Origin of the sequence: Streptomyces sp. ME19-01-6 (assembly GCF_033793745.1) — a bacterium.
Lineage (GTDB): Bacteria > Actinomycetota > Actinomycetes > Streptomycetales > Streptomycetaceae > Streptomyces.
Genome location: NZ_JARAXF010000008.1, coordinates 1 through 115343, shown reverse-complemented (window position 1 = coordinate 115343; position 115343 = coordinate 1). Strand labels below are relative to the sequence as shown.

The 115343-nt window shown below is 73.1% G+C and carries 72 protein-coding genes and 3 pseudogenes; 40 read left to right on the top strand and 35 right to left on the bottom strand.

Features of this window, described 5'->3' with window-relative positions; all coding sequences use genetic code 11:
- Nucleotides 1–246: 246 nt before the first annotated feature.
- The 3 genes and pseudogenes from PV419_RS20805 to PV419_RS20795 all read left to right on the top strand — a co-directional run.
- Nucleotides 247–2913 carry a YfhO family protein gene (locus PV419_RS20805; RefSeq protein ID WP_319691057.1) on the top strand — a complete coding sequence of 889 codons (2667 nt, stop codon included), beginning with the start codon at nucleotides 247–249 and terminating at the stop codon, nucleotides 2911–2913.
- Nucleotides 2914–2941: 28 nt separating this feature from the next.
- Nucleotides 2942–3904, top strand: coding sequence for a glycosyltransferase family 2 protein (locus PV419_RS20800; RefSeq protein WP_319691277.1), 963 nt, complete (start codon nucleotides 2942–2944; stop codon nucleotides 3902–3904).
- A gap of 41 nt (nucleotides 3905–3945) precedes the next feature.
- Nucleotides 3946–4287, top strand: a pseudogene (locus PV419_RS20795) (GtrA family protein); the annotation flags it as partial.
- A gap of 492 nt (nucleotides 4288–4779) precedes the next feature.
- Here PV419_RS20795 and PV419_RS20790 read toward each other — a convergent pair.
- A complete protein-coding gene (locus PV419_RS20790; RefSeq protein ID WP_319691055.1) occupies nucleotides 4780–5430 on the bottom strand; it encodes a response regulator transcription factor in 651 nt (216 codons plus the stop codon).
- Nucleotide 5431: 1 nt separating this feature from the next.
- Entirely contained in the window at nucleotides 5432–6715 is a 1284-nt protein-coding gene (locus PV419_RS20785) for a sensor histidine kinase (protein WP_319691053.1), read from the bottom strand.
- Nucleotides 6716–6817: 102 nt separating this feature from the next.
- On the opposite strand from PV419_RS20785, the gene PV419_RS20780 reads away from it, so the two are divergent.
- The 10 genes and pseudogenes from PV419_RS20780 (at nucleotide 6818) to PV419_RS20735 (ending at nucleotide 20229) form a co-directional block, all read left to right on the top strand.
- Nucleotides 6818–7729 carry an ABC transporter ATP-binding protein gene (locus tag PV419_RS20780; protein ID WP_319691052.1) on the top strand — a complete coding sequence of 304 codons (912 nt, stop codon included), beginning with the start codon at nucleotides 6818–6820 and terminating at the stop codon, nucleotides 7727–7729.
- On the top strand, nucleotides 7726–8517 hold the full coding sequence (locus PV419_RS20775; RefSeq protein ID WP_319691051.1) for an ABC transporter permease: 792 nt from the start codon (nucleotides 7726–7728) through the stop codon (nucleotides 8515–8517). Before PV419_RS20780 ends, PV419_RS20775 begins: the two co-directional genes overlap by 4 nt.
- Before the next feature lie 16 nt (nucleotides 8518–8533).
- Nucleotides 8534–9136 carry a GNAT family N-acetyltransferase gene (locus PV419_RS20770; protein ID WP_319691050.1) on the top strand — a complete coding sequence of 201 codons (603 nt, stop codon included), beginning with the start codon at nucleotides 8534–8536 and terminating at the stop codon, nucleotides 9134–9136.
- Nucleotides 9137–9158: 22 nt separating this feature from the next.
- Complete coding sequence (locus PV419_RS20765) at nucleotides 9159–10655, top strand: ABC transporter substrate-binding protein (protein WP_319691048.1); 1497 nt, start codon at nucleotides 9159–9161, stop codon at nucleotides 10653–10655.
- 323 nt (nucleotides 10656–10978) lie between these two features.
- Complete coding sequence (locus PV419_RS20760; protein WP_319691275.1) at nucleotides 10979–12475, top strand: ABC transporter permease subunit; 1497 nt, start codon at nucleotides 10979–10981, stop codon at nucleotides 12473–12475.
- Nucleotides 12472–13938: an MFS transporter gene (locus PV419_RS20755; protein ID WP_319691046.1), complete on the top strand. Its 1467-nt coding sequence runs from the start codon at nucleotides 12472–12474 to the stop codon at nucleotides 13936–13938. The genes PV419_RS20760 and PV419_RS20755 overlap by 4 nt, the downstream gene beginning before the upstream one ends.
- Nucleotides 13934–14101, top strand: a pseudogene (locus PV419_RS20750) (alkanesulfonate monooxygenase); the annotation flags it as partial. The gene PV419_RS20755 and the pseudogene PV419_RS20750, both read left to right, overlap by 5 nt.
- Nucleotides 14102–14263: 162 nt before the next feature.
- Nucleotides 14264–18931, top strand: a complete 4668-nt coding sequence (locus PV419_RS20745) for a putative T7SS-secreted protein (RefSeq protein WP_319691045.1) — start codon at nucleotides 14264–14266, stop codon at nucleotides 18929–18931.
- Between the two features lie 7 nt (nucleotides 18932–18938).
- On the top strand, nucleotides 18939–19706 hold the full coding sequence (locus PV419_RS20740; protein ID WP_319691044.1) for a hypothetical protein: 768 nt from the start codon (nucleotides 18939–18941) through the stop codon (nucleotides 19704–19706).
- Between the two features lie 118 nt (nucleotides 19707–19824).
- Entirely contained in the window at nucleotides 19825–20229 is a 405-nt protein-coding gene (locus tag PV419_RS20735; RefSeq protein ID WP_319691043.1) for a VOC family protein, read from the top strand.
- Between the two features lie 53 nt (nucleotides 20230–20282).
- On the opposite strand, the gene PV419_RS20730 is transcribed toward PV419_RS20735, so the two are convergent.
- Genes PV419_RS20730 through PV419_RS20710 form a run of 5 tightly spaced genes read right to left on the bottom strand, consistent with a single transcriptional unit; the run spans nucleotide 20283 to nucleotide 25473 of the window.
- A complete protein-coding gene (locus PV419_RS20730) occupies nucleotides 20283–21035 on the bottom strand; it encodes a DUF6182 family protein (protein WP_319691042.1) in 753 nt (250 codons plus the stop codon).
- A complete protein-coding gene (locus PV419_RS20725) occupies nucleotides 21032–22261 on the bottom strand; it encodes a hypothetical protein (protein ID WP_319691040.1) in 1230 nt (409 codons plus the stop codon). The genes PV419_RS20730 and PV419_RS20725 overlap by 4 nt, the downstream gene beginning before the upstream one ends.
- Nucleotides 22258–23118, bottom strand: a complete 861-nt coding sequence (locus tag PV419_RS20720) for an SAM-dependent methyltransferase (protein WP_319691039.1) — start codon at nucleotides 23116–23118, stop codon at nucleotides 22258–22260. The genes PV419_RS20725 and PV419_RS20720 overlap by 4 nt, the downstream gene beginning before the upstream one ends.
- A complete protein-coding gene (locus PV419_RS20715; RefSeq protein WP_319691038.1) occupies nucleotides 23115–24842 on the bottom strand; it encodes a GH3 auxin-responsive promoter family protein in 1728 nt (575 codons plus the stop codon). The genes PV419_RS20720 and PV419_RS20715 overlap by 4 nt, the downstream gene beginning before the upstream one ends.
- Entirely contained in the window at nucleotides 24829–25473 is a 645-nt protein-coding gene (locus PV419_RS20710) for a hypothetical protein (protein WP_319691036.1), read from the bottom strand. The genes PV419_RS20715 and PV419_RS20710 overlap by 14 nt, the downstream gene beginning before the upstream one ends.
- Before the next feature lie 331 nt (nucleotides 25474–25804).
- Here PV419_RS20710 and PV419_RS20705 point away from each other — a divergent pair.
- A pseudogene (locus PV419_RS20705) lies at nucleotides 25805–28016 on the top strand (BTAD domain-containing putative transcriptional regulator); the annotation flags it as partial.
- Between the two features lie 53 nt (nucleotides 28017–28069).
- A complete protein-coding gene (locus tag PV419_RS20700) occupies nucleotides 28070–30445 on the top strand; it encodes a tetratricopeptide repeat protein (RefSeq protein ID WP_319691035.1) in 2376 nt (791 codons plus the stop codon).
- Nucleotides 30446–30456: 11 nt separating this feature from the next.
- Here PV419_RS20700 and PV419_RS20695 read toward each other — a convergent pair whose 3' ends face one another.
- Nucleotides 30457–31290, bottom strand: coding sequence for an L-histidine N(alpha)-methyltransferase (locus PV419_RS20695; protein WP_319691034.1), 834 nt, complete (start codon nucleotides 31288–31290; stop codon nucleotides 30457–30459).
- Nucleotides 31291–31318: 28 nt separating this feature from the next.
- On the opposite strand from PV419_RS20695, the gene PV419_RS20690 reads away from it, so the two are divergent.
- The 7 genes from PV419_RS20690 (at nucleotide 31319) to PV419_RS20660 (ending at nucleotide 38177) form a co-directional block, all read left to right on the top strand.
- Complete coding sequence (locus PV419_RS20690) at nucleotides 31319–32845, top strand: PLP-dependent aminotransferase family protein (RefSeq protein WP_319691033.1); 1527 nt, start codon at nucleotides 31319–31321, stop codon at nucleotides 32843–32845.
- A gap of 9 nt (nucleotides 32846–32854) precedes the next feature.
- Nucleotides 32855–33976 (top strand): CapA family protein, encoded by a 1122-nt coding sequence (locus PV419_RS20685; protein ID WP_319691031.1) that lies wholly within the window; start codon nucleotides 32855–32857, stop codon nucleotides 33974–33976.
- Nucleotides 33977–34046: 70 nt separating this feature from the next.
- On the top strand, nucleotides 34047–34829 hold the full coding sequence (locus tag PV419_RS20680) for a DUF2127 domain-containing protein (RefSeq protein ID WP_319691029.1): 783 nt from the start codon (nucleotides 34047–34049) through the stop codon (nucleotides 34827–34829).
- Between the two features lie 90 nt (nucleotides 34830–34919).
- Nucleotides 34920–35858: a glucose-6-phosphate dehydrogenase assembly protein OpcA gene (gene opcA, locus PV419_RS20675; RefSeq protein ID WP_319691028.1), complete on the top strand. Its 939-nt coding sequence runs from the start codon at nucleotides 34920–34922 to the stop codon at nucleotides 35856–35858.
- A gap of 132 nt (nucleotides 35859–35990) precedes the next feature.
- Entirely contained in the window at nucleotides 35991–37088 is a 1098-nt protein-coding gene (locus PV419_RS20670) for an LLM class flavin-dependent oxidoreductase (protein WP_319691026.1), read from the top strand.
- 20 nt (nucleotides 37089–37108) lie between these two features.
- A complete protein-coding gene (locus tag PV419_RS20665) occupies nucleotides 37109–37726 on the top strand; it encodes an FMN reductase (RefSeq protein WP_319691273.1) in 618 nt (205 codons plus the stop codon).
- A gap of 25 nt (nucleotides 37727–37751) precedes the next feature.
- Nucleotides 37752–38177: a tetratricopeptide repeat protein gene (locus PV419_RS20660; RefSeq protein WP_319691025.1), complete on the top strand. Its 426-nt coding sequence runs from the start codon at nucleotides 37752–37754 to the stop codon at nucleotides 38175–38177.
- Nucleotides 38178–38231: 54 nt separating this feature from the next.
- Here PV419_RS20660 and PV419_RS20655 read toward each other — a convergent pair whose 3' ends face one another.
- A complete protein-coding gene (locus PV419_RS20655; RefSeq protein ID WP_319691023.1) occupies nucleotides 38232–39380 on the bottom strand; it encodes a CapA family protein in 1149 nt (382 codons plus the stop codon).
- Between the two features lie 373 nt (nucleotides 39381–39753).
- On the opposite strand from PV419_RS20655, the gene PV419_RS20650 reads away from it, so the two are divergent.
- Nucleotides 39754–49074, top strand: coding sequence for a non-ribosomal peptide synthetase (locus tag PV419_RS20650; protein ID WP_319691022.1), 9321 nt, complete (start codon nucleotides 39754–39756; stop codon nucleotides 49072–49074).
- A gap of 59 nt (nucleotides 49075–49133) precedes the next feature.
- Here the strand turns inward: PV419_RS20650 and PV419_RS20645 are convergent, their stop codons facing one another.
- The 3 genes from PV419_RS20645 to PV419_RS20635 all read right to left on the bottom strand — a co-directional run bounded on the left by PV419_RS20645 (nucleotide 49134) and on the right by PV419_RS20635 (nucleotide 51433).
- On the bottom strand, nucleotides 49134–50213 hold the full coding sequence (locus tag PV419_RS20645) for an NAD(P)/FAD-dependent oxidoreductase (protein ID WP_319691020.1): 1080 nt from the start codon (nucleotides 50211–50213) through the stop codon (nucleotides 49134–49136).
- An 87-nt stretch (nucleotides 50214–50300) separates the two neighbouring features.
- On the bottom strand, nucleotides 50301–51170 hold the full coding sequence (sigJ, locus tag PV419_RS20640) for an RNA polymerase sigma factor SigJ (RefSeq protein WP_319691018.1): 870 nt from the start codon (nucleotides 51168–51170) through the stop codon (nucleotides 50301–50303).
- 119 nt (nucleotides 51171–51289) lie between these two features.
- The gene (locus PV419_RS20635; protein WP_319691017.1) at nucleotides 51290–51433 is read right to left on the bottom strand and encodes a helix-turn-helix domain-containing protein; all 144 of its coding nucleotides are present in this window, start codon (nucleotides 51431–51433) and stop codon (nucleotides 51290–51292) included.
- 276 nt (nucleotides 51434–51709) lie between these two features.
- Between PV419_RS20635 and PV419_RS20630 the strand changes: the two genes are divergently transcribed.
- The 6 genes from PV419_RS20630 (at nucleotide 51710) to PV419_RS20605 (ending at nucleotide 59961) form a co-directional block, all read left to right on the top strand.
- Nucleotides 51710–51805, top strand: a complete 96-nt coding sequence (locus tag PV419_RS20630) for an NAD(P)-dependent oxidoreductase (protein ID WP_415925347.1) — start codon at nucleotides 51710–51712, stop codon at nucleotides 51803–51805.
- 361 nt (nucleotides 51806–52166) lie between these two features.
- Nucleotides 52167–54707 carry an ATP-dependent Clp protease ATP-binding subunit gene (locus PV419_RS20625; protein ID WP_319691015.1) on the top strand — a complete coding sequence of 847 codons (2541 nt, stop codon included), beginning with the start codon at nucleotides 52167–52169 and terminating at the stop codon, nucleotides 54705–54707.
- Nucleotides 54708–54830: 123 nt separating this feature from the next.
- Entirely contained in the window at nucleotides 54831–56468 is a 1638-nt protein-coding gene (locus tag PV419_RS20620; RefSeq protein WP_319691013.1) for an AMP-binding protein, read from the top strand.
- Nucleotides 56469–56749: 281 nt separating this feature from the next.
- A complete protein-coding gene (locus PV419_RS20615; protein ID WP_415925355.1) occupies nucleotides 56750–57799 on the top strand; it encodes a LacI family DNA-binding transcriptional regulator in 1050 nt (349 codons plus the stop codon).
- A gap of 197 nt (nucleotides 57800–57996) precedes the next feature.
- Complete coding sequence (locus tag PV419_RS20610; RefSeq protein ID WP_319691010.1) at nucleotides 57997–58665, top strand: ThuA domain-containing protein; 669 nt, start codon at nucleotides 57997–57999, stop codon at nucleotides 58663–58665.
- 66 nt (nucleotides 58666–58731) lie between these two features.
- Nucleotides 58732–59961 carry an alginate lyase family protein gene (locus PV419_RS20605; RefSeq protein ID WP_319691009.1) on the top strand — a complete coding sequence of 410 codons (1230 nt, stop codon included), beginning with the start codon at nucleotides 58732–58734 and terminating at the stop codon, nucleotides 59959–59961.
- Between the two features lie 198 nt (nucleotides 59962–60159).
- Here the strand turns inward: PV419_RS20605 and PV419_RS20600 are convergent, their stop codons facing one another.
- The 5 genes from PV419_RS20600 to PV419_RS20580 all read right to left on the bottom strand — a co-directional run bounded on the left by PV419_RS20600 (nucleotide 60160) and on the right by PV419_RS20580 (nucleotide 68362).
- Nucleotides 60160–62703, bottom strand: a complete 2544-nt coding sequence (locus tag PV419_RS20600; RefSeq protein WP_319691008.1) for a SpoIIE family protein phosphatase — start codon at nucleotides 62701–62703, stop codon at nucleotides 60160–60162.
- 142 nt (nucleotides 62704–62845) lie between these two features.
- Nucleotides 62846–63670, bottom strand: a complete 825-nt coding sequence (locus PV419_RS20595) for an alpha-L-glutamate ligase (protein ID WP_319691007.1) — start codon at nucleotides 63668–63670, stop codon at nucleotides 62846–62848.
- The gene (locus PV419_RS20590; RefSeq protein WP_319691005.1) at nucleotides 63667–64569 is read right to left on the bottom strand and encodes a hypothetical protein; all 903 of its coding nucleotides are present in this window, start codon (nucleotides 64567–64569) and stop codon (nucleotides 63667–63669) included. The genes PV419_RS20595 and PV419_RS20590 overlap by 4 nt, the downstream gene beginning before the upstream one ends.
- Nucleotides 64570–64680: 111 nt before the next feature.
- Nucleotides 64681–65535, bottom strand: coding sequence for an ABC transporter permease (locus PV419_RS20585; protein WP_319691003.1), 855 nt, complete (start codon nucleotides 65533–65535; stop codon nucleotides 64681–64683).
- Between the two features lie 139 nt (nucleotides 65536–65674).
- The gene (locus PV419_RS20580) at nucleotides 65675–68362 is read right to left on the bottom strand and encodes an alpha/beta fold hydrolase (protein ID WP_319691001.1); all 2688 of its coding nucleotides are present in this window, start codon (nucleotides 68360–68362) and stop codon (nucleotides 65675–65677) included.
- Nucleotides 68363–68604: 242 nt separating this feature from the next.
- Here PV419_RS20580 and PV419_RS20575 point away from each other — a divergent pair, with 242 nt between their 5' ends.
- Nucleotides 68605–68889, top strand: coding sequence for a hypothetical protein (locus tag PV419_RS20575; protein ID WP_415925346.1), 285 nt, complete (start codon nucleotides 68605–68607; stop codon nucleotides 68887–68889).
- A 74-nt stretch (nucleotides 68890–68963) separates the two neighbouring features.
- Here the strand turns inward: PV419_RS20575 and PV419_RS20570 are convergent, their stop codons facing one another.
- Genes PV419_RS20570 through PV419_RS20545 form a run of 6 tightly spaced genes read right to left on the bottom strand, consistent with a single transcriptional unit; the run spans nucleotide 68964 to nucleotide 84888 of the window.
- Nucleotides 68964–70214: a class I SAM-dependent methyltransferase gene (locus tag PV419_RS20570; protein ID WP_319690997.1), complete on the bottom strand. Its 1251-nt coding sequence runs from the start codon at nucleotides 70212–70214 to the stop codon at nucleotides 68964–68966.
- Entirely contained in the window at nucleotides 70211–71479 is a 1269-nt protein-coding gene (locus PV419_RS20565) for a glycosyltransferase (protein WP_319690996.1), read from the bottom strand. The genes PV419_RS20570 and PV419_RS20565 overlap by 4 nt, the downstream gene beginning before the upstream one ends.
- Nucleotides 71476–72321 (bottom strand): alpha/beta hydrolase, encoded by an 846-nt coding sequence (locus tag PV419_RS20560; RefSeq protein ID WP_319690994.1) that lies wholly within the window; start codon nucleotides 72319–72321, stop codon nucleotides 71476–71478. Before PV419_RS20560 ends, PV419_RS20565 begins: the two co-directional genes overlap by 4 nt.
- A gap of 3 nt (nucleotides 72322–72324) precedes the next feature.
- Nucleotides 72325–72654, bottom strand: a complete 330-nt coding sequence (locus PV419_RS20555) for an acyl carrier protein (protein ID WP_319690993.1) — start codon at nucleotides 72652–72654, stop codon at nucleotides 72325–72327.
- 34 nt (nucleotides 72655–72688) lie between these two features.
- Nucleotides 72689–77548: a polyketide synthase gene (locus tag PV419_RS20550; protein WP_319690992.1), complete on the bottom strand. Its 4860-nt coding sequence runs from the start codon at nucleotides 77546–77548 to the stop codon at nucleotides 72689–72691.
- Nucleotides 77545–84888, bottom strand: coding sequence for an SDR family NAD(P)-dependent oxidoreductase (locus PV419_RS20545; RefSeq protein ID WP_319690991.1), 7344 nt, complete (start codon nucleotides 84886–84888; stop codon nucleotides 77545–77547). Before PV419_RS20545 ends, PV419_RS20550 begins: the two co-directional genes overlap by 4 nt.
- A gap of 329 nt (nucleotides 84889–85217) precedes the next feature.
- Here PV419_RS20545 and PV419_RS20540 point away from each other — a divergent pair, with 329 nt between their 5' ends.
- The 3 genes from PV419_RS20540 to PV419_RS20530 all read left to right on the top strand — a co-directional run bounded on the left by PV419_RS20540 (nucleotide 85218) and on the right by PV419_RS20530 (nucleotide 86905).
- Complete coding sequence (locus PV419_RS20540; RefSeq protein ID WP_319690990.1) at nucleotides 85218–85598, top strand: hypothetical protein; 381 nt, start codon at nucleotides 85218–85220, stop codon at nucleotides 85596–85598.
- A 192-nt stretch (nucleotides 85599–85790) separates the two neighbouring features.
- Nucleotides 85791–86345 carry a TerD family protein gene (locus PV419_RS20535; protein ID WP_415925354.1) on the top strand — a complete coding sequence of 185 codons (555 nt, stop codon included), beginning with the start codon at nucleotides 85791–85793 and terminating at the stop codon, nucleotides 86343–86345.
- Nucleotides 86346–86428: 83 nt separating this feature from the next.
- The gene (locus PV419_RS20530; protein ID WP_319690987.1) at nucleotides 86429–86905 is read left to right on the top strand and encodes a nucleoside deaminase; all 477 of its coding nucleotides are present in this window, start codon (nucleotides 86429–86431) and stop codon (nucleotides 86903–86905) included.
- A 31-nt stretch (nucleotides 86906–86936) separates the two neighbouring features.
- Here PV419_RS20530 and PV419_RS20525 read toward each other — a convergent pair whose 3' ends face one another.
- Entirely contained in the window at nucleotides 86937–87563 is a 627-nt protein-coding gene (locus tag PV419_RS20525) for a helix-turn-helix domain-containing protein (protein ID WP_319690985.1), read from the bottom strand.
- A gap of 40 nt (nucleotides 87564–87603) precedes the next feature.
- Between PV419_RS20525 and PV419_RS20520 the strand changes: the two genes are divergently transcribed.
- A complete protein-coding gene (locus tag PV419_RS20520; protein WP_319690983.1) occupies nucleotides 87604–88320 on the top strand; it encodes a 2-oxoglutarate/malate transporter in 717 nt (238 codons plus the stop codon).
- On the opposite strand, the gene PV419_RS20515 is transcribed toward PV419_RS20520, so the two are convergent.
- On the bottom strand, nucleotides 88297–88968 hold the full coding sequence (locus tag PV419_RS20515; protein WP_319690982.1) for a TetR/AcrR family transcriptional regulator: 672 nt from the start codon (nucleotides 88966–88968) through the stop codon (nucleotides 88297–88299). The genes PV419_RS20520 and PV419_RS20515 overlap by 24 nt on opposite strands.
- 104 nt (nucleotides 88969–89072) lie before the next feature.
- Between PV419_RS20515 and PV419_RS20510 the strand changes: the two genes are divergently transcribed.
- The 3 genes from PV419_RS20510 (at nucleotide 89073) to PV419_RS20500 (ending at nucleotide 92009) form a co-directional block, all read left to right on the top strand.
- A complete protein-coding gene (locus PV419_RS20510) occupies nucleotides 89073–90503 on the top strand; it encodes an MDR family MFS transporter (protein ID WP_319690980.1) in 1431 nt (476 codons plus the stop codon).
- 101 nt (nucleotides 90504–90604) lie between these two features.
- Nucleotides 90605–90856 (top strand): DUF6296 family protein, encoded by a 252-nt coding sequence (locus PV419_RS20505; RefSeq protein WP_319690978.1) that lies wholly within the window; start codon nucleotides 90605–90607, stop codon nucleotides 90854–90856.
- 154 nt (nucleotides 90857–91010) lie between these two features.
- A complete protein-coding gene (locus PV419_RS20500; protein ID WP_319690976.1) occupies nucleotides 91011–92009 on the top strand; it encodes a sigma-70 family RNA polymerase sigma factor in 999 nt (332 codons plus the stop codon).
- On the opposite strand, the gene PV419_RS20495 is transcribed toward PV419_RS20500, so the two are convergent.
- Nucleotides 91908–92372 carry an STAS domain-containing protein gene (locus PV419_RS20495; protein WP_319690975.1) on the bottom strand — a complete coding sequence of 155 codons (465 nt, stop codon included), beginning with the start codon at nucleotides 92370–92372 and terminating at the stop codon, nucleotides 91908–91910. The two genes, PV419_RS20500 and PV419_RS20495, sit on opposite strands and share 102 nt — an antisense overlap.
- 82 nt (nucleotides 92373–92454) lie before the next feature.
- On the opposite strand from PV419_RS20495, the gene PV419_RS20490 reads away from it, so the two are divergent.
- Together PV419_RS20490 and PV419_RS20485 are read left to right on the top strand one after the other, a co-directional pair.
- Nucleotides 92455–92973, top strand: coding sequence for a GNAT family N-acetyltransferase (locus PV419_RS20490; RefSeq protein ID WP_319690974.1), 519 nt, complete (start codon nucleotides 92455–92457; stop codon nucleotides 92971–92973).
- Between the two features lie 48 nt (nucleotides 92974–93021).
- Nucleotides 93022–94416 carry a hypothetical protein gene (locus PV419_RS20485; RefSeq protein ID WP_319690972.1) on the top strand — a complete coding sequence of 465 codons (1395 nt, stop codon included), beginning with the start codon at nucleotides 93022–93024 and terminating at the stop codon, nucleotides 94414–94416.
- Here PV419_RS20485 and PV419_RS20480 read toward each other — a convergent pair.
- From PV419_RS20480 to PV419_RS20470, 3 genes are all read right to left on the bottom strand, one after another.
- On the bottom strand, nucleotides 94349–96376 hold the full coding sequence (locus PV419_RS20480; RefSeq protein WP_319690971.1) for an AMP-binding protein: 2028 nt from the start codon (nucleotides 96374–96376) through the stop codon (nucleotides 94349–94351). The two genes, PV419_RS20485 and PV419_RS20480, sit on opposite strands and share 68 nt — an antisense overlap.
- Nucleotides 96377–96698: 322 nt before the next feature.
- Entirely contained in the window at nucleotides 96699–97613 is a 915-nt protein-coding gene (locus tag PV419_RS20475) for a class II fructose-bisphosphate aldolase (protein ID WP_319690969.1), read from the bottom strand.
- A 103-nt stretch (nucleotides 97614–97716) separates the two neighbouring features.
- Nucleotides 97717–98607 (bottom strand): sugar isomerase, encoded by an 891-nt coding sequence (locus PV419_RS20470; protein WP_319690968.1) that lies wholly within the window; start codon nucleotides 98605–98607, stop codon nucleotides 97717–97719.
- A 156-nt stretch (nucleotides 98608–98763) separates the two neighbouring features.
- Here PV419_RS20470 and PV419_RS20465 point away from each other — a divergent pair, with 156 nt between their 5' ends.
- Complete coding sequence (locus PV419_RS20465; RefSeq protein ID WP_319690967.1) at nucleotides 98764–99558, top strand: DeoR/GlpR family DNA-binding transcription regulator; 795 nt, start codon at nucleotides 98764–98766, stop codon at nucleotides 99556–99558.
- Here the strand turns inward: PV419_RS20465 and PV419_RS20460 are convergent, their stop codons facing one another.
- The 6 genes from PV419_RS20460 to PV419_RS20435 form a co-directional block, all read right to left on the bottom strand.
- Complete coding sequence (locus tag PV419_RS20460) at nucleotides 99559–110136, bottom strand: non-ribosomal peptide synthetase/type I polyketide synthase (protein ID WP_319690965.1); 10578 nt, start codon at nucleotides 110134–110136, stop codon at nucleotides 99559–99561. It lies immediately after the preceding gene.
- A gap of 36 nt (nucleotides 110137–110172) precedes the next feature.
- Complete coding sequence (locus tag PV419_RS20455) at nucleotides 110173–111423, bottom strand: MFS transporter (protein WP_319690963.1); 1251 nt, start codon at nucleotides 111421–111423, stop codon at nucleotides 110173–110175.
- A gap of 14 nt (nucleotides 111424–111437) precedes the next feature.
- On the bottom strand, nucleotides 111438–112670 hold the full coding sequence (locus PV419_RS20450) for an MFS transporter (RefSeq protein WP_319690962.1): 1233 nt from the start codon (nucleotides 112668–112670) through the stop codon (nucleotides 111438–111440).
- Between the two features lie 137 nt (nucleotides 112671–112807).
- Nucleotides 112808–113215 carry a helix-turn-helix transcriptional regulator gene (locus PV419_RS20445; protein WP_415925345.1) on the bottom strand — a complete coding sequence of 136 codons (408 nt, stop codon included), beginning with the start codon at nucleotides 113213–113215 and terminating at the stop codon, nucleotides 112808–112810.
- A 497-nt stretch (nucleotides 113216–113712) separates the two neighbouring features.
- Nucleotides 113713–114363, bottom strand: a complete 651-nt coding sequence (locus tag PV419_RS20440) for an NADPH-dependent FMN reductase (protein ID WP_319690960.1) — start codon at nucleotides 114361–114363, stop codon at nucleotides 113713–113715.
- A 33-nt stretch (nucleotides 114364–114396) separates the two neighbouring features.
- The coding region (locus PV419_RS20435) for a thioesterase domain-containing protein (protein ID WP_319690958.1) at nucleotides 114397–115343 on the bottom strand (947 nt) is incomplete at its 5' end.

Sequence of the window (115343 nt, the reverse complement as noted above, 5' to 3'; positions counted from 1 at the left end):
CGTCGAAAAGGTGAACCCGGGAAATCCGAAGGATTAATTCCAGAAGTCGTCCCACTGTTTCGTAAATTCCCCGCGCCGCAGGGCAACCAATCATGGATTCGCGGGGTCAAACAGGCCGAGTGAGCGCGCCACGCATTCCACCGAGGGGAATCGTGTCGCCCGCGTCACCGGACAAGTAATCGGCGTGAAGTAAAAACTCACGCCGTCCTTCGGAATTGGATCCTGACGAATTTCATGCGATCGCTCATGACCGGCCGACCGGCCCGCACCCGGCCGGACGACCAGCCGCGCGCAGCCGCGGCGCCGCCCGCGCCCGGCGCCCTGCCCGGCGCCCCGGGCGGCGTCCGCGCCCGGGCCGCCGCGCTCGCCGCGCTGGTCACGCTGGCCGCCTTCTGCCTCGGCGACGCCGTGGCCCGCAGCTACCCCTTCGGGTTCAGAACCCGCAGCGTGAACGACCTGGGCAACCAGTTCGTGCCCTTCCACGCCCACCTGTGGGACCTGCTGCACGGCCGGGGGTCCGGTGGCCTGTTCCTCAACTGGCAGTCCGGCTACGGCGCCAGCTTCCTGCCCGACCTGGGCACCTACCTCGGCAGCCCGTTCGCGCTGCTCGTCGCCCTCTTCCCGCGCGACGAGATCGACCTCGCGGTGTATGTGATCACGCTGCTGAAGATGGCGGTGGCCGGCGCGGTGATGGCCCAGCTGCTGCTGACGCTGCGCCCCGGCCGGTGGTGGGCGGCCGGGGCGCTCGGCGCCTCGTACGCGCTGTGCGGCTGGTCCGTGGCCGAGGCCTCGTACAACCCCATGTGGCTGGACGGGCTGATCGCGCTGCCGCTGCTGTGCCTGGTCGGCCACTGGGCGCTGGCGGGGCGGCGGTTCGCGCTGGGCGCGGTGCTGGTCGCGCTCGTGTGGATCGCCAACTTCTACACGGCGTACATGGCCACCCTCGGCGCCGTACTGCTGCTGCTCACCCGGCTGCTGGTGGAACACGCCCCCACCGGCGTCCCCCTGCGGCAGCGGCTCGCGCCGCTGTGGCGGCCCGTAACCCGGCTGGCGGGCGTTCTGGCGCTCGGCGTGGGGCTCGCGGCGCCCATGGTCTCGGTCGTCTACTTCGGCACCAAGCACGCCTACCCGGGCCGGGTCGTGGAGTTCTCGGCCAAGCCCTGGGCGGACGTCCTGGCCCGGCTGCTGCCGGGCACGTACAACTTCAGCAGCCCGGCCGTCTATGTCGACACGGTGGCGCTGCTGCTCGCCCTGACGCTGCCGTTCAACCCGGCCGTCCCCCGGCGGCTGCGGGGCGGCTGGACGCTGCTGGTCGCGGGGGTGACGCTGTCCCTGCAGTGGGGCCCCACCCAACTGGCCTGGCACGCCTTCAGCGTCCCCAACGGCAGCCAGTACCGGGAGACCTTCGTGCTGTGCGGGCTGCTGGTGACCGCCGCCTGGCTCTCCTTCGCCCACGGCACACCGGGCCGGCGCCCGCTGCTCGCCGCGGGCGCGCTGCTGGCCGTGATCGCGGCCGCCGCCGCGCCGGCCACCGAGCTGATCCGCCCGTGGACCTACCCGCTCCTGCTGGCCGGGGTCGCGGCCGTGGCGGCGTCCCTCCTGCTGGCCCGGCTCGCCCGCCGGCACCGCCATCCGCTGCTCGCCGCCCTCGCCGTCGTGCTGCTGATCGGCGCCCAGGTGGGCCAGTCCGCGGCCACCACGGCCGTCGCCGACCGGCTGCGGCTGGGGCACCTGGACGACTACGCGCCCTGGGGACAGCGCCAGCAGACGCAGCGGGAGCTGATCGCGGACGCGGACGGCTGGCCCCGGTACCGTACGGACCCGGGCCGCGAACAGACCGTGGGCAACGACCCGCTGCTGGTCGGCGGGCAGGGCGCGCAGTACTACAGCAGCCTCACCGCCGATGTGCTCAGCCGCACCCTCACCGCCCTCGGCGGCGGCTGGACCTCGCGCGGCCGGTCCGTGCAGAGCCTGGACAACCCGGTCACCGACGCGATCTTCTCGGTCGGCGCCCGCGTCCACTCCGCGCCCGATCCGCACCGGGACCCGAACGCGACGACCGACATCGAGCCGTATGTCACCCGTGAGGCCGTGCCGCCCCTGGTCACCGTCCGGCCGGACACCAAGAAGGCGCCCGTGTACGGCTCCTCGCCGTTCCGTAACCAGGAACTGCTGCTCGGGGCCCGGGTGTACACCCTGCCCGGCCGGATCTCGATACGCGGCGCGGACGGCAGACCCGCCGCCCGTACCCCCGACGGGGGCTACCGACTGCCCCCCGGGCCGACCGAGCAGTCCCGCCCGAAAGCGCTCCTTACCGCCACCTGCCCGGGCGGCTCCCAGGTGTTCCTGTGGGCGCCGCACTACTGGGGCGTCGCCGCGCTGCGCGGCGCCGACCGGCCCCCGGTCGGGTTCCGGGGCGACCACCCGGTCACCAAGATCGCGCCCATGCAGCCGCTGGGCAAGGCCCCGGCCTCCGGACGCGTCGAGGTGCAGCTGACCGTCCAGAAGGGCGGCACCGTCCCCGCCGCGTCCATCGGCTGCCTGGACACCGGACGGCTGCGCGCGGCCACAGACCGGCTCCGGGCCCAGGGCGCCACCGCCGTTCAGGTCTCCGACAGCGGCATCCGGGCCGAACTGCCCGCCGGCTCCCGCGGCATCGCCGTGGTCGCCGCCCCGCGGATCGCCGGCTGGCGGTGCGCCGCGGGCAGTGGCGGGGACCGCCCGGCCGACAGCTACCTCGGCCTGATCGCGGTGCGGCTCGATGGCTCCGCCACCTCCATCGACTGCACCTTCCGCCCTCCCGGTCTGCGCCTGGGCACCGCCGTGGGAGCCGCCGCGCTGCTGGCCCTGACCCTGCCGGCCGCATACCGGCTCCTGCGCAACCGACGGGAGAGCCGCCATGTCCACCACTGACGCCCGCGAATTCCGCACGGAGGAGACCATGCTCATTTCCGTCGTCGTACCCTGCTACAACGAAGAAGCCGTGATCGATCGTTTTCATGAACACCTCACCCGGGAACTCGCGGGGGTCGACCACGACTTTGAATTCGTTTATGTGGATGACGGCAGCAAGGACCGTACGCTTTCTCTGCTGAAAAAGCTGGCCGAAACCGATCCCCGGGCCCGCTACGTCTCCTTCAGCCGCAATTTCGGCAAGGAAGCGGCGATGCTGGCCGGGCTGCGATACGCCTCCGGAGACGCCGTCGTCATCATGGACGCCGATCTGCAGCACCCCCCGGAGCTGGTCAAGCGCATGGTGGACCTGCACGCCCAGGGCCATGACCAGGTCATCGCCAAGCGCACCCGCGACGGCGACCGGGTCACCCGGGTCCTCACCGCCCGCGCCTACTACCGGCTCATCAACCGCTTCGTCGATGTGAAGCTGGTCGACGGCGTCGGCGACTTCCGGCTGCTGTCCCGGCGCGCGGTGGACGCCGTGCTGGAGCTGACCGAGTACAACCGCTTCTCCAAGGGGCTGTTCGCCTGGGTGGGCTTCCCGAGCGTGACCTTCGAGTACGAGAACGCCCTGCGCGAGGAGGGCCGCAGCAAGTGGACCTTCGGCCAACTGCTCAACTACGGGGCCGACGGGCTGATCTCCTTCAACAACAAGCCACTGCGCGCCGCGGTCTACCTGGGCCTGCTGCTGCTGTCGGTGGCCGCGCTGTACGCGGCGTGGATCGTGGGCAGCGCGGCGGTCAACGGGGTCGACACCCCCGGTTATGTCACCCTCCTCGTCGTCATCACCGCCCTGGCCGGCGTCCAGATGGTCATGGTCGGCGTGATCGGCGAGTACATCGGCCGCATCTACTACGAGGTCAAGCGGCGCCCCCACTTCCTGGTACAGTCCACCAACGCGGTCCCCGCCGCCCCGCTCAAGGACCCGCTGAAGGACCTCGTCCGGTGACGCCTCGTGCCAGATCCGCGCGTCCGGCGATGCTCGGCCAAATGGTCAGATTCGGCCTGGTGGGCGTCGTCAACACCGCTACGTACTACGGCATGTACCTGTGCTTCCTGAGCTGGCTGCCCTACCTCGCGGCCCACGTCACCGCCTTCGCCCTCAGTACCGTCGGCTCGTTCCTGCTCACCTGCTGGTTCACCTACCGCACCCGCCCCACCTGGCGGAAGTTCCTGCTCTTCCCCCTGACCACGGCAGCCAACTTCGTCATCACCACCGGCGGGGTCTACGTCCTCGTCGACCTCCTGCACACCGGGGACCGGGCGGCCCCCCTGATGGCCGCCGCGGTGGCCGTGCCGATCACCTTTGTCCTCTCCCGGACGATCATGCTCGGGCAGGGCGCCCGGGGGCTCGGCGAAAACCCGGTGCGGCGGCGGACGGCGGCCACTACCGTGCCAGGTCGTCACCGCGACATCGAGCATGGGAGAGGTATGCCGGTCGGAGAAGAGCCGCGCGTGTACGAGATCCGCGTGTACGGCTGCGCGGACACCGAAGAGGCCCTCGCCCTGCAGGAGCCGATCGCCCGCCTCCTGTGTCCGGACGAATGGCACGACGGCCCGTGTGACGTCCCCTGGGAGTTCACCCTCGCCGATGACGAGCGGGCCGACGGCGACGGAGCCAAGGTGCTGGTGCTCGGCGTCCACACCTCCGGCACCCGGGCGGCGGAGGTGGCCGACCGGCTGCGCGCCGCCGTCGGGGAGACACGCCCGGTCGAGCTGGGGGAGGGCGACGCCGAGCGGTTCGAGACGCTGGTGGAGCAGTACCGGATCGAGAGCGGGTCCCGCGGGGTCTAGGCCGGCCTGGACCGGGCGCGCCCGGCCGGGTCAGGTGGTCGGACCCGCGTCGCGGGCCAGCAGGGCGGCCTGGACCCGGTTCGAGCAGCCGAGCTTGGCCAGGACACGGCTCACATACGTCTTGATGGTCTTCTCGCTCATATGCAGCTCCCGGCCGATCTCGGCGTTGGACATGCCCTCCGCCACCAGGCGCAGCACCTGCGACTCACGCTCGGTCAGCGCCGTCAGGCGCTCCGCGGCCTCCCGGCGGCGCCGGGCCGCGACCGGGGTGATCAGGTCGAGTACCGGGCGGGTCACCGCCGGGGACAGATAGGCCTCGCCGCCGTGTGCCGCGCGCACCGCGCGGATCAGCTCGTCGGGTGTGCAGTTCTTCAGCACGAATCCGGCCGCGCCGCTCTGCAGCGCCCGCAGTACATTCGGCTCGGCCCCGAACGCAGTCAGCACCACCGTGCGCAGCGCGGGCGCCTGTCGCCGCAGTTCCTCCAGTGCGCTCAGCCCGTCCAGCAGCGGCATGTTGATGTCGACCAGGGCCACATCCACGCGGTGCCGGACCGCCTCGGCCACGGCCGCCCGGCCGTGCTCCGCCACCGCGACCACCTCGATGTCGGGCGCCGACTCCAGTACGGTGCGGATACCGGCTCTGATCAGCGGCTCGTCGTCGGCCACCAGCACCCTGATCACCTCAGCCCACCCCCAGCAGCATGCCGACCGGCAGCACCACGAACATCACGGCGGCGGTGGCGAATCCGAGCGCGGCGGTACGCAGGCCCCCGGGCCCGACCGCGACGTCACTGTCATCGCCGTCGGGGCCGAGGTCGAGGGCCGAGCTGTCGCCGGCGAGGGGGTCCGGGGCGGTCGGCACCATCGCCACCAGCCGGAAAACGTCGTCCGACAGCCGGTGATCGACGAACCCGCCGATCTGCCGCATCCGTTCGTCCAGTCCGCGCAGCCCATGCCGCCCGTGCCGCCCGGGTCCGCCGCCCGTCTCGTCGAGGTTCCGCGGCCCATCCGCGACCGGGTTGACCACGGTGACCAGCAGCGCGTCCGGCTCCCAGGTGACGCACACCGTCACCGGCCGGCCCGGGGCGTGCCGGGCCGCGTTGGTCAGCCCCTCCTCGACCACCCGGTACACCGCCTCCCCGGCCGCCGGGGGCAGCGGGCGGGGCTGCCCGCCGCGCCGCAGTGCCACCGGGACCCCGGCCGCCCGGAACTCCGCGACGACCTCGTCGATCGCCTCCGCTCCGGGCGTCCGGACGGCCGTCTCGTCCGTCCCCCGCAGCGCCCCGACCAGTTCGTGCAGTTCGTCCATGGCGCCGCGCGCCGCCCCGGCCAACTGCCGGACGGCCTCCCGCTGCCCCGGTGGCAGCTCGGTCACCTCCAGCGCCGCGGCCTGGACCGACACCAGGCTGAGTCGGCGGCCCAGGGAGTCGTGCATGTCCCGGGCGATCCGCAGCCGTATCCGCAGCCGCTCCCGCTCGGCCAGCAACTCCCGCTCCCGGCGCAGCCGCCGGTTGCGCCGGCCCAGCTCCGCCACCAGCCGCCGATGCTGTGCCAGATACCGGCCGACGAGCAGTGGCAGCGCGACGAACACCACGAAGGTCGAGATCAGTTGCTGTACGGCGGGCGCGTCCGTCGGCCAGATCGTGAGCCGCACCGCAATCCAGCCGAGCGCGGCACCCGCCACCTGCGCCGTGTCCCGCCCCGCCACCGCGCGGTGTCCGGCCCCGTAGGCCGCCCACAGCAGCAGGACGTACGAGCCCCCGGTCAGCGCGGCCAGCAGCAGGGCGGCCGTGAAGGCCGCCGCAGGGGCCCGCTCGCCCAGCGCGACCACGCCCGCCACGGCCAGCGCGTACCCCACGGCGGCCCAGGGGAGCGGGCCGCCGTGGCGCGCGGCCACGAACAGCGCGGTGTCCGCCACGACCATGGCGGCGGCCGGAAGACATCGGCCCAGGGGAAGCAGGCTCATGGCAGCAGGCTAAAGCCTCGACGAGCATGTCTACTTTGGTCGCCGCGATCGGCGACTTTCGACCACAGCGCCGCACGGGGCCCGGTTCCTAACGTGAACGGCGTGATCGAAGTGCGCGACCTCAGCAAGAAGTACGGAAACACCACCGCGGTCGACCGGCTGTCCTTCACCGTGCGGCCCGGCCGGGTGACCGGGTTCCTCGGGCCGAACGGGGCGGGAAAGTCCACCACGATGCGGATGATGCTCGACCTCGACCGCCCCACCACGGGCCATGTCCTCATCGACGGCCGCCGCTACCGGCGCCTCCCCGATCCGCTGCGCCGGGTCGGGGCGCTGCTGGAGGCCCGGGCAGTGCACGGCGGCCGCAGTGTGTACGACACCCTGCGGTGGCCGGCGCGCTCCAACCGGATCCCCGAGGCGCGGGTACGCGAGGTGCTGGAGCTGGTCGGGCTGGCGGGCGTGGCCCGGCAGCGGGCCAAAGGCCTCTCGCTCGGCATGGCCCAGCGGCTCGGCATCGCGGCGGCGCTGCTCGGCGATCCGCCGGTGCTGCTGTTCGACGAGCCGGTCAACGGTCTGGACCCCGAGGGGATCCTCTGGATCCGGAACCTCATGAAGGACCTGGCCGCGGAGGGCCGGACGGTGTTCGTCTCCAGCCATCTGATGAGCGAGATGGCGCTCACGGCGGAACACCTCATCGTGATCGGGCGCGGCAGGCTGCTCGCGGACACCACCGTAGGTGAGTTCATCGAGGCCAACTCCCGCTCCTGTGTGCGGATCCGCACGCCCGAGCCGGAGCGGATGCGCGCCGCGCTGGCGGCCACGGGCGTCCGGGTGGAGCGGGCGGCGGACGGAGCGCTGGAGGCGTACGGGACGCGGGCCGCGGCGGTCGGCGAGCTGGCGGCGGCCCAGGGGTTGACGGTGCACGAGGTCAGCACGCGACAGGCCTCGCTCGAAGAGGCGTTCATGCGGCTCACGGGCGAGGCGGCCGACCACCGGGCGGGGGGTGCGCGATGACGGACGCGGCCCGTGTGCGCGCGGCCTTCGCCGCCGAGTGGATCAAGATCCGGACCGTCCGGTCGACGCTGTGGACCCTGCTGCTGTCCCTCGTCGTCAGCGTCGGTCTCGGCCTCCTCGTCGGCCACTCCATGAGCGAGGGTTTCTCCCGGATGGACCGGGAACGGCAGGAGAACTTCGACCCCGTCGCGGCGGGCTTCCTCGGCCTGACCGTCGGCCAGATCGCCCTCGTCGTGTTCGGTGTGCTGCAGATCGGCGCCGAGTACACCAGCGGCACCATCCGCGCCTCGCTCATGGCGGTGCCGCGCCGTGGGCTGTTCTACGGGGCCAAGGTGGCGGCCACCATGCTGACCGCGCTGGTGTTCTCGCTGTTCACCGTCTACGTCACCTTCTTCGCGGCGCAGTGGGCCCTCGGCCCGCAGGGCATGTCCCTCGGCGACCCCGGCGTCCTGCGCGCGACCCTCGGCGCCTGGGCGTATCTGACGCTGATGTGCGCGTTCTCGATCGGAGTGGCCACGATGCTGCGCAGTACGGCGCTCACTCTCGGAATCCTGATCCCGCTGCTCTTCCTCAACTCGCAGGGGCTCGGCAATGTGCCGAAGATCCGGACGGTCGCGCAGTTCCTGCCCGACCAGGCCGGGGCGGTGATGATGCAGGTGGTCAGGGTGGACGAGTCATTCGTCACGCATCGGGACTTCGGCCCGGGGACCGCGCTGGTGATCCTGCTGGCCTGGACGGTGGCGGCTCTCGTCGGGGGTTCTGTGGTGCTGCGCCGCCGCGACCCATGATGCATATGATGTGCAAGTGCATGATTACCGCATCAGGACGGCCACCCCCGGCGACCTCGACGGTGCCCGGAGCGTGATGCTCGACACCGTGTACCGGGACTTCGGTACGGGGTATGTGCCGCGCTGGCACGGCGACATCGTCGATCCGGAGCGCGCCTACCTCCGGTCCGCGCGGCACACCCTGCTTGTCGCCGTCGACGAGCGCGACGAGCGGGTGGTCGCCACGGGCGCGCTCGACTCGCGGGGGCCCGCGTATCCGCCCAACCCCCTTGCGCTCGCCGAGCGTTACCCCTCGGGGCGCACCGCGCAGCTGCGCCGGGTGTACGTACGGCCCGAGCACCGGCGGCGCGGGCTCGCCCGGCAGTTGGTGGGCCGACTGCTGGACTTCGCGGCGGCGGACGGCGGCTATCACGCGGTCTATCTGCACACCGATCCCGCCGTGCCCGGCGCCGAGGCCTTCTGGAGGTCGCTGGGGGAGGTGGTGTGCGACGAGCGGACGGCGCCCGGCGGCGGGCAGAGCGTCGTGCACTTCGAGGTGCCCCTGCGCCTGGGGGTCCAGGAAACCAATGTGGTTAATGGAAATGATAACCATGTAGCCTGGGTGGCGTCCCGCTCGTAAAACCCCGTGGAGAACGAGGACCATGCGCTTCGCCCGCCGCCGTCAGCTGGTCTCCGGCCTGCTGCTCGCCCCGCTGCTCACCGGCTGCTTCGCCGCCGACGACAACTCCTCCCCGTCCGGCTCCTCGGCCGACGCACGGCTGCGCGTCGCGCTCGCCTTCCCGCCCGCCGAGAACTTCTCGCCGTACGGCAGTGACGCCACTCTGCTCAGCCGACTCGGCGTCACCGAGGGGCTGACCCGGCTGGACGCCAACGGCGCCGCGTCCCCCGCGCTCGCCGAGTCATGGCGTCAGGACAACGAGCACGCCTGGCTGTTCACCCTGCGCGAGGCCCGCTTCCAGGATGGGACCGAACTCACCCCGGCCACGGTCGCCGCCGCCCTCACCCACGCCGCCCAGGCCGACCCCGCCCCCGCCGCACTCTCCGGGATGGAGCTCACCGCCGAACCCGTCGGGAAGCGGCAGGTCCGCGTCACCCCCGCCGACCCCGACCCCGCGCTGCCGCTGCGGCTGTCCAGCCCGAGCCTGGCCGTGCTGTCCGCCAAGGCGTACCGGAAGAAGGGCACCGTCAACCCGGTCGGCACCGCCACCGGACCGTATCTGCTCACCAAGGCCGGCGGCGGCAACCGGGCCACCCTGAACCGCTTCGACGACTACTGGGGCGGCCGGGCCCAGGCCGCCGGCGTCGACGCGCGGTTCATCGCCGACGGCACGGCCCGCACCAACGCCCTGCGCACCGGCGAGGTGGACATCGCCGAAGCGGTGCCGGTCGCCCAGACCTCCTCCCTCGACAAGGGCACCGCCCGCGAACTGGCCACCGCACGCACCACCAGCCTGCTGCTGAACACCCGCTCCGGCCCCTTCGCGGACCCGAAGGTGCGGGCCGCCGCCCGCGCGGCGGTCGACACCTCGGTCCTCGCCAAGGACGTGTACGAGGGCCACGCCGACCGCGGCCAGGGCGTGTTCGGGCCCGCCCTGACCTGGGCGGCCGGCAAGCGCGAGGAGCCGAACGGGCGGGCGCGGGCCGCGCGCGTCCACGGCACCGACATCACCCTCGCCACCTACGACAACCGGCCGGAGCTGCCCGAGGTCGCGCAGGTGCTGCAACAGCAACTGCGGAAGGCCGGGTTCACCGTCAAGGTGGAGGTGCGCGAGTCCTCGCGGATCGAAGGCGACGCGCTGGCCGGCAAGTTCGACGCGTTCATCGGCGCGCGCAACACCATGCTCGACACCGGCGACCCGGTCTCCGTCCTCGCCAGCGACTTCACCTGCGACGGCAGCTACAACCTGGCGCTGTTGTGCGACAAGCGGGTCGACCGGGCCGTCGCCAAGGCCGAGTCCGCGGTCGACCCCGCGAAGCGCCAGGACGCGGCGATGGCGGCGGAGGCCGAAATCCTGCGCACGGACGCGACCGTGCCGCTCGTCCACCAGCGGATCGTGCAGGGCGTCCGCACCTCGGTCCACGGCGTGCTCCTCGACCCGTACGAGCGCACCCTCATCGGCCCGGGGACCCGGCGCTGAGCGCCATACGCCGCGGCGCCCCGGCGGGCGCGCTGTGGCGCGTCACCGTGGCCGCCGCCCTGCTGTGCGGCATCGGCCTGCTGCCGTGGCTCTCCCGCACCGACCCCGCGCGCACCGTGCTGGAGGCGCGGTCGGCCGAACGCGACCCCGCCCCCGAGGTGCTGGCCGCCGTACGCGATGAACTCGGGCTCGACGCCGGGCCCGTACACCTGCTCGGCCAGTGGCTCGGCGGGCTGCCGCGCGGCGACGCAGGCCACTCCTGGATCTCGGGTGAGGCCGTGCTGCCCGCCGTCACCACGGCCCTCGGCGCCTCGCTGCTGCTCATGGCAGCGGCCCTGGCCGTCGCCGTGGCCACCGCCGCCGCGGTGTGCGCCCGCACCCTCAGACGCGGGGCGCGGGGCGGGCTCGCCGGGCGGCGCGCCGGCGGCGCCGCGGCGATGCTCGCCGCGCTGCCCGAGTTCCTGACCGCCTCCGTCCTGGCCACCGTGGTCGGGGTACAGCTCGGGTGGCTGCCCGCGCTCGGCTGGTACGGGCCGCGCTGGCTCGTCCTGCCCGCGCTGGCCATCGGCCTGCCCACCGGGGCGCTGCTCGGCCGGATGCTCGACGACGCGCTGCCCGGCGCCTTCGCCGAGCCCTGGGCGCGGGCCGCCGCCGCCCGGGGCATCCCGGGCCGGCGCATCGCCCGGCACGCGCTGCGCCGGTGCGTCCCCGGACTGCTGCCCAACCTCGGCCTGTTCGTGGTCGGCCTCACCGGAGGCGCGGTCGCCGTGGAGCAGATCTTCGACATACCCGGGCTCGGCCGGCTCACTCTGGACGCCGCCATCGCCCAGGACCTGCCCGTGCTCCAGGCCGGCACGCTCGCCCTGGTGGCGCTCGCCGCGGCCGTGGGCGGCCTGTCCCGGCTCGCGGGCCGCGCCCTGCTCGGACCCGCGCTGCGCGACGGCGCGCTGGTCTCCCTGCACCGGACCACCGCCCCGGAGCGCAGCACGCTTCCTCTGCTCTACGGCGCGCTGCTGCTCGGCGTCATCGCCCTCGGCCTGGCCCGCGACCCGCTGGCCCTGGACACCGCCGCCCGTCTCGAGCCCCCGTCCTGGGCGCACCCGTTCGGCACCGACGCGCTGGGCCGCGACCTCCTGGCCCGGGTCGGACACGGCGCGCTCACCACCCTCGCCCTCGCGCTCGCGGTCAGCGCCGCGGCGCTGCTGGCCGGGGTGGTGCTCGGGCTGGTGCCCCGGCTGTCCGCGGCCCTCGTCGACACCGTCAACGCCGTACCGGCCGTACTCGCCGGACTCCTCGTCACCGGCGTCACGGGCGGCGGCCCCGCCACACCCCCGCTCGCCGTGGCCGCGGTCGCCTGGGCCCCGCTGGCCGCGCACACCTCCGCCCTGCTGCGCCAGGAGCTCGCCACCACCCACCTCGCCGCCACCCGCGCGCTCGGCGCCGGACAGCCGCATGTGCTCCGGCGCGCCCTGCTGCCCGCCGTGCTGCCGCCGGTGACCCGGCACGCGCTGCTGCGGCTGCCCTCGGTGGCGCTCGCCCTCGCCTCCCTCGGCTTCCTCGGCCTCGGCGCCCAGCCGCCGTCCCCCGAGTGGGGCCTGCTGCTGGCCGAGAACCACCCGTACGCCGAGCGCGCCCCCTGGGCCGTGCTGGCCCCCGCCGCGATGCTCGCCGTCCTCGGGGCGCTGGCGGTGACCGCGGCCGACGGGGTGCGGTGGCCGTGGCCGGGCCGCACCCGGCGCGGCGACCGGACGTTCTCCGCCGCGCGCCAGGGGCCCGCAGGACACCGTCCCGCGGTGGGTGTACCGGAGGAGGCCGGATGACCGGGACCTCCGCCCGGGCCCCCTCAGGCACGGCGGCGCGGGCCTGGCGGCGGCGCGGCGGGCTGCCGCCGCTGCCGCCCCTGCTGCGGCTGCTGATCTGGACCCAGCTCGCCTTCAACATCGGCTTCTACGCGGTCCTGCCCTTCCTCGCCGAACACCTCGGCACCGCCATCGGCATGGCCGGCTGGCTGGTCGGCCTGGTGCTCGGCCTGCGCACCTTCAGCCAGCAGGGGCTGTTCGTGGTGGGCGGCGCCCTGGCCGACCGCTACGGCATCCGGCCGGTGGTGCTGGCGGGCTGCGCGCTGCGGATCGCGGGTTTCGCGTGGCTGGGCTGGGCGGAGCGCACCTGGGCGGTCATCGGCGCGGTGCTGCTGATCGGCTTCGCGGCCGCGCTGTTCTCGCCAGCCGTCGAGTCCGAGGTGGCCCGCCAGGCGGTGGGCTGGGAGAAGGCGGGCGGCGGACCCCGCACCCGCGTCCTGGCGCTGTTCAACGTCGCCGGGCAGGCCGGCGCGTTCGTCGGACCGCTGCTGGGCGCCCTCCTGCTGGCCGTGGACTTCCGCACCGTATGCCTCGCCGGGGCGGCGGTCTTCGTCCTCGTCCTGGCCGGACATCTGCGGCTGCTGCCCCAGCACATCCCCGGCCCCCCTTTCAGGGGTTCGGCTCGCCCGGCCACCCCGGCCCGCGGTGGAGTACGGGCCCTGCTGCGCAACCGGCGCTTCCTCGCGCTGTGTCTGGCGTACGGCGTCTACGTGCTGGCGTACAACCAGCTCTACCTCGCCCTGCCCCTGGAAGTGGAGCGCGCCGTGGGCTCACAGGCCCCGCTGGCCTGGCTGTTCGCCCTCTCCTCCGCGCTGGTCGTGACCGCCCAACTGCCCATCACCCGCTGGGCGGCCGCCCGGCTGGACCTGCGCCGCTCCATGGCGGCCGGGCTGCTGCTCGTCTCCGCGGGCTTCGCCGCCGTGGCCGCCGCCCGCCCCGCCGCCTGGACGGGCGCCGCCGGGCTGCTCCCGTCAGCGGCCCTCGTCGTACTGCTCACCCTCGGTCAGATGCTGCTCGCCCCGGCCGCCCGGGCCTGGGTGCCCGACCTCGCCGACGAGGGCAGGATCGGCCTCTACACCGGCGCGCTGTCGTCCGTCTCCGGCCTGGTCGTCCTGGCCGGCAGCGCGGCGACCGGCTCGCTGCTCGACACCGGCCTGCCCGCCGCGGTCCCCTGGCTGGTGCTCACGGCGCTCCCGGTGGCGGCGGCCGCCCTGCTGCCGCGCCACCGCCACGAGCTCGGTGTTACCGAGGGCCGGAGCGGCCGTGCTTCGTCAGCGACGTCTTCCCCGTCCAGCAGCCCAGGCCCCAGGTCTCCTTCGGCGGCTCCTCCGACGCGGCGTACGCGGCCGGGGGCGCCGAGGCCGACATCTACTGCCTGTGGGGCGAGCCCCTGGACCGCACCGCCGAGCAGATCCAGGCGGTAAAGACGAGTTCATCCTGTCGGGATATCCGCATCTGGAAGAGGCGTACTGGTTCGGCGAGGGCGTACTGCCCCTCCTGCGGGAGCGGGGCCTTTGGAACCACCCCTTCCGAGGCTCGGAGCCACTCGCCGCCCAGATCCCCTTCGCGGGCTCCGGGAGTTCGTGACCAACCGCGCGCGCGGAGGTACGGTGTCCCCCAACTGCCGTAGGACGACGGCGTGATCAGGGGATTGACGTGGGCATATCGGGGGACATGGCGCTGCGCGCGGCTGGTCGCGGTGAGCCGCTTCGGCCGTCCGACGGGCCGAGGCCGGGGCGGTGAGGACTGATGGGATGGGACCTCACGCCCGATTGGTTGGACGACGCGGTCGAGTCGCGCACTGAGGCCGTCGGGGACGGTGTGGAGTGGTTGGGGAACAAGACCGCGGAGGGTCTGGACAAGGCCGGCTGGGAGGGCGGGGCGGACTGGGTCCGTGACAAGTCCCGTTCGGCGGCGAACGCTCTGGGTGCCGATGTCGCCGAGATGCGGCTGGACGAGACCGAGGACCCGAAGAAGCTGATCTTCGGCAGTGCCGGGAAGCTCCGGTCCACGGCCACGCGTCTGCGGGACTTCCAGAAGGCCTTCGACCAGGTCGGCAACGGACTCAAGGGGCTGGACGCATCCCACCTCAAGGGCAAGAGCGCGGACGCCTTCCGCGACAAGGTCTCCATCGAGCCGAAGAAGTGGTTCAAGGCCGCCGACGCGTGTGAGAAGGCCGCGGCGGCGCTGGAGGGCTTCGCGGGCACCGTGGAGTGGGCGCAGGGCCAGGCGGCGGAGGCGATCGAGGCGTACAAGGCGGCCAAGAAGGCGTCGGAGGAGGCGCGTTCGGCCCACAACGGGAAGGTGGACGCGTACAACGCGGCCGTGGACGCCGGGAAGGACCCAGGCCCCAAGCCGCGGGCGTTCCACGATCCGGGTCCGGGGAAGGCGAAGGCGGCGCAGGAGAAGCTGGACGAGGCGCGGCGGCAGCGGAACAAGGCGGAGGAGACGGCGGTCAAGGCGGTGGCGCAGGCGCGGGACGCCGCCCCGCCCAAGCCCTCCTACGCCGCACAGGTCGCCGATGGCCTGCAGGGCATGACGCTGGGCCTGGACCACTTCGCCGGGGGCGTGGTGAAGGGGACGGCTGGCCTGCTCAATTTCGTCCGCCAGATCAATCCGCTGGACCTGTACAACATCACCCATCCCGCCGAGTACGTGACCAATCTGAACAGCACCGCGGCCGGGTTGGTGACGCTGGCCAACGACCCTGTCGGCGCGGGCAAGAACATGCTCGACGCCTTCGCCGAGGACCCGGCGGAGGGGCTGGGCCGTCTGGTGCCCGAGCTGATCGGCACCAAGGGACTCGGTGGCCTCAGAGGCGCCGCCAAGGCCGCCGCGTACACGCGGCCGCTCTCCAACGGTGGTGTCCGCGCGGCCCTGCGAAAAGCCGGGCCGCACGCGTACGGGCGCGAGGACATGGCGAAAGTCTGCAAGGGCACGGATCCGGTGGACCTCGCGACCGGGAAGATGTTTCTGCCGCAGACGGACGTGGCGCTGCCCGGCGTTCTGCCGTTGGTCTTCCGCCGCCGGGTGGAGTCCGGCTACGCGGCCGGGGGTTGGTTCGGTCCGTCGTGGTCGAGCACGGCCGACCAGCGGCTGGAGATCGACGCCGAAGGTGTGGTGTTCATCAGCGAGGACGGGCTGCTGCTGTCCTATCCGCACCCGGCCCCCGGCCTCCCCACGCTTCCCGTGGCCGGCCCGCGCTGGCCGCTCGAGCGGGACGCCGACGGCGACTACACCCTCACCGACCCCACCGGCGGACACACCCGCCATTTCTCCGGCCCGGCGGGTGGGGGAGACGGGGTCGCCCGGCCCACGCAGATCACCGATCGCGCGGGCCACGTCATCACCTTCGACTACGACACCGAGGGCGTGCCCACACGCATCCGCCACAGTGCCGGATACCACCTCGAGCTGACGGCGACAGCGGGCCGGATCACCGCACTTCACTTGGCGGGAGCGGCGGCGGATGGCTCGGACCAGCAGCTGCTCCGCTACGGCTACGCCGACGGCAACCTCTCCGAGGTCATCAACTCCTCCGGTCTGCCGTTACGGTTCGAGTACGACGACGAGCGTCGTGTCATCTCCTGGACCGACACCAATGACCGCCGCTACGACTACGTGTACGACAACCGGGACCGGTGCATCGCGGAAGGCGGCGAGGCGGGCCATGTATCGGTCCGTATCGACTACCACGACACCGACCATGCGACCGGTCACCGGGTCACGACGGTCACCACGCCCGAGGGCCACACCAGCCGCTATGTCATCGACGACGCCTGCCGGGTCATCGCCGAGACCGACCCCCTGGGCCACGCCACCACCTACGCCTACGACCGCCGCGGCCGGCTCCTGGCCCGCACCGACCCGCTGGGCCACACCACCACCTACGCCTACGACGAGGCGGGCCACCTCACAAGGATCACGGGCCCGGACGGCCACGGGACCACCACCGCGTACAACGCCCTGGGCCTGCCGACGTCCGTGACCGGCCCGGACGGGGCCACGTGGAGCCAGACCTACGACGAGGCGGGCCACCGCACCAGCGTCACCGACCCGGCCGGCCACACCACCCGCTACACCTATGACAACGGCGGCCGCTTGATCGCCATCACTGACGCGCTGGGGCAGACCACAGCGGTGCGTTGTGACGCGGCGGGCCTTCCGGTGGAGATCACCGATCCCCTCGGCGCCACCACCCGCTACCAGCGCGACGCCTTCGGCCGCCCGGTGGCCCTCACCGACCCCCTGGGGCACACCACACACCTGCGGTGGACCGTCGAAGGCAAACTGGCCGCCCGCACCAACCCGGACGGCGCGACCGAGACCTGGAGGTACGACGGCGAGGGCAACTGCACGCGGAGCGTCGACGCGGCGGGCGGGGTGACCTCGTACGAATACACCCACTTCGATCTGCCGGCCGCTCGCACCGGCCCGGACGGGGTGCGCTACGAGTTCACCCACGACACCGCGCTGCGTCTGACCCAGGTCACCAACCCGCAGGGCCTGACCTGGTCCTATGAGTACGATCCGGCGGGCCGCACGGTGTCCGAGACGGACTTCGACGGCCGCACCCTCACCTACACCCACGACGCCGCCGGCCGGCTGACCTCCCGGGCCAACCCCCTCGGCCAGACGGTGGTCTTCGAGCGCGACGCGCTCGGCCGCACCCTCCGCAAGACCACCGGCGAGCGGACCACCACCTTCGCCTACGACCCCGCCGGACGCCTGACCACCGCCACCGGGCCCGACACCGAGGTGGTCTACCAGCGCGACCGCATGGGCCGCGTCAAAACCGAGATGGTCGGCGGCCGGGTCCTGGCCCACACCTACGACGCCCTGGGCCGCCGCACCCGCCGCACCACCCCCACCGGGGCCACGACCACGTACACCTACGACCCGGCGGGCAACCGCACCACCCTCACCACCTCCGGCCACACCCTCGCCTTCGACCACGACGCCACAGGCCGCGAAACCGCCCGCCACCTCACAGACACGCTCTCCCTGTCCCAGGTCTGGGACCCGGCAGGGCGCCTGACCGAACAGACCCTCACCGGCTCGGCCCCCGGCCCACTGCACCACCGGGCCTACACCTACCGCGCCGACGGCCACCTCATCGCCGTCGACGACCACCACAGCGGCCCCCGCACCTTCACCCTCGACGACGCTCGCCGGGTCACCGCCGTCCATGCCCAGGGCTGGACCGAGACCTACGCGTACGACGAAGCGGGCAACCAGACGCACGCCTCCTGGCCCATCGACCAGCCCGCCCAGGAAGCCACCGGAGGCCGTCGCTACACCGGCACCCGCATCATCCGCGCCGGAAACATCCGCTACGCACACGACGCCGCGGGCCGCCTCACCCTCCGCCGGAAGACCCGCCTGTCGAAGAAACCCGACACCTGGCGCTACACCTGGGACGCCGAAGACCGCCTCACCGCCGTCACCACCCCCGACGGCACCACCTGGCGCTATCTCTACGACCCTTTCGGCCGCCGCACCGCCAAACAACGCCTCGCCCCCGACGGCCGCACCATCGCCGAGCAGACCGACTTCACCTGGGACGGCCCCACCCTCGTCGAACAGACCACCACCGCACCCGACCTGCCCCACCCGGTCAGCCTCACCTGGGACCACCAGGGCCTCCACCCCATCGCCCAGACCGAGCGGATCACCGACACCACCACCCAGCGCGAGATCGACCAGCGCTTCTTCGCGATCGTCACCGACCTCGTCGGCACCCCCACCCACCTCGTCGACGAGACAGGCGTCACCGCCTGGCGCGTCGAGACCACCCTGTGGGGCACCGCGACCACGACCGGCGACCGCACCACCCGCACACCCCTCCGCTTCCCCGGCCAGTACCACGACCCGGAAACCGGCCTCCACTACAACCACCACCGCTACTACGACCCCACCACCGCCCGCTACCTCACCCCCGACCCCCTCGGACTCGCCCCGGCCCCCAACCCCGCCACCTACGTCCACAATCCCCACACCTGGAGCGACCCGCTCGGCCTCACACCGTGCGAGGAATTCGTCGCGTCCCTGCCGGAGGAGCCGGGGGTCAACTACCTGTATCGCGGGGTGTCCGTGGAGAGCCCCGCGTACGGGGACGCCGTGAACGGAGTAGCCCATCCCCGGGGCGGGCACTCCGATATGGTCGCCCACCATCAAGGCGATACGAGGAGCGTCTATACGTCCTGGGCCACGACGCCGGACACCGCGTGGCGCTACGCACGGGGCGCCGCGGAAGGGCGTAGCGATCTTCCCGGGGTGGTCCTGCAGGTCGCGCTTCCGCTCGGGAAACCGGTGTATCCCTCGTTCATGTTCTCCTCGGAGCTGTGGGAACTCACGGAGCACCTGGTCGAGGGGTCGGTCACCAACGCCAAGGTGTTCCACGTTCCGGCATCCTGAAGAGATCATGGACGAGATGAATCAGGTCGCGATTCCGTTGAGCGTCGCCAGAGAAGCCTGCGAGCAGCTGGCTCGGCGGGGGTGGGAGTCGGCGCGGCTGGCCCTGGAGGAGCTGGGGCGCCGAAGCGCCGGATCGGTGAGCGCGTCCCGGGTCGGGGCCGCCACCATGGCGGGGGTGTACACCCTGCGGAGCGAGCTGATGTCCGGGTCGCCGGGCCGGACCGTCGAGCTGGAGCGGTTCGCCGACGAGCTGGCGCGGTACGGCGAGGACGCCGTCCGCTTCTTCTCCCTGGACCGTGGCGACTGGACCGTCCTCTGCGTGGTCTCGGACGACCTCGCGCGGGGAGTGGCCGCCACGGCGGTCCGGGGTGGCGAGCGGCCCGGTCGGAGCGCGGCGGGCGGGGCTGAGGGGGAGCTGCCGGCCGCGGCGGCGGGAGGTTTCTGCGAGGAGCTGCTCGCGGACGGCTGGAGCTCGGCGGAGCTGGGCGTTCAGGGGCTCGCTGAGCGGCCGTCCGGCTCCGTTCCGCTGTGGCTGGGGAGCGCGGCGGCCCTGGCGGGCAACTACCGGGCCAGGGCCGAGGAGTACGCGCGGATGTCCAGCCCCCGCCCGGCCTACGACCTGGAGCGGTTCGTGGACGCACTGACGGAGCACGGCGAGGAGGCCGTCCGCTTCTTCTCCGTGGATCGCGGGGACTGGACCTTCCTGTGCGTAGTGGCCGGTGACCTTGCGCGTGCGCTGGCCGCCACCGCGATCAGCAGAGCGCCCGGAGCCTGACCCGCCTCGACGTGGTGGGCGGGCGCCGACTAGGATCATGAGTACGGCATCGCGTGTCGGTCACCGGCTGGGTGAGGCATGGAGGTGTCCGGGATATGCCTTGTGGAGGCATTCCACCATGCCAGTCGAGTTGAATCACACCATCGTGCACTCCCGGGACAACCGGGAATCCGCCGAGTTCCTGGCGAACATCCTGGGTCTTGAGGTCGGCGCCGAATGGGGCCCGTTCATCCCCGTGGACACCAGTAACGGGGTCACCCTGGATTTCGCCACGATCCCGGCCGAGTCCATCACCATGCAGCACTACGCCTTCCTCATCTCCGACGAGGAGTTCGACGCGGCCTTCGGGCGGATCAAGCAGGCGGGGATCACCTACTACGCCGATCCGCACGGGAAGCAGCCGGGCGAGATCAACCATCACCACGGCGGGCGCGGCCTGTACTTCCACGATCCGGTCGGCCACGCCATGGAGATCATCACTCGCCCCTACGGCAGCGACGAGCAGGGATCGTCGGCGTCGTGAGGCGGTGACCGACGCCGGCCCGCGAGCCGGCCACCGGCTCGCGGGCCACCGGCTCACCCCCGTCCCGCGCCCACGGTCTCCTCGGTCAGACAGGCGTACGCCCGCAACCGGTCCGGGTACTCCCGCTCCGCGCCGACCCGCAGCGCCGCGTACGGCCCGGACAGCCCGGCCAGACGCGGCACCTGACGGACGACCAGGGTGTCCCCGGGGGAGATCAGGCCGTCCAGGACCGCCTCGACGAGCAGGTGGTTGAGGTGCACCAGGCAGTCCGCGACGGTGATGCCGGCCGTGGCCACGTACAGCTCGCGCCGCATGGGCGGCCGGTGGCGCGGGCCGATGGCCTCCGGGATCCGGACCGGTGTGTCGGGGCGGGGCGGCAGGCCGCAGGAGCCGTCGAAGAGCTTGAGCAGCCTGCGCAGCCCGGCGGAGGCGCCCGCCGGGGCCGGTCCCGTCCACGCCGCTGAGCCGTCCTCGGCGATGTGGTCGAACCGGACCCGATCGCCGAGGTTGTCCGGGTTTCCGGCCAGGAAGATCGTGCGGGAGAACGAGCCCCGCCACGCCGCCAGCCGCTCCGGCGCCAGGCCGATGGCGAACTCACAGGTGGCGCGCGTCCACTCGGCGAGTTCGAAGCGGCGTACGACGGACACGGCGAGCAGTCCGTCGGCGTCCGCGAACTCCTGGATCCGGGCGTGCACCTCCGACAGGGCGGTGGTGGTGGACAGGTCCACGGCCTCCGCCAGATCGGGGCGGGCGACCCGGACGCGCCGCGCGGCCTCGGCCCGCAGCAGGTCTTGGGAGAGCTTCACAGGAACACCGCCGGCAGTAACTCGTGGACCGGGGCCGGGCGGTGTTTGGCCAGCAGCCCCGAGGTCAGGCGGTACGGGTCGACGTATGTGTGGTCGCCGCGTTGCCGCTCGAGGAAACCGGTCAGCCCGGCGCCCGGCGAACCGGCTTCCTGCGACGCGAGCATCCGCTCGGCGCGCACCACACACTGGCGCAGCAGGTCGGGGCGGAACGACTGCCGGTCGCCCGGACCGAGCGTGGCGATGAAGTACAGCCGCATGCCGAGCCGCAGCGCCGGCTCGGCGTGGTCCGCGCCCAGTGCCTCGAGCAGCGCGCCCGCCGAGTGGCCGCGCCAGTCGCCGTGGCGCGCGGACCGGATCTGTCCGTCGATCGGCACCCGCCCCACCGGCACCCGCCGCACGACCGGGCCGAGCGCCGACAGCACGCGCTGCAGCAGCTGGTAGTCGGGCTCCAGCTCGCGGTCGTACAGCAGCACCACCTCGTCGTAGCCGGGGACGAGGGGGACCAGCTCACGCAGCGCGCACGCCAGGTAGTTGGGCCGTCCCTGAGCCGTGGCGATCTGCCGCAGCGGCAGCCCGTACCGGGTCGCGTCCAGGTACACCGGCCCGCCGTACTCGCGCATGTCCAGGCACAGCCCCAGCGGCACCAGGCGGTCGAGCACCTCGTCGAGGGTCATACCGGGCGGTTGGTGTTCCGTGAGGCCGGGGTCGTGCATCCCGAGCCGCGCGTACTGCGCCGACCACAGCTCCAGGACCCGGGCGCTGGAAGGATGCACCCAGCCGTGGTGCTCGATCGCGTCGAGGTACGGCCGCAGCGCGGACACCGGGGCCTGGCGGCCGTCGGCGCGGTAGCCGACGTACAGCTCGCCGATCTCCTCCTCGGACAGCTGGGAGTAGTCGGTGTCCCCGAGCGTGTGGTCCAGGTACTCCCAGAAGCCGAGGGTCTGGTCGGTGGGGTGGTACGTGGTGGGGCTGTAGCGGTAGGTGACATCGGCCAGCCGGGCGGTGGCGCGGTACATCACATCGACCCAGAAGAGCCCCTTGAGGTGGCTGGGGGTCAGTGGTTTGCCGGGGGTGACGGTGACCGGCGCGAGCAGGACCCGGGGCCGGCCGTGGCGGGGCGAGGCCGGGCCGCCGGGGCCACCGGGGAGCGGCGCCGGGTCGTACGGCGGTGTGGGATCGCCGCGGTCGCCGCGGAGCAGCGGTACCGGTTCCGCGGTCCCGGTCATGCGGACCGGCTTCCGTGGACCAGGAACACCCTTTCGGCGCCCTCGGCCGTGCGCGGCGGCACGGGGTCCCGCCACCTGCCGTAGTGGGCCGCCGGCTCCCCGGGCTGCACCGCGTCGACGGTGAAGCCGTGCCGCCCGAACAGCGCCTCGGGCTCGTCCGTGCCGAACACCCACGGGCAGCCCCAGCCGGCGAACACCTCCAGCAGGCCGCGCATGTTCGGGGCGGTCAGCGCCACATCGTTGACCACGTCCGCGCCGATGCGGCTGCCGGGCGCCGTCACCGCGGCGACCCGCTGCAGCAGCCCGTTCACCTCGGTTTCGGAGAAGTAGTACAGCAGCCCTTCGAAGAGCCAGGTGGAGGGCAGACCGGGGTCGTACCCCGCCTCCAGCAGAGCGTCCTCCCAGCCGGGGGCGAGCAGGTCGGCGGGGACCGGGCGGCGGTCGGCGCCGGGCGGCTCGGCGGCCAGCAGCTTCTCCTTGACCTCCAGGACCGTCGGCCGGTCGATCTCGAAGAAGCGGACGTGGTCCGGCCACTCCAGCCGGTAGGCCCGCGAGTCCATGCCCGCCGGGGCCAGCACGATCTGGGTCATCGATGGGTCGGCGGCCGCGCTCCGCAGCCAGTCGTCGAAGAAGCGGGTGCGGATGGGGTTGAAGTCGAAGGTGCTCGGCACCGTGCGAGGGATGTCACCGTCCGGGAAGGTCGCCGACCTGACCTCGGCCAGCAGCTCGGGTCCCGCCTCGCCGACGAGCGCTTGCGCGTACGGGTCGTTGTAGAGCCGGTCGTCCCTGCGGCTCTCCCCGGCCCTGAGCGCGGCGGTGAGCAGACAGGTGCGCTCGACGGCGTCGAGTTGCGTCATGATCGATCTCCTTGCCGGGCGGCCGCGCCGGTGAGCTGCCGCCAGTTTTCGGGGTCCTGTCGGAAAAGCCGGTCCTTGACCTGGGTAGGGCGCACCCCGCGGCCGACGGAGTCCTGCCACTCCTTCAGGAAGGCGTCCTTCTCGAGCCGGAGCAGCTCGGCGGGGCCCAGCCGGCCCGTGTCGCGAGACGCCCGATAGTCGGCCGACTCGCGGGTGAGCTCGGTGTCGAGCGCCCTGGTGAGCCGCCGTGTCTCGTCGGCGCTCCACGCCGACTCGCCGGCCAGGGCGAACACATAGCGGGGCGGCAGGCCGTCGGGGGTCTCCACATGGCACGCGGCGTTGCGCACGGCGAGGCCGGCGCCGCCCAGCGCGGACCGCAGGGCCCGGACGACCTGTGCGTCACGCAGCCGCTCCCCGGCCACGTCGGAGAGGTTCTTGCGGCCCGCGTACGACAGCCGCGGCACTCCGTGCACCACGTCGACCACGCGGACCACATCGCCGCCCGCGTAGCGGTACAGGCCGCCGACATGGCTGTAGATCGCGTGGTACTCCCGACCAGGCTCCAGCTCGTCCGGTCCGAGCGTCTCCACGTCGGGGCCCAGGTCGCGGTCGGCGTCCACGAACTCGTACACGGATGCCGTGACCACCAGGCTGCCCGCCGTCGGGTGCCGGTCGAGCGCCACGCCGACCGGGCCCTCGGACGCCGCCACGGGCGCCGGCAGCGCCGTCACCGCGGTGCCGAACTCCTCGCGGAGCAGGGGCAGATAGAGCGAGGCGAGACCGGTGGTCCAGCAGAACAGCAGCCGCATGTTCGGCCAGATGTGGGCGGGCCGCACGGTGCCGAAGTACGAGGCCAACTGCTCCAGTTCGGCGGCGCGCTTCCGGTTGGGCGAGCGGAACGGATGGCCGCCGAGCGTGCCGTCGCGGACGTCCTTGACGATCCGCGGCCACCACAGCCTCAGCTGGTACGGCACCGCGGCGACCATCGCCGGATTGATCCCGATGACGCAGCGGACATCGCTCTCGACGGCCATGCGCAGCCGCAGATACATCTTCTCCACGTGGTCGTCCGCCGCCACCGGCACCGGCAGGGTGGCCCAGGGGGCCGCGGTGCCGGGCTCGGCCGACAGGTGCTCGCCGAACATCTTCCCGAAGTCCACCTGGCTGGCGCCGACATGGGGGCGACCGGACGCGGTGGTCGAGGGAGCGACGACGGGGTCGTGCTTGAGGTTGAGCACCGCGTCCGGCCGGGTGAGGACGTCCGGGAAGTGTTCGGCCATCGGGGCCCAGGCGGCGTAGTAGAACGGGAAGAAGGTGGTGTGCATGAAGCGCGGGGTGACCGGGATCTTCTTGTGCGCTCCCGTGCTGCCGCTGCTGGTGAAGAACACCGCGGGCTGGTCGGCGGTCAGGACGTTCGGCTCGCCCTCGGCCATGCGCTCGATCCACGGCGAGAGCGCCGCGTAGTCCTGTATCGGAACCGCCTTGCGGAGGTCGTCCAGGGTGCGCAGACGGTCGAAGTCATGGGCCTTGCCGTAGGCGGTGCCCGCGTTGAACGTCAGCAGGTCGGTGAGGACTTCGCGCTGCCGGGCCGCCGGGTCCGAGAACGCCCGCCGCAGCCGGTTCCGCTCGTCGAACACACGCGCCCGGTACTGGCCGAGCCGGCCCCCGGCGGCCGGCGGCTCGGTGCTCGGGGGTTCGGTGTTCGGGGGCTCAGCGGTCTTCATCTGACAACACCTTTCGTATGGCCTGCGCGGTCTGGACGACATCGCCCTGTGCCCGGATCACCGTGACCGGCAGATGGCGGATCTCGTCGAGCATCAGGCGCCGCAACTTGGTCTGGTAGGCCGCGAATCCCTTCGGATCGGGGCGGTCGCCGTAGTACTCCAGCCGGTTGGTGGCCGCGCCGTTACCGGAGCGGCGCCAGGCCGTGGCGGTGGACACGTCCAGGAACACCACGCGCCGCGGCTGCGGAAAGGAACGCCACCATGTGAACATCGGGTTGTCCCGCAGCCCGGCGAGTCTGCATTTGGCCAAGATCTTGTAGTAGTACGAGTCAACAAGCGTGGGTAACGACGTGTCGCCCTCCTCGATGCGGTCGCGCAGATGCACCACTGCCGTCTGCAGCAGGCTGGCCGTGAACTCCGGCGAGTAGTCCGTCCCCAGGGACGGGAGCACGTCCACCGCCACATCTCGGCGCAGCCGTCCGATCAGCGCGTGGGCGGGCTGAAGGAAACGTTCGTCGGTGGAGATAAGCCGCCAGGACGGAGAGGACCTGGCGAACTCGGACATCACCGAAGACTTTCCGGCGTAGTCCGGCCCCAGAAGGACGGAGAAACCGGGATGAGTCGTCCGCACGATCGGCACTCCTTACGTAGTTCCAGTGCTCGCCACCGCGGCCCGGGCCGTGTGGCGGCCCGCCGATCGGCTGCCGGGGGTGCCGTCCCGGCTGGGTGGGGAAAGTCAACATCGCCGGGATAGCCATCCGATCAGGAAAATCTGGTACGCAGGCGAATGGCCGCAAGTCGGGAGCCGGGAAATGGAGTAGTGGCCATTCGATCGGTGCTGACCTCGGGTGACACGCCGTACGCCCGAGCCTGCCGAGCGCAGGTTGCTGTCCATATCCTGGTCGGCCCCCCGGCACGGATGGACGGAAGGCCGGAAAACCGGACTTCTCCCCGGACTTTTCCTGCCGCGGCGAACCCTGTGGCCCGCGGACTTCGGCGACTAGAGTGAGCTACGAGCATCGGGGGACAGGGCCCGGAGGCGAGGGAATGCGGGGGACGGCCTTTTCGCGCGCGTGCGAGGAGCGGCAGTGGGAACGGCCGGCGGTCTTTCTCATGGTCTACGCGACGGTGGCAGCGCGGCTGGGAGAACCACGGGATGTGACCGCGCGGCAGTTCCACCGGTGGCGGCAACCCGGGCCGCCCTGCCCTCAGCCGTACGCACAGCGTGTCCTGGAGGAGATGTTCGGCACCCCGCTGCACCACCTCGGCTTCGACGTGCCCGAACACCGCCGACGTGACACGGCGGCTCCCCCGGCGGCCGCTGCCGAGCCGCCCCGGGCCGCCACGCGGTTCGCGGTCCTGGGGCCGGTGCGGGTGCGGCGCGGCGAAGAGACACTGGCCGCGGGGCGGCCGCAGGAGCGCGCCCTGCTGTGCGCCCTGCTGCTGCGCCGCGGCCGCACGGCCACCGCGCAGGAACTGATGGACGCGGTGTGGGGCGGCAAACCCCCGCGCCGCGCCCTCGCGACCCTGCGGACGTACGCCTTCCAGCTGCGCAAGACACTGGGCCCACGCGCCCTCGTCTCCGACTCCGGCGGATACGCGCTGCACGTGCCGCCCGAGGCGCTGGACCTGGTGGTGTGCGAGGGCTACGAGGCGCAGGCCAGGATCGCCCGGGCCGCGGGCGATCCGTCACGCGCCCGGACACTGCTCCGCAAGGCCCTGGACCTGTGGGACGGCGAACCCCTCGGCGGCGTTCCCGGGCCCTACGCTCAGGCACAACGCGCCCGCCTGACGGAGTGGCGGCTCACCCTGCTGCAGGCCCGGCTGGAACTCGACCTGGAACTGGGCCACCACACCGCGGCCATCGCGGAGCTCACCGCGCTGGCCGTCGAATACCCGCTGCGGGAGCGGCTGCGCGCCCTGCAGATGCTCGCGCTGTACCGCGGCGGCCGCCAGGCCGAGGCGCTGAGGGTGTACACCGACACCCGCCACCTGCTCGCCGAAGAGCTCGGCGTGGACCCCGGCACCGAGCTGACCGAGCTCTACCAGAACGTCCTGTGCGCCTCCCCGGCCCTCGCCCGCCCCCCGGTCCCACGACGGCGCCCGCCCGCCAAGGACGCCGTCCCGTACGTGTCACCACGCCCCGCCCAACTCCCCGCCGAATTACCAGACTTCATCGGCCGCGCCACCCTGGTGCACGGCCTGACCGAGCAACTGTCACGCGCCCAGGGCGCGGTGATGCCCGTCCTCGCCGTCCGCGGGCTCGGCGGAGTGGGCAAGACCGCGCTGGCCTTACGGGTCGCCCACGCGGTCCGCGGCCACTTCCCCGACGGGCAGCTCTACGTCGACCTGCTCGGCCACGGCCTCCGCCCCGCCCACCCCGGAGCCGTCCTCGCCGCGTTTCTGCGCGCCCTGGGCATCCCCGCCGACGCCGTCCCCGAAGGCACACCCGAACGGGCCGCGCTCTACCGGTCCACCCTCGCCGGCCGCCGGGTGCTGGTCCTGCTCGACAACGCCCACGACGGACCCCAGCTCCGCCCCCTGCTCCCCGGCGCCCCCGGCTGCGCCGCCCTGGTCACCAGCCGCGCCCGGCTCGCCGACCTCGACGGCGCCCGCCCGCTGGACCTCGACGTCATGACCCCGGAGGAAGCCCTCGCCCTGTTCACCCGCGCCATCGGCGAGGAGCGCGCCGAGGCCGACCCCGCGGCCTGCCGCGAGACCGTCGCCGCCTGCGGCTTCCTCCCGCTGGCCATCCGCATCGCCGCGGCCCGCCTGGCCGCCCGCCCCGCCTGGACCGTCTCCGCCCTCGCCGCCCGGCTGGCCGACGAGCGCGGCAGACTCGACGAGCTGCGCATCGGCGATCTCACCGTCGCCTCCTGCGTTGCCCCCGCATACGGCCGACTCCGCCCTGACCAGGCCCGCGCCTTCCGGCTGCTGGCCCTCGCGGACGGCCCCGACCTGCCCCTCCCCGCGGCCGCCGCGCTCCTCGGTCACGACCGGCGCGACCCCTCCGTCGAACCCCTCCTGGAATCCCTCGTCGACAGCGGCCTCCTGGAGTCGCCCACCCCGGGCCACTACCGCTACCACGCCCTGATCCAGCTCTACGCCCGTCGCCGCGCCGACAGCGAAGACCCCGACCAGGAGCGCATGGCCGCCCTGTCACGGCTGTTCGACACCCGGCTACGCCCATCTGGGATGAGAGACTGGGCGCGGACCGGGGAGGGCTGATGGGGCAGGCGCGGCCGTCGATGCAGGAGCTGATCCAGCGGCGCAGACGCGCCCGATTCGTAGGCCGGCGCGGTGAACTGGACCTCTTCCGCCGGAATTTCACCTTCCCGCCGGAGGACGAGCGGCACCGTTTCGTCTTCCACATCCACGGCAACGCGGGTGTCGGCAAGACCTGGCTGGTGCGCCAGCTGGAACAGGCCGCGCGCCAGGAACACGCCGCGCTCACCGCCTGCGTGGACGAGACGGCGGACAGCGTGCCCGAGGCCATGGCCGCCATCAGCGCCCAGTTCGCCCAGCAGGGGCGCGAGTTCACCTCCCTCGACCGGATGCTCATGACCTACCGGCAGCGCCTCCACGAGGCGGAGTCGATACGGGTGGAGGGCGATCCGCAGACGCCCAGCGCCGGCGGGCTGGCCGCGGCGCGGGCGGGACTCGCCGGAATCGGCCTGATCCCGGGCATCGGGGCACTGACCGGCGCCGTCGACCCGGCGCAACTCGCCCAGGGAGCCGACCGGCTGCGCGCCGCGCTCAGCGCCCGCTTCCGCAACCAGCAGGACGTCCAGCTGCTGCTCGATCCGCTCCAGGCGCTGACCCCGCTGCTGGTGGCCGAGATGTCCAAGGTGGCGGCCGCGGCGCCGTGGACCGTGCTCTTCTTCGACACGTACGAGCGCACCGGGCCGCTGCTCGACCCCTGGCTTCACACCCTGCTGACCAGCGAACGCTACGGCAAGCTGCCCGAGAACGCCGTCGTCGTCCTGTCGGGGCAGGGCCCGCTCGACCCCAGCCGCTGGGCGGACCTCAGTGACGTCGTCGAGGACCTGCCCCTCGAACCGTTCACCGAGCTGGAGGCGCGGCAGCTGCTCGCCGCCCGAGGCGTCACCGACGAGCAGGTGGTACGGGACGTGCTGCGGCTCTCCGGCCGGCTGCCGGTCCTGGTGTCCACCCTCGCCGAGAACGCCGAACACCCCGGCGGTGTGGGCGACCCCAGCGCCACGGCCGTGGAGCGCTTCCTGAAGTGGGAGCGCGACCCGGCCCGCCGGTCCGCCGCGCTCGCCGGGGCGCTGCCGCGCCTGCTGAACGAGGACGTCTTCCAGGCGGTGGTCGCGGACGGCGCGGCGGAGCTGTTCGCCTGGGTGCGCTCCCTGCCCTTCGTCAGCCGGCGCGCGGGCCGGGCCCAGTACCACGACGTCGTGCGCGCCCAGATGATCCGCCTCCAGCGGAGCGGTTCACCCCAGCGGTGGAGCGCCGGACACGCGCGGCTGGCCGGCGCGTTCGCCCAGTGGCGGGAGGCGGCCGCGGCGGGGCTGGAACCGGCCGGGCTGTGGAAGCACGAGCCCTGGCGCGCCCCGCGGCTGGAGGAGTCGTACCACCTGCTGTGCGCCCGGCCGTCCGTGGCGCTGCCCGACGTGCTGCGGGACGGGATCGACGCCTGCGACGCCGGCCCCGCGGTGGCCCGCCGCTGGGCCCGGACCCTGGCCGAGGCGGGCGAGGACACCGACTCGGACCTGTTGCGTGAGTGGGGGCGCGACACCCTCGCCGCGCTCGCGGACGACCGCCGTCTCGGGATCGAGGTGCTGGGCCTGTTGCTGGCCCGGGCGGAGCTGGACGAGGCGGGCCGGGTGGCCGCGCTCGTGGTCCGCGGCTGGCACCGCAGGTCCGTCGAGGAGCACGAGGCCGGGCTCGCCGACTTCCGGCAGGCCCTCGCCCTGGACCCGGGCCATGTCCGGGCCCACTTCGGAAGCGTTGTGATGTACCGGGCGATGGGCCATATCGAGCAGGCACTCGAAGCGCTGGACCGCGCGGACCGGCTGGATCCCAACCCGACCTGGATCCCCAGAGAGCGCGCCGAGACCTACCGCCAGGCCGGCCGCCGCGAGGAGGCGCTCGCGGAGTTCGACCGGGTGGTCGAGGCCAGCCCGGCGGACAGCTTCGCGCTGGCCGGCCGCGGCCAGATCCGGGCCGAACTCGGCATGGAACGTGCGGCGCTGGACGACCTCGACCGGGCCATCGGCCTGTACCCCGAATACGTCTGGGCCCTGCTCCGGCGAGCCCGGCTGCGCAGCCGGCTCGGCGACGTGGCGGGAGCGCTGGACGACCTCGACCGGGCGGAGGCAGTGGCCCCTGACGCGCGGAGCGTCGTGGGGGAGCGCGGGAGGGTGTACCACTTCGCCGGCCGGTACGAGGAGGCCATCGAGCAGTACGACCGGGCGCTCGTCCTCGACCCCGGGTACGCCTGGGCCCTCGGCAGCCGCGCGATGACCCACGAGGCCCTGGGGCGGCGTACCGAGGCATTGGCGGACCTGGAGCGCGCGGTGGCCAGGGACCCCGGCTACGCCTGGGCGCTCGCCCAGCGCGAGCGCCTGCTGTCCGGCTGATGGGTGGGCCATCAGCCCCTCACGGCCACTCCCTTGAAGAACGTGTAGTGAAACGTCCCGCCGTCGTCCGCGGTCCGGCGCAGATCGGCGACGCCCCGGTCCCAGTCGCTCCGGGTGGTGAGACCGGCGGCCAGCGCGTCCTCGCGGACGGACTCGACCATGGCGATGAAGGTGTTGCGGGTGAAGCCGTCCATCAGGGCAGGGCGGGTCCCGTCGACGTAGACGGTCCGCGGGCGGACGACCACGTCGTCGTATCCGGCCTGGGCAAGCAGCGGCTGCAGCCGACGGCCGATCAGGGCATCGCCGCCCGCCGCCGACTGCAACTGGATCTGGCGGTCGATCGCCGCGTCGGCGTACGGGCTGGAAGGGTGGAAGAACGCCGACCCGTGGTCCCCCTCGACCACGGTGATCGTGCCCCCGGGCCGCAGGACCCGCCGCAGCCCGGCCAGCGCCTGCCCCGGGGCGCGCAGGTGCTCCAGTACGAAGCACACGAAGACGTGGTCGAACGACGCGTCCGCGAAGGGCAGGTCGAACACGTCGGCGTGGCACCACTCCACCCGGGCCCCCGGCGCCTGGGCCGCCACGTGGGCTCGGGCCCGGGCGAGGGAGCCGGCGGAGATGTCCGCCGCCACGAGGTGTGCTCCGGGGCTGGACGCGAGCAGATGGACGGTCTGGGCACCCACTCCGCAGCCCACTTCCAGCACCCGGCTGCCGGCCGGGTACGCCGTGTCCGCGTGCAGCAGCGCGGCGAGAGTGTCCGCCTGGTCGCCGAGGCGGCGGGCCTCGTGGCGCGAGTAGCCGTGTACATAGCCGGGTGTCGTGTTCGTGATCGTGTCCGTGTGCATGCCTTAACCGTGTCGCCATAATGGCTCGGTGAACAGGTCCAACAAAGGCCCCACTGACCGGTCCATAACTTCCGGCTCCGATTTCCTGCAGCTGAACACCGAGGAGGCCCCGCCGGGCGGCCTCGCCGACTGGCTGGCCCGGCGGTTGCGGGCCGCGATCGACGACGGACGTCTGCCGGTCGGCAGCAGGCTGCCGGCCACCCGCGTGCTGGCCGGGGAGCTGCGGGTGTCCCGGGGCGTTGTCACCGAGGCCTACCGGCGGCTGACCGAAGACGGGCATGTCGCCGGGCGCGGGCGGGGCGGCACGGTCGTGGTCGCCGCGCCGGTGGCGGCACCGCCGACGCCACCCACCCGTGAACCACCGGGTGTCCGCCCACCGGTCGGCGCGCTGTTCGCCGCCCCGCCCGGCGCGGACGTCTTCGACACGATGCGCGCGGCACCGGCCCGGATCGACCTGTCGCCCGGCCTGCCCGACCTGGCCTCGTTTCCGCGCACCGCGTGGCTGCGCGCCGAACGCTCCGTGCTCACCGGCCTCTCGGCGGCCGACCTCGGATACGGGGATCCCCGCGGGACCCCCGCGCTGCGGCTGGCCGTCGCCAACTGGCTGGCCCGCAACCGCGGGATCAGGGCGGACCCGGCCGATGTCCTCGTCGTGGCCGGTACGGCCCAGGCGCTCGGGCTCATCGGGCAGGTGCTGAGGGCCGACGGGATCCACCAGGTGGCCGTCGAGGACCCCGGCTCGCTGGGCGCCCGGCAGCATCTGCGCCACTGCGCGCTGGGCACCCCTCCGGTCCCGGTCGACTCCGAGGGCGTACGCGTCGACGCGCTGCGCGCCACCGGGTCCCCGGCCGTTCTGCTGACCCCGGCACACCAGTTCCCGACCGGGGTGGTGCTCGGCGGCGAGCGGCGGCGCGAGCTGATGCGGTGGGCCGGCGAGGGCGGGCTGATCGTCGAGGACGACTACGACGCCGAACACCGCTACGACCGGCCACCCGCCCCCGCCCTGCGGTCGATGCTCGCCGACGACGTCTGCTACGCCGGAAGCGTGTCCAAGTTGCTCGCTCCCGCCCTGAGGGTGGGCTGGGTGCTCGCGCCGCCGAAGTACCGGGACGCGCTGGTGGCCGCCAAGCGGTACGCCGACCTCGGCAACGCCGCGCTGCCCCAGCTGGCGCTGGCCCGTCTGATGGAGTCGGGCGAACTGGAACGCCATCTGCGCCGGCTGCGGCGCCGCCACCGTCGCCGCCGGGACGCGATGATCGGCGCCATCCGGGCCCAGCTGCCGGGCGCGGTGGTGCACGGCGCCGCGGCGGGCCTGCATCTGCTGGTCACCTTCGACGGCGATTTCTCCGACACCGACCTCGCGGCCGCCGCGCTCACGCACGGCGTGAAGACACAGCCCCTGTCGTGGCACAGCAGCCGCCCGGGCCCCCCGGGGCTCGTCCTGGGCTACGCCGCGAGCACCCCGACGGATATCGCCGAAGGCATCGCGCTCATCGCCGAGGCACTGGGGTCTGGGCCGGGACCGGGACTGGGGCGGGCCCCGGCCACGGGCTAGTTTGGGGGTGTGGGCGGCGATGCGACGACGCTGTTCCTCTGCGGCGATGTGATGCTCGGCCGTGGCGTCGACCAGATCCTCCCGCACCCCGGAGACCCGGAGCTGCGGGAGCCGTACATCCGGGACTCCAGGGCGTATGTCGAGCTGACCGAGGAGGCGCACGGGCGGGTGCCGCGCCCGGCGGACTACGCGTGGCCGTGGGGGGACGCGCTGCGGGTGCTGGAGAGGACGGCGCCCGACGCCCGGGTGGTGAATCTGGAGACCAGCGTGACGCGGAGCGAGGAGTTCGCGCCCGGGAAGAGCGTGCACTACCGGATGAGCCCGGCCAATCTGCCCTCGCTGGCCGCGGGCCGACCCGATGTCTGCGTCCTGGCCAACAACCACGTGCTGGACTTCGGCCGACAGGGGCTCGCGGAAACGCTCGACGCCCTGGCCGGGGCGGGGCTGCGGGTGGCGGGCGCGGGCCGGGACGCCGACGCGGCGCGGCGGCCCGCTGCCGTTCCGGTCCGTGGCGGCCGACGTGTGCTGGTCTTCTCCTGCGGCACCGGGTCCAGCGGCATCCCGTACGAGTGGGCCGCGACCGAGCACCGGTCCGGCGTCGACTTCCTCCCCGAGCTGTCGGAGGCCCGCGCGGCCCGGTTCGCCCGCCGGATCCGGCAGCTGAAGCGGCCCGGTGACATCGCCGTCGTCTCCGTCCACTGGGGCGGCAACTGGGGCTACCACGTCTCCGGCGACCAGGTCCGCTTCGCGCACGCGCTGGTCGACGGCGGCGCCGATGTGGTGCACGGCCACTCCTCGCACCACCCCCGCCCCCTGGAGGTGTACCGCGGCAAGCTCGTCCTCTACGGCTGCGGCGACTTCATCGACGACTACGAGGGCATCACGGGTTATGAGGAGTACCGGGACGATCTGCGGCTGCTGTACTTCGTCGCGGTGGCCCCGGACACCGGCGAGCTCGCCGGGATCCGGATGGTGCCCATGCGGGCCCGGCGGATGCGGCTGTGCCACGCCACCCTCGGCGACTCCCGCTGGCTGCGGGCGGTGCTCGACCGGGTCAGCTCCGCCTTCGGCTCCGGCGTCGTCCTCGATCGCGACGGCGCCCTCTCCCTGCGCCACCCCCCGGCCCGGTGAGCACAGCGCCACCCCCTACGATCACGCACATGCCCGACACGCCGGCCATCACTGGAACGGAGCGCTGAGCGTGAAGATCGACTGGAACAGGCGTACCTGCGCCCGGCGCGGCCACGTCACCTACTCACCCGCGGAGGACGAGCTGCGCGAGCGGCTGCACGCCGCGACCGCGCTGGGCGACGCCTGGCGCTGTCTGCGCTGCGGCGACTTCGCCCTCGGCCCGCCGCACGGCTCCGGGCCCGCGGCCGACGCCCCGCTCGTCCCGCGCGGCAAGGCGCTGCGGGACCTGATCGTGATGCGCTTCATCGCCGCCGAGCGGATCGTACGCGGGCTGTTCGTGCTGCTGGCGGCCGTCGCGGTGTGGCGGTTCAGCAACAGCCGGGCCGCGGTGCGCCGGCTCTTCGAGCAGAACCTCACCGTCTTCCGGCCGGTCGCGCGTCACTTCCACTACGACCTCGACCACTCGCCGGTGGTCGACACCATCCGCAAGACCTTCGAATACCGCCACTCCACCCTTGTGATCGTGGCCGCCGCGCTGGCCGCCTACGCGACGATCGAGATCGTCGAGGGCGTGGGGCTGTGGCTGCTCAAGCGGTGGGCCGAATATCTGGCGGTGGTGGCCACCGCCGCGTTCCTGCCGCTGGAGATCTACGAGCTGACCGAGAAGATCAGCTGGCTGAAGATCGCCACCTTGGTGGTGAACATCCTCGCCGTGCTCTACATCCTGCTCTCCAAGCGGCTCTTCGGGCTGCGCGGCGGCCATGCCGCGTTCGAGGCGGAGCGGCACAGCGCCTCGCTGCTGGAGGTGGAGGCCGCGGCCGGGGAGGCCGCGCTCGGAGGCCGGCGGCATTGATCATTCCCCCCGGCCGGGCGGGGGAGTGACGATACGCTCGGGCCGCGGACGAAACGCTCGAACGAGAACGGCAGGAGCTGGCGCCGGGCCATGAACACCGACCTGACCAACACCACATCGAGCAAGATCAACGCGGCCCTGGTACAGGCCCGCAGGGCGATTGGCAGTCCGGCGGTCGGCATGGTGCTGACGCTGGTCATCGTCACCGACGAGGCCAACCACTACGACGCCCTCAAGGCCGCGGGCGAGGCCTCCCAGGAGCACCCCTCGCGGATCCTCGTGGTGATCAAGCGGCCCGGCCGGACCCCGCGTGAGCGCAGCGGCTCCCGGCTGGACGCCGAGGTGCGCGTCGGGGGCGGCGACGGCAGTGGCGAGACCGTACTGCTGCGGCTGCGCGGCGAGCTCGCCGAGCACCCCGAGTCGGTGGTCCTCCCGCTGCTGCTGCCGGACGCCCCGGTCGTGGTCTGGTGGCCGGTCGACGCCCCGGACCACCCGGTCAGGGACCCGCTGGGCACGCTGGCGCAGCGGCGGATCACCGACGCGTACGCGGTCGAGCGCCCGCTGCGGGAGCTGGCGGCCCGCGCCGCCTCGTACGCGCCCGGCGACACCGACCTGGCCTGGACCCGGCTCACGCCCTGGCGGTCCATGCTGGCCGCCGCGCTCGATCAGGCGCGGGCCACCGTGACCTCGGCGGTGGTGGAGAGCGAGGCGGACAATCCGAGCGCCGAGCTGCTGGCGCGCTGGTTCGCCCACCGGCTGAAGGTGCCGGTGGAGCAGATCGTCACCGACGGCCCGGTGGTCACGGCGGTCCGGTTGCGCACCGCCGCCGGGGACATCCACATCGACCGCCCGGACGGCCCGGTGGCCACCCTGTCCATTCCGGGCCAGCCCGACCGCACCCTCGCGCTGAAGGTGCGCAGCACCGCCGAGCTGATCGCCGAGGAGCTGCGTCGGCTCGACCCCGACGAGGCGTACGCCGCCGCCCTCCGCGCCACGATTGCGTCCGCCGGGCGCGCACAGTCCGGCTGACCCTCCTCACCAGCCACGACGGCCGACCCGAACCGACGCCCTACCCCCGCCGCGGGCGGGGGAATACGGGCGACAGGCGCCACGTTCCCGGGATATAGTTGAACGGTAAACATCCTGAGGAAGGTGAGACCGGTGCAGTTCGGGATTTTCACGGTCGGCGATGTCACTTTGGACCCGACCACGGGCCGGGAGCCGACCGAGCACGAGCGGATCAAGGCGATGGTCACCATCGCCCAGAAGGCGGAAGAGGTGGGCCTCGACGTCTTCGCGACCGGCGAGCACCACAACCGGCCGTTCGTGCCCTCGTCGCCGACCACCATGCTGGGCTGGATCGCGGCCCGCACCGAGCGGCTGATCCTGTCCACCTCCACCACGCTGATCACCACCAACGACCCGGTGAAGATCGCCGAGGACTACGCGATGCTCCAGCACCTGGCCGACGGCCGGGTGGACCTGATGATGGGCCGCGGCAACACCGGCCCGGTCTACCCCTGGTTCGGGCAGGACATCCGCCAGGGCATCCCGCTCGCGGTCGAGAACTACGCGTTGCTGCACCGGCTGTGGCGCGAGGACGTCGTCGACTGGGAGGGCAGGTTCCGCACCCCGCTGCAGGGCTTCACCTCCACGCCGCGGCCGCTGGACGGCGTGCCTCCGTTCGTCTGGCACGGCTCCATACGCTCGCCGGAGATCGCCGAGCAGGCCGCCTACTACGGCGACGGGTTCTTCGCGAACAACATCTTCTGGCCCAAGCACCACTTCCGGAAGCTGGTGAACCTCTACCGGGAGCGGTACGCGCACTACGGACACGGCACACCGGAGCAGGCCATCGTCGGCCTCGGCGGGCAGGTGTTCATGCGCCGCAAGTCGCAGGACGCCGTCCGTGAGTTCCGGCCCTACTTCGACAACGCGCCCGTCTACGGTCACGGCCCCTCCCTGGAGGAGTTCACGGCCGAGACGCCGCTGACCGTCGGCAGCCCGCAGGAGGTCATCGAGAAGACGCTGACCTTCCGGGACACCTTCGGCGACTACCAGCGTCAGCTGTTCCTCGTCGACCACGCGGGCCTGCCGCTGAAGACGGTGCTCGTCCAGCTCGACCTGCTGGGCGAGGTCGTCGAGGTGCTGCGCGAGGAGTTCGCCAAGAACCGTCCGGCCGATGTGCCGGACGCCCCCACCCACGCGTCGCTGGTGGCCCAGCGCGACGCCAAGGCCCTTGAGGAGGTGGCACGGTGACGTACGGCGCCCCGCGGCCGATGAGGCTCGCTGTCGTCTCGGCCGGGCTGAGCGTGCCCTCGTCCACCCGTCTGCTGGCCGACCGGTTGGCGGCGGCCACCCGGCGGCGGTTGGCGGCGGACGGGCATGAGGTCGACGTACGCGTGGTCGAGCTGCGCGACCTGGCCGGCGATATCGCGAACAACCTGGTCACGGGCTTTCCGTCGGCCGCCCTTGAGGAGGCCGTCGAGACCGTCACCGGCGCGGACGGGCTGATCGCCGTCACCCCGGTCTTCTCGGCCTCCTACAGCGGGCTGTTCAAGTCGTTCTTCGACGTGATCGACAACACGGCCCTGACCGGCAAGCCGGTGCTCGCCGCGGCGACCGGCGGCACGGCGCGGCACTCGCTCGCGCTGGAGCACGCTCTGCGGCCGCTGTTCGCCTACCTGCGGGCGATCGTGGTGCCCACCGCGGTGTACGCCGCGTCCGAGGACTGGGGCGGCTCCGGCGATCCCCTCACCGACACTCTGCCGACCCGCATCGACCGCGCGGCGGACGAGCTGGCGGGCCTGATCGGTAGCCGCCGGGGCGCCGCGGCCCTTGAAGCCGAAGCCGTCGTGCCGTTCGAGCAGCAACTGGCGGCCCTGCGGCCCGAATAACCGCTCATCCCAGGGAGGAGCTCACATGATCGACAACTTCAACAGCTACCGGCCCGACGGCGAGCCCACCGCCGACCGCTGGGTCACCGCGCTGAGCCTGTTCGACGACAAGGAGCGCGAGGAGACCACCGCGGAGCGCTGGGAGCGGGCCGGGCTGTTCTTCGAGGCGAAGCAGTACGCCGAGGCCGCCCGCCTCCTCGTCCAGGTCGTCGAGGAGGCCCCTGAGCAGACCGCCCCCCGGCTGCTGCTGGCCCGCGCCTACTACCACTCCGCGCAGCTGCGGCGTGCCGAGGAGCAACTGCGCGAGGTGATTGCGCGGGACCCGGTCGAGCACTACGCCCATCTGATGCTGGGGCGTACGCTCCAGCGGCAGGGGCGTGCGCGGGAGGCCGGCACATGGCTGCGGATGGCGGCGGCCTTCTCCTTTGGCCAGGCACCCGAGGCGGACTGACAGGGCGGCACGGGCCGGGGCCGGCGGGCCCCGGCCCGTCGCCGGGACGGGGTGTCAGCGGCCCATGGTGAGCCCGTCCCGCTCCGCGCCCCTGCTGAGCACGGCGCGGCGGATGGTGTCGAGGGCGGCGGTGTGGCCGCCGGCACGCGGGACGTTCACCACCCTGATCGGGTCGTTGTCCACGGCGTGGGGGATGAACTCCGCCTTCTTCACGGTCCATGGCTTGTCCGTGGCGGCGGGCGGGGCGAAGGTGAAGCGGGCGGCCGAGCCCATCTGGCCGCGCGGGTCGTTCATGACGCCCGCGACCTGGTCGCCCATGCCGTAGACGACCCAGGTGTCGTTGATCTTCTCGTACGCCTGCGGTATGTGGGCGTGGGTGCCGAGGATGAGATCGATGTCGTGGCGCCCGCCGTCCATCGAGGCGGTGAGTTTTTTGGCGAGCGAGAGCTGGAGCCGGTCCGGTGCCTCCTGCCACTCGGTGCCCCAGTGCAGGCTCACCACGACCACGTCGGCCCCGGCCCGGCGCGCGGCCCGGGCGTCCTTGACGATTCGCGCCGGGTCGATGAGGTTGACCAGCCAGGGTTGACCCTTGGGCACCGGGATGCCGTTGGTGCCGTAGCTGTAGGCGAGTTGGGCGACCGTGGCGTCACCGGCCTTCATGAGGGTCGGCATCGCGTGCTCCTCGGCGGAGCGGGCCGATCCGGCGTGTCGGAGCCCGGCCCGGTCCATCGCGTCGAGGGTGCGGGTCACCCCTTCCGCGCCCGCGTCCAGCGTGTGGTTGGAGGCGGTGGAGCAGGAGTCGTAGCCGAGCTCCTTGGCCGCCTCGGCGACCTCCGGCGGGCTCTTGAACGTCGGATAGCCGGTGAACGGCCCGCCCGCGGCGCCGTAGACCGTCTCCATATGGCATATCGCCAGGTCGGCCCGGGAGATCACGGGCTCGGCCCCGGCGAGCATGGGACCGAAGTTGTAGCCGTTGCCGCCCGCGTCCGCGCGCGCCTGGCGGATGACCGAGTCATGGATCAGCAGGTCGCCGGTGGCCACCAGGGTGAACCCCTTGGTGGGCCCGGGCTTCGCCGCGGCCGCGGTCCGGGAGGACTTCTCCCCCGATTCGGGGGTGGCGGGTATGCCGGCGGTGCACGCGGTGGCCGCACCGAACAGCGCGGCGACCACGAGCGCGGTCCGTTGACGGGTCTCGAGAGACAAAAGGCTCACCTCACGCTCACAGGGCCAAATAGGCGGATAGTCGTATGTATGTGCGCGTGAGAGCCCGCTCGTGCCGCGACGGCGCCGGGCTTCACCGGAACGGCCGAGGAAACGCACCCGATAGGCCCACGCCGCTACGCCGTCGGGTCGAGCGCCGCGGCGTGTCGCCAGGGGCCGCTATCGAGGCGGGGGCGCGGGGCCGGGTGTGCGGCGGGACGGGGAGTGAGGCCGAGCCCGGGGTTCGCGGCAGGCCCGTAAGGCCGACAGTTGCCATTGCAGCGAACTGCCAGGCCATATGGCCGCATTGCGGCCCTACACTCGGGAAACCGCCCCAGAAATCGGCAGCCCACTTATCGAGGAGGCCAGACCCCTCATGCCCGCCAATGGTCCCGTCCCGGGGATTCCGTTTGCCGCCCAGCGCGAATTCTGGATCGCCCACTCACTGCGCCCGGACAGCGCCGCCTACACCATCGGTGAATATATCGAGATACATGGCCGGCTGCGTTTCGACTTATTCGAGTCCGCCCTGCGCCGTGCCTTCGCCGAATCCGCGGCGCTCGCGGTGAGGTTCATGGAGGACGAGGCCGGTCCGCGCTGGGCTGCCAAGAGCCGCGAGGACTTCCCGCTCGTGCTCGTCGATCTGACGGCCGACGCGGACCCGCGCGCCGCCGCCGAGCGGTGGATGGCGGAATTCTTGGCCGGGCCGGTTCCGCTGCCGGACGGTGAGCTGGTCGCCCACGCGGTGATCCGGCTGGCGGACGATCTCTATTTCTGGTGCAGCCGATACCACCACATTCTCATCGACGGATTCAGCGGACCGATTGTCGCGCACCGCGTGGCGGAGATCTACTCGGCGCTCGACGCGGGCCAGGAAATACCGCCGAGCCCCTTCGGCGATTTCGGACGGCTGCTCGCCGAGGAACAGGAATACCGTGCGTCGGAGGCGTTCGTCCGGGACCGCGACTACTGGCTCGAGAAACTGCGCGACCTTCCGGAACCCGTTTCCCTGACCCGTCGGCGCGCGCCCGCTTCCGGTTTCACCCGGGCCTCGGACCGCCTGTCGCCCGGGGACCTGCTCGCCCTGGACCGCGTCTGCGAGCGGGCGAGGATCCATCGCTCCGCGATGCTCTTCGCCCTGGCCGCGCTGTATCTGCACCGGATGACCGGGGAGTCGGAGGTGGTGCTCGGGCTCGTCGTCGCGGCCCGCGTCACCCCGACCGCCAGGACCACCCCCGCCGTGCTGTCCAACGTGCTGCCCGTCCGGCTGTCCCCGCGCCCCGACATGACGGTCGCGGAGCTGGCCCGTGCCACCCAGAAGGCCATGCGGTCCGCCCTCGCGCACCAGCGCTACCGCGCGGCCGACATGGCGCGCCTGGTCTCGTCCGACGACCAGCCCGTTCCGCTGTACTCGATGATCGTCAACATCATGTCGTTCGACTACGACCTGCGGTTCGGCCCGCACCCCGCCATCGCGCACAACCTCTCCACCGGCCCCGTCGAGGACCTCGCACTCTCCTTCCACGACCGCCTGGACGGCCGCGGCCTCACGATCGACCTGGACGCCAACACCGCCGTGTGCGGCGTGGCCGAGGCGCGGGGCCACGGCGAGCGGATCTCCCGGCTGCTGAGGGCCGTCGCCGCCGGCGGCAGCGGCATGTCGCTCGCCGAGGTGTCGCTGCTCTCCGACCGCGAGCGGGGCTCCCTGCTGCGCAAGGCGACCGAGGCGGCCGTGGTGGTGCCCGACGCCACGGCGGGCGAGCTCTACGAGCGGCAGGCCCGGCTCCACCCGGACCGCCCCGCCGTGCTCTCCGGCTCCGTCGAGCTCTCGTACGCCGAGCTGGACGCGCGGGCCAACCGGCTGGCGCGGGCGCTCATCGAGCGCGGTGTCGGCCCCGAGACGCCGGTCGCGCTCGCGCTGCAGCGGTCCGTCGAGTTCGTGGTCGCCGTCCTGGCCGTCTGGAAGGCGGGCGGCGCCTTTCTGCCGGTCGATCCGCACTATCCGCCCGCGCGCGTCGAGTTCATGCTCTCCGATGCCCAGCCCGCGCTGACGCTGACGACCACGGTCCACGCGCGGACCATCGGGCACCTGCCGGGCGACCGGCTGCTCCTGGACGCCCCCGAGACCGTCCGCGACCTCGCCGGCCGCGACCCCGCGGACGTACGGGACGAGGAGCGGCGCGGGCGGCTCGACCCGCGCCACCCCGCCTACGTGGTCTACACCTCCGGGTCCACCGGCACCCCCAAGGGGGTCGTGGTGACCCACGCGGGCATCCCGAGTCTGGTGCACACGCAGCGCACCCGGTTCGGCGTCGGGCCCGGGTCCCGTGTTCTGCAGTTCGCCTCGCCCAGCTTCGACTCCGCGGTCTGGGAGCTGACCGCGGCGCTGCTGTCCGGCGGCCTGCTGGTCATCGGCGCCGACGGCGCGCCGCCCGCGGGCCCCGAGCTGCCCGAGCTGATCCGCGGCCTCGGCGTGACGCACGCCGTGCTGCCGCCCGCCGTGCTGGCGAGCCTGGACCGCGGCACCCTTCCGGCCGAGCTCAGGCTGATGGCGGTGGGCGAGGCGCTCCCGCCGGAGCTGGCGGCCGACTGGGCCGCGGACACCGTCCTGCTCAACGGCTACGGCCCGACCGAGGCCACCGTCTGCGCGGCCATGAGCGACCCGCTCGACGGCGAGGGCACACCCCCGATCGGCACCTCCACCGTCAACACGGCCGCGTACGTACTCGACGCCGCCCTGCGCCCGGTCCCGGTCGGCACGGTCGGTGAACTCTGGCTGAGCGGGCCCGGGCTGGCCAGGGGCTATCTGAACCGGCCCGGCCAGACCGCGCAGCGGTTCGTCGCCAACCCTTACGGCCCGCCCGGGTCACGGCTGTACCGCACCGGCGACCTGGTGCGCCGCCGCGAGGACCACCAGCTGGAGTACGTGGGGCGCGCCGACGGGCAGGTCAAGGTGCGGGGCCTGCGGATCGAGGTCGGCGAGATCGAGGCCGTGCTGGCGGGCCATCCGGCGGTCCGGAGGGCCGTGGTGACGGCCGACGAGATCCGCCCCGGCGCCACCCGGCTGCTGGCCCACGTCGTCCCCGAGCCGGGCACGGACCACGTTACGGCCGCCGCGCTCCCGGCCGAGCTCATGGCCCGTGCCAGGAGCGGGCTGCCGGACTTCATGGTGCCCGCGCAGATCGTCCTGGTGGACGGGGTGCCGCTGACCCCCAACGGCAAACTCGACCGGGCCGCGCTCCCCAAGCCCCGGCCGGCCGAGGACACCGAGCGCCGGGCCCCGCGGACGGAGCGGGAGAAGCTGTTCCACGAGCTCTTCACCGACATCCTCAAACTCGACCAGGTCGGCGTCGACGAGAGCTTCTTCGCCCTCGGCGGCGACAGCATCCTCTCCCTCACCCTGGTCAGCCGCGCCCGCGCCGCCGGGCTCGCCATCTCCCCGCGCGAGGTCTTCGAACACCGCTCCGTGGCCGCGCTGGCGCGGACCGCGCGATCCGGGGCGGATGCCTCCCACGGCGGCACCTCCCACGGCGAAGGCCGTCACGGCACCGACGAAAGCGGCGAACTCTCCCCGACTCCGATCATCGGCTGGCTGACGGGTCTTGGCCCGGACGCCGTCAAGGAGTTCCACCAGGCGGTGCTGGTGCGGGTGCCCGGCGACCTGTGCCACGACCACCTGGCCGACGCGCTCGACACCCTGCTCGACCGCCATGCCGCGCTGCGCCTTCGGCTGGGCACGGGGGAGGGCGGCGCGCTGGAGATCGCCCCGCGCGGCGCCGTCCGCGGCCATGAGTGCCTGACCCGTGTGCCCGTACCGGACGTAAAGCCTGACGACAACGACAACGACAACGACAACGACAACGCCACCGCGCGGTGGCGCCGGATCGTCGGCGGAGCCTCAAAGGCGGCGCGCGGCCAACTCGACCCGGAGAAGGGGGTGTTGCTGCGGGCGGTCTGGTTCGACGCGGGCCCCGGCCGGCCCGGGCGGCTGCTGGTGCTGATCCACCACCTCGCGGTCGACGGGGTCTCCTGGCGCGTGCTGCTGCGGGATCTCGCCGACGCCTGGGCCGCGGCCGCCGAGGACCGGCCCCTCGCGACCCCCGGACCGGTCACCTCCCTGCGGCGCTGGTCCCGGCTGCTGACCGAGGGCGCACACGACGAGGCCCGGACGGCCGAGCTCCCGCTGTGGGAGAACATCCTCGACGGCGCCGACCCGCTCCTCGGCTCCCGCCCGCTGGACCCCGCCCGGGACACCGCCACCAGCGCCCGGATGCTGTCGCTCTCCCTGCCGGCCGACGTCACCGCCGAGTTGCTGACCTCCGTACCGGAGCGCTACCACACCGGGATCAGCGACGTCCTGCTGACGGCGCTGAGCCTCGCCGTGATCGAGTGGCGGCGGCGCCGCGGCATCGGCGACACGGACGATGTACTGCTGGAACTGGAGGGACACGGCCGGGAACACCTCGCCGACGGCGTCGACCTCAGCCAGACCGTCGGCTGGTTCACCAGCGTGTTCCCGGCGCGGCTCGCCCCGGGAGCACTCGACTGGGCCGAGGTTATGGCGGGTTCCGCGGCGCTCGGCACCGCCGTCAAGACGGTCAAGGAACAGCTCGCGGCGCTGCCGGACCACGGCATCGGCTACGGCATGCTGCGCTACCTCAACCCCGGCGCGGCGCGCCGCCTCGCCGGACACGCGGGCCCGCAGATCGGATTCAACTACCTCGGCCGGTTCACGGTGTCCGACGGCGCCGACTGGCTGCCCGACCCGGACCCCGACTTCGGCGCGCTGCGCGGCGGTTTTCCGCCCGGCATGCCGCTGCCGCACACCCTGGCCCTCAACGCCCACACCGAGGACCGTAAGGACGGCCCGCGGCTCACGGCGGTGTGGATCTGGGCGGGCGAACTGCTGGACGAGACGGCCGTACGGGAGCTCGCCGACGCGTGGTTCGCCGCGCTCACCGGCCTGGTGACCCACGCACGAGATGCCGAACCCGCCGAATACGCAGCACACCTGGGCCACACCCCCTCCGACTTCCCCCTGGTCTCGCTGTCCATGGCCGAGGTGGAGCGGCTCGAGCGGGCCGTACCGGACCTGGCCGACATCTGGCCGGTGTCCAGCCTGCAGCACGGGCTGCTCTTCCACGCCGTGTACGACGACACCGCGCCCGACGACTACGTGGTGCGGTTCGGCCTGGACCTGGCGGGCGAGGTCGACCCGGCGCGGCTGCGCACCGCCACCGAGGGGCTGTTCGCCCGCCACCCGGGGGTGCGCGCCTGCTTCGTACAAGAGGGGCTCGCCGAGCCGGTACAGGTGATCCCCGCCCGGGTGGCGCTGCCATGGCGGGAACACGACCTGTCGCGGCTGGACGGGCCCGCGCGGGAGGCCGCACTGGCCCGGCTGCTGGACGCCGACAGCGGGCGACGCCTCCTCGTGGACACCGCCCCGCTGGCCCGCTGCATGCTGCTGCGGCTCGGGGAGGACCGCTACCGGCTGATCCTGACCAGCCACCACCTGCTGCTCGACGGCTGGTCGATGGCGGTGCTGTCGCGGGAACTGTTCGCGCTGTACGACGCGGGCGGTGCCCCCGACGCGCTCGCCGCGCTGCCCGTGCCCCGCCCGTACTCCGCCTATCTGTCCTGGGTGAAGGGACAGGACACCGAGGCGGGGCTCGACGCCTGGCACACCGTCCTGTCCGGGGTGGCCGGGCCGACCCTCGTCGCCGGCCGGGGCACCCCGGCAGCGGCCGCCACCCGGCGGCACGTCCTGGAGCTCACGGCCGAACAGAGCGCCACGCTCGCCGCGTTCGCCCGCCGTCACGGCCTGACGGTGAACACGGTGCTGCAGGGTGCCTGGGCGATCGTGCTGGGCTGGCTGACCGGCCGCGACGACGTGGTCTTCGGGGTCACCGTCTCCGGGCGCCCGCCCGAGATCGACGGCGTCGACGCCATGGTCGGGCTGTTCATCAACACCGTGCCGGCCCGGGTCCGGCTGCGCCCGGAGGAGACGTTCCCGGAGCTGCTGACCCGCCTCCAGGGCGAACAGGCCCGGCTGCTGGACCACCACCACATCGGCCTCGCCGACATCCAGCGCCGCACCGGCACCGGCCGGCTCTTCGACACCCTCCTGGTCTACGAGAACTACCCCCACGACCCGGACGCCCTGCGCTCCGCCTCCCAGCGCCTGACCGTCACCGGGGTACACCCCGATGACGGCACCCACTACCCGCTCAGCGTGGTCGCCATCCCCGGCGAACGGCTGCGGATCCACATCAACTACTGCCCGGACACCGTCGGCCGGAGCCGGGCGACGGCGGCCGCGGACGCGATGGAACGTCTCCTGACCGGAGTGTCAGGGGCGTCCGAGGCCCCGGTGGCGCGGCTGTTGACCGCCGCCGCGCAGCAGTCGGAGTCCGGGCGCGTACGGTGCGAGGAGACCCTGCCGGAGCGGTTCGAGGCACAGGTCCGGGCCACCCCGCACAACATCGCCGTGGTCGACGGCCGGCGCTCCCTGACGTACGCGGAGCTCAACGACCGCGCCAACCGCCTGGCGCGGCTGCTGACCGGGCATGGCGCCGGGCCGGAGCGGGTGGTGGCCCTGGCGGTCGACCGCCGGGCCGAGCTGGTCGTGGCGCTACTGGCCGTCCTGAAGAGCGGCGCGATGTATCTGCCGGTTGACCCGGCCTATCCGCGCGAGCGCATCGGGTTCATCCTCGCGGACGCCGCCCCGGTGTGCGTGGTCACCACCACCGACACCGCCGCCGCGCTGCCCGAGGGCCCGGACGTGCCGGTCGTGGCGCTCGACGCGCCGCAGGTCGTCGACGCCATGAAGGACATCGCGCCGGCCGACCTGACCGACGCGGACCGCGGCGGTCCGCTCACCCCGGCGCACGGCGCCTACATCATCTACACCTCGGGCTCGACCGGGCGGCCCAAGGGCGTGCTGGTCCCACACGAGAACGTCATCCGGCTGTTCACCTCCACCGAGCACCTCTTCGGCTTCGGCGCGGACGACGTGTGGACGCTGTTCCACTCCTATGCGTTCGACTTCTCGGTGTGGGAGATCTGGGGACCGCTGCTGCACGGCGGCTCGCTGGTGATCGTGGACCACACCGTCACCCGGTCCCCGCACGACTTCCTGGAGCTGCTGGTCGAGCAGGGCGTCACCGTGCTCAACCAGACCCCGTCGGCGTTCCACCAACTGCTCGGCGCCGACCGCGACCACCCGGAGCTGGGCGCGCGGCTCGCCCTGCGCCACGTGGTGTTCGGCGGTGAACGACTCGACGTCCCGCGCCTGGGGGACTGGTACAGCAGGCATCCCGAAAACGCGCCGCGGCTGGTCAACATGTACGGCATCACGGAGACGACCGTGCACGTCACCCACACCGAACTGGTCCGCGCCGACGTGGCGCGGGACGGCTCGGTGAGCCCCATCGGGCGGCCGATCCCGGATCTGCGGCTGTACGTCCTCGACCATCTGCTGCGGCCGGTGCCCCCGGGGTCCGTCGGCGAACTGTACGTCGCCGGCCCCGGCCTGGCCCGCGGCTACGCGGGGCGGCCCGCGCTGACCGCCGAACGGTTCGTCGCCGACCCGTTCGGCGCCCCCGGCGAGCGCATGTACCGCACCGGAGACCTGGCACGCCAGGGCGCGGACGGGGAGCTGGAGTACGTCGGACGGGCCGATGGCCAGGTCAAGCTGCGTGGCTTTCGGATCGAGGTCGGCGAGATCGAGTCCGCGCTCACGGCCCTCGACGAGGTGGCGCGGGCGGCCGTCGTCCTGCGCGAGGACCGGCCGGGCAGGCCCGCGCTGGTCGCCTATGTGGTGGCCGAGCCCGGCACCACGCTGCCCGGGGCCGCCGCGCTGGCGGGGCTCGCGGCGGCCCGGCTGCCGGTCCACATGGTGCCCTCGGCGTTCGTGGAGATGCCCGAACTCCCGCTGACGGTCAACGGCAAACTGGACCGCGCCGCCCTCCCGGCGCCCGACTTCACGGCCGCCTCGACGGCGGCCCGGCCGCGCACCCCCGTGGAGGAGACGCTGTGCTCGTTGATGAGCGAGGCGCTGGGGGTGGCCGGCGTCGGCGTGGACGACGACTTCTTCCTGATGGGCGGCGACTCCATCGTCTCCATGCGCTTCGCCGACATGACCCGCCACGCCGGCCTGGCGCTGCGGCCCAGGGACGTGGCGGAGGGCCGTACGGTCGCGGCGCTGGCGGCGATCGCCGAGCGGAGCGCGCCGCGCCAGGGGCCGGCCGGCGGGGGCGGTCACCGGGCCGCCGGCGGCGCGGGCGACGGGGTCGGCGACGCGGTGGGCGAGCTCCCGGCGACGCCGATCATCAGGCGCATGTGGGACTGCGAGGGGCCGATCGACGCGTACCACCTCTCCATGGCGGTCCGCGTCCCCGCGGACGTGCGGGCCGAGCATCTGATCGCCGCCTTCCAGGCGCTCACCGACCGTCACGACGCGCTGCGCATGCGGCAGACGGGCGACCGGGGGCGGCGGGCCCTGGAGATCGCGGAGCCCGGCTCGGTCCGGGTGGCCGACTGCTTCACCCACCAGATCACCCAGGTCGCCGACGAGGCGGAATGGCCCGCGGCGCTGGCCGAGGCGTCCGTCCGTCACCAGGCGGAGCTCGACCCCGCGTCCGGCCGCACCCTCCAGGCCGTCTGGCTGGACCCCGGGCCGGGGCGGCCCGGCCGGCTGCTGATCCTGCTCCACCACCTCGTGGTCGACGGGGTCTCCTGGCGGTTCCTGCTGCCGGACCTGGCCCGCGCGTACGAAGCGGTCGCCGCCGGCCGGCGGCCGGACCTGCGGGCGCCGGCGACCTCCTACCGGAGGTGGGCGCAGCACCTGGTCGAGGAGGCCGTGGAGCCCGCCCGCGAGAAGGAACTGGAGATGTGGGCACGGATGTTCGAGCGGAAGCGGCCCACGCTGGGCACCCGGCCGCTCGACCCGCGGACCGACACCCTGGCCTCGGCGCGGATGCTGCTCATGGACCTCCCGGAGGAGGACACGGCGACGCTGCTCGCGGTCCCGGGCGCGCTGGGCGTGGATCTGCGCGATGTGCTGTACGCCTCGTTCGCCGTCGCCTACGCGCGCCGGCGGGGCGACGAAGGCACCGGCGTGCTGGTGGACCTCCAGGCGCACGGCCGCGCATTCCTCGCCGACGGGGTCGACCCGTCCGCCACCGTCGGGTGGTTCACCGCGCAGTTCCCGCTCGTCCTGGACCCGGGTGAGATCTCCGAGGAACAACTCGCCGCCTCCGGCGCGGCCTTGACCGAGGCGGCCGCGCGGGTGGGGGCCCAGCTCGCGGCCCTGCCCGACAACGGCATCGGGTACGGCCTGCTGCGCTACCTCAACCCGCGCACCGCTCCGCTGCTGGCCGCGCTCGGCGACCCGCAGGTCTCCGTCAACTACCTGGGCCGGTTCCAGGTCGGCGAGCGGTCGGCCCACTGGACCCCCACCGGCGAGGCGGGGTCGGCGATGGGCGGCGGGGCCGACGCCGGGGCGCCGCTGGAGCGCACCCTCACCCTGACGGTGGCGGTCGAGGACCGCGAGCGGGGGGCGCGGCTGGCGGCGCGGTGGATCTGGCCGTCGGGCGTCCTGGCGGACGACCATGTCGCCGAGCTCGCCCGGGGGTGGTTCGACGTGCTCCGCCGCTACGCCGGGCACGTCAGGTCGGCGCGTACCCAGGCGCCCTGACGGCCGTGACCGCGCCCTGCCCCGGCCGGTCGGGTCCGTTTCGTTTCGTGTCAGTCCGTTCAGATCCACGGGACGAGCGGAACGGCCCCGGGGCGGCGCGCCGCCAGGTGCATCAGGCTGATCGTGGAGCGGACGATCTGCTCCTTGACGCGGGCGGCGGCCCGGCTCGTGAGCACCAGCTCGCGCGGCGTGTCGTCCGCCCGCACCGCCTGGACCAGCCCGTCCCGGCGGCCCAGGCTCACGCACCGCACCAGGAACCGGAAGCGCAGCGCCCGTGGCTCGCGCCCGCGGGCCTCTTCGATGAGGGAGGTGGCCGCGTGCGAGGCGGTGGGCAGGGCGGTGGCACAGGCCATGCGCAGCGCCCCGGCGGCCGGTGAGGTGGCCGCGGCGCAGTCCCCGGCCGCGTAGATCTCCGGGTGGGAGGTGGAGCGCAGGGCGGGGTCGACGCGGATCCGGCCGGCCGCGTCGAGGGCGAGGCCGGCCTGAGCGGCGAGCTCGGTGTTCGCGGTCATCGAGGCCGCCCAGACGACCGCGCCGGCGTCCACCTCCTCGGGGGCCGCCACCCGGCGGCCCTCCTCGACGTGGACGCCCAGCTCGGCCAGGGTGGCGCGGACATGGGCCCGCCCCTTGGCGGACAGGCTGCCGCCGATCTCGCCGCCGGTGAGCAGGCGTACCCGCCACTCGGGGTGCGCCTCGGCGATCTCGGCGGCGGTCTCGATGCCGGTGAGGCCGCCGCCGACGACCGCGAGCTCGCCGGGACCGTCGAGCAGCCGCTTGTGCAGTTCGGCGGTGGTCTCCAGGGTGAAGGCGCGTTCGCCGGGGGCCGCCGTGCGGCTGCCGAGGGCGTACACCAGACGGTCGTAGGGGAGGCTGCGGCCGTCGTCCGTGGTGACCAGGCGGGCCGCGGGGTCCAGGCCCGTGGCGCGGGCCGCGAGGTGCGTGACGCCGGTGCCGCGCAGCAACTCCCGCAGCGGGTGGGTCACATCCGGGCGCCCGGCGGCATGCTCGTGCAGCCGGACGCGCTCGGTGAAGTGCGGGCTGGGGTCGACCAGGGTCACCCGGGCATGCGGCGCCAGCCGCAGGGCGGCCAGCAGCCCCGCATAGCCCGCACCCAGCACCAGGACGTCATGCTTCTCCATCGCGGTGGCCTCCTCATGAGGGGATGTCACCAGGGAGACGGCACGGCGCCCCGGAGTGTGACACGGCACCCGTCACGGTTTACTCGGTCAGCCACCGAGGTCCAGGTGGCGCAGCTTGTCGGGGTTGAGGACGGCGTCGATCGCGGTGATCCGGCCCTGGTGCACGGTGAAACCGAAGACCATGGCCAGTGCGCGGCCCGAGTCGACGAGCACCAGCCCCGGGGCGCCGTTGACCTCCCGTGCGTGGACCACCATGGTCGCCGGGTCGAAGCGGCGGGTCAGGCCCAGGGTGAGGCGGGCGACCTTCTCGCCGCCGTGAACGGGGACCCGGGCCGCGATGACCTTGCCACCGCCGTCCGAGCGCCACACGACCCGCGGGTCCAGGATCTCCAGCAGGGCGTCCATGTCGCCCTCCATGCCCGCGCGCAGGAAGGCGTCGACGGCGCGCCGGTGCTCGCCGGGGTCGACGGAGCGGCGCGGGGCGTCGCTGCGGACACGTCGGCGGGCCCGGGAGGCCAACTGCCGTACGGATTCCGGACTGCGGCCGACGACCTCGGCGATCTCCGGGAAGGGGACCGCGAAGACGTCGTGCAGGATGAACGCGGTCCGCTCGGCGGGGGTGAGCCGTTCCAGGACGGTGAGCAGGGCGAGGCCCACCGACTCGTCCAGGGTCACCCGGTCCTCCGGGCCCCCGTCCGCGACCACCGGCTCGGGCAGCCAGGGGCCGGGATAGGACTCGCGGCGGGCCCGGGCGGAGCCGAGCTGGTCGTAGCAGATCCGGCTGACGACGGCGGTCAGATACGCGCGGGGATCCTCCGCCCGGCCCTCCGGCAGCGCGTCCCAGCGCAGCCACGACTCCTGTACGGCGTCATCGGCGTCGGCCACCGACCCCGTGATGCGGTAGGCGATGGCCCACAAGCGGTCGCGGTGCTGTTCGAACACTGCCGGCTCTGCCATGTCCTCGATCCTCTCGTGTGTCCCCACCCGTGGGTCCTTCGGAAGCGAGACGACATGGCGGCGGCGAGTGTGACATCCCAACCCGGCGCAGCCGTTCGCCGATGCGCCGGACCTGCTCGTCACGCACCAGGAGCCGCTGCTCCGCGCGAGTCCAGGACGAGCACCGCGACATGCAGGGATGTGCGTTGCAGCCCCGATTCCAGGTCGCAGCCCAGGAGGCGTTCGATGGTATGGAGGCGCTGGTAGAACGCCTGCCGGGACATGCCGGCCAGCTTCGCCGCCGGGCGATCCCGGAGAGGTCGGTCACGCTCGGGCCGACGGCGACGACGGAGTCCGGGCCGAGCTCCGCGCGTGCGAGACGGCCGATCCGCTCGGCGACGGGCTGCCAAGGGCTGGCCTGGGCCAGCGCGAGGAGTACGCCGATCCGGCCCGGGGCCGTCTCACCGACCAGGGCGAGGATGCCGGTCCGTGCCAGCTCCTTCGCGATCCGCTCGTCGAGCTGTTCACCTCGCCGCCCCCTCACCAAGGACACCCGGGGCATGGTCGACGCGTCCGTGCTGGCGGCGATGAAGCCCGGGGCTCGGCTGATCAACGTCGGTCGAGGCGCCCTCGTCGACGCGGGAGACCACCAGTGAGCGGGAGGCACTCATCGAGGTGTTCCTCGACAACCTCACCCGCCACATCGAAGGCCGCCCGCTGCGCGACGTCGTCGACAAGCGGCGAGGGCATGTGGTGGATGAGAGGCACCTCGACTGATACGTGGAGCCATCCCAAGGCGGACCGGGCAATAAACCTGTTTGAGCGAAAGGACGAGGCCAGGGGGCGCGAGCGGCCCTGATGTCGGATAAAATCAATCAAAGTCGATCAAATAGAACTCCTCGCGGGTGCTTATGTGAGCCGGGCCGGCCCGCTCACACGCCACCCGAGCACCCGCACGCGACCAGAGCACCGATGACAACGGGGCCCGCGTCCGCCGGGCCGCCGGGACGGATGCCTATGAACAGCGGGTACGAGGGATCGGATGAATTCGGTCCGGACCCCCTCGGAGACTTTCTCGCACGCTTCCTCGGTGTCGGACCGGCCGGGCAGCGACCCGGCTCCCGGCACGTCGACTTCGGCCGCCTGATGAGCGAGCCCGCACGGCAGCTCGTCTCCTCCGCGGCCTCGTACGCCGCCGACCGCGGATCCACCGACCTCGACACCGAACACCTGCTCCGCGCGGCGCTCACGGCCGAGCCGACCCGCACCATGGTCGCCCGGGCCGGGGCCGACCCCGAAGCCCTCGTCGCCGAGATCGACCGGCAGACGGGGGAGGGGACGCCACGCGGCTCGGTGGCGGTCACGCCCGCCGTCAAGCGCGCCCTGCTCGACGCCCACGACATCGCCCGGTCCGCGGGCTCCTCGTACATCGGCCCCGAGCACGTACTGATCGCGCTCGCCGCCAACCGCGACTCCACGGCCGGGCAGCTGCTGCACGCGGCCCGGTTCGAGCCCCGCCCCGGCCCGCCGGGCGGGCTCGCGGCGGCCCCCGGGGCCGCCGAACCGCGCCCCGGCCCCAGCCGGCGGGAGACCCCGGGCCTCGACAAGTTCGCCCGCGACCTGACCGAGATGGCCCGGGAGGGCCGGATCGACCCGGTGATCGGGCGCGACGAGGAGATCGAGCAGACCATCGAGGTGCTCGCCCGACGGGGCAAGAACAACCCCGTTCTCATCGGCGAGGCCGGCGTGGGCAAAACCGCCGTCATCGAGGGGCTGGCCCAGCGCATCGCCGAGGCCGACGTCCCCGACATCCTGCTCGGCCGGCGCGTTCTGCAGCTCGACTTCGCGGGCGTCGTGTCCGGCACCCGCTACCGCGGCGACTTCGAGGAGCGGCTGACCGGCATCATCGACGAGATCCGGACCCATTCCGAGGAACTGATCGTCTTCATCGACGAGCTGCACACCGTCGTGGGCACCGGAGGCTCCGAGGGCGGCCCGATGGACGCCGGCAACATCCTCAAGCCCGCCCTGGCCCGCGGCGAACTGCATGTCATCGGCGCCAGCACGCTGCAGGAGTACCGCCGTTCCATCGAGAAGGACGCGGCCCTCGCCCGTCGCTTCCAGCCCCTCATGGTGCCCGAGCCCGGCCCCACCGACGCGCTGGAGATCCTGCGCGGGCTGCGTGACCGCTACGAGGCCCACCACCAGGTCCGCTACACCGACGAGGCGCTGCTGGCGGCCGTCGAGCTCTCCGACCGCTATCTCACCGACCGCTTCCTGCCCGACAAAGCCATCGACCTGATGGACCAGGCCGGCGCCCGCGTACGGCTGCGCTCCAGCACCAGAGGCACCGACGTCCGGGCGCTGGAACGCGAGGTCGAGCAGCTCATCCGGGACAAGGACCAGGCCGTCGCGGCCGAGCAGTACGAGCGGGCCACCGCGCTGCGCGACCGGATCGGCGACCTGAACCGACGCATCGAGGAGGGGTCCGGCAAACAGCACCCGGCGTGCCGGGTCGCCGAGGTCACCGTCGAGGACATCGCCGACATCGTCTCCCGGCAGACCGGCATCCCGGTCAGCAGCCTCACCGAGGAGGAGCGGGACCGCCTGCTGGGCCTCGAGGAGCACCTGCACAAGCGGGTCATCGGCCAGGAAGAGGCGGTCTCCGCCGTCGCCGACGCCGTACTGCGCTCCCGCGCCGGCCTCGCCGACCCCCACCGCCCGATCGGCAGCTTCCTGTTCCTCGGCCCCACCGGCGTCGGCAAGACCGAGCTGGCCCGCGCCCTGGCCGAGGCGCTCTTCGGCAGCGAGGACCGCATGGTCCGCCTGGACATGAGCGAATACCAGGAGAAGCACACCGTCAGCCGGCTGATCGGCGCACCGCCCGGATACGTCGGCCACGAGGAGGCCGGGCAGCTCACCGAGGCGGTGCGCCGGCAGCCGTACTCGCTGCTGCTCCTGGACGAGGTCGAAAAGGGCCACGCCGACGTCTTCAACATCCTTCTGCAGGTTCTCGACGACGGACGGCTCACCGACTCCCAGGGCCGCACCATCGACTTCAAGAACACCGTCATCGTCATGACCAGCAACCTCGGCTCCGAGGAGATCTCCGGGCGCGGTACGGTCATGGGCTTCGGCGGCGGCGCGGAAGCCGACGAGGAGGCGCGCCGCGAGCGGGTGCTGCGCCCGCTGCGCGAGCACTTCCGGCCCGAGTTCCTCAACCGCATCGACGAGATCGTCATCTTCCGGCGGCTCGCCGACGAACAGCTGCGGCAGATCACCGATGTGCTCCTGGAGGAGACCCGGCGCCGGCTGCGCGCCCAGGACGTGCCGGTCGACTTCACCCCCGCCGCCGTCGACTGGCTGGCCCACCACGGCTACCAGCCCGAATACGGCGCCCGGCCGCTGCGCCGGACCATCCAGAGGGAGGTCGACAACCCGCTGTCCCGGATGCTGCTCAACGGCAAACTGCAGCCGCACAGCCATGTGGAAGTCGATGTGGAAGAGGGGAAGCTGACCTTCCGCAAGGAGGAGAACCCCACCACCGCGGTTGGCTGACAACGGTCCTGTGAACACTGGTTGCCGAGCTCGCGCGCGGGCGCGATAGCGTGTACAAGCCGATAGGGACGCCACCGCCCTTGGCACTTGGATTCCGCTCGCCCGCATGCACGAGGAGCCCACTTGACCAGCCCGGAACAGCGCATGGCCGACCTGCTCAAGACCTTCGGAGATCCGGCGGCGTGCACCGCCCATCTGCTGTGCGACCGGCACCCGGCCGACGCCGTCGCCTTCACGGTGGTCGGCGCCGACCTGGACGGGCACGACATGACCTACGGCGAACTCCGCGACGCCTCGGCGCGGATGGCGAGCGCCCTGGCGGCCCTCGGGGTGGGCCCCGGCGACCGGGTCGCCACGCTGATGAGCAAGTCGGCCGAACTGCTCGTCGCGACACTCGCGATCTGGCGGATCGGCGCCGTCCAGGTGCCCCTGTTCACGGCGTTCGCGCCGCCGGCCATCGCCCTGCGGATCACCGGCAACGGCACCAAGGTCGTGATCACGGACGCCGGGCAGCGCCCCAAGCTGGCCGCGGGCCCCGACCTCCCCGCGGACCGGCTGTGGCGGATCATCACCACCGGGCCCACCGAGGAAGGCGACCTGTCGTTCGCCGAGCTGGTGGCGGGACATCAGCCGCTGGAGACACCGGCCGCCCTCGGTGGGGACGCCACCATCGTGGAGCTGTTCACCTCCGGCACCGCCGGCCCGCCCAAGGCGGTGCCCATCCCGCTGCGGGCCGTCGCGGGATTCGCCATGTACCAGGAGTTCGGCCTCGACCACCGGCCCACCGATGTGTTCTGGAACGCAGCCGACCCGGGCTGGGCCTACGGGCTGTACTACGCGATCATCGCCCCGCTCGCCCTCGGCCTGCGCAGCCTGCTGTTCAACAGTCTGTTCTCCGCCGAGGCGACATGGGCGGTGCTGTCCCGCTTCAACATCACCAACTTCACCGCCGGCCCCACCGTCTACCGCAGGCTGCGCGGCACGCCCGCCCCCGACGGACTGCGGCTGCGGTGCGCCTCCGCGGCCGGCGAGCCGCTCCCGGCGGACGTGGTCACCTGGGCGGAGCGGACATTCGGCATCCCGGTGCGCGACCACTACGGCTCGACCGAGCTGGGCATGGCCATCGCCAATGCCTGGCACCCCGCGCTGCGCACCGACCTCAAGCCCGGCTCCATGGGCCGGCCCCTGCCCGGCTGGAGCGTGACCGTCCTGCGCGAGGACACCAACTCCGCCGTCGCCGAGACCGGCAGGCCCGGCCGGGTGGCGATGGACATCACGAAGAGCCCGCTGATGTGGTTCGAGGGCTACCGCGACGCTCCGGAGCGGACCGCCGAGAAGTTCAGCCCCGACGGACACTGGTTCTACTCCGGCGACACCGCCTCGCGGGACGAGGACGGCCACTTGTTCTTCTCCGGGCGCAGCGACGACGTGATCCTGATGGCCGGGTACCGCATCGGCCCGTTCGAGGTGGAGAGCGTGCTGCTGGAGCACGAGGCCGTGGCGGAGGCGGCCGCGGTCGGCGTCCCCAGCGAGGAACACGGCGAGGTCATGGAGGCCTTCGTGGTGCTGCGCGCGGGGGCGTCGTCGCCTTCGGACCCCGACGCCCTCGCCGCCGAGCTGCAGCAGCTGGTCAGGGACCGGCTGGCCAAGCACGCCTACCCGCGGAGTGTGCACTTCGTCGCCGAGCTGCCCAAGACGTCGAGCGGCAAGACCCAGCGTTTCCTGCTGCGCCCGCGGCAGGTCAGCTCCCGCGCTCGCTGAGCCGGGTCCGAGGTGGCCCCCGCTCGGCTATCGTGAGCGGGCGGTTACCCGGCGGGCAGGGCGAGTGAGCCGAAGGGCCGAGGCTGCGTCCGATATGCGGCTACCGCCGCGTGGTCGACCGTCGACAGGGGCTGTAGCGCCCCGGCGGGGGCACCTCCCAGCGGTAGCTGGGGGAGAACCGAGCCCTGAAAAAGGGGGGAAAGGCCTACGTGAACGAGGCAGCAGCGGCGACTGGCGCGGGCAAGGCGGGCAAGCGGGCGGAGTCCCCCACGGGCAGGGACGTGTCCACGGTCAGGGACGTCGCCAAGCGTGCCGGGGTGTCCGCGTCCACCGTCTCCCGCGTCATGGGTGGCACCTATCCGGTGGCCGCGGCCACCCGGGCCAGGGTGCTCAAGGCGATGCGCGAGCTGGACTACGTGGTCAACGCGCATGCCCGCGCGCTCGGCGGGTCCACCAACAAGACGGTGGCGTTCGTCGTGGACGATGTGACCGGGCCTTTCTACGCGCACATCGCGCGCGGTGTGGAGGAGCAGGCGTCCGCCGAGGGGCGGCTGTGCATGCTGTGCACCACCCACGGCGACCCGCAGCGCGTCCTCGCCGTGGTGGAGATGATGCGCGAGCAGCGGGCCGACGCGGTGATCGTGGTCGGCGGCGCCTGGGAGGACAAGGCCTACCAGGACCGTATGGCCCACTTCGCGCACGCCCTGGACCGGGTGGGCTCGCGGCTGGTGCTGGTCGGCAGGCCGCCGCTGGGCGAGGGCGTACCGGCCACCGTCGTGGACTACGACAACGAGGCCGGCGCCTTCGCGATGACCACCCACCTGCTCAGCGCCGGACACCGGCGGATCGCCTATCTGGCCCGGGTTCCGGGCCTGTCCACGAGCACCCAGCGCATCAGTGGCTTCACCCGGGCCCATGAGCTGATGGGCCTGAGCCCGGACCCGGCCCTGATCCTGGACGGAAGATTCACCCGCGCCCACGGCTACCGCGCGGCCCGGGAGCTGCTGGCCTCCGGGGCCGAGTTCAGCGCGGTGTTCGCGGGGACCGACATGGTGGCGGCGGGGGCGTTGCAGGCGCTGCGCGAGGGTGGTCTGCGGGTGCCCGAGGACGTCTCGGTGGCCGGCTACGACGACATCCCGGTGGCGATCGACGTCTACCCCGCTCTGACTACCGTGCACGTGCCGCACGAGGAGCTGGGCCGCACCGCGGTGCGGCTGGCCCTGCACCGCGAGGAACTGCCCGAGAGCCAGCACCAGGTGCTGGGCACGCATATCGTCATCCGCGCGTCGACCAGGGGCCCCGGCCGTCCCCAGGGCCGGGAAACGGCGTAGCAGACGGCGTGGCGAGCAGCGTCGAAAAGGTCTAGAAAACGGTCTCTGTCCCTTGCTTCCGCGCGGCGGCAGTCGTGGCGGAAACGATCGAAAAATTTCGGGTCTGGTAGCGGCGGAAGACAGCATGGTGCGGCGCGCCCATGATGGACACCGGTTTCCTGGGTTCCCCCACCGCACGCCTTCTTGGAGCGACCACCATGGCGCAGAGCCGGCCGAGGTTCCTCGTCTACACCCGCACCACCGCGTATCGGCACGACTCCATTCCCGATGGTGTCCGCGCCTTCCGCGAGCTCGGCGCCGAGCACGGCTTCGACGTGGAGGCGACGGAGGATCCGCGGGACCTCGAGAGCGGCCTCGACGGCTTCGCGGCCGTGGTGTTCCTCTCCACCAGCGGCGATGTGCTCACCCCTGAGGGACGGAAGGCGCTGCGGGCTTACTGCGGGACGGGCGGCGGGTTCATGGGTGTGCACGCCGCGGCCTGCACCGAGTACGGCTGGCCGTACTACGGCGAGTTGCTCGGGGCCCGATTCGACCGCCACCCCGCACTGCAGCCGGGTGTCCTCACCATCGAGGACCGGGACCACCCGGCGACCAGCCACCTGGGTGCCACCTGGGCGTTCACCGACGAGTGGTACGACTTCCGGGCCAGCCCGCGCGGTGCGGTGCGGGTACTGGCCTCCGCCGACGAGACCTCGTACGAGGGCGGGGGGATGGGGGACGACCATCCACTCGTCTGGTGTCATGAGCACGGCGACTCCCGGGTCTTCTACACCGGGCTCGGACACACCCCCGAGGCGTACGACGATCCCGCCTTCCGGGCCCACCTCCTCGGCGGGCTCCGCCACGTGGCGCGATCACAGCCCTGACCACATCCCGCACCACCCCCCCCAACCCCCCCACGACCGCCCCCCCACGATGGGAGTGACTTCTCGATGAGCCGCGAGAACACGCACAAGCTCAGCCGCCGCGGAGTGCTGAAGGCCGCCGGAGGGCTCGCCCTCGCGGGCGCCGCCGGCGGCCTCACCGCCGCCGTCACCGCGGGCTCCGCCGACGCCGCCCCGGCCACCTTCACCCACCCCGGCATGCTGCACGCCTACGGCGAGCTCAACCGCGCCAAGGTCCGGGTGGCCGCCGGAGACGACCCCTGGCTGGCCGGCTGGAACCGACTGATCGCCAACTCGCACGCGCAGTCCGGCTGGAAGGCCAACCCGCAGGCCACCATCATCCGCGGCGGCACCGGCGAGAACTACGGCATCCTCTACAACGACATCCACGCCGCCTACCAGAACGCCCTGCGCTGGAACATCGCCGGGACCACCGCCCACGGCGACACCGCCCGGGACATCCTCAACGCCTGGTCCGCCAAGCTCACCACGCTCACCGGAAACGCCGACCGGTTCCTGGCCGCCGGGCTCTACGGCTACCAGTTCGCCAACGCAGCCGAGCTGATGCGGGGTTACTCCGGCTTCGACCTCAACCGGTTCAAGACGATGATGCTCAACGTCTTCTACCCGCTGAACAACCAGTTCCTCACCGGCCACAACGACGCCTGCATCACCAACTACTGGGCCAACTGGGACCTGTGCAACATGAACTCGGTCCTGGCCATCGGCATCCTGTGCGATGACGCGGCCAAGTACGACCAGGCCGTGAACTACTTCAAGAACGGCGCGGGCAACGGCTCGATCAAGCACGCCGTCCCGTTCGTGTACGACAGCCAGGGCCTCGCCCAGTGGCAGGAGTCCGGCCGCGACCAGGGCCACACCATGATGGGCATGGGCCAGATGGGCGCCTTCTGCGAGATGGCCTGGTCCCAGGGCGAGGACCTGTACGGCTACGACAGCAACCGCTTCATGAAGGCCGCCCAGTACGTCGCCAAGTACAACCTCGGCCAGGACGTCCCCTTCACCACGTACACCTGGGGCACCGGCCAGAACTGCGCCCAGCAGTCCCACACCGTGATCTCCTCCGCGAGCCGCGGCCAGAGCCGGCCGGTGTGGGACATCCTGCACTACCACTACGCCAGGCGCCGGGGCCTGTCCGTCCCGTACATCACCGCCATGGCGGAGAAGGGCCGTCCCGAGGGCGGCGGTGGAGACTACGGCTCCACCAGCGGTGGCTTCGACCAGACGGGCTTCGGCACTCTGCTGTACGCCAAGTAAGGCGGCTACACCAGGTAAGGCGGTACGACGGTCTTCGTTCCACGCCGGTCATCCCGAGGCTCCGCAGTTGTTGCAACTCCAACCGCCGCTCGGCCCCTGGATGACCGGCGCTCCGCACTGACTACAGTTCACAACGGCCCCCCTGTCTCCCGTTCCACCCACAAAGACGCCGTAACTCTGTCCTAGGCTGCTCGCATTTCAGGCGGAGATCGAAAGGGCGGCGTTCGCCCCGCCCGGCGGGAGGCTCTGCTCGGCCCAGATGACCTTGCCGTGCGAGGTCTGCCGGGTGCCCCAGCGCTGGGTGAGCTGGGCGACGAGCAGCAGTCCGCGGCCTCCCTCGTCGAAGGTGCGAGCCCGGCGCATATGCGGGGCGGTGCTGCTGGTGTCGGAGACCTCGCAGATCAGCCCGGTGTCATGGATCAGCCGCAGCTGGATGGGGCTGCTGGCGTGGCGGATGGCGTTGGTGACCAGCTCGCTCACCACGAGCTCGGTGGTGAAGATCGCCTCTTCCAGGCCCCAGGCCGCCAGCTGTCGTGTGGCCCACCGGCGCGCCTCGGCGACGGTTGCCGGAGTGGCCGGCACGTCCCGGGTGGCGACGTTGCCGGCGTCCAGGGTACGGGTCCGGGCGATCAGCAGGGCGACGTCGTCACTGCCCCGGTCCGGGGTGAGGACGTCCAGCACGGACTGGCACATCCGCTCGGCCGACTCGGCGGGCTCGGCCAGTGCCCGGCACAGCAGCGCCAGCCCCTCGTCGGGGTCGGGGGCGGCGGCCCGCAGCAGCCCGTCGGTGTACAGGACGAGCGTGCTGTCCTCCGGGAGCTCCAGATCGACGGTCTCGAACGGCAGGCCTCCCACGCCCAGCGGCGGCCCCGGGGGCACAGGAGGCAGCGTGACCGCCCCGCCGGGGGTGACGACGACGGGCGCGGGATGGCCGGCGCTGGCGAAGGAGGCCGTGCGGGTGATCGGGTCGTACACCCCGTACAGGCAGGTGGCGCCCAGCTCGCCCGTGCTGCCCTTTTGCTCCTCGGCCGCGCCATCGCCGGCCCGGTGGCGGAGCTCGGCCTCGGTGGTGTGGAATTCCTCCTCATCCAGGCGGATCACCAGATCGTCCAGGTGGGTGAGCAGCTCGTCCGGGGGCAGACCGATGTCGGCGAGCGTGCGCACCGCGGTCCGCAGCCGCCCCATGGTCGCCACGGCGTGCACCCCGTGCCCCACGACATCGCCCACGACCAGGGCGATCCGGGCCCCGGAGAGCCTGATGACGTCGAACCAGTCGCCCCCGACCCCCGCCGCGGTGTGCGCCGGGAGGTAGCGGGAGGCGATCGACGCGGCCTCCTGCCGCATCCCCGGCCGTGGCAGCATGCTGCGCTGGATGGCCAGCGATACGGCGCGCTCGCGCGTGTAGCGGCGGGCGTTGTCCACGCACACCGCGGCCCGCGCCGTGATCTCCTCGGCCAGCAGCAGATCGTCCTCGTCGAACGGCTCCGGCGTCCGATGCCGGTAGAACATCGCGACCCCCAGCGTGGTGCCCCGGGCGATCAGCGGCACCGCCATCACCGAGTGGATCCCGTACCGGCGCACCGACTCGGCACGGCGGGGGACCTCCCGGGTCCAGCGCCGGATCTCCTCCTCCCTGGTCGAGTGCCGCACGCCGCGGCCGGCCGCCAGGGCCTGGGCGGGGGGCGAGTACTCCGGCCAGGAATCCGCGCCTCCGGCCTCCAGCGCCGCCTCCGGGCAGCCCTCCAGGACGGACTGCTGTGCGGTACGGCGGAAGTCCACGGCCCGGCTCGCCGGGCTCACCGTCGGCTCCTGCCCGTGGTAGATCGCGTCCAGCAGGTCGACCGTGACGAAGTCGGCGAACCGGTCGACCGCCACGTCCGCCAGTTCCTGCGCCGTCAGGGTCACGTCCAAGGTGGTGCCGATCCGGACGCTGGCCTCGTTGACGATGGTCAGCCGACGGCGGGCCCGGCGCTGCTCGGTGTAGTCGAAGACCACCGCCGACAGGCCACGCACCACGCCCACGGCGTCCTTCACGGGGATCAGGTAGACGGCCCAGGCGGGCCTGCTCGGCTCATCGGACAACGGGTCGAAGCCCTCGTGGCTCATCCCTTCTCCGGTGCGGATGACCTGCTCCTGGAGCCCGTCGAGCTCCTGGACGATGGGCCGGGGGTCCATCTCGCGCAGGCGCAGCCCGCGCATCTGGTCCACCGACTGGCCCATGAGACGGGTCATGGCCAGGTTCGCGCCCACCAGCCGCGCCTGGGTGTTGTAGACCGCCACGGGAATCGGCATCTGGGCCAGCGTCCAGTTCTCCAGCAGCCGCTCCTCCTCGGACAGCTCCGGTGCGCCGGACTCCGTGCCGTGCCGGGCAGCCGCTCCCGCGCCCGCCACCACGAGCCAGCGGATCCCGCCGCGGGCGTCGGTCAGCGGATGTGCCTGGACCGTCAGCCCCACGGGGTGCCCGTCCCGGTGCCTGGCCTTGATCGGGCCGCTCCAGCTGTCGCCCGGCCGTGCGTGCAGATATCTCCGGGCCGAGGCGGGGAGATCCGCGGCGAGCAGGTCCCGCACCGGATGCCCCAGCATGTCGCCGGGCTGGTACCCGAGCAGACGCGCCGCATCGGGCCCCCAGGCCGTGACGTACCCGCCGGCATCGACCTCGATCGCCGCCGAGAGCGGTGCGGCCTCCTGGTGCCCGAACTTCTCGGCCCTGCCGTGGGGCCTCGCGGAATCGTCCTTGTGCATCGGCGTCTGCCTTGCCGGGCCGTGTCCGACCGCCCGGGCTCGGGGCCCGGACGGCACGGCTCCTCTCCCCAATGATCCCCGGCCCCGGGCCCGCTCAATCGAACCCGGGCCGTGGTCCGGACCGGAATGTGCTCGCGGGGGCTCAGCCGGCCGGGACGGCGCCCCGCTCGGCGGTGCGTACCGCCAGCTCGGCCAGCGCCTCGGGGGCGCCCACCTGGCCGCGCACCCCCGGAAAGGCGTTGATGTCCACGATCAGCGGCACCCCGCCGCCCGCGTCGATCACATCCACGCCGTAGACCTGCAGCCCGAAGACCGACCCGACCCGCAGCGCCAGCCGCGCCCAGCCGTCCGGCAGGTCCCCCGGTGCCAGCGGCAGCGCCGGGCCGCGGTCGGGGTCCGCCAGCTCCGACCTGCGCACGGCCGCGAAGACCCGGCCCGCGATCACCCACAGCTTGTGGTCCCAGCCGCTGTTCTCGGTGAACGGCTGCACCACCACCGGCTCGTCCGACCAGACGGCACAGAGGGCGCGCAGCCCGGCGTCGTCGTCGACCCGGGCCACCAGGTCGTGCCGCCGGCTGTGCCGACTCTTGATCACTACCGGATACGCGAGCTCCTCGCCGATGAGCCGGGCGAGGGCCGGAACGGTTTGGGTGCGCGCGAACGGCAGCCCCGCCCGGAGCGCCGGCTCGGCCATCGCCGTCCGGTCCTGGCACAGCCCGGTCGCCCCCGACGCGTTCAGCACCGGAGCGCCACGCTCCTCCAGGTAGCGGGCCAGACCGAGCGCGCGGGGCGTCCGAGCCTTCAGCAGATAGACATCGGCGGGCGTCCCGAAGGAGTCCGGATCTTCCGGTGCGCCGTCCCAGGCGCCCGGATCAACCGTCTCCACCCGGTGCCGGGGCGTCAGCAGCGCGGTCGCGGCGGCCAGCAGCGGGTGACCGGGCTCCGGGGTGATCAGACCGATCCTCATCGGCCCTCGCCGGCGCTCGCGGGGACCGCTTCCGCCACCCGCGCCCGCGTCCGGGCGGGCACCACGGCCATCGTCCCCGCCCCGCTCGGGCCCCGGCGGGCCAGCTCCAGGACGGCCCGCCCCACCCGCGCCGCCGCGTCCGGCACCTGACGGAAGCTCGGGAAGTCGTTCACATCGACGATCACCGGGCCGTCCGGGCCCAGCAGCACGTCCACGCCGTACAGGTCCAGGCCGAAGACCGCGCCGGCCTCGGCGGCGATCCGGCCCACCTCGGCGGACAGCGGCACCCGCCGCTCACGCACCGGTTTGTCGGGGTGCAGCGGCGAGCTCCGCTCGGTCGCGTACAGCTCGCCGCCCACGCAGTAGACCTTGAGGTCGATCCCGGAGTTGGCCACATAGGGCTGGGCTATCAGCATCCCTTCCCCCGTCGGCTTCGCCCCCGGCCCGGTCAGCAGGTCGGGGGAGGACACCAGCCGCACCGCCCGCCCCGAGCTCCCGTCGGCGGGCTTGACCACCAGCGGGAACTCCGCCTCCGGAATCTCCGCCAGCGACTCGGGCCGGGCCGCCGCGTAGGTCCGCGGCATCGGCAGCCCCCGGGCGGAGCCGATCGCCGCCGCCAGCACCTTGTCCCGCACCCCGCGGATCGCCCGCGCGTCGTTGACCGTCGTCAGCCCCACGGCCGCGGCGGCCTCCAGCAGCGTCAGGCCCGGGCCCCCGGACACGGTTTTGAGCACCCAGGCGTCGTGGCCGCCCGCCCCGACCGCCTCCGACACGCTCACCAACGAACTCCCGGGCCACACCACATCCACCCGGTGCCCCCAGGCGGTGAGCTGTCGGACCACCTCCAACGGCATGCCGTCGTAGCGGTAGTGCTCCTCCACCAGAAAGCAGAGCCTCATCGACCTTCCCTGTCACGCCGGAGGTTCGCCGACCCGTCCGGCGCGCCACAACGTCTCAGCATGTCATGGCCCACCGGAGCACTTGTGGGCGGGAACGGGACCGGCCGTGCGTCAGGAGACGATGTCCTTGCGCCCGAAGCCGCGGAAGGCCAGCGCGACCAGCACCAGCGCGTACGCGACGGAGACCGACACGCCCTCCACCATGCCGCTCCACTCCGGATGGGGCTGGAGCGCGTCGAGCCAGGCGAACTGCCAGTGCGCGGGCAGGAAGTCGCGCCAGGAGCCGAGCGCGGTGACCGCGTCCAGGACATTGCCCACGATGGTCAGCCCGACCGCCCCGCCGACCGCGCCCAGCGGGGCGTCGGTGACGGTGGAGAGCCAGAACGCCAGCGCCGCGGTGACCAGTTGGGACAGGAAGATATACGCGACCACGACGGCGAGCCGCCCCAGTGCCTCGCCCGTGGCCAGCGACCCGCCCGTGGGGAGCCGCAGTGGCTCCCAGCCGTACGCCACCGTCCCCACCACCAGCGCCACCAGCGGCAGCAGGACGATCGCGGCCGCGCTGAACCCGAGCGCCACGGCGAGCTTGCTCAGCAGCAGCCGGGTCCTGGGCACGGGCGCGGCCAGCAGATAGCGCAGCGAGGACCAGTTGGCCTCGGCCGCGACGGTGTCCCCGCAGAACAGCGCCACCGGCACGACCAGGAGGAATGCGGCCGAGACAAACAGCGCCGTGGCGGCGAAGTTGACCCCGGAGGACGTCGCGGTGACCATGAGCGTGGTCCGGTTCTCGCGCCCCTCCGGGGTGCCACCGAGCGCGAAGGCCGCGACGAGCACCAACGGCAGCGCGGCCAGCACCGTCGCCATCACCAGGGTCCGGCGTCGGCGCAACTGCCGGACCGCCTCCACCCGCAGGGGCAGGGTACGGCCCGGACGGTGTCCGGGCGCCGCCTCCACCAGAGAACTCATGCCCCTCCCTCCCGCTCAGCCTCGGCGCGCTTCGCTGCGCGGGCTTCCTTCGTCACTGCTCGCTCCTCCGTCACCGCGCGGTTCCTCAGTCCAGCCCGCGCAGCGCGCCAGGACACACGCCCCTCTTCCTGCGGCACGCTCATGCGGCCCCTCCTCCGATCAGGGTCAAGAACGCGTCTTCCAAGCGCCGGCCCCGCCCGAAGCTGATCACCGGAATCTCCAGCCGCACCAGTTCCGCGAGCAGTTGCGCGGGGCCGCTGCCGTCGAGGCGTACCAGCAGCCCGTCGCCGGTACGCGCCGCGGAGGCGACCCCCGGCAGCGCGCCCACCTTCTCCACCAGGGCGTCGCTCAGCTCGCCTTCGTGGCCGACCAGCAGGCTGTTCCCGGTGCCGGCGATCTCCTCGACCGGGCCGGCCTCGATGAGCCGGCCGCGGTCCATGACCACCAGGTGGGTGCAGGACTGCTCGACCTCCGCGAGCAGATGGCTGGAGACGATCACGGTGCGGCCCGCCGCCGCGTACCGGATCATCACCTCGCGCATCTCGCGGATCTGCGGCGGGTCGAGGCCGTTGGTCGGCTCGTCCAGGATCAGCAGATCGGGCAGGCCCAGCATGGCCTGGGCGATGGCCAGCCGCTGGCGCATGCCCTGGGAGTAGGTGCGCACCGCGCGCTCCAGCGCGTCGCCGAGCCCCGCGATCTCCAGCGCCTCGTCCAGGTGGGCGTCCTCGGCCGGGCGGCCGGTGGCCCGCCAGTACAGCTCCAGGTTGGCCCGGCCGGTCAGATGCGGGAGGAAGCCCGCCCCCTCGACGAAGGCGCCCACGCGGGAGAGCACCGAGGCGCCGGGCCTGATGGCGTGTCCGAACACGCGGATCTCACCGCTGTCGGGGGTGATCAGTCCCATCAGCATGCGCAAGGTGGTGGTCTTGCCCGCGCCGTTGGGCCCGAGCAGCCCGAGGACCTGTCCCTTCTCCACGGTGAAGGAGAGGTCCTTGACCGCGTACCGGTCGACCGACTTCGCGTATCGCTTGCTCAGCCCCGTGATCCGCAGCGGCACCTCGGCCAGCTCGGGGTCGGGAGCCGGGGCGTCCGTGCGCCGCTTGCCGGTCAGCAGCAGGACCAGCGCCACCACGGCGGCCACCAGCGGCAGCCCCCACACCCACCAGGGCAGCGGGGCGGACTGGGTGCGCACGCCCGGCGCGGTGGGGACCGTCAGGCCGCCGTCGGCGAGGGAGACGGTGTAATCGGCGGGCTCGGCCGGCGAGGCGTAGCCGAGGTCGGTCGCGGCCAGCACCAGCCGCAGCCGGTGGCCCGGGTCCACCTCGTGGTCGACGGCGGGCAGCCGGAGTTCGACGGTCCTGCCCCGCTCGGCGCCGGTGATCCGCACGGGGGAGACCAACTGCGCGGGCAGCGCCTGCCTCCCGTCGGGCCCCACGTCGTACACCTTCGCGAACAGCACCGCGTCGGGCGTGTCCGCCTTCACCCGCACCGTGACCGAGGGGGAGCCGGTGATGCGCAGCGACTGGCGCAGCGGCGCGGAGTCGAACCGGGCGTACTGCCCGGGGAAGTCGAGGGAGACCCCGACGCCCAGGGACGAGGCCTGGGAAAGCCCCGCGATGCCGGGGACCGAGGAGACGGCCGACGGTCCGCCGCCGGGCGGGTTGGCGAACGACTGCGTGCCGCCGCTCAGCCGCACGGTCCGCCCGTGGCCGGTGAGCCCCGGATAGCTGTCGCCCGTCGCGCCGCGCAGCCGGGCCGCGCCGTCGGTGGAGTCGAACCCGCCGGTGCGGGTGATCCGGAAGGCCGGGCCGGTGTCCACGCCCTTGTCGCCCTTGAGATAGCGGTCGAACCACGCCCGGGTGCGGGACGTGACGCGCTTGGTCTCGGGGTCGCCCCCGTCGTGTCCGCCGGCGATCCAGTCGACGGCGACCGGCGCCCCGTTGGCCTTGATGGCCTTGGCCATCGCGTCCGACTGGTCGAGCGGGAAGAGCGAGTCGGTCTGGCCCTGGAGGATCAGCGTCGGGACCTTGATCCGGTCGGCCACGGCGGACGGGCTGCGGGCCTCCAGCATCCGGCGGGCGGCGTCGTCCGGCTTGCCGGACACGGCGACCCGCTCGTACATCGCGCACAGCCGCTCCTCGAACCGGCCGCAGCCCTGGCCGCCCCGGTCCTCCTGGCCGCTCTGGCCACCGCGCCCCGGGTCGGCGGTGGGGGCCGCCGAGCCGGTGGTGAAGAAGATGCCTGTCCACAGGCTCTTGAAGACACCCTTGGGGAAGAGCGAGTCGGCCAGGTTCCAGTAGGTGATCGCGGGGGCGATGGCGTCGACGCGGCGGTCGTATCCCGCGGCGAGCAGCGAGGCGGCCCCGCCGTACGAGGCGCCCGCCACCCCCACCCGGGGATCGCCGGCCGCGTCGAGCCGCACCTCGGACCGCTTGGCCAGCCAGTCGATCAACCGCCGGACATCGGCCACCTCGCTCTTCGGGTCGTTCAGCCCGATCTTCCCCGTGGACGCGCCGAAGCCGCGCGCCGACCAGGTCAGCACGGCGTATCCGTCGCGGGCCAGCTCCTCGGCCTGTGCCCGCAGGTCGTCCTTGCTGCCCCCGAAGCCGTGGGCGAGCAGCACCGCGGGCCTGCGGCCGGAGCCCGCGGTGAAGTACGAGGTGTCGATGTGGGCACCCGGCATGTCCAGCACCCGGTCCTCACGGTGGACGGACGGGCGACCGTCGGAGGCGGCGGCGGCCGCCCAGGTGCCCGCACCGGCGAGCACGACGACCGCGGCTGCCGCCACCACCAGCCGTCGGCCGCGCAGCCGGGCTTTTCGCAGAATCATGTCTGCACCCTAAGCGGGCCTCCGAGGCAGGGCCGCTGACACCGGGTGGATTCCGGGCCCCTCCCCGGGGAGTATCCTGCCCGTCCTCCGTACGACGGGCGCGGTACGGCGCGGCGGCCCGGCGGGCGTGCCGAGAGTGGTTTTCCGGACCTGCTCAAACCGCCCGTGGCCAGGGGCTTTTGTCAGTGCCCGGCAGTAGAATGGAGGGGTCAAGAACAAGGGTCCCCGACCTCCCTTGGAGGATGCCGATGGCCGCTGCCGTTACACCTCTCCCGGATCTGCCGAGCTATGCGACCCTCCCGACAAAACGAGTGCCCGCCGGACGTCCGCGCGAGTGGTACGAGACCCACCACCGCCGGCTGAAGGCCATGCGTCTGGCCATCGCCCTGCTCAACTCCGGGGTGTACCGCCCCGAGCAGGCGCCCAACCGCACGATACGCACCACCGCGGCCCGGATCGGGGTGCGCCCGCCCTCCGACACCACCTGCCGCATGGTGCGGTCCCTCATCCGCTACGAGCACCGCTGACCCGCCCCGCCGCGCCGTCGTCTCCACGGCGCGGCGGGCCTTTCTCAGGCGCCCGCAGGCTTTCGCGGGTGATGTCAGTCGCGCCGGGCGACCACCCGGTAGGCGTTGGACAGATGGCGCCGGCCGGCCAGCGGCCTGATCAGGAAGTGGTCCAGCGCGGCGGCCGCCAGCAGGGCGGGGACGCCCGCCAGCATGATCGCCGTGCGCAGCAGCCGGCGGACCCGCCCCGGCGGCGGCGCCAGCCAGGGCTGGTCCTCGGGCGGGGCGAGGGCGTTCAGCAGCAGCCACACCGCGCCCAGCAGATCGACCGGGTCGTGCGGCCCGGCGTGCTCCTCGGCGACCACGGTGAAGCCGAGTCCGGACAGCTCCTCGCGCAGATTGCCCACGGGCACGAAGTGGAGGTGCTGAGGCTGCAGCCACGGCAGCCACCAGCGGCCCAGCAGCCGGGCGAAGCGACTCTCCGGGTCGGGCACGTCGATCAGCAGATGTCCGCCCGGGCGCAGCGCGCGCCGCGCCGCGCGCAGCTCCCCGCGGGGGTCCGTACTGTGCTCCAGGTAGTGGAACATGCTCACCACGTCGTATCCGTCGGCCAGTTCCGCCACCCGCTCGACGAAGCCGCCACGGATGCCCCGCGTCACCCGGCCCGCCCTCTCGGCCAGCTCCACCCCGGCGCTCAGGTCCAGCCCGTCGAAGAGGGTGCCGGGGAAGACCGTGCGGGCCGTCTCGCAGAAGTGGCCGTGCCCGGTGCCGACGTCCAGCCAGTTCCCCGGGGCCCCGGCGAACGGCCGCAGCGACTCCGCGCGCCTGACGTACGTCTTCCGCCGCCCCGCGAAGAGACCGCCCATGTCCTTCTCGCCCAGGCCGTCATAGAAGTCCCGGTAGTAGAACTTGAGGCCCTCGCCGCTCAGCCGCGGGTTCTGGAACACATGGCCGCAGTCCCGGCACCGATCCAGACGGAAGCGGCCCGGCTTGTGCTGGAAGAGGTCGGTGGTGTGCAGCCGCTCCTCCAGTCCGGCCGAGCCACACCACGGGCAGTCGACCCGGCGCGGCTCGAAGAACCGCGCGGTGCCCCGCGCGAGATCGTCCGTATAGCGCGGGCGCAGCGCGGCAACGGCCGCGGCGCGATCACCTTTCTTCGGGGCTCGGTTCGCCTCCGGGGCGCCGGAGCCCCCGTCGACGGCCGCCTCTCGGCCCTTCGTCCCTTGCGGCTCGCGTGCGCTCTCCCCTTCGACGGCGGCGCGCCCTTTCGGCTTTCCCTCAGCTACCGCCGGGCGGTGGCCTCGGCCGGGGCCGGGCGCGGTGGGGGGTTCGGCGCCGCTGCTCATCTCTCCTCCAATGAGGGGTGCGAAAGTGTCCGGGTGGCGGCCCGCGCGGCCAGCCGTTCAAGGTGGTCGGCGGCCGCGGCGGCGCCGCCGGCCGCGCGGAAGGACGCCCCGACGCGCTCGGCCGCCGCCCGATGACCCGGCTCGTACAGGACGGCGTCGAGGGCCTCGCCCAGCCCGGCCGCCGTGACCCGGCCGAACCGCACCCGCACGCCCGCCCCGGCGGCCACCACCTGCCCGGCGACCACGGGCTGGTCGTCGCGGATGGGCGCCACGACCAGCGGTACGCCATGCCACAGGGCCTCGCACACGGTGTTGTGCCCGGCATGGCACACGACGGCCGCGACCCGCGCCAGCAGCGGCAGCTGAGGGACCCCGCGCACCACCAGCACATCGTGGTCCAGCGGCGCGCCGGGCGCGGTGTCCAGCGCGCCCGCCGGATCGACGAGCACCGTCTGGAGGCGGCCGGCGCGGGCGCGGGCGGCCTCCCGGCAGACGGCGAGGAAGCGCGCCCCGGCGTCGGCGCTGACGGTGCCCAGGGTCACCAGCACCGCCGGGCGCGCCGGGTCGAGCCACCGCCAAGGGAAGTCCGGAGCGGCGGGGCGGGCGGCGATCGACGGGCCAACGAAGCGGATCCGCTCCGCGGCCCGCACGGGGCGGCCCGCCAGCTCCTCGGTGGTGAAGGCCAGCACCAGATGCGGCGAGAAGCGGGGATCCGCCGTCCCGGCCGGGTCGCCGATCCGGCCGCGCAACCCCTCCAGCAGCCCCGCCAGCCAGGCGCCGACCCGCGGCATGCCGTCCAGCGCCCCGGTGAACTCCGCCGAGGTGGTGGCCGAAGTGGCCCACCGTACGCCCAGCCGCTCGGCGACCAGGCCACCGGCGACCGCCTGCTGGTCGGCGACCACCACATCCGGCCGGAACTCCTCGACCGCCGCCCGTACCCCCGGGGCCATCGCCTCGGCGAGCGGCACCAGAAAGCGCTCCCACAGGAACTTCAGCGCTCCGGGGCCCCGTACGTCCGCGGGGCGCACCGCGCTGATGTCGCCCGCACCGAGCGTGGGCACCGCGCAGCGGAAGACCACGGCCCCCGCCCCGGCCGGCTGCCCCACGACCTCCGGCGTCCCGGCCCAGGCCACCCGGTGGCCGCGGGCGGCGAGTTCGGCCCCGACGCCGAGCGTGGGGTTGATGTGTCCGACGAGCGGCGGCACCACGAACAGGAAGCGGCGTTCGGCGGCGTGCGGAGCGCCGGCGTCGCGCGTGTCGTTCACAGGGCGGCCTCCACCTCGGCGAGAGCCGCCACCGGAGGCGTCTCACCGGGCTCGCCGATCCAGCCCAGGACATGGCCGAGCACCAGGGCGGGCACCTCGACCAGGACCGAGTGCTCATGGCCCGGCACCACGACCGTCCGGCTGCCGGGCAGCAGCGACTCCAGCCACGGCGCCTGGGCGGCCATGTCCGAATCGGCGCCGTAGAAGGCGAGAACCGGGCTGCGCACGGAACGGATCCGGCCCTCGTCCAGCACCGCGCTCGACGGTATGTCCTGGGCGATCGTGGTGGTACGCACCAGTCGGGCCGCCGACTTGGCCAGCCGGGCGGTGTGCCCGCCATGATGGGCGTCGATCCAGGCCAGGGCTTCGGCCTCGTGCTCCGACAACTGGGCCGCGGTGTAGCCGAGGAGCCTGTCGAGCTTCGCCGCCCACGCGCGGGTGGCCGGTTCGGACTCGATGAGCGAGAGGCCGGCCACCCGCTCCGGGTGGCGGACCGCGTACTGGAACGCGACCGTCCCGCCGAAGCAGTTGCCGACCAGGTGCACCGGGCCGTGGATGCCCAGCCGGTCGAGCAGCCGCTCCAGATCCCCGACGAAGGCCTCCAGCCGGTAGCCGCGCGCCGGGCGCTCGCTGCGCCCGTGGCCCCGCTGGTCGTACATGACCACGTCGATCCCGGCCGCGGCGAGCCCGGGGCCCACGGTGAAGTAGTAGGCGGCCAGGCTGTCGGTGAGCAGGCCGTGCAGAAGCACGGCGGTGGGGGTAGCGGGCCCGGCCCGGCCGGGGCCGAGCCGCTGCACATGGAGCCTGACGCCGTCCGGTCCGCCGGTGTGGACCATGGCCATCGGTCAGCTCCCCTCGGCGGCCTTCAGACAGCCGGCGACGTACTCGACGAGGCGCCCCACGGTGAGGTCGATGATCTCGTCGAGCTCCAGCCCCGCCACGAACTCGGCGAAGTTGACCTGCCGTCCGTACCGGGCCTGCAGACTTCCCGCCAGGGTGACCAGGTCGATGCTCTCCAGCTCGAGGTCCTCCATGAACCGGCTGTCCGCGGCGATCTCGATGTCGTCGAGGCCGTACTCGTCGAGCATGCTCCGGAGCATTCCGGAGATGTCCGCGAGGATGGTCTCCTCGTCGTCCGCCGCCGGCGCCGCGGCGGTCTGCTTGGCGGTACTCATGTTGCCTCCTTGTTCGCTTCTCCGCCCACGCGGCTCACTTGTCATCCGCCGGGCCGGTGGTCCAGGCCACGACGTAGTCCCTGCTGGGCAACCCGGGCGGGCTGGCCGTACGCACGCTGCGCACCCGGTAGCGGCGCGGCCGTCCGGCGGCCGTGACCACCTCGAGCAGGAGCCGCTCCGGGTCCTCCGCGTCGAGCACGGTGATGTCCGGACCATCGCCGCCGCCCCCCGTGCCCTCGGCCTTGGCGACCGCCTCCTTCGCCGCGCGGAGGGCCGCGGTCTCCTGTCCGGCGGCGCTGTGTCCGGCGGTGCCGTGTCCGGTGGTCTCCTCGATATGGATGCCGGGGCCCGGCCCGGGGCGCTCGCGGCCCGGCGGGCGCGGCACCACCAGGGCCACCCCGGCCTCGGCCCGGCTCGCCAGCGAGAGGTCCAGCGCGGGCAGCGTCCGGCCGTGCACCCCGAGGACGTACGGACGGCCGCGGGCGTCCTCGCACACCTGGATCTCGGCCGGGAAGACCGGCCCCTCCCCGCGCGCCCAAAGCCACTGCCGCACCGCGTCCTTGGCCGCGATCCGGCCCAACAGCCACTGCCGCCGGCCGCGCGGAGCCCGTCGCTCGTACGCCATGCGCTCGGCGCCGCCCAGGTGGTTGCGCATGATCAGGTCACGGGACGCCAGGTCGGGCCAGCGCTCGTGGAGCAGCACCCAGCCGCCTGGTCGCGGCTGGGAGAGCGCGTTGAGCTCGGGGAAGCGCTCCACCGGCCGAGTGCTCGGGTGGTTGTCGAAGCGGCGGTCCTGCCAGCCGTCGATCTGGGCCCATACCTGCCCGCCGACGCGCAGTTGGACATCGGCCTCGAGCGTGGTGTCCGTCAGCGAGACGACCCTGATCACGCACTCCACCGGGGTGCCGGGAAGCGGTTGCGGCCCGAAGAGGCGGATGTGCCGCATGCCGACGGGGAAGACCACGGTCCGCTCGGTGCGGGTGGCCATGAGCCAGTAGCCGAGGAGCTGGCCGACATTGTCCAGCAGCGCGCCGGGCGCGGTCGGCGTGGTGATCGTGCCGCGCACCCGCGCCGCGCCGATCGCGGTGATCTCACTGACCCCCTGGAACGCCGGGCCGTGGAACATCCAGCGCCGGTCGTACAGCTCGACCGCGGTATGGGCGGGGGCCTCTTCGGTGGCCGGGTCGGCGGGCCAGGGGGCGGGGCGGGTGTGCGGATGGCGGGGCGCGAGCTCCACCGTGCCCTGGGCGCTGCGGCCGAAGTCCACGGCCAGCCGGTCCGGGCCGTCGGGCGACGGCGCCACGGTGATGGGCACCTCGGCGGGCGGCGCGGCGGTCACCCACCGGCCGAACCGGGCACCGTGCACCGCGATCGCCCGCCGCCCGGCGGCCGCCCGCTCCGCCGCGTCCATGAGGTGCCCGACGATCGTGGTCGCCGGGACGACCGGCCACCGGTCCGACTCGTCGGGCCAGCCGGGCCGCTGCCGGAAGAAGCAGTGGTCGCGCAGGTACGGCATGGTGTCCGTGGACACCCGCAGTACGGTGCGCCAGGCCGTCGGCGGAGGCGTGGTGGCGGACGGCGCCGGCTGGGGGAGCGGCGGGGCCGGCGGTCCGCCCGCGCGGCCCGCGACGGCGATCAGCTCGGTGGCGGCCCCGGCCGTCTCCCGGAGCAGCGCGCCGAGTTCCGCGGCCGCCGGGAACCGCCCGGCCACCGCGTCCAGTGCAAAGAGGGCGTCGGCCCGGAGGGCGGTGGGCTGGGCAGTGGCGCCGCCGGACGCCAGCACGCCGCGCAGTTCGGCGAGGTGGCGTTCGTCCAGGGAGATCAGCGCGCCGCCGAGGTCGAGCCGTACCGGCTTCGGCGAGGCGGCGGACGGCGCGGTGACGGAGGGTGCCGCGACGGCGGGCGAGGCGGCGGGGCGCGGCAGGGACGGGTCCGCCCGGGCCCCGTCCACCCACAGGGCGGTGGCCACCCGGCGCAGTTGGGCGATGCCGTCGCGGTGCGGTGAGTCGGCGGCCACCGCGAGATGTTCCGACCCCTGGAGCGTGTCACCGATGAGCGAGGCCAGCTGCCCCGGGCCGACCTGCACGAACGCCCGGAAGCCCGCCTCGTACAGCGCCTTCGTCAGCAGCCGGAATCTCACCGGTTCGAGCAGATGCCGGACGAACAGCTCACGCACCCCGGCCGCGTCGGGCGGATACGGGGCCGCGGTCGTCCCCGACCAGAGGGGCACGCTCGGCGGAAACAGCTCGAACCGCTCCGCGGCGGCTCTGATCGGCCCCAGGTAGGGCGCCAGCATCGGGGTGTGGAAGCCGGACTGGAACGGAAGGAGGTGCCCGATCACCCCCTCGCCACGCAACCGCCGCACGAACGCGTCGACGTCGGCCCGCGGCCCGCACACCATCGACTGGCTCGGCGCGTTGTCGTGGGAGAGCACGACCCGGCCGTCCGCGCCCTCCGCGAGTGCGGCCAGCACCCGCTCCGCGGGGGCGCCCAGGACGCCGAAGGCCAGCCCCGGCACGCGCAGCGCGTCGGGGTCGAACGAGCCGAGGAAATCGTCGACCGCGGCGCCGGAGTACAGACCGGCCGACACCATCGCGGTCCATTCGCCGACGCTGTGCCCGGCCACCGCGTCCGGCACCACCCCCATCCGCCGCAACGCGCCGTCCAGCAGACGGCCGACGGCGAAGACACCGACACCGTGGCGGCCGATGTCGCCGACCGGCGCACGGCCGTCGGTTGCCCCGACAGTGGCGGGAGAGAGCCCGAAGTACTCGGCGACGCCGTCCACCCGTGGCGCGAACTCGGCCTCCAGACCGGGGAAGACGAAGACAATCCGGCCCGGCCCGCCCGCCGCGCGCTCGCTCAGCAGCGGGGCGGGCGTGAACCACACGTCGTTGCGCCCGCGCCACGAAGACCCCTTGGCCACCACGCGCCGCGCCAGCGCGAGCCGCTTGGCGGTCGGCCCGACGACGCCGAGCCTCACCCGGCCCGCCGCGGACGCGGTCGTCCGCACCGTCGCGTCATCCGCCGCCAGCAGCCCGGCCAGCCCCTCCGGCGTCTCGGCCCCCAGCGCGAGCACCCGCTCCGGCTCGGTGACCTGGGCTTGGGGCGTGGTGGACACGGCCGGTACCACGCCGCCGGGCGCAGCGCTTGGCACGGGTGTGCCCGTGGCCGTGGCGCCATGGGTGGCTGCCGCTGGCTGCGGGGGAGCTGTGCTGTCGTCCGGTGTGTCGGACGCCGCGCCGGGCGTGGCAGTGGGCTCGGGCGCGGCCATGCGCGTGGCGGCGGCCGTGGTGTGCGGTGTTTCGGCGACGGGGCCGGACCTGGCCGCGCCCGTGCGCGGGGCGGGGCCGACGGCATCGGGTGTGTCGACACCCGGCCCGGTGGCCAGCGCCGTGGCCGCGGCCGGCGTCCGGCGCCTCGGGGGCGTCGGGGGCCGAGCGGGCCCCGACGGCGGTTGCTCCAGCACCACATGCGCGTTGATCCCGCCGAACCCGAAGGCGTTCACCGCCGCGCGGCGCACCCCCGCGCCCCGCCCGGTCTCCCACGGCTCCGCCGTGGCGATCGGACGGAAGCGGGTCGCGGCCAGGGCCGGGTGCGGGTCGTCGCAGTGCAAGGTGGGCGGCAGCAGTGAGTGGTGGATCGCCAGGGCGGCCTTGACCAGGCCCGCCACACCGGCCGCCGGCATGGTGTGGCCGATCATCGACTTCACCGACCCGATCACGGCGTGGCCGGGGCCGTCGCCGGTCGCGGGGCCGAAGGCCTCCGCCAGCGTGGCCAGTTCCGCCGTGTCACCCGCGGGCGTCGCGGTGCCGTGCGCCTCCAGCAACCCGAGCGTGCCGGGCTCGCGCGGATCGAGCCCGGCCGCCCGCCACGCCTGTCGCACCGCCCGCGTCTGGCCGCCCGGGTCCGGGGTGACCAGGCCCGCGGCGCGGCCGTCGCCGGCCACCCCGGTGCCCCTGATGACGGCGTACACCCGGTCGCCGTCCCGCCGCGCGTCGGCCAGCCGCTTGAGCACCACGACGCCGGTGCCCTCGCCGATCAGGATCCCGTCGGCCTCGCGGTGGAAGGGGCGGATGCGCTCGCTCGGCGAGAGCGCGCGCAGCTGCGCGAAGACGCTCCACAGGGTGATGTCGTGGCAGTGGTGCACCCCGCCCGCCAGCACCGCGTCGCATCGGCCGGAGGCCAGCTCGCCCACCGCCTGGTCGACGGCGACGAGCGAGGACGCACAGGCGGCGTCCACGGTGTACGCGGGGCCGCGCAGATCGAGCCGGTTGGCCACCCGCGAGGCGGCGAGGTTGGGCACCAGGCCGATGGCCGCCTCCGGGCGGTCGGGGCCCAGGCGCTCGGTGAACGCGGTCCGCACCCGCTCCAACTCGTCGGCGCCGAGGCCGGGCAGCAGCTCGCCGAGCGTGCGTACCAGCTGGTGCGCGGTGCGCACCCGCTGGTCGAGGCGGACCAGACCGGGGGTGAGGTAGCCGCCGCGGCCCAGCACCACCCCGACCCGCCCCCGGTCGGGCAGCCGCTCCTCGCCGCCCGCGTCGGCGACGGCCGCGGCCGCGACATGCAGGGCGATCAACTGGTCGGGCTCGGTGCCCGGGACGGAGGCGGGCATGATCCCGAAGCGGGTGACCTCCACCTCGGCCAGCCCGTCGACGAACCCGCCACGGCGGCAGTACACCCGGTCGGCGGCGGTGGCTGGGCCGCGCCCACTCCCGGGGGCGTAGAACTCGGCGTCCCACCGCTGTGCCGGGACCTCGGTGATGGCGTCCACGCCCGCCGCGAGGTTGCGCCAGTACGTCCCCAGGTCCGGCGCGCCGGGCAGCAGCACGGCCATCCCGACGATCGCCACCGGGGGTCTGCGGCCGCCGCCTTCGTCGTACGCCACGGTCACCAGCTCGACGCCGTGTAGACGACGGCCCGTGCGGACTCCTCGCCCCAGGCGAGCTCGCGCAGCAGCGCCAGAGCCCCTTCCTCCGGGTCGATGAGCTCGACGCCACGTCTCGCGTATTCGCGCGCGAGCGCGGGGCTGACCATCCCGGCGTGCCCGCCGGTGGGCGCCCAGGGCCCCCAGTGGACCGTCAGCGCCCGGCGGCCGGTGCGGGCCGCCCACCGCGCGCCGAGGGTCTCCAGCGCGTCGTTGGCCGCCGCGTAGTCGGCCTGGCCCCGGTTGCCGAGGACGGCGGAGACGCTGCCGAAGAGCACCGCGAACAACGGCCCTCCGGCGCTGCCGCCCGTGCCGCCCGGCAGCTCCTCCAGTGCGTCCAGAAGCGTACGCGCGCCGCCCGCCTTCGTGTCGAACACCCGCTGGAAGGACTCGGCGGACTTCTCCTCGATCAGCCGGTCCTCGATCACCCCCGCCGCGTAGACGACGCCGTCCAGCCGGCCGTGGTCGGCGTGGATCTCCTTGACGGCCTGGCGCACCGCGTCGGGGTCGCGGAAGTCGACCGACCGGTAGCGGGCCGGGGCCCCGAGATCGCTCAGCTCCCGCAGCGTGGCGGCCACTTCACGGTGCGCCAGGATCCCGGCCGCCTCCCGCTGGATCTCGGCGGGCCTCAGGCCGCCTCGCGCGGCGAGCGCAGCGCGCAGCGCGGCCTCGTCCCGGGCCCCCGCGGTGGCCGGGTCCTCGGGCCCGGCGGGTACGGGGGTGCGGCCGAGCAGTTCGATACGGCAGCGGGTGGCGGTCGCCAGGGCCGCCGCGCACCGCGCGGTGATCCCTCGCGCCCCGCCGACCAGCACGACCACCGAGTCGCGGTCGAGGCCGATGGCCGCGGCCTCCGCCGCCCCGTCCCCGGCGGGCCCCGCGCCCGAGGCGCCGAGGACGCCCAAGCCGCTCTCCACGAGCTCCAGCCCGTGCCGTCCCTCGGCGGTGCGCAGCACGACGGGTGGGTGGTCGGAGGCGAACACCTCGTCCAGCAGCGCGTCGGCGACGGCGGCGGCGGACGCGGCGGCGGGGAGGTCCACGACCGTGGCCGCCGTCCGCGGGTACTCCCTGGCGACGCTGCGGAACAGGCCGTGCAGTCCGGCCGTTTCGACGTCGAGCGGGTCCGTGCGCCGCGCGGCCAGCAGCCACCGCGGCCCGCGCCCCAGGGCCGCCCGCAGTACGGGGAACGCCGTGGGCAGCACGGGCGCGCCGGATAAGGCCGACGGCTGGAGCAGGATCACCCCGTCCACCGGACCGTCGCCCTCGCCGAGAAGGTGCCTGCCCGCCAGGGCCACGGCCTCGGCGCCGCAGCCCCGCAGCCGTTCCCGGACCGCCGCGGCCACGGTCTCGTCATCGCCCAGCAGCGCAAACCGCTTGCTGGACAGGGCGGTCGAGAGTTCGCCGACCGCCCCGCCCCCGGCGAGCGGCACGGATCGCGTCCGCATCCGCTTCGGCGCCACGCCCCTGACGGCGGGTTGGGGGAGCGGTCCGCGCGCCGCGGCCTCGGGGGCGCGGGTGGCCTCCGGGCCGGTGACGGTGGGGCCGGGTGGCAGTGGCGCGGTTGCCGGGGACTCGATGGCTTCCCCCGGTCCGGTGGCCGTGGGCGCGCCGGCCGTGGGGGTGCCAGAGGTGGGGGCGCTGTCGTCCCGCGGACCGGCGTCCCCGGGCCCGGCGAACGGGGCCGTGGCTTCCGTGAGTCCGGCGGTGTGCGGCTCGGGGCCCACGGGCGCGGCGACCCCCTTCGGCGCGGCACCGTCCGTCAGCCGGGGAGTGAGCCAGGAGGTGACCGCGGCGGTGGTACGGGCCTTCGTCAGCTCCTCGAGCTCCTCGTCCGCGAGCGCCGCCGCGCCACTGCCGCCCGTGCCGCCCACACCCAGGCGGACCGCCAGCTCGCCCGCGATCTCGGCCCGTTTGATCGAGTCGATGCTCAGATCGGCTTCGAGGTCGAGGTCCGGCTCGATCATGTCGACCGGGTATCCGGTGCGTTCGCTGATGATCTGCGCGACCATACGAGCCACCTCCGCCTCGGTGACCGCCACCGGCTCGGCGGGTGTCGACTCGGCGGACGTCGGAGTCGGCAGCGGCGTCGGTATGGGCAGCGGCGTCGGCGTCGGCCCGTTCAGGGGCTGTGGCGGGAGGGCGCCGACCGCCTCGACCGCTCCGACCACCCCCGGTACCGCGGGAGCGACGGGAGCGGCCGGTCCGGCTCCTGGCGCGGCCCCGAGATGGGCGAGGAGCACATCGCGCTGGGCCGCCACCATCTCCCGGCTGGTTCTCAGGAACTCCAGGATCAGCGCGTCCCGGTCCGTCCGGCTCACCGTCGCCTCCTCGACACGTCGGGCCGGCGCCAGCGCGCCGGGCAGGGGTTCACCCGCGGCGGTACGGACCAGCTGCCCGTCCACCGTCCAGCCGGGTCGCTTCGGCGCCGTGGCGCGACCGGCGTCCACGGCGTCGCGGCCGCGGAACAGCCAGCCGGTACGCACCGGCAACCCTGCGACGGCCAGTTGCGCCAGAGCGTCGAGAAAGCCGTACAGCCCGCGCGGGCCGCCGCCGACCCCGCCGCCGACGGCGTTCATGCGTGGCGCGCCGGCGCGCCGCCCCTCGAAGGCGATGGCGCGGTGCGGACGGTCGCCGAGGATCTCCCCGACCAGCCGGGTGAGCACGGTGCCCGGCCCCGCCTCGACGAAGACCCTGGCCCCCGCCTCGTACATGGCCTCGATCTGCTCGACGAAGCGGACCGGCGCGCCGATCTGGGCCGCCAGTTCCGCGCGTATGGCGTCCGGCTCGCCGCCGTGTGGGGCGGCGGTGCGGTTCGCCCAGACCGGGTATTCGGCCGGATGTATCGGCTGCCGGGCGAGGGCCTCGGCGAACCGGTCGCCGGCCGTGGCCACCAGCGGGCTGTGGAAGGCGCAGGCCACCGGGAGCCGCTTCACCGGATACCCGGCCTCCCGCAGCAGTCCGACCGCGGTCTCCACCTCCCGACGCGGACCCGAGATCGCCGTCTGGCGCGGCGCGTTGTGGTTGGCGGCCACCACCTGGCCGGCGAGGCCGCCGTGGCGCAGGACGCGCTCGACGTCCTCGCGGCTCGCGGTCACCGCCGCCATGGTGCCCGGCTCGGGGCCCGCGGCCTGCGCGGCGTCCAGGATCGCGGACGCCCGCTCGGCGCTCAGCTCCAGCAGCGCGGGCGGGTCGAGCGCGCCCGCCGCGCAGAGCGCGACCAGCTCGCCGTAGCTGTGCCCGGCGGCCATGTCGGGGCGGACTCCGGCCGCGGTGAGCAGCGAGTGCGCGGCCAGGCCGACGACGCCGAGGGCCGGCTGGGCCACCCGGGTGTCGGTGATCCTGGCCCGCTGCGCGGCCCGTTCCGGCTCGTCGAAGGCGGCCGGTGGGTGGAGGACGGGGGCGTGGGACCGGGCGAGCCGCGCATGGCCGTGGAGTTCGGGGAACGCGACGAACAGGTCGGCGAACATGCCGGGCCGCTGGCTGCCCTGGCCGGGGAAGAGAAAGGCGACCTTGCCCGGCTCTTGGCTCGCGCCGCCCTCGGGGGACGGGGCACCACCGCACTCCGCGACGCCCGGGCCCGCCGGGTCGGCCGGCCCGGCCAGGTAGACCCCCGCGGCCGGGTCGTGTTCCCCCGCCAGGACCCGGCGCAGCAGCGCCGCCGGCCCGGCGGGCCCGTCCAGGGAGGTGGCCACCACGGCCGCCCGGACCGGGCCCTGGCCGGCTTCGGAGCGGGTGGCGGCGGCGAGGGCGAGGTCGCGCAGCCGCCAGGGCGACCCCGCGGCCTCGTTCGCTTCGGCGAGCGCCAGCGTCTCCTCGACGGTGCGGAGGGCCGCCGCCCGGTCCGCGCCGCGGAAGGTGAACAGCTCGGCGGGCCATGCGTCCAGGCCGTGGGCCGGGGGCGGGCCGGCGTCGTGGGCGGCCAGGACGACGTGGAAGTTGGTGCCGCCGAAGCCGAATGCGCTGAGCCCGGCGATCCGCTCGGCGGGCGGGGCCACCCAGGGTCCGGCCTCGGTGTGGAAGGCGAAGGGGCTGCTCTTCGCGTTCCAGGAGGCGCCTGGGCGGCGGAGCTGCGAGGTGGGCGGCTTGACGCCGGTGTACAGGGCCAGCGCGGTCTTGACCAGACCGGCCAGGCCCGCGGCGCATTTCGTATGCCCGATCTGCGACTTGACGGAGCCCAGGGCGCAGCCGCCGGGCGCGGCTCCGGCGGCGGTGAACACCTCGGTGAGAATGGTCAGCTCGGTGCGGTCGCCGACGACCGTGCCGGTGCCGTGCGCCTCGACGAGACCGACGTTGGCGGGGGAGATCCGGGCGTTGCGGTAGGCGCGCTCCAGGGCGGCCCGCTGGCCCTCGGGGCGGGGCGCGGTGAGCCCGAGCGACCGCCCGTCGCTGGAGCTGCCCACGCCCTTGATCACGCCGTATACGCGGTCGCCGTCGCGCTCGGCGTCCGCCAGCCGCTTGAGCACCACGCACGCGACGCCCTCGCCGAGCGCGATGCCGTCCGCCGAGGCGTCGAAGGTGCGCGAGCGGCCCGTCGGGGACAGCGCGTGCACGGAGGAGAAGAGCATGTAGTCGTTGATGCCGTTGTGCAGGTCGGCGCCGCCGCACAGCACGAGGTCGCTGGTGCCGGTGACCAGCTCCTTGCAGGCCACGTCGACGGCGGCCAGCGAGGAGGCGCAGGCCGCGTCCACCGTGTAGTTGGCGCCGCCGAGGTCGAGCCGGTTGGCGATCCGCCCGGCGATGACATTGGCGAGCATGCCGGGGAAGGAGTCCTCGGTCAGCTCGGGCAGCTGCTCCGCCAGCCCTTCGGGCACCGTGCCGAAGTAGGACGGCAGTACGGCGCGCAGCGTCTGGGCGTTGGACAGATCGCTGCCCGCCTCGGCACCGAAGACGACCGACGTACGGGAGCGGTCGAAGGCCCGGCCGCCCGCGTTGCCGGGGCCGCCCCGCTCGCCCGGCCCCGCCTCGTATCCGGCGTCGTCCAAGGCCCGTCGGGCCGCCTCCAGCGCCAGCAGCTGCACCGGCTCGATGCTGCCCAGGGACGCCGGAGGGATGCCGTAGCGCAGGGGGTCGAAGGGGATCGGGGGCAGGAAGCCACCCCACTTGGAGGCGGTGGCGCCGTTGGATGCCGCGGCGCCGTTGGATGCCGTGGCGCCGTCCTCGCCGGGGGAATAGTGGACGGCGGGGTCCCAGCGCTCGACGGGCACTTCGGTGACGGCGTCGACGCCGCCGACCACATGGGCCCAGAACGTGGCGAGGTCGGGGGCGCGCGGGAACATGCACGCCATCCCGACCACGGCCACGTCCAGCGGCGCGGGGGCCTCCCGCTCCGCCCGCCCGGCCGGGGCCACGACCAGGCGCTCGCGCAGCGCGGCCGCGGCGCGGCGGAAGAAATCCGCGGCGGCCGGGGCGACGGAGTGGTGCAGGGCGGCGACGGTGGTGGTGGCCGAGCGCAGCACGGCCACGTCCCCTGCCATGAACATGCCATCCCGGAATTGGCGTTCCTCGCCGACCGCCACCAACTCGCCGCCCGGACCGCGCTCGACACCCTTGCCCGCGATCCGCAGCCGGCCGACGTTGAGCCGCTCCAGCCGCTCCCACACCTGCCGCTCCGGGACGCCGTCCCCGCGCAGCCGCTCCTTGACGGCGCCGAACTCCTCGGTGAACGGGCTGGGGACGCAGCGGGTGGCGTGCCCCGGAGCGGTCTCCAGCAGCGCGGTGCGCCGCGCGGCCACCACCTGGCGCTGGAAGAGCGGCTGGACGGCGCCGTGGGCGACCGCCTCCTCGGTGAACAGATACGCGGTGCCCATCAGCAGGCCGACGCGGACACCGCGCCGGGTCAGCGGGGCGGCGAGGGCGGCGACCATCGCCGCGGACCGCTCGTCGTGGACGCCGCCCGCGAAGAAGACCTCGAGCGGGGCCGCCCCGTCCCGATCCCCCTCGTCCAGGAAGTCCTCGATCACCGCGATCTGGGCCTCCCACAGCGGAAAGCTGTTGCGCGGGCCGACATGTCCGCCGCATTCGGAGCCCTCGAATACGAACCGACGGGCGCCGGACCGCAGGAACTGTCTCAGCAGCCCTGGCGAAGGGACATGCAGAAAGGTGGCGATCCCGGCCTTCTCCAGCGCCTCGGCCTGGGCGGGCCGCCCGCCCGCGATGATCGCGTGGCTGGGGCAAATCTCCCGTACGGCCTCGAGCTGGGCCGCTCTGATCTCCTCGGGGGCGAAGCCGAGCACCCCCACCCCCCACGGCCGCCCCGGCAGGGCGGCCGCCGCGTCCGCCAGCATGGCGCGCGCCTGCTCGCGCCCGGCGAGGGCGAGCGCGAGGAACGGCAGGGCGCCCTCGGCGGCGACCGCGGAGGCGAACCCGGCCCGGTCGCTGACCCGGGTCATCGGCCCCTGCGCAACCGGCAGCCGGGTGCCGAGAGCCACGCTCATCGGCGAGCCCGGGCGCAGTGCGGAGGCGGCGTGGTTGTCCCGTACGGCATCCCGCACGGCCTCGGCCACGGCGCGTACGGCCCGGCCGACGTCACCGTGCCGCTCGGCGAAGCGCGTCGCCATAAACCCGTCCTGGCCCACGGGCAGCGGCCGGGCGTGCGGATCGCGCACCCGGCGGCGCAGCACGCGACGGCCGTCGACCACGGCGGTCTCCGAGCCGTCCAGGGAACGGAGCGCGGCGGCCGTCTCCTCGGGCACCCCCGATTCGGCGAGCAGCGCCAGCTGCGTGTCCAGCACGACGCCCGCCGCCCCGCCGACGACCGCCGCCGCGGCCGTGTGGACACCGATCCCGCCACAGGCCCACACGGGTACGGACACCTCCGGCTCGGCGAGCAACTGCTGGAGGAGTACGGAGGTGCTTAAGGCCCCGACCCGGCCGCCGCTCTCGCCACCCCGGGCGATCAGGCCGTGCGCCCCGGCCCGTACGGCGCCGAGTGCCTCCTCCAGGTCGGTGACCTCGGCGAGGACGCGGTGGCGGCCCACGGCGTCGGCCACCGCCCAGGGGGAGTCCGCCGAGAGAACCACCGTGTCCGGCCCCGAGCCACCAACCCCCTGCCGGGGCTCCGCCGCGGCGCGGGCCGCCGCCAAGTCCGCGGGCGCAAGCCGGCAGCCGGGGCCGATCCGCACTCCGTACCGGCCGTCGGGGGCCCAGCCCCGAAGGCGCTCCAGCGCCTCCCGGGCCCGCCGGTCCCCGGCTCCCAGGTCCATGACCCCGAGCCCTCCGGCGCGGCTGACCGCCGCGGCGAGCCTGGCGTCCGGTCGCCCGAAGGGAGTGACGCCGATGACGAGGTCGCCGAGCCGGTCAGCAGATCTCATGGCTTCTCCGAAAGAATCGGCAGAGCGGGGTAAAGGGAGATCATTCCCGGCACGTGGACCGAAGGTACGGCTTCGGAATTCCGCCCGGGGCGACGCGAGGCATGAAATTAGACGACGGCTCTGATGGAACGTCAAGAGCGAAGCCGCCGCCGGGTTGCCGATCAGGCCGAATCGGCCGATGTGGGCGAACGGTTCGCTCGCGACAAACAAGGGCAGAATCCCCATCCGTGTGTCAATCATCGATTTCCATTCGATGAACGGGCTGATTCGGCCATCGGGCGGGGCGACCCGGTCACGGCCCGGCGGAGCGGGGGATATAAGGTGCCCGGGTGCGCTGGAAAGACGGATCCGGAACCAAGTGGCGGCTGCGACAGCAGAGGCTGGCATGGCCGCGGTGGGTCAAACCGGAAGTGGCGTTCGAGCACGCCCCGAGCGGTCTGGGCGACGACCCGATCTCCGCGATCATCGCCCTGCCCTTCCTGCTCGTCTTCGCGGTGCTGCTGCCCTTCTGGCTGGCCGAACTCCTTCTGCGGCTGCTGCTGGCCCCGTTCGTGGCCGTGCTCCGGGTGGGCGGCATCACCCCTTACCGGCTCAAGCTCTACAAGGCGGGGCGGTTGACCGGGTCATATTCGGCGCAGGGTTACGGCGAGCTGCGCCGGCTGCGCTACGAGCTCCGCCGGACGCCGGGCTCGGTCGGCGGCGGTCGCTGATTCCCGGTACAGGGTGTCCCGCGCGGTGTGGGTGTGTCCGGCCCGGTGCGGGCGTGCCGGGCGATGCGCGCGTTGCGGGTCCGGCCGTCGTGTCCCGCCGTTCCCGGCCGGATGCCGCTGATAAACTTCCAACTCCATTGTTGTGCAGCGGGATTGAGACAGCAGGATCCGGGCCGGAGGGAATTCTGTCGGATCGATTCCGGAAAGGGGAGTCAGGTGACCGGTCTCAACAAGGGCCCGAGCAAAGTTCAGGTGTCGCTCAAGTGGGACCCCAGCCCGCTGGGGCAGCCGGCCCACGATCTCGATATCGTCGCGGCGACCTACACCGCGGCGGATCCGTACGGCGAGCCGGCCTACCTCGTGCACTTCGACCGCCGGTCACCCGACGGCACCATCACCCTCAACCGGGACAGCCAGACCGGCCAGGGCTTCGGCGCCGACGAGGTCATGACCTTGGAGCTTGAGCGGCTGTCCCCCTCCTACACCCGTGTGGTCGTGGGCGTGGCCATCCAGCAGGGCAGCGGTCCGAAGACCTTCAGTGATGTGGCCAACTGCAGCTTCCGGATAGCCGATGGGATCACCGAACTGGTGAACAGCGGTTTCGTCGGGGCCCTGGGCGCCAAGGCCGCTACGGTCGCCGAATTCACCCGGAACGACTCGGGGGAGTGGCAATTCCATGAGGGGATCCGCGGATTCGACACCGACCCGGACGAATTCTCCGCGGTCATGGGCAGGGACTATTCCTGACCGCTGTCCGGCCTCTTGTCCGTGGATGCGTTCGGGTGCGGCGAGCTAGCATGCCACGAAGATCACTTCCCGAGGAGGCCACCATGGCGAACGACGCCGACCTGCGCCATCTGCGCCGCTGCGTGGAGCTGGCGACCGAGGCCCTGGAAGCGGGCGACGAGCCGTTCGGTTCGGTGCTCGTCGCCGCGGACGGGACCGTCCTCTTCGAGGACCACAACCACGTGGCGTCGGGCGACCACACCCGCCATCCCGAGTTCGAGATCGCACGCTGGGCCGCGGCGAACCTGACCCCCGAGGAGCGCGCCGCGGCCACCGTCTACACCTCGGGCGAGCACTGCCCGATGTGCGCCGCGGCCCATGGCTGGGTCGGATTGGGCCGCATCGTGTATGTGAGCTCCTCCGAGCAACTGGCGGCCTGGCTCACCGACCTCGGGGTCCCGGCTCCTCCCGTACGGACCCTGCCCATCCAGGAGGTCGTCCCGGGTGCCGTGGTGGAGGGCCCGTTCCCCGCCCTCGCCGAGCGCGTACGCGAACTGCACCGCCGCTTCCACGGCTCCTGAAGCACGGGTGCGCGAGGGCGGAACGGGAAGCTCAGTCCAGGAGTTCCCGGGCCAGTGCCTCGCCCCACCACCGCTCGACCCGGTCGGGTGACCAGCCGCGTTCCGTGGTGAGCAGGGTATAGACGTCGATGTTGCACAGAGCCGCGTAGACGTCGACCGCGGACCGCACGTCCAGGTCGTGCCGGAGGACACCGGCCGGCCAGGACGAGAACACCTGCACACGGGTCTGGTCGCCCCGCGCGCGGCCGTCGCGGTAGACCGTCGCCAACTCCGGCTCGGCACGGCCCGCTTCGCGCACCAGCGCGATGACGTCGCCCGCGCGCTCGAACAGCCGCCGGTCATAGCCTGCCATCGCCGCGAGTTGCCGGGCGGGGTCGGCCGCCGGGGCCTCCAGCTCCGCGAGCATCCGCGACGCGTCGGCCGACAGGTCGGCCGCGTCGGCCAGGGCCCGGGTGAGCCCCGTCTTGTTCCCGTACGCCGCGTAGACCGTCGGCACGGAGACCCCCGCCTCGCGCGCCACGTCCCGCACGGTGGTCGCCGCCCATCCCTGGGAGACGAACAGCCGACGGGCGGCGCGGGCGATCTCCGCGCGAGTCTCCTGTGCCTGCGTCGTCCGGCGCACCGAGTCATAGCGGCGCCGGCCCGGCTCTGCGCTCATGGCTTGCCTCTCGTCATTTTACGCTGCTTATAATGAATACATGCTACGTCAACCATGGCAGCCACTCCGCGGGATACCGATGGGCTTCTCCCGGATCAGCGGCATCGCCGCCCTCGGCTTCGCCTTCCTGATCGTGTTCAGCAATGTGATCCAGGTCCCCGCCGGTATGCCGCTCACCGGCGCCGACGTGGACGAGGTCGACGCGTTCTTCAGCGCGAAGGCCGACGTCGTCGGCGTCGGGTCCGCGCTCACCCCCGCCGCTTGGGCGTTGGCCACGCTGTTCGGCGCGGGCGCGGTGTCCGCGCTGCGGCGGTCCGAGCGCGACCGGGGCGAGGCGTGGTCGCTGCTCGGCTTCGCCGGCCTGGCCCTGCAGAACGCCGCCTTCGCCGCAATCGTCGCGATCCGCCTCGCGCTCGCTTCGACGGCCGGGGGCCACCCCGGCGCGACCGGGGGGTTGTGGGCGTTTCACGACGCGCTGTTCACCCTCAACGGCACCTTCCTGGCCCTCGCCCTCGTCGGGCTGTCCGTCGGCGGCCTGCGTGCCGGGCTCGTCCGGCCGTGGCACGGCGCGCTGGGTCTGCTGTCGGCCGCGCTGCTGTTCGCCTCGGCCACCCTCGCCCCCCTGGTCATCGACCGCGCCGGCCCCCTCGGCCTCCTCGGCCTCGTCGGCTGGCTGATGTGGGTCGTCTGGCTCGCCGCGTACGGTGCCGTACTGATCCGCCTGAACCCGGCCTCACGATCCCGAGGGGCGGGCTGAGCGGGGGGCGTACGCGCGCAGGAAGAACCGCACCCCGCCGGACACCAGCTCGTCGATCACCGCGTCGTCGACCTCCACGGCGCCGAACAGCGAGCGGTTGTTGACCCGGCCGGTGACCAGGAGCCCGAAGTACTCGGCGGCCTCGACCGGGTCGGCGATGTCCAGCAGCCCGGCCTCGGCGAACCGGGCCAGCCGCTCGGCGATGGCCTGCTGTGCCGGGCCGACCGAGCCCGCGCGGCGCCGCAGGGCGGGGAAGTGGCCGGCCTCGGCGCTGATCAGGCGGACCAGCGCCGCCCGTACCGGTGAGCGCAGGATGGCGGTGGCGAACTCCCGGCCGAACGCGGTCAGCGCCGCCTCCAGTTCCACGGCCCCGGGCGCCGTGCCGTCGACAGTGTCCAAGGTCTGTCCGAGCAGCGCGTGGAAGCCCTCCTCCTGCGCCGCCTCGGTCTCCTCGACGGCCGCCAGGAACAGCCGTTCCTTGTCGCCGAAGTAGTCGTAGATGGTGCGCTTGGAGACCTTCGCGTCGGCGGCGATCGCGTCCACACTCGCGCGCGCGTACCCCTCGCGCACAAAGATCCGCAGGGCGGCCGCGACGATGGCGGCGCGCTTCTCGGGCGAGCCCTGGCGGAGGGTGGTCTGGCGGGGCATGGACGCTCCTGATCTGGTGCTGCGGGTGCTGCGGGCCGGCGCTGTGTCGGGGAACTGCACGGTGCAGTGTACAGAGCTACACTGCACCGTGTAGTTTCCTTCTTATGAGTGACCGAGCGTCCCCACCTCCCGCTTCCCCCGCCGCCGAGCCCCCTCCCCCGTCCGCGCGGCTCGACGCGGCGCTGCTCCGGCTGGCCGCGATCGTCGTCGTCGGCGCGTTGACCTCGATGCTCGACATGACCATGGTCACCGTCGCGCTGGCCGGTGTCGCCCGTGACCTCGACGCCTCGGTGGCCGTGATCCAGTGGGTCAGCACGGGCTATCTGCTGGCCATCGCCATGGTCATCCCCGTCGCCGGATGGGCCGCCGAGCGCTTCGGCGCCAAGAGCGTCTGGCTGTTCGCGCTCACGGTCTTCACAGCCGGCTCGGCCCTGTGCGGCACCGCGTGGTCGGCGGGCAGTCTGATCGCCTTCCGGGTGCTCCAAGGTGTCGGCGGCGGCATGATCGTGCCGCTGAGCATGGCCATCCTCGCGCAGGCCGCCGGGCCCGAGCGGCGTGGCCGGGTGATGAGCGTCGTGGCGATACCCGCGCAGCTCGCCCCGATCGCCGGTCCGCCGCTGGGCGGACTGCTGGTGGAGGGCCCCGGCTGGCGATGGATCTTCTACGTCAACGTGCCGATCGGCCTGCTGGCCGTCCTGCTGGCCTGGCGAGGCATCCCCCGTGCGCCGCGCGCCGCGGCCGCAGGTCAGCCGCTGGACGTGGTCGGCCTCGCGCTGCTGTCACCGGCCCTCGCCGCTCTCGTCTACGGCCTCTACCGCACCAGCGTGCCCTTCACCGCCGCCGGAGCGGCACTGCTCGCCGTGTTCACGCTGCACGCGCTGCGCACCCGCGACACGCCCGTCGTGGACCCGCGGCTGTTCACCCGGCGGCCCTTCGCCGCCGCGTCCGCGCTGAACTTCCTCTCCCGGATGTCGATCTTCGGTGCCATGATCCTGATGCCGCTCTACTACCAGCAGGTACGCGGCCACAGCGCGCTCAGCGCCGGGCTGCTGCTGGTCCCGCAGAGCCTGGGCACCATGGCGGCCCTGCCGCTGGTGGGCAGGGCGACCGACCGGGCCGGCGCCCGCCCGGTCGTGCTGGCCGGGATCGCCGCCGCCGTGCCCGCCGCCCTGGTCTGCGCTCAGATGGGCCCGGACACCAGCGAGGTGCTGCTGTCCGCCGCGCTGTTCGTGTGGGGCCTGGCCACGGCCGCCGCCACCGTGCCGGTGATGGCGGCCGCGTACCACGGTCTCGAGCCGGCTGCGATCCCGCGCGCCACCAGCGCCATCACCACGGTCCAGACCGTGGGCGCCTCCGTCGGCGCGGCGGTCCTGGGCACGGTCCTTGCGCACCGGACGGCCGATCGGCCGGGTGCCCCGGCCGAGGCCTTCGCGGACACCTTCTGGTGGGTCGTGGTCTTCTGCGCCCTGGCCCTCGTCCCCGCGCTGCTGCTGCCGCGCCCGCACCGCGCCCCGCGCGACAGCTCCCGGAGCTGAAGCGTGGCCCGGTCGCGCTCTTGCGCGGCCCGGCCCGTTCGATAGTGTTGAATGTCCCGGTTTGGGGAGTGGGGCGGGATGGCGTGGCAGGAGGGCGTGTCATGGCGCGTCGCGAGAGATATGAGCTGATCTTCGTGCATCCGGACGCTTCGGCCCAGGCCGCCGAGGACCTGGCCGAGGACATCGTGGTGGTGCACCGCACGGACAGCAGCGGACCGGGAGGACACCCCGTGTACGCGGACGACACCGGCATCGTGCTGGCCGAGATAAGCGACCACGCGGAGGTCCGGATGCTGGCCAGCGGCGGGCATCAGGTGCACTCCTCCGCGGTCCGCGCCCGGCCCGTCGGCTGAGCCTCACGGGTCCACGCACGTCCTCCGGCGCCGGCCTCACCTGCGCCGTACGCCCGCGGGCGAGGTGCCGGCGGGCCTGGCGCCGGGGGATTGTCATACCCAGCCGCTACCTTGCGACCATGGGATTACCGGAGGGTCGACAGGGGGCCTTGCGATGAGTGACATGACGGCGACGGAAGCCGCGGCCGGGATCGAGCCGCAGCTGGAGCGGCACCGGGTGGAGCTGACCGGGTACTGCTACCGGATGCTGGGCTCGGCCTTCGAGGCCGAGGACGCCGTGCAGGAGACCATGGTGCGGGCCTGGCGGGGCTTCGACCGGTTCGAGGGCCGGTCGAAGCTGCGGTCGTGGCTGTACCGCATCGCGACCAATGTGTGCCTGGACATGATGGGCGGCAGCCAGCGCCGCGCCCGGCCCATGGACCTGTCGTCCGTGGCGACGGCCTCCTCGCCGCTGGGCCCGCCCCTGCCGGAGACCGCGTGGATCGGGCCGGCCCCCGACGGCCGGATCGTGACGGAGGACGGCGACCCGGCCGAGCTGGCCGCCCAGCGGGAGTCCGTGCGGCTGGCGTTCGTCGCCGCCCTGCAGCACCTGGCGCCCCGGCAGCGGGCGGTGCTGATCCTGCGGGAGGTGCTGGCCTGGAAGGCCGCCGAGGTCGCCGAGCTGCTGGACACCACGGTCGCGTCGGTCAACAGCGCGCTGCAGCGCGCGCGGGCCACCATCGCGGCGAGCGGGATCAGCGCCACCGACCCCGCCCAGCCGCTGGACGAGGAGCAGCGCGCCCTGCTGGCCCGGTACGTGGACGCCTTCGAGCGCTACGACCTCGACTCCCTCACCTCCCTGCTGCACGAGGACGCCACGCTGTCGATGCCGCCCTACTCGCTGTGGATGCGCGGCCACGCCGACATCCGCGGGTGGCTGCTGGGCAAGGGCATAGGCTGCTGCGGCTCACGGCTGATCCCGACAGTGGCGAACGGCTCGCCCGCCTTCGGCCAGTACCGTCCCGCCTCGGACGGCGGCCACGAGCCATGGGCGCTCCAGGTCGTCGAGGTCTCAGCCGGCCGGATCACCGCGCTCAACTCCTTCCTGGACACCGCCCGCCTCTTCCCGCTCTTCGGCCTGCCCGCCCGCCTCGGCCCCGCCGACGCCGGGTAGGCCCGCCGTCGGCAGCGCGGTGTCGAGACCCGACCGGGCCAGGACGGCCCGCAGCTCGCCGCTTACGCCGCGCAGCAGGATCCCGCTGCCCAGGCGCCGGGCGGCGAGCTGCAGCCGGGCCAGCGCCTCGACCACGGCCAGGTCCGGAGCGCGCACCGCGCCCACGTCCACGACGACCGGACCGGCCCCCGCGCCGTGCGACGCCAGCTCGCGCAGGCGCGCGCACAGCCCGGGCACATCGGCGCGGCCGACCGCGGGGTCCAGGACCAGCACGGCCGGGGCGCCCGCCGCATGGTCACCAGTGCCGCCGGCGGCGTCGGGAGCCGGGCCGCGGGGCGCCGGCGTCTCGTCCTGAGCGCTCAACCTCCACCTCCTCTCGGTGCGTTCACTCTGGAAGACCGGCCGGTGCGGGGAAACTCATCGCCCGGGATGGCAGGATCTGTACATGACGAATGATCGGGCGGCGCGGGCGGGGGCAGCAGTGCCCGGGAGGGCGGCGGCCGGGCCCGCGTCGCGGCGGTTGCGGGCGGGGCGGGAGGACGAGGCCGGGACGCTGAGCGAGCTGGCGCTCAGATCGAAGGGCCACTGGGGGTACGACGAGGCGTTCCTGGCCGCCTGCCGGGAGGAACTGCGGCTGCGCCCGGGCGAGGTGGCGGCCCGTCGGACCACGGTCGCGGAGCAGGACGGGCGGGTCCTGGGGTTCGCCACCCTGGAGGGGGACGGCCCCGAGGGTGAGCTGGGGATGCTGTTCGTGGCCCCGGACGCGATCGGCCGGGGAGTGGGACGTCTGCTCTACCGGCATGTGCTGCGCGAGGCCGGCCGGCTCGGCTTCACGCGGCTGACCATCGAGGCCGACCCCCACGCCGAGTCCTTCTATCTGGCGATGGGCGCACAGCGGGTCGGCGACGCGCCGTCCGGATCGATACCGGGCCGGGCGCTGCCGCTGCTGGCCGCCTGGCCCTGACTGCCGGAGCCCTCCTGGGTGGCGGCGTGGACCGGCGGAGCACCGGCCGTGCACATCGGGAACGTCGGCGACTTCAACGCCCAGTTCGCCGACGGCTCGCCGGCGGTGCGGCGCGCCGGGGGCCATTACGCCTGCCTGGCCGCCTTCTACAGCCCCGACCCGCGGATCCTCGTGCTCCCGCGGCAGGTCGAGGAGTTCTGGGTGCGGGAGCTGTCGCACGTGCTGGAGTGGCAAGACATCGCAGTGTACGGCGGGGTCGCGGGGGAGGACGGCGGGGTGGTGGAGGCGCTCCGGTCCAGGCCGGCGCTGCTGGAGCGGATCCGGCGGTCCGGGCTGCCGGTGATCACCTGGGGCCGCACTCCGGAGTCCGAGCGGCTGCTCGCCGGGACCCGGCCGACGGCCGGGCCCAGGGCCGGGCCCGGGTCCGGGACCGGGACCGATCCCGAGCCGGACGGCCTCGGCCAGGCGCTGAGCGTCACGCGCCGCTATGAGTCCAAGGCGGCCGCCCACCGGCTGTTCCGCACGCTGGCCCCGGCCCACCCCGGCATCATGGTCCCCGCGCAGGAGCGCGTGACGTCGCGCCGCAGGGCCGCCCGCGCGCTGGCCGCGCGCGCCGCCGCCGGGGCCGCGACGGTGGTGAAGGCCGAGTACGGGGTGGGCGGCTACGGCACCACCGTGGTGACGCCCCGCCAGGTCGCCGAGGCCGGTGGCGCCCGGGCCCTCGTCAAACGCTCGGTCCGGGGCGCCGTGCTGATCGAGGAGTACGTCCAAGGCTCCGGCCCCCTCCGGAACCTGACCTTCGATGCGGTCGTCGACGACGGGGGCGCCGTCCACCCCGTCGGCGTGGGCGTGATGGACATCGACGGGACGAGCTACCAGGGGGTCACGGTCGGCCCGGGGGCTGTCCCCGACGCGCCCGCCGGGGTCGCCGAGCGGTTCACCGCGGCCGTGGGCCGGGCCCTGGCCGCCGAGGGCTACCGGGGCTGGTACGACGTCGACTTCGTCATGGACCGGGCGGGCCGGCTCGCCCCCGTCGAGATCAACCTCCGGCTCACCGGCCCGGCCGTGGCGTTCATGGTCCAGGCCAGGCTGGCCCGGCTCCAGGGCGGCCGGCCCCTCGTACGGACCCTGGACCGGCTGCCGCTGGGCGCCCGGCTCCCGGCCGCGGCGCTGGCCGACCACCTCGGCGAGGTGTCCCGCCGGTGCCGCTCGCTCGGGGTGACGCTGCTGCCGACGGTGGTGACCGCGGCCTTCGAGCCGCATCCCTATGTGGGGGTGGCGCTCGCGGCCCGCGCGCCTGGGGCCCTCGACGCGGCGGAGGCGGTGGTGCGCTCGGCCAACGACGCCCTGGGCCGGATGTTCATGGACGCCGGCGTCAGCTCCGGTCCGTCTTTCGGGGCCGCGCCGCGACGAACGCGACGACCACGGCGGCGGCGATCATGAGCGTGATGTTGAAGGCGTAGACGAGGGCTGCCTGCCGCGCCCAGTCCGTTTTGGCCGCGAGCCGGTAGTAGTTGTCCTGCGGCCACCACGCGATCAGCAGCCAGGCCACCGCAAGGTGCGCGGCGCTCGTCAGGGCGGGGGACCGCCCCTGGCGAGCCAGCAACGGCCGCCCGCAGAACAGGAATCCCATCCCCAGTCCGAAGGCCAGCGACTCACAGAGGTACAGCCCGGTGAACAGCGCCGCCCAGGGGTGGGGAACCAGCGACAGATCGGTCGAGTACGGCCAGAAGGCGTCGGTGAGAAACCAGGACAGGAAGGAGAACAACACCGTGAGCGCCGCGATGGAGCCCCATATTCCGGGCCCCTCGCCCCCGTCGTGGTCTCCCGGGAGCGTCCCCTTCCCGCCTGCCGTGCGCCGTCCGGCCTCGTGGCGCGCCGGGAGCGGAAGGCTGGTCCGGTCGAGCTTGCCGGCCCGGGTGCGCGGCAGTGAGGTCACCCGGACCACCGTGCGCGGGGCCCGGGTGGACGGCAGCCGGGTGGCCAGAAACAGCCTGAGCTCGCTCGGGTTGACCTCGCCGCCGTCCACGGGGGTGACATAGGCGGTCAGAATCTTGTGGCCCTCGGCGTTCTCGACGCCGGTGACCAGGCACTCCCCGACCGAGGGATGCCCGCGCAGCACCGCCTCGGCATCGGCGTGCGAGGCCACCCGGCCGAGGTGTTCGAGCCCCCCGTCGTCACGCACCCGGCCGAGGTCGCCGGTGCGCAGGAACCGACGGGAGGTGAAGGCCGGGCCATGGAGATAGCCGCGGCCCACGACCGGCCCCTTGATGCCCAGTTCGCCCCGCGCGCCCCAGGCGGCGGGCGCCCCGCCCCGGCCGAGCACCGCGACGGCCGCGCCGGGGAACGCCGTGCCGATCGGCGAGACGCGCTCGGGGTGCTCGGTGACCGCGGGCCGGTCGGGCAGTTCGAAGTAGACGCCCGATCCGGCGGCCTCGGTCACGCCGAAAACGTTCAGGATCCGCACATGCGGCCCCACGGTCCGGCGCAGGGCCTGCTGTTCGTCCAGGTACCAGCTGTCTCCCGAGACGGCGATCAGCCGGACGGCCGCGAGGTCCGCGCCCTGCGACCGCAGATGCCGGTGCAGGCCGTGGACGGTGGGGACGTCGCACGCCACGACGGTGACCGACCGGTCGACGATCAGCCGGTGCAGTGGGGCGGCGTCGCCCGCCCGGTCCACGTCCTCGTCCCGGCCCGCCAGCACCAGCGTGCCGCCCGAGCACAGCGCGCGGACCCAGTCAGCCGTGAAGCCGGCGAACTCCGAAGGGGTCGTCTGAAGATGGCGGTCGTCGGGGGAGAGGCGATACACCACCCGCCACCCCTCGTAGGCGCTCACCAGAGTGCGGTGTTCGATCAGAACGCCCCGGGGCATCCGCCCGGCCGTGCCGGAGGTGTACAGCACACACGCCAGGTCCGAGGCGCCGACACCGGTGTCGAGCGGTTCCCCGGACCGGGCGGCGATGGCCTCGGCCTGGGTGTCAAGGCAGATCACCGGGCGGCCCGAGCGGACCGTGTCGGACACCATGACCCGCAGCGACTCCCAGGTGACCGCGGCGAAGAGCCCCGGGTCCGCGAGGACGTGCCGCAGCACCGACGGCGGCGCGCCCGGCTCCACGGGCACATACGCTCCGCCCGCCTTGAGTACCCCGAGCATCGCGGTCAGGACCTCGGCGTCGCGGCCCAGGCACACCGCCACCGGCCCGCCGCGGGGCAGGCCCGCCTCCCGCAGATGGCGGGCCAACCGGTTGGCCCGCTCGTCCAGTTCACGGTACGTCAGCTCTCGTGGGCCCGATATCACGGCGACCGCGTCGGGTGTGCGGCGCGCGTGGTCCTCGTACAGCTGGTGGACGCACCGCCGCGTGCGGGAGGCGGAATCCTCGGATGTGGGCGGCTCCTGCGGCATGACGTGTCCCCCGGCGGTCGTCGGATCGGCCCTGCGCCTGATCTGTGATCATGCCCAGAGCCGTGCTTCCGCACAATGGCACGCCGCACCTCGGCGAGTAACTGGGCCGCCGTGACCATGCCTTCGTCGGCCGACCTGGGGGCCGGTGCCGGGCCCCGGGTGGCGGCGCCGGAGCCCGTGATGACGGAGATCATGTCAACAGTGGGGGCGTGGATCGCCGTTCGCGCGTGAGGGGGCGGGTCGGCCAGACCCCCGGCGCCTGCCGCCGCATCACCGGCCGGGGTGCGCCCGGGACGCCGCCCCGGGCGCACCCCGGCCGGCGTCAGACGGCGACGGCCCGCAGCAGCGGGAGCAGTCGGGCCACCTCGCGCGCCACCGCGTCGCGGGCCTTCGCGACATAGCGGCGCGGGTCGACGGCCTCGGGGTGGGCCGCGAGGTGGTCGCGGATCGCCCGTGTGTAGGCGACGTTGAGATGGGTGGCGATGTTCACCTTCGTCAGGCCCGCCTCGACCGCGCGGGTCAGGTCCGCCTCGGGCACCCCGGAGGAGCCGTGCAGCACCAGCGGTACGGGCACGGCCGCGCGCAGGGCCGCCACCAGCCCGAGGTCCACCACCGCCTCCTTGACGACCATCGCGTGGGAGGTGCCGACCGCGACCGCGAGGGCGTCCACGCCGGTCGCCGCGACATAGGCGGCGGCCTCGGCCGGATCCGTACGGGCCCCCGGCGCGTGAACCCCGTCCTTCCCGCCCACCTCTCTCCCGTCCTTCCCGCCCACCTCTCCCCCGTCCTTCCCGCCCACCTCTCTCCCGTCCTTCCCGCCCACCTCTCCCAGCTCTGCCTCCACCCACACCCCGCTCGCGTGACAGTCGGCGGCGACCTCGGCGGTGGCCGCCACATTGGCCTCGTAGTCCAGCGCGGAGGCGTCGAACATCACCGATCCGAACCCGAGCCCGACCGCCTCCCGTACCAGGTCCGGGTCGGTCGCGTGGTCCAGATGTACGGCGACCGGCACCCGGGCCGCGCCCGCGACCTCCACGGCCGCGCGCCCGATGGCGGCCAACGCGCCGTGGTACCGGACGGCGTTCTCGCTGATCTGCAGGATGACCGGCGCCCCGGCCGCCTCCGCCCCGGCCACGATCGCCTGGGCGTGCTCGATCTGGATGACGTTGAATGCCCCCGCGCCGAGCCCGGCCCGTACGGCCGGCCCGACGATCTCGCCGGTCGCCACCAGCGGCATGGTCCGGCTCCTTCCGCTGCTCGTTGGTCTGTTGTCCCGGTGTCTTGTCGCCCTGAGTGTCTTGTGTCGCGCTGCGGCCCGGCAGCGAGGCCGGGCCGCGTGGTCACCCGAGGATCACCGAGCGGGTCAGATGCCGGGGCCGGTCCGGATCGAGGCCGCGCGCCTCGGCGATCGCGACGGCGAGCCTCTGCACCGCCACCAGCTCGGCCACCGGGTCCCGCCCGTCCCCGACCAGCCGGCCTCCGGCGGCCGCGATCTCCTCCTCCAGACCGGAGGCACCCTCGCCGAGCCACCACACCACGCTCTTGGGGCCGGTGACGCTGATCGGGCCGTGCCGGAACTCCATCACCGGATAGGCCTCGGTCCACGCCCCCGCCGCCTCGCGCATCTTGAGCGCCGCCTCCTGCGCCAGCCCGTACGTCCAGCCCCGCCCGAGGAAGGTGAACTGCTCGGCGTCCAGCAGACCCTCGGCCACCGGCGCGGCGAGCGCGGCGCGCCCGTCGGAATCCAGACCGTCCAGCGACGCGCCCAGGTGGGCCCGCAGCAGGACGAGTTCGGTGGTCGCGAAGCGGGTCTGTACGACGGACTCCTCGTCCGCGAAGTCGAGCAGGACCACCGAGTCCGCCACCTCGGTGACGGGGGAGCCGGGCACGGCGGTGACGACCGTGGTCGGCGCGGTGCCGCGCAAGCGGCCGAGGAGTGCGAGCACTTCGGTCGTGGTGCCGGACCGGCACAGCGCGAGCACCCGGTCGTAGCGGCGGCCCGGTGGCATCTCCGAGGCGGCGAACGCGTCCGTCTCCCCCTGGCCGGCCGCTTCACGCAGCGCCGCGTACGACTGGGCGATGAACCACGACGTGCCGCACCCGACCACGGCGACCCGCTCGCCCGCCCGCGGCAGCGCCTCCCGCACCGCTCCGCCCGGTTCCCGGACCAGACCCGCGGCGCGGCGCCAGCAGTCCGGCTGACTGGCGATCTCGGCCTCGGTGTAGCTCATACGGCTCCCCTTGTCATGCGTGAATGAGCAGGCGGCGTGATGTGAGTTGCATCGTACGGGCCGATAATGCTCATGATTTTGCAGAGAAGTCCAGCGTCCCCTGTCAGCCGAGATAGGGTGAGCCGTGCGGGAGACGACGGGGGCGAGGGAGACGGCGTGAAACGGCCCGAACGCTGGAACGCCCTGCTGGAGCTGTTGGCCCGGGACGGCAAGGTCGACCTCGAACAGGCTGCGGTCGAGCTGACGGTGTCCACCGCCACGATCCGCCGCGACCTCGACGAACTCGCCCGGCAGCAGATGCTCACCCGCACGCGCGGCGGCGCGGTGGCGCACAACGTGTCCTACGACCTCCCGCTGCGCTACAAGACCGCCCGGCGCGCGACCGAGAAGCAGCGGATCGGCGTCGCCGTCGCCCGGATGGTCGACCCCGGCGCGATCGTCGGCCTCAACGGCGGGACCACGACGACCGAGGCGGCCCGCGCCATCGCCACTCGAGCGGACCTGGCCGCCCCTGACGGCGCCCCCGCGATCACCATCGTGACGAACGCGCTGAACATCGCCGGTGAACTGGCGGTGCGCCCACAGATCAAGATAGTGCTCACCGGCGGGGTCGCCCGCCCCCAGTCCTTCGAGCTGATGGGCCCGTTGGCCACCGGGGTGCTCGAAAAGGTCTCCCTCGATGTGGCGGTCATCGGCGTGGACGCACTGGATCTCACCCAGGGCGCCACCGCCCACCACGAGGGCGAGGCGAGCATCAACCATCTGATGGCCCGCCGCGCGGAGCGGGTGGTCGTGGTGGCCGACAGCACCAAGCTGGGCCACCGGGCGTTCGCCCGCATCTGCGCGATCGACGAGATTGATGTGTTGGTCACCGACACCGGTGCCCCCGACGAACTCGTCGCCCGCTTCACCGAGGCCGGCATCCGGGTCGTCCAAGCCTCGGCAGAGTGATCAGGGCCCCAGCAGGCTCCGCAGGGGGCGCTCCGGGGTTTTCGCGACCTCTTTGAGGAGCCGGGTGAAGCCCGTACTCCACTCCTCGACAGTGGCCTGTGTGAACAGGTCTGTGGAGTACTCGAACGTGACGGCGATGGCTTCCTCCTGGGGCTGCAGGACGACGTACAGCTCATTGCGCGCCACACCCGACATGGGCAGTGCGCGCACCGAGGCCGATACCGACCGCAGGTCCAGAGCGGGCGGTGGCGTGGTGACGACGGTGAACAGCACGGCGGGGAACAGGGTGTCGCTGGTCCCGGGCGATACCAGCTCGACTACGTCGGCCAGCGGCAGTTCCTGCTGGTCGAGCGCGGTGAACAGCGCCCCGCCGAGTTGTGTCACGAGGTCGGCGAAGGTTTGGGCCTCGCCGATCCGGGCGCGCAGCAGGACGGCGTCGCCCAACAGCCCGACCACCTCGGATCGCTCGGGTCGCAGGCGGTTCGCGCTGGACGCGGCCAGCACCACGTCGGCGGGCCTGCCACACAGCCCGGCCAGCCAGGTGGCAAACGCCGCTGCCAGCACGGCGTACGGGGTCGTGCCCAGGTGCGTCGCGGTGTCCTCGATCCGGCGGGGTGTCCCGCCGTCGATGACAGCGGTGTGCAGGGCGCCCCGGCCGGACAACGTCTCGGGCCGCGGCCGGTCGTAGGGCAGGGCCGCGCGCAGTGGCGCGCCGTCGAGTTCCGTGCGCCAGAACCGTTCGAGTTCCGCCCTGCGCTCGTCGCCCAGCTCGTGCTCCGCTCGCGCGACATCCGCGAACTGTGTCGTGAGCTCGGGAAGTCGGGCTTCCACGCCGGCCCGCCGCGCGTTGTACAGCTCCCGCAGGTCACGCCGGATGAGCCCCATGGACCAGCCGTCGCAGATCGCATGGTGGAACACGGTCACCAGCACCCAGCGGTCCGCCCCGAGACGCGCCAGACGAAAACGGAACAGCGGTGCCCGATCCATCGCGAACGCGCGGGACGCCTCTTCCCGGCACCACCGCTCGACGGAGGCGGTGTCCTTGTCGTGTGCGGAGAGGTCGGTGACCGACAGGTCCACGGGCACATCGACCAGCACCTCGACGATGTACTCTCCGCCGTCGCGCCGCACCGCCCGGCCGCGCAGCGCGTGATGGCGCCGCACCAGGTCTTCCAGGGCTCGGGCGAGGGTCCCGGGATTCAGGTCGCCCCGCAGGTCGATGCGGTGGGCGACGTTGTAGACGCTCGGGTCGGCGCGCTCATGGTGGCGCAGCCAGAGGCGGCGCATGGTGGAGGGCATCGCCACGGTGTCCACCACCTCGTGTGCGGGGGCGGGCTCGTGGCGGGCCACGACGCCCCGGATGGTCGGATCGAGGAAGAAGTCGGCCATGGCGAGGTCGATGTCCAGGCGGTCCCGCATCCGGTTCAGCAGTCTGATCGCGCTCAGGGAGTGGCCGCCGAGCCGGAAGAAGGAAGTCGTGGGCGGTATCCGCCGCACACCGAGTTCCTCGCACCACAGGTCGTGCAGGGCCTTCTCCAGGGGGGTGACGGGCCCGGCATCGGCCTCCCGGGCCCCGCCGTCGGCGTCGGCGGCGGGCTCGGGCAGGGCATCGCGGTTCAGCTTGCCGGAGGCGTTCACGGGGAGCCGCTCCAGCCACACCCAGTGGCGCGGCACCAGATGGTCGGGGAGTTCGGCGAAGAGCGCGGTGCGCAGCCGCTCGGCGTCGGCCGCCGAGGCCGCCGAGGACTCCGAGGACGCGGGCACCACATAGGCGACCAGCTCTGTGTCGCCATGCCGGTCACGGTGGGGTACGACGGCCGCATCCCGTACGTCGGGGAGTGCGGTCAACGCCGCCTGGATCTCGCCGGGTTCGACCCGGTATCCACGGATCTTGACCTGGTCATCGGCCCGGCCACAGTATTGAAGCGTGCCGTCGGGACGCCAGCGCCCAAGGTCTCCCGTCCGGTACAGCACCCCGCCCGCGCCGTCGTCGAGGAAGGCGGCGGAGGTCTCCTCGGGCCGGGCCAGGTAGCCGTGCGCGACCGGGATGCCGCCCACGCACAGCTCGCCGACGGCGCCCACGGGCACCTTGCGCCCGGTGTCGTCCAGGACCGAGATCCGTGCCCCGGGCACCGGCGTGCCGATCGGCGGCCACTCCTCGCCGCCCGGGTCCACGAGGTGCGAGGTGACGATGATCGAGGCCTCCGTGGGCCCGTACTGGTTGTACAAAGCACACCGCGGGTGCGCGGCGAGGAAGCGGCGGAAGGCGCTGGTGAGCTGTAGTGCCTCGCCGGCCGAGACCAGCTCCCGCAGGGACGGCAGTCGCGGCCCGGTCCCGATCAGATACTTCAGTGGCGTGCAGGGCATGAACATCCGTTGCACCTCGTGGCGCCGCACCAGTTCGGCCAAGGCCGCGGGATCGTGTCGTACCTCGTCGCCGATCAGGACGAGGGCGGCTCCGGAGGCCAGCGTGGTGAAGATCTCCTGCACGCTGACGTCGAACGCGGGCGAGGTCCACTGCAGGGTGCGCAGCGCCGGATGGCGCCGAAGGTGTCCGCGGACGAGGTTGGCCGGGCCGCGGTGGGGGACGACGACGCCCTTGGGGCGGCCGGTCGAGCCTGAGGTGTAGATGCAGTAGGCGGGGTCCTCGGGCCGGGCCCCGTCCTGGAGCGGCTCGGCCGGGAGCGTGTCGGCAACCTCCTCGGCCAGCTGTATGGGCAGGCGTGCCGCGAGGTCCGGGTGGAGTGCCAGGGCGGCGTCAAAAGTCAGCAGCAGGACGGGTGTGCCGTCGTCGAGGAGCCGGGTCAGCCGCGGGGTGGGTACGGAGGGATCGAGGGGCACATACGCGGCGCCGCTCTTGAGTACGCCCAGCAGGGCCGTGATCAGCTGCGGGCCGCGTGGCAGAAGCACCGCCACGCGCTCCCCCCGCACCGCGCCGCGGGCGCGCAGCTGCCGGGCGAGCCGGTTGGCGCGCGAATCCAGCTCCCGGTAGGTGACGTGCCGTTCGCCGCTGATCAGCGCGACGGCATCCGGGGTCCGGCGCGCCTGCTGCTCGAACAAGGCGTGCAGGGTGTCCTCGGTGTCAGACAGCGGCTCGTCCTGGTGTCCCAGCCGGGTCAGGGTGGTGCGGTCGGCGCCGGTGACCGCGGTCAGTTCGCCGAGCGGCGCACCGGGGGCGTCGAGGGCGCGGCGCAGCGTGTGCTCCACGTAGTCCACGAATCTGCGTACGGTGCTCTCGTCGAACAGAGCCGTGTCGTACTCGACCATGAACCGCACACCGCCGCGGTGATGCGTCAGATAGACGCTGAGGTCGAACGGAGCGCGGGCGCTCGGCATGTCCAGGAGCGTGGACGTCAGCCGGGGCGGATCGAATTCCACCTCGCCCTCGTTCTCGTACTCCACCATCACCTGGAAGAGCGGATTGCGGCTCGGGTCGCGGTGCGGATTCAACGCACCGACCAGCTCGTCGAAGGGGACGCCGCGGTGTTCGTACGCCGCGGTGCTCCTCTGCCGTACCCGGTGCAGCAGTGTCGGGAAGTCCGGGTCGCCGGTGAGATCCAGTCGCAGGGCGACGGTGTCGAGGAAGAGACCGACATGGTGCTCCGCGCCGGTCGGCCTGGCGGCCACCGCTGTGCCGAGGACCACGTCGTGTTGCCCGCTGAACCGGCCGAGTACCGCGCCGATCGCACTGAGGAGTGTCATGAAAAGGGTGGCGCGATGTGTGGCGGCGAACGTCCGTAAGCCGTCGACGAGTTGGGCGCCCAGCTCATGGGCGAGGCTCGCTCCCGCTCCCGATCTCACCGGAGGGCGGGGGCGGTCGGTGGGGAGGGAGAGCTGCGGGACGCCGCTCAGCTCCCGCTGCCAGAACGCGAGGGATGCGGTGAGCTCGGCGGGGTCCGGTTGGCCGGACGGGGGCGCCTCGGTGAGGTGCGGCAGTGCGGACTCGCCGTTCGGCCAGGAGCGGTAGCAGGCGGCGAGATCGCGGACCAGGACCACCGTGGAGGAGGAGTCGAAGACAATGTGATGGGCCAGCAGGAACAGGACATGCCGCTCTTCCGACAGGCGCAGCAGCCGGGCAGAGACCAGCGGGCCGGTGTCCAGGGCGAGGATCCGGCGCCCCTCCGTCTCCAGCACGGCGCGCAGCGCCTCTTCCTCCGTCGCTCCGCGGTGGTCGTCGACCGGACACTCGAGCCGTATCCGGTCGCGTATCTCCCGGTACGGCACTCCGTCGGTGACCTTGAACACCGTGCGCAGTGCGTGATGCCGCTCCGCGGCCCGCTGCAACGCCCACCGCAGGGCCGGGACGTTCAGCGGACCGTCCAGGCGGATCGCTTTGGGCTCGTGGTACATGCTGGTGCCGGGGTGCAGCTGCTCCAGGAACCAGATGCGGCGCTGCGCCGGCGACAGCGGCATCCGCTTCGGCGCGAGGGCGGCCCGCTCCCGCGCCCTGGGCTGCTCCCGGTGGCGCACCCGGTCGAGCACGGGCAGCGCCGCCAGCACCTGCTGGGCCGGGACGCCGAAATCGATGAAACAGGAGATCTCGTCCACTCCGGCGTCCACCAGTCGGCGCACCGTCCCGGCGGCGCTGTGCTCATCGCCGATCAGGGCGCGGGAGTCGCAGTAGCGCTCATAGGCGCGCCCCAGCAGGAACTCCACGTCCTCCTCGGCGGCGCTGTCCAGGTCGACCTCGAAGCCGAGGCTGTTGGTGACCTGGTCGAAGAGGGACAGCGAGGAGCGCAGGTAGGAGACGAAGGGGCGGTACGCCTCGGCCCGTGCTCGCTCCGCATCGTCGCCGAGGTAGGTGTGTACGAGCACCACGACCCGGCCCGCCGCCGGATCGAGGCCGTGCTCGGCGCGAGTGCGCCGGTACAGGGCGATGTTCTCGGCCAGTTGCTCGACGGTCTGCGTCATCAGGTTGGTGACCACGCCCAGATCCTCCGCGGCCGCCCGGCGGTAGCTGTCCGGATTGCCCACCACTGCCACGTACAGGGGAAGCCGCTCCTGTACGGGGCGCGGGTGCAGCCGTACCTCGACCGGCTCGCCGTCTCCCGCGGTCATCGCGAGTGGCCGCCCCGACCACAGCTGCCGCAGGGTCGCCAGCTGCTCGTACATCACTTCGCGGTGTCGGCCGAAGTGCTGCGGGGCGAGCGCGAAGTCGGTGGCGTGCCAGCCACTCGCCACGCACAGACCCGCCCTGCCACCGGAAATGTTGTCGACGACCGACCATTCCTCGGCGACCCGGACCGGGTGGTGCAGCGGCAGCACCACCGAACCGGCCTGCAGACGGACGCGGCTCGTCCTGGCCGCGAGCGCGGCAGCGAGTACGGAGGGATTGGGGAAGAGCGCGCCGAAGGAGTTGAAGTGGCGCTCCGGGAACCACAGGGCGTGGAAGCCGTGCCGGTCGGCGAACTCCGCCGCCTCCATGATCAGCGCGTACTTGTCGCGGTCGGCGTCATCGGGATAGTCGCCGAAGAAATACAGGCTGAAGTCGCATCCCGGGGGAGACGCGGTGGTGGTGGGCGCCGCTGGTACGGGGCGGGGAGCCGCGGGGGATTCGGGTGGCCTCGGGATCGAGGTCACCCCAGCCGTGCGCGGAGGGGGCACAGGGGCCGTGGCGGCCCCGGACGGCTCGGTCGTGGACGCGAGCCCCGTCTGCCCGGCCGGAGCCCCGGCCAGTTGCGCCAGACGTTCGGCCAGCCTGCGCGGTGTGTCGGCCGAGTCGAACAACTCTCGAACCGGAACCCGCGTCCCGCACCGCTGCTCCAGCTCCGCCGTCAGGCCCATCAGGGAGAGCGAGTCAGCGCCGAACTCGAAGAAGGAGCTGTCGGGCGTGATGTCCGCCACGTCCATGCCGAGTTTGCTCGCGGTCAGCTCCCTGACCACCTCGAGCAGTTCACCCGGCACGACAGATGCCTTCGCGGCGGAGCGCGGCGGGAGTGTCCGGGCGACCGACGCTGCCACCGGCCGTCGCCGCAGCGGATGCCCCGGCAGCGACACCCGGCCCCCGCCGGGGGTGAGCGCGCGCCAGTCCAGCTCGGCTCCCCTGCGGTAGAGCGAGCCGAGCGCGGTGAGCAGCCCGTGCATCTGTACCGCCGCCCCGTCGCCGTCACCCTGCCCGCCCGTCCAGCGGCTCGCGGGTGCGCAGTGCCGGCCGAGGCCGGTGAGGGTGTTCCCGGCCCCGATCTCCACGAAGTCCTCGCACCCCTGTCCGACGGCCTTGGCCATGGCCAGGTCGAAGCGGACCGGCTGCCGGGCTTGACGGCAGAGGTAGTCCGCGTCGACGGTCCAGCCCGCGCGGCGCACCTCTCCGTCGGCGGTGGTCACCAGCGGGGTGTGCAGCGGACGGTACGCCGCCTTGTCGGCATGGGGCCGGAATTCACGCAGGGCCGGTTCCATCGCGGCCGAGTGGTACGCCCGGTCGACGGGGAGCGCCCGCCAGCGCAGCCCCTCCTGGTCGAGCAGGTGCGCCACCTCGTCCAGAGCATGCCGCGAACCGGAGATCACCTGAGCACGCGGGCCGTTGACCGCGGCCACTTCGGCACCGGCGGCCCCGGCGATGCGCCGCGCCGTCCCCGCGTCGGCGCGGACCGCGAGCATGCCGCCCGCCGGGCAGGCGCTGTGCATCAGGCGCCCGCGCCACGCGGTGAGCCGCAGCCCATCCTCCAGCGTCAGCGCGCCGGCCGTGTACAGCGCCGCGTACTCGCCGATGCTGTGGCCCAGCAGCAGCGCGGGCCGTACGCCGGCGGCGCGCCACACCTCGCCGAGCGCCGACTGGTGGGCGAACAGCGCGGCCTGGGCCGTCTCGGTGGGCCAGACCTCGCGCTCGGCTGACGGCTCTGCCAGGAGGAGTGGCAGCAGGGTGCCGCCGAACTCATGGGCGTAGACCTCCTCGCACCGGTCGAGTACGCGCCGGGCGGCGGGATACGCGGCGTGGAGCCCGCTCGCCACACCGCGGCGTGCGCTGCCCTGTCCTGGGAAGGCAAACGCAAGGAGCCCAAGAGGGCCGACCGGCGACGCCCGCTGCTCCTCCAGCGCGCGGGCGAGCTCGTCGGCCGTCCGGCCGACGGCCGCGGTCCGTACGGCGCGGTGAGGCCGGCCGAGAGCCATGGTGGCCGCCACGTTGGTGGCCGCGAGCTCCGGCTGCTGCCGCAAGCGGTCGCGCAGCCGGCCGGTGAGTTGCTCCAGGGCCTGTGCGTCGCGGGCCGACACCGGCACGAGTACGGGCAGCTCGGGCGCGACCGTCGACGTGGCGGACGGTGTGGGAGGCTCCTCCAGCACTACATGGGCGTTGGTGCCGCCGACACCGAGGGCGCTGACTCCGGCCCGGCGCGGCACACCGCGCGGTGGCGACCACGGCTTCAGCTCAGTGACCAGCGTCAAGGGACCGTCGACCAGGGGGAGTTCGGGATTGGGGCGGGTCAGATGCGGCGTGGCCACCAGCGTGCGGTGCCGCAGCATCAGGACCGTCTTGATCAGCCCTGCCATCCCGGCGCAGCTGTCGAGGTGCCCGATGTTCGGCTTCACCGAGCCGACCGCGCAGAATCCCACGCGTTCGGTGCCCTCGCCGAGGGCCCGGGCGAGCGCCTCCATTTCCACCGGATCGCCGAGCCGGGTGCCCGTCCCGTGCGCCTCCACGTACGAGATCGAGTCCGCCGGGACCGCCGCCCTGCGCAACGCCTGGCGTACCACCTCGACCTGCCCCGCCACGCCGGGTGCGCTGAAGCCGACCTTGTCAGCCCCGTCGTTGTTGACCGCGGAGCCCAGGATCACCGCGTGCACGGTGTCGCCGTCGGCCAGCGCACGGTCGAGCCGCTTGAGCAGGATCGCCGCCACGCCGTTGCCGCCGACCGTGCCGTCGGCCTCCGCGTCGAAGGCCCGGCAGCGACCGGTGGGCGACAGGATCGACCCGGGGTGGCTGCGGTAACCGGTCTCCTGAGGAAAGTGCACCGCCGCGGCGCCCGCCAGCGCCAGGTCCGCGTCCCCGCTCAGCACTGCCTGGACCGCGAGGTGCACGGCGACCAGCGAGGTGGAACAGGCTGTCTGCACACCGATGGCAGGCCCGGTGAGCCCAAGCCGGTAGGCGACACGAGAGGCGAGGAAGTCCGACTGCTGCCCGATGGCGGTCTGCAGGCCGGCGGCCGGATCCATGACGTCGTAGGGCGATCCGGACGCCGACGGCTGCTGGTGGTCGTAGAGGTTCATCCCCGCACCCGCGAACACCCCGATCCGGGTGCCCGGCTCGGCCGCCGCGTAGCCGCCGTCCTCCAGCGCCTGGTGGCAGCACTCCAGGAACAGCCGGTGCGCGGGGTGCGTGAACTCGGCTTCTTTGGGGCTCATTCCGAAGAAGTCCGCGTCGAACTCCTCGACCGCGTCGAGGATTCCGGCGACGGGCACGAGGCCGGGAGCGCTCAGCGACTCGGGGGGCAGGCCCGCCGCGGCAAGATCTTCCACGCCGAAGGTCCGGACGCTGTCCACGCCGTCGCGGAGGTTGGCCCAGAACTGCTCCGGCGTCTGTGCGCCCGGGAAGCGAAGGGACAATCCGACGACCGCGATGCGCCGATCGGTGGTGTCCTCGGTGACGGAGGCGGTGTGCGTGGATTCGGCCCGCTTTCCGGTGGCGCCGGACAGATGGGCGGCGAGCGCGGCGGCGGTGGGGTACTCGAAGAAGGCGGTCTGGGCGATCCGTGTCCCCAGCCGCTCCTCCAGCCGGGCCCGCAGGCGTACCAGAAGCACCGAGGTCAGACCGAGTTCGTAAAACGGCAGGTCCGCGTCCACCGGTCGGCCCAGCACCGCGCCGGTCGCCTCCCGCACCGTCCGCGTGAGCGCGTCGCGATCCGTCTCGGTGTGCGGATCCGTGGCCGTGCCTGCGGTGAATCCGCTGCCCGTCAGCCGGTCCCGGAGCTCGGCGCGGCGCACCTTCCCCGCGGGCGTCCTCGGGAACTCGTCCGGCGGGACGGGCAGGACCTGGGCCGCGGTGAGCCGGAGCCGCGTGAACAGCGCCGCCTTCACCTCGGCCGCGATCCGTATGTCATCGGCGGCGCCGCGGCTCACGAAGAACACGGCCAGTTCCTCCGTGCCCCGTTCCGGGTGCGGGATGCCACAGGCGGCCACCTCGCCCTGCCGGACGCCGGCGACGGCGGTGGCAGCTTCCTCGACCTCGTGGCAGTAGACGTTGTGTCCGTTGAGGATGATCAGGTCCTTGCGCCGGCCGGTGATGACGACCTGGCCCGCGTCGAGGAAGGCGAGATCTCCGGTGTCCAGCCAGCCCCGTCCGGCGGGGTAGGCGGCCGCGTCCGCCTCAGGGTTCTTCACATAGCCGGGCGTGAGGCGAGCGGGCGAGCGCACCTGGAGGCGGCCGATTGTGCCCTCGGGCGCGAGCTCACCATGATCGTCGACGATGCGCAGGCCGACTCCGTGCGCCGGTGTTCCGGCCGCGACGAAAGTGGCACAGTCCTCCTCGGGTGTTTCTTCGTCGGCCCGTAACAGGTGCTCGCCAAGGCTGCTCTTGAGCAGGCGGTGTACGGCGCCGGGCCGGTCGAGCCGGCCGTAGGTGACGGCTGTGACCGTCTCGGCCATTCCCCACGCCGGGACGATGTGACCCTCCCGGATGCCGTACGGGGCCGTGGCGTCGAGGAAGCGGGTCAGGACCGGCAGCGCGATCCGCTCGCCCCCACAGAGCAGGGACTTGACGCAGTCGAGGTCCCAGCTCCCCTTTGGCTGCTCGGCGAGTGCGTCCGCGACGAGTTGGTAGGCGAAGGTCGGTGCCCAGCTGTGCTGCGCCCGGTGCTCATCGAGGAGGTCGAGCCAGCGCCGGGGCTCGGCGAGGACCAGCTCGGTCGGCGCGTGGACGTTGGTGCAACCGGCGAAGACCGCAAGCATGTGGTATAGCAGGAACGCGCCGCTGTGGTCGACCGGCAGCCAGTTCACCGTGGTGTCATCCGGACCGACGTCCAGAATCCGCCGGGCGCTGGCGGCGAAGTCCGCCAGACCACCATGGGTCAACTGTGCCGCCTTGGGCACGCCGGTGCTGCCGGAGGACAGCATCAGCAGGGCGACATCGTCCGCGGCCGGCTCGATGTGGTCACCCGCGGGCGACGCGTGCAGGCAGTCCCGCGCGACCACGACCCGCAGCTCGGGGGCGGACTGTGCGAGTTCCGCCGCGCCGGCCGGGTCGCTGAGCACCAGCGGCCCGTCCAGCAACTCGCAGGCGCTCAGGAGGCGTTCGAGGGCTGGTGAGGCCGGGACGGGGTGCTCCGCGATGCTGACGGGGCGGGCGGCGCCGAGCACACAGGCCCAGAAGGCGGGGAAGAACTCGGCCAGCGGCAGGCCGCACAGCACCACCGCGTCGCCGGGGCGCAGCCCGCGCTCTCGCAGTCCGGTGAGCAACCGCCGGGCGCGAAGCAGCAGTTCGGGGTACGGCACAGTGGCCGTCGAACCGTCCGCGGCAACGGTGACGACGGCCCCGCCGGGGGCGGAGTCAGCGGCCATCAGCAGCGCCTGCACGGCGTCGCGCGGATCGTCCTCGGTGCGGTCCGGCTCAGGCCCCTGACAGAAAGATTGCCCCCGTACGGGTTCCATGCGTTTCCTCTCCTTCTTCTTCCTGTTGTCCGGTGGTCAACGACTGCGCCGGGCCGCGCCGCGGCGGCCGACGGTGAACAACAGCAGGATCAGTGCCCCGCACACCGCCGCGCCGTGGAAGGCGCCCACGACGGCCGGGGCAGGCAGCGCCTGGAGAGCCGGCGCGGCGGCCACCGTCCCCAGCGCGAACCCGGACTGCTCCGCCGTCGCCGACAGCCCGAACAGCCGGCCGCGCTGTCGGTCGGGGACGGCCTGGAGACGGGAGGTATAGACGATCTCCGTCCAGCCATCCGCGAACCCCGCCGACACGGCGGCCCCCACCAGTGCCACAGTGGGCAGTCCAAGGAACGCCGCCACGAACGAGAGCGACATCGCGCAGGTGCCGAGCGCGAACGCACGCTCGTCCCACGCCGCTTCGCTCTGCCTGCGTCTCAGCACCAGATGAGCGAGAGCGGTGCCCACGGCCCACGCGGCCCAGAACTGCGTCATGAACAGCGCGGGTTCGTCCGGGGCGGCGGAGCGCGCGACCACCGGCAGGGCGACGTTGTGTGAGGAGGACGCCAGGGCGTCGACGCCTCTGAGCAGGATCATGCCGAGAACGAGCGAGGGCACGCCTGCCGCCCCGCGCCACAAGCGCAGACCGCGGCCTGCGCGGACCGGAGCTTCGACGCCCCCGCGGGAAGCCGGGGCCGCCGGTTCGCCCTTCCTCTCGGCTACGTCCTCCGCCTCGTCGTCCGTACGCGGCCGCAGCACCAGCAAGGCCGCGGCGGACCACAGGAAACTCACGGCATTCACCGCGAACGCGGCGGCGTAGCCGCCGAATCCGATGACCGGCGCGGCCGAGGCGAAGCCCAGCACCGTGGCCAGGGATCTCGCCGTGACCAGCAGGCCGTTCGCCCGGGCCCGGGCCCCCTGGCCGACCATGACCGGAACCGCACTGCGCAGGGCGACGGTGAAGAGCGTGTTCCCCGCGCCGAGGACCACGACCGCAACGGCGAGCAGCCACAGCGGGGTGGTCGGAGCGGTGAACACCAGTGCGGTCATGGCGGCGCCCTGGGCGACATCCGTCCAGATCATCACCGTCCGGCGGGTGACTTGGCCCGAGAGCGCCCCGGCGGTGAGCCCCGCCAGAAAGCCGGAGAACAGCCGTAACGCCATCGCCGCGCCGACACCGAGCGCGGTGCCGGTCACCTCGTAGGCGAACAGACTCAGCGCGATCAGGTTCAGGTAGTTGCCATAGCCGGACACCGCATACGCCGACACGAGAATGCGGAAACGTCGGTCCATACTCGCTCTTCGGCTCAGGCAGTGACCGGCTCACGCTTGGAGTTGCGGGCGAGGGCCAGCCACACGCAGACGATCAGCGGCAGGACCAGCGCTGCGAGGTTCGTCCCCGTCCAGCCCAGTTGGGAGAAGACCAGGTTGGCCGAAAACGACGCCACGGCGCCCACGCACGCGGTGCTGCCCTCGATCGTGGCCTGGACACGCCCGCCCTTCCCCCGCGGGTAGCAACGGACCGCGTAGGCGCTGCCGGAGACGTAGGCCAGATTCCAGCCCACGCCCACGAGACCCAACGACAACATGAACGCGGTCATCCCCGTGCCCATCGAACCGACGCGGGCCCCCGTGACCAGAAGAAACGCCCCCAGCATTCCGGTCCAACGAGGTCCCCACGCTGTGGTCAGCCTGCCGCTGAACAGAGCCGGGGCGAACATTCCCACCATGTGCCACTGGATGACCATCGCCCCCTGGGACAAGGAGTGCCCGGCGTGCTTGCTCCCGATCGGGCCGACGGCCATCAGCATGGTCATCACGCCCGTGGACACTGCCAGCAGGCAGAAGGCCCTGCGGAAGTCACTGGTGTGCACGACGTCGCGCACACGCGTGGCTTGGGCCGCTTCCTCCTCCACACCGGGACTCGCTTCCCTCGGACGGGGCGAGGCGTCCCGCACGGAGAGGATGACAGGCACGACGGCGAACGCCAGGCACGACACCAACAGGTAGGAGCCGGCGAACTCGGCGCCCATGAGGCCACTGCTCTCCGTCGCGGCCAAGGGACCGACAATCGCCGCCGCCACACCACCACAGAGAACCGTGCTCAGCGCCCTGGCCCGGGATGCCTCGGGTACCAGGTCCGCCGCCAGGAACCGGAAGTAGCCGCCCGTCGACCGGTACACGCCGACCATGCTGGTTCCCACGCACAAGGTGAGGAACGAATCCGTCTGAACGGCGAGCACCGAGACCAGACCACCGGCCACCGCGATGCAGGCGCCCACTGCCAGAACCGCTCGATGGCCGTATCGCGCGGACAGCATTCCGGTCGCGTACGAAGCGATGGTTCCGGTAACCGTCATCAGGGTGAGTGGCACCGTCGCCAGGGCAGTCGCCGGCGCCATCTCGAGGCCGACGACGGCCGTCAGCGTCAGATCGACGCTGACTCCCGCGTAGTAAAGGAATTGACAGATGGTGAGAAGGTAGACCGGTCTGCCCAGCCGGCGCGTCTCCCTGGTGGCTGGACGGGGCGCTTCTGCCACGGCCTTTCCTGTACTCGTCTCGCTGTCCACTGATTCAGTTCTCTCTGTCACGCGGCCGTATGCGGGATACAGCCGCCATCGCGGGCACGTCTGGCGCGGGGGTTACTCAACTAGACCGCTGAAAAGAGGGAAAAGAGTCACGCTCGGTCCGGCGAGAGAACCACGATGGCCATTTGGCGCCCTGTCAGATTTAAGTTCTTGGCCAGGGAATTCAGCACGTCCGCATAGATTCCGCCGTTGAGTGCATCGGGTGCCCCCGCGCCCCGTTCCGGCAGGTAGGCGAATACCACATCCGGCACTTCCTCGCGAGAGCTGCCGCCCGGGGAGTTTTTCTGCCGAGAGTCGGAGGCGGTCGACCTGAATCGGTTGCCACGGGCCGAAGTCAGCAGCGACTCAAATTTTTCACGGTCGTCGGCGGGTAGATCCAGAGCCTTTACCAGAAGGCGCAGAGTTTCCTTGCGCGGCCTGGCCACTTTCCCGCGTTCGAGATCTCGAATGGCGCGTACGCTGAGCGTTGAGAAGTCTGCCAGCTCCTGCTGTGTCATTCCGCATGATATTCGATACTCCCGAAGAATCTCCCCGAATTGGGAAGATTTCTCAGATATGCTCACGACATCCCTTTCCATGGACATTGCCCGCACCGAGGGGCTAGTGCATTGGATCGACGCAGGCAATACGGAAGTAAGTTTCAGCATTGCGGTGCGTCCGGGGCGCGTGAAACATTACATGCCCGGTTAATCCTGCCTTGGGGTGTGGTTTTGTGGCCACCCGTCCCAATGTGCTGTCCCCCGTCCAGATTCGAAACGCCCCTCGCGGGTCGCTCTCAGTTGCTCTGCATTGAGCCACCGACGGTCACACTCTGGTCATGGTTCACTATTATTGAACGTCGTCCCGAAAGCTAAAGTGCGGCCCGCGGGGGTGTCAAGGGCTTTGGCGGCCTACACCCCGCGCTCTGCAGGAACGTGTCGCCCTGGTTGCGGTTTCATCGAAAGCCTGGTTCCGGCAATCGGCGGGCCCGGCGCGCTGGGGGCTGCGTCGACCGTCAGATCTGTGCGGGGGCAAGCTCCCGCAGCGTGGGTGTTTCCATCTGTTGTGCCCGCAAAGCCCGCCGCATCAAGGCGAACTCGACGACCTGCTCGGCCACCAGCTCAAGGCGTTCGGCTATCTGCGGATCGTTCACCCGGCCGTCGACATCGAACGACGTGGTCTCCGTATTGATCGTGACCCCGAGCGGAGTGGGCCACCCACGGAGCGCATGAACAGTCGCCCGTAGCGCGGCGACCGCCGACGCCGACGCCTGCCATCCTCCGGCGACTGATATGCAGCCCACGGCCCGTCCCGAGAAGTACGGCCGCCGGTCCGTGCGTAGTTCCTCCATGTAGTCGAGTGCGTTCTTCACCATTCCCGAGATCGAGCCGTGGTAGGCGGGCGTGGCGAGAATCAGCCCATCTGCCGACGCGACCGCGTCGACGAGCGCTTTCGCCTGTTCGGACCGCTCTGCCGCCGCGTACTCGTACAACGGCATCACCAGGTCAGGCCCACTGATCAGCTTCACTCGCGCGCCTCGGCGGACAGCCGCGGCGAGAACGATGCGCAAGGCCTTCTCCGCAGTCGAGCCCGCCCTGTTGGACCCGCCGATTCCTACTACCTGAAGCGCTTCCGGCACGATGCCCTCACTCTCTTTGTCTGTCACAAGTCCCCTGACATCCGCCGTTGAGCGGCCCGTTCAGGCCGACACCGTTGTTCGAAGCCGTGCGGCCAGTACCGGACCGATGACCGCGAGCGCGTCGGGCCCGGTCATGGCACCGTGAGCGACGGGTACGTCGGTGACGTCGATGGCCCCGGCTACATATGGGCGCCACGCATCCGGAGTCGGCCATCCGTCCCCTCTGTCCACCGCGGCGGAGAAGAAGAGCAGACCACCGCGGAAGACGCGGCCGCTGATCGCCCCGGACAGGGCGACATGAGTGGAGAACACGTACGGGAGCCGCGCGAGGGCCCGCGTCGGGAGAAGCGAAAGCGGGCTGCCTGGCTCAGCGGCGAGACTGAGGAACCGCTCCGTGTCGATGTCGGGCGAACGGCCATCACCTGCTGCCTCGGTGCCCTCGCCGGCGGCGCCTCTCGACGCCGGCAGCATGCCCACCGAGTCCAGCAGAGCCCCGAGACCGGATGTCTCGTCCGTCATCTCCGATGTGACCGGATAACCATCGAGAATGGCGACAAGCCCGACCTCATCACCTTCCGACTGCAGCCGTGCGGCGATCTCCTGCGCCACACCGCCTCCGAAGGACCAGCCGACGAGGTGGTACGGACCGGTGGAGCGCACCTTCCTTATCTGCCTGATGTACGCCTCGGCGATCTCCACGAGACTGCCGGGACGCACAGTCGGGTCGGAGAGCATCGGCGACTGGACGACGTAGAGCGGAGTGTCGGCGTCCAAATACCTCAGCAGACCCGAGTAGACCCACCCGATGCCGACCGCGGGGTGGATACAGAACACCGCAGGTCCGTTACCGTCGGCGCGTAGAGGCAGCATCACCGCCAGCGGATCGGCTGCCTCGATGGCGTTTGCGTCATCCGTCCCGGAATCGATCAGCGCGGCCAGCCCGGCAACCGTCGGTGTGTTGAACAGTGCGCGGATGCCGAGTTCGACTGCTTGTCCGGCCCGGATGC

What these genes read in the sequence shown, in the direction of transcription:
- PV419_RS20805 (WP_319691057.1), top strand. Translation starts at nt 247, where the DNA reads ATGACCGGCCGACCGGCCCGCACCCGGCCGGACGACCAGCCGCGCGCA.
- PV419_RS20800 (WP_319691277.1), top strand. Translation starts at nt 2,942, where the DNA reads ATGCTCATTTCCGTCGTCGTACCCTGCTACAACGAAGAAGCCGTGATC.
- PV419_RS20785 (WP_319691053.1), bottom strand. Translation starts at nt 6,715, where the DNA reads ATGAGCCTGCTTCCCCTGGGCCGATGTCTTCCGGCCGCCGCCATGGTC.
- PV419_RS20775 (WP_319691051.1), top strand. Translation starts at nt 7,726, where the DNA reads ATGACGGACGCGGCCCGTGTGCGCGCGGCCTTCGCCGCCGAGTGGATC.
- PV419_RS20765 (WP_319691048.1), top strand. Translation starts at nt 9,159, where the DNA reads ATGCGCTTCGCCCGCCGCCGTCAGCTGGTCTCCGGCCTGCTGCTCGCC.
- PV419_RS20760 (WP_319691275.1), top strand. Translation starts at nt 10,979, where the DNA reads ATGGCAGCGGCCCTGGCCGTCGCCGTGGCCACCGCCGCCGCGGTGTGC.
- PV419_RS20755 (WP_319691046.1), top strand. Translation starts at nt 12,472, where the DNA reads ATGACCGGGACCTCCGCCCGGGCCCCCTCAGGCACGGCGGCGCGGGCC.
- PV419_RS20745 (WP_319691045.1), top strand. Translation starts at nt 14,264, where the DNA reads ATGGGATGGGACCTCACGCCCGATTGGTTGGACGACGCGGTCGAGTCG.
- PV419_RS20740 (WP_319691044.1), top strand. Translation starts at nt 18,939, where the DNA reads ATGGACGAGATGAATCAGGTCGCGATTCCGTTGAGCGTCGCCAGAGAA.
- PV419_RS20735 (WP_319691043.1), top strand. Translation starts at nt 19,825, where the DNA reads ATGCCAGTCGAGTTGAATCACACCATCGTGCACTCCCGGGACAACCGG.
- PV419_RS20725 (WP_319691040.1), bottom strand. Translation starts at nt 22,261, where the DNA reads ATGACCGGGACCGCGGAACCGGTACCGCTGCTCCGCGGCGACCGCGGC.
- PV419_RS20720 (WP_319691039.1), bottom strand. Translation starts at nt 23,118, where the DNA reads ATGACGCAACTCGACGCCGTCGAGCGCACCTGTCTGCTCACCGCCGCG.
- PV419_RS20715 (WP_319691038.1), bottom strand. Translation starts at nt 24,842, where the DNA reads ATGAAGACCGCTGAGCCCCCGAACACCGAACCCCCGAGCACCGAGCCG.
- PV419_RS20700 (WP_319691035.1), top strand. Translation starts at nt 28,070, where the DNA reads ATGGGGCAGGCGCGGCCGTCGATGCAGGAGCTGATCCAGCGGCGCAGA.
- PV419_RS20695 (WP_319691034.1), bottom strand. Translation starts at nt 31,290, where the DNA reads ATGCACACGGACACGATCACGAACACGACACCCGGCTATGTACACGGC.
- opcA (WP_319691028.1), top strand. Translation starts at nt 34,920, where the DNA reads ATGAACACCGACCTGACCAACACCACATCGAGCAAGATCAACGCGGCC.
- PV419_RS20665 (WP_319691273.1), top strand. Translation starts at nt 37,109, where the DNA reads ATGAGGCTCGCTGTCGTCTCGGCCGGGCTGAGCGTGCCCTCGTCCACC.
- PV419_RS20660 (WP_319691025.1), top strand. Translation starts at nt 37,752, where the DNA reads ATGATCGACAACTTCAACAGCTACCGGCCCGACGGCGAGCCCACCGCC.
- PV419_RS20650 (WP_319691022.1), top strand. Translation starts at nt 39,754, where the DNA reads ATGCCCGCCAATGGTCCCGTCCCGGGGATTCCGTTTGCCGCCCAGCGC.
- PV419_RS20645 (WP_319691020.1), bottom strand. Translation starts at nt 50,213, where the DNA reads ATGGAGAAGCATGACGTCCTGGTGCTGGGTGCGGGCTATGCGGGGCTG.
- sigJ (WP_319691018.1), bottom strand. Translation starts at nt 51,170, where the DNA reads ATGGCAGAGCCGGCAGTGTTCGAACAGCACCGCGACCGCTTGTGGGCC.
- PV419_RS20635 (WP_319691017.1), bottom strand. Translation starts at nt 51,433, where the DNA reads ATGTCCCGGCAGGCGTTCTACCAGCGCCTCCATACCATCGAACGCCTC.
- PV419_RS20630 (WP_415925347.1), top strand. Translation starts at nt 51,710, where the DNA reads ATGGTCGACGCGTCCGTGCTGGCGGCGATGAAGCCCGGGGCTCGGCTG.
- PV419_RS20625 (WP_319691015.1), top strand. Translation starts at nt 52,167, where the DNA reads ATGAACAGCGGGTACGAGGGATCGGATGAATTCGGTCCGGACCCCCTC.
- PV419_RS20610 (WP_319691010.1), top strand. Translation starts at nt 57,997, where the DNA reads ATGGCGCAGAGCCGGCCGAGGTTCCTCGTCTACACCCGCACCACCGCG.
- PV419_RS20605 (WP_319691009.1), top strand. Translation starts at nt 58,732, where the DNA reads ATGAGCCGCGAGAACACGCACAAGCTCAGCCGCCGCGGAGTGCTGAAG.
- PV419_RS20600 (WP_319691008.1), bottom strand. Translation starts at nt 62,703, where the DNA reads ATGCACAAGGACGATTCCGCGAGGCCCCACGGCAGGGCCGAGAAGTTC.
- PV419_RS20595 (WP_319691007.1), bottom strand. Translation starts at nt 63,670, where the DNA reads ATGAGGATCGGTCTGATCACCCCGGAGCCCGGTCACCCGCTGCTGGCC.
- PV419_RS20590 (WP_319691005.1), bottom strand. Translation starts at nt 64,569, where the DNA reads ATGAGGCTCTGCTTTCTGGTGGAGGAGCACTACCGCTACGACGGCATG.
- PV419_RS20585 (WP_319691003.1), bottom strand. Translation starts at nt 65,535, where the DNA reads ATGAGTTCTCTGGTGGAGGCGGCGCCCGGACACCGTCCGGGCCGTACC.
- PV419_RS20580 (WP_319691001.1), bottom strand. Translation starts at nt 68,362, where the DNA reads ATGATTCTGCGAAAAGCCCGGCTGCGCGGCCGACGGCTGGTGGTGGCG.
- PV419_RS20575 (WP_415925346.1), top strand. Translation starts at nt 68,605, where the DNA reads ATGCCGATGGCCGCTGCCGTTACACCTCTCCCGGATCTGCCGAGCTAT.
- PV419_RS20570 (WP_319690997.1), bottom strand. Translation starts at nt 70,214, where the DNA reads ATGAGCAGCGGCGCCGAACCCCCCACCGCGCCCGGCCCCGGCCGAGGC.
- PV419_RS20560 (WP_319690994.1), bottom strand. Translation starts at nt 72,321, where the DNA reads ATGGCCATGGTCCACACCGGCGGACCGGACGGCGTCAGGCTCCATGTG.
- PV419_RS20555 (WP_319690993.1), bottom strand. Translation starts at nt 72,654, where the DNA reads ATGAGTACCGCCAAGCAGACCGCCGCGGCGCCGGCGGCGGACGACGAG.
- PV419_RS20545 (WP_319690991.1), bottom strand. Translation starts at nt 84,888, where the DNA reads ATGAGATCTGCTGACCGGCTCGGCGACCTCGTCATCGGCGTCACTCCC.
- PV419_RS20530 (WP_319690987.1), top strand. Translation starts at nt 86,429, where the DNA reads ATGGCGAACGACGCCGACCTGCGCCATCTGCGCCGCTGCGTGGAGCTG.
- PV419_RS20525 (WP_319690985.1), bottom strand. Translation starts at nt 87,563, where the DNA reads ATGAGCGCAGAGCCGGGCCGGCGCCGCTATGACTCGGTGCGCCGGACG.
- PV419_RS20520 (WP_319690983.1), top strand. Translation starts at nt 87,604, where the DNA reads ATGCTACGTCAACCATGGCAGCCACTCCGCGGGATACCGATGGGCTTC.
- PV419_RS20515 (WP_319690982.1), bottom strand. Translation starts at nt 88,968, where the DNA reads ATGCCCCGCCAGACCACCCTCCGCCAGGGCTCGCCCGAGAAGCGCGCC.
- PV419_RS20510 (WP_319690980.1), top strand. Translation starts at nt 89,073, where the DNA reads ATGAGTGACCGAGCGTCCCCACCTCCCGCTTCCCCCGCCGCCGAGCCC.
- PV419_RS20505 (WP_319690978.1), top strand. Translation starts at nt 90,605, where the DNA reads ATGGCGCGTCGCGAGAGATATGAGCTGATCTTCGTGCATCCGGACGCT.
- PV419_RS20500 (WP_319690976.1), top strand. Translation starts at nt 91,011, where the DNA reads ATGAGTGACATGACGGCGACGGAAGCCGCGGCCGGGATCGAGCCGCAG.
- PV419_RS20490 (WP_319690974.1), top strand. Translation starts at nt 92,455, where the DNA reads ATGACGAATGATCGGGCGGCGCGGGCGGGGGCAGCAGTGCCCGGGAGG.
- PV419_RS20480 (WP_319690971.1), bottom strand. Translation starts at nt 96,376, where the DNA reads ATGCCGCAGGAGCCGCCCACATCCGAGGATTCCGCCTCCCGCACGCGG.
- PV419_RS20475 (WP_319690969.1), bottom strand. Translation starts at nt 97,613, where the DNA reads ATGCCGCTGGTGGCGACCGGCGAGATCGTCGGGCCGGCCGTACGGGCC.
- PV419_RS20470 (WP_319690968.1), bottom strand. Translation starts at nt 98,607, where the DNA reads ATGAGCTACACCGAGGCCGAGATCGCCAGTCAGCCGGACTGCTGGCGC.
- PV419_RS20460 (WP_319690965.1), bottom strand. Translation starts at nt 110,136, where the DNA reads ATGGAACCCGTACGGGGGCAATCTTTCTGTCAGGGGCCTGAGCCGGAC.
- PV419_RS20455 (WP_319690963.1), bottom strand. Translation starts at nt 111,423, where the DNA reads ATGGACCGACGTTTCCGCATTCTCGTGTCGGCGTATGCGGTGTCCGGC.
- PV419_RS20445 (WP_415925345.1), bottom strand. Translation starts at nt 113,215, where the DNA reads ATGACACAGCAGGAGCTGGCAGACTTCTCAACGCTCAGCGTACGCGCC.